Annotated in this window: 100 protein-coding genes (1 of these 100 running past the window's edge); 51 read left to right on the forward strand and 49 right to left on the reverse strand. The window is 59.9% G+C overall.

Going from position 1 to position 114,584, the window contains the following annotated elements:
• Positions 1–71 precede the first annotated feature (71 nt).
• The 13 genes from rfbC to ACQ4MY_RS20120 form a co-directional block, all read right to left on the reverse strand.
• Entirely contained in the window at positions 72–632 is a 561-nt protein-coding gene (gene rfbC, locus ACQ4MY_RS20060; protein WP_440096248.1) for a dTDP-4-dehydrorhamnose 3,5-epimerase, read from the reverse strand.
• A complete protein-coding gene (gene rfbG / locus ACQ4MY_RS20065) occupies positions 629–1,711 on the reverse strand; it encodes a CDP-glucose 4,6-dehydratase (protein ID WP_008077083.1) in 1,083 nt (360 codons plus the stop codon). Before rfbG ends, rfbC begins: the two co-directional genes overlap by 4 nt.
• Positions 1,693–2,466: a glucose-1-phosphate cytidylyltransferase gene (gene rfbF, locus ACQ4MY_RS20070; protein ID WP_008077084.1), complete on the reverse strand. Its 774-nt coding sequence runs from the start codon at positions 2,464–2,466 to the stop codon at positions 1,693–1,695. The genes rfbG and rfbF overlap by 19 nt, the downstream gene beginning before the upstream one ends.
• A 302-nt stretch (positions 2,467–2,768) precedes the next feature.
• Positions 2,769–5,201 (reverse strand): calcium-binding protein, encoded by a 2,433-nt coding sequence (locus tag ACQ4MY_RS20075; RefSeq protein WP_440096249.1) that lies wholly within the window; start codon positions 5,199–5,201, stop codon positions 2,769–2,771.
• Between the two features lie 175 nt (positions 5,202–5,376).
• Positions 5,377–8,949: a glycosyltransferase gene (locus ACQ4MY_RS20080; protein WP_440096251.1), complete on the reverse strand. Its 3,573-nt coding sequence runs from the start codon at positions 8,947–8,949 to the stop codon at positions 5,377–5,379.
• A gap of 95 nt (positions 8,950–9,044) precedes the next feature.
• Positions 9,045–10,610 carry a flagellar hook-associated protein 3 gene (locus ACQ4MY_RS20085; RefSeq protein ID WP_440096252.1) on the reverse strand — a complete coding sequence of 522 codons (1,566 nt, stop codon included), beginning with the start codon at positions 10,608–10,610 and terminating at the stop codon, positions 9,045–9,047.
• Positions 10,611–10,623: 13 nt separating this feature from the next.
• Positions 10,624–12,684 carry a flagellar hook-associated protein FlgK gene (flgK, locus tag ACQ4MY_RS20090; RefSeq protein WP_440096253.1) on the reverse strand — a complete coding sequence of 687 codons (2,061 nt, stop codon included), beginning with the start codon at positions 12,682–12,684 and terminating at the stop codon, positions 10,624–10,626.
• Between the two features lie 22 nt (positions 12,685–12,706).
• Positions 12,707–14,002: a flagellar assembly peptidoglycan hydrolase FlgJ gene (gene flgJ, locus ACQ4MY_RS20095; RefSeq protein ID WP_440096254.1), complete on the reverse strand. Its 1,296-nt coding sequence runs from the start codon at positions 14,000–14,002 to the stop codon at positions 12,707–12,709.
• A gap of 11 nt (positions 14,003–14,013) precedes the next feature.
• Positions 14,014–15,102 carry a flagellar basal body P-ring protein FlgI gene (locus ACQ4MY_RS20100; protein ID WP_081500479.1) on the reverse strand — a complete coding sequence of 363 codons (1,089 nt, stop codon included), beginning with the start codon at positions 15,100–15,102 and terminating at the stop codon, positions 14,014–14,016.
• A 27-nt stretch (positions 15,103–15,129) separates the two neighbouring features.
• Entirely contained in the window at positions 15,130–15,825 is a 696-nt protein-coding gene (gene flgH / locus ACQ4MY_RS20105) for a flagellar basal body L-ring protein FlgH (RefSeq protein ID WP_158830659.1), read from the reverse strand.
• Positions 15,826–15,877: 52 nt separating this feature from the next.
• Positions 15,878–16,663, reverse strand: coding sequence for a flagellar basal-body rod protein FlgG (flgG, locus tag ACQ4MY_RS20110; protein ID WP_008085973.1), 786 nt, complete (start codon positions 16,661–16,663; stop codon positions 15,878–15,880).
• 45 nt (positions 16,664–16,708) lie between these two features.
• Positions 16,709–17,449 (reverse strand): flagellar basal body rod protein FlgF, encoded by a 741-nt coding sequence (locus ACQ4MY_RS20115; protein WP_008085975.1) that lies wholly within the window; start codon positions 17,447–17,449, stop codon positions 16,709–16,711.
• A 361-nt stretch (positions 17,450–17,810) separates the two neighbouring features.
• Entirely contained in the window at positions 17,811–19,373 is a 1,563-nt protein-coding gene (locus ACQ4MY_RS20120; RefSeq protein WP_008085977.1) for a sigma-54-dependent phenylalanine hydroxylase transcriptional regulator PhhR, read from the reverse strand.
• Between the two features lie 373 nt (positions 19,374–19,746).
• On the opposite strand from ACQ4MY_RS20120, the gene phhA reads away from it, so the two are divergent.
• The 6 genes from phhA to ACQ4MY_RS20150 all read left to right on the forward strand — a co-directional run bounded on the left by phhA (position 19,747) and on the right by ACQ4MY_RS20150 (position 24,107).
• Positions 19,747–20,538 (forward strand): phenylalanine 4-monooxygenase, encoded by a 792-nt coding sequence (phhA, locus tag ACQ4MY_RS20125; protein ID WP_440096255.1) that lies wholly within the window; start codon positions 19,747–19,749, stop codon positions 20,536–20,538.
• Between the two features lie 69 nt (positions 20,539–20,607).
• Entirely contained in the window at positions 20,608–20,964 is a 357-nt protein-coding gene (locus ACQ4MY_RS20130; protein ID WP_016771115.1) for a 4a-hydroxytetrahydrobiopterin dehydratase, read from the forward strand.
• Positions 20,964–22,157: an amino acid aminotransferase gene (locus ACQ4MY_RS20135; RefSeq protein ID WP_440096256.1), complete on the forward strand. Its 1,194-nt coding sequence runs from the start codon at positions 20,964–20,966 to the stop codon at positions 22,155–22,157. Before ACQ4MY_RS20130 ends, ACQ4MY_RS20135 begins: the two co-directional genes overlap by 1 nt.
• 261 nt (positions 22,158–22,418) lie before the next feature.
• Positions 22,419–22,550, forward strand: a complete 132-nt coding sequence (locus ACQ4MY_RS20140) for a hypothetical protein (RefSeq protein WP_008088845.1) — start codon at positions 22,419–22,421, stop codon at positions 22,548–22,550.
• A gap of 35 nt (positions 22,551–22,585) precedes the next feature.
• A complete protein-coding gene (locus ACQ4MY_RS20145) occupies positions 22,586–22,804 on the forward strand; it encodes a hypothetical protein (protein WP_008088843.1) in 219 nt (72 codons plus the stop codon).
• 115 nt (positions 22,805–22,919) lie between these two features.
• Positions 22,920–24,107: an MFS transporter gene (locus ACQ4MY_RS20150; RefSeq protein ID WP_440096385.1), complete on the forward strand. Its 1,188-nt coding sequence runs from the start codon at positions 22,920–22,922 to the stop codon at positions 24,105–24,107.
• Here the strand turns inward: ACQ4MY_RS20150 and arfB are convergent.
• Positions 24,104–24,517: an alternative ribosome rescue aminoacyl-tRNA hydrolase ArfB gene (gene arfB, locus ACQ4MY_RS20155; protein ID WP_007920134.1), complete on the reverse strand. Its 414-nt coding sequence runs from the start codon at positions 24,515–24,517 to the stop codon at positions 24,104–24,106. The genes ACQ4MY_RS20150 and arfB overlap by 4 nt on opposite strands.
• A 190-nt stretch (positions 24,518–24,707) precedes the next feature.
• Complete coding sequence (locus ACQ4MY_RS20160; RefSeq protein ID WP_008088839.1) at positions 24,708–26,120, reverse strand: amino acid permease; 1,413 nt, start codon at positions 26,118–26,120, stop codon at positions 24,708–24,710.
• Between the two features lie 893 nt (positions 26,121–27,013).
• On the opposite strand from ACQ4MY_RS20160, the gene ACQ4MY_RS20165 reads away from it, so the two are divergent.
• Positions 27,014–27,151, forward strand: a complete 138-nt coding sequence (locus ACQ4MY_RS20165; RefSeq protein ID WP_003222780.1) for a hypothetical protein — start codon at positions 27,014–27,016, stop codon at positions 27,149–27,151.
• A gap of 72 nt (positions 27,152–27,223) precedes the next feature.
• On the forward strand, positions 27,224–28,189 hold the full coding sequence (locus tag ACQ4MY_RS20170) for a hypothetical protein (protein ID WP_008088831.1): 966 nt from the start codon (positions 27,224–27,226) through the stop codon (positions 28,187–28,189).
• A 232-nt stretch (positions 28,190–28,421) separates the two neighbouring features.
• Here ACQ4MY_RS20170 and rluB read toward each other — a convergent pair whose 3' ends face one another.
• The 6 genes from rluB to ACQ4MY_RS20200 all read right to left on the reverse strand — a co-directional run bounded on the left by rluB (position 28,422) and on the right by ACQ4MY_RS20200 (position 33,407).
• Positions 28,422–29,645 (reverse strand): 23S rRNA pseudouridine(2605) synthase RluB, encoded by a 1,224-nt coding sequence (gene rluB / locus ACQ4MY_RS20175; protein ID WP_008088830.1) that lies wholly within the window; start codon positions 29,643–29,645, stop codon positions 28,422–28,424.
• Positions 29,646–29,799: 154 nt separating this feature from the next.
• Complete coding sequence (locus ACQ4MY_RS20180; protein ID WP_440096257.1) at positions 29,800–29,991, reverse strand: DUF1289 domain-containing protein; 192 nt, start codon at positions 29,989–29,991, stop codon at positions 29,800–29,802.
• A gap of 104 nt (positions 29,992–30,095) precedes the next feature.
• Positions 30,096–31,067: an SMC-Scp complex subunit ScpB gene (gene scpB, locus ACQ4MY_RS20185; RefSeq protein WP_440096258.1), complete on the reverse strand. Its 972-nt coding sequence runs from the start codon at positions 31,065–31,067 to the stop codon at positions 30,096–30,098.
• Positions 31,068–31,078: 11 nt separating this feature from the next.
• Complete coding sequence (locus tag ACQ4MY_RS20190; protein WP_171057271.1) at positions 31,079–31,777, reverse strand: segregation and condensation protein A; 699 nt, start codon at positions 31,775–31,777, stop codon at positions 31,079–31,081.
• A 123-nt stretch (positions 31,778–31,900) separates the two neighbouring features.
• On the reverse strand, positions 31,901–32,530 hold the full coding sequence (locus tag ACQ4MY_RS20195) for an L-threonylcarbamoyladenylate synthase (RefSeq protein ID WP_038363745.1): 630 nt from the start codon (positions 32,528–32,530) through the stop codon (positions 31,901–31,903).
• A gap of 13 nt (positions 32,531–32,543) precedes the next feature.
• Complete coding sequence (locus tag ACQ4MY_RS20200; protein WP_008088825.1) at positions 32,544–33,407, reverse strand: PHP domain-containing protein; 864 nt, start codon at positions 33,405–33,407, stop codon at positions 32,544–32,546.
• A gap of 87 nt (positions 33,408–33,494) precedes the next feature.
• Here ACQ4MY_RS20200 and ACQ4MY_RS20205 point away from each other — a divergent pair, with 87 nt between their 5' ends.
• The 6 genes from ACQ4MY_RS20205 to ACQ4MY_RS20230 all read left to right on the forward strand — a co-directional run bounded on the left by ACQ4MY_RS20205 (position 33,495) and on the right by ACQ4MY_RS20230 (position 38,130).
• Positions 33,495–34,094 (forward strand): septation protein A, encoded by a 600-nt coding sequence (locus ACQ4MY_RS20205; protein WP_158830667.1) that lies wholly within the window; start codon positions 33,495–33,497, stop codon positions 34,092–34,094.
• Between the two features lies 1 nt (position 34,095).
• Positions 34,096–34,395: a YciI family protein gene (locus tag ACQ4MY_RS20210; protein ID WP_007919677.1), complete on the forward strand. Its 300-nt coding sequence runs from the start codon at positions 34,096–34,098 to the stop codon at positions 34,393–34,395.
• A gap of 397 nt (positions 34,396–34,792) precedes the next feature.
• Positions 34,793–35,203 carry a translation initiation factor 2 gene (locus tag ACQ4MY_RS20215; RefSeq protein ID WP_440096386.1) on the forward strand — a complete coding sequence of 137 codons (411 nt, stop codon included), beginning with the start codon at positions 34,793–34,795 and terminating at the stop codon, positions 35,201–35,203.
• 7 nt (positions 35,204–35,210) lie between these two features.
• The gene (locus ACQ4MY_RS20220) at positions 35,211–35,888 is read left to right on the forward strand and encodes a response regulator transcription factor (protein WP_008088822.1); all 678 of its coding nucleotides are present in this window, start codon (positions 35,211–35,213) and stop codon (positions 35,886–35,888) included.
• Between the two features lie 255 nt (positions 35,889–36,143).
• Positions 36,144–36,593, forward strand: coding sequence for a Spy/CpxP family protein refolding chaperone (locus ACQ4MY_RS20225; protein ID WP_123452623.1), 450 nt, complete (start codon positions 36,144–36,146; stop codon positions 36,591–36,593).
• 196 nt (positions 36,594–36,789) lie between these two features.
• On the forward strand, positions 36,790–38,130 hold the full coding sequence (locus tag ACQ4MY_RS20230; RefSeq protein ID WP_440096260.1) for a sensor histidine kinase: 1,341 nt from the start codon (positions 36,790–36,792) through the stop codon (positions 38,128–38,130).
• Positions 38,131–38,225: 95 nt separating this feature from the next.
• On the opposite strand, the gene ACQ4MY_RS20235 is transcribed toward ACQ4MY_RS20230, so the two are convergent.
• The gene (locus tag ACQ4MY_RS20235) at positions 38,226–38,792 is read right to left on the reverse strand and encodes a nitroreductase family protein (protein ID WP_440096261.1); all 567 of its coding nucleotides are present in this window, start codon (positions 38,790–38,792) and stop codon (positions 38,226–38,228) included.
• 121 nt (positions 38,793–38,913) lie between these two features.
• On the opposite strand from ACQ4MY_RS20235, the gene ACQ4MY_RS20240 reads away from it, so the two are divergent.
• Complete coding sequence (locus tag ACQ4MY_RS20240) at positions 38,914–40,368, forward strand: TrkH family potassium uptake protein (RefSeq protein WP_008087314.1); 1,455 nt, start codon at positions 38,914–38,916, stop codon at positions 40,366–40,368.
• On the opposite strand, the gene ACQ4MY_RS20245 is transcribed toward ACQ4MY_RS20240, so the two are convergent.
• A complete protein-coding gene (locus tag ACQ4MY_RS20245; RefSeq protein WP_440096262.1) occupies positions 40,325–41,386 on the reverse strand; it encodes an AraC family transcriptional regulator in 1,062 nt (353 codons plus the stop codon). The genes ACQ4MY_RS20240 and ACQ4MY_RS20245 overlap by 44 nt on opposite strands.
• A 164-nt stretch (positions 41,387–41,550) precedes the next feature.
• On the opposite strand from ACQ4MY_RS20245, the gene ACQ4MY_RS20250 reads away from it, so the two are divergent.
• Together ACQ4MY_RS20250 and ACQ4MY_RS20255 are read left to right on the forward strand one after the other, a co-directional pair.
• Positions 41,551–41,862, forward strand: coding sequence for a DUF962 domain-containing protein (locus ACQ4MY_RS20250; RefSeq protein WP_008087319.1), 312 nt, complete (start codon positions 41,551–41,553; stop codon positions 41,860–41,862).
• 24 nt (positions 41,863–41,886) lie between these two features.
• Positions 41,887–42,477, forward strand: coding sequence for an HD domain-containing protein (locus ACQ4MY_RS20255; protein WP_440096263.1), 591 nt, complete (start codon positions 41,887–41,889; stop codon positions 42,475–42,477).
• A 115-nt stretch (positions 42,478–42,592) separates the two neighbouring features.
• Here the strand turns inward: ACQ4MY_RS20255 and ACQ4MY_RS20260 are convergent, their stop codons facing one another.
• Positions 42,593–43,408 (reverse strand): UDP-2,3-diacylglucosamine diphosphatase, encoded by an 816-nt coding sequence (locus tag ACQ4MY_RS20260; protein ID WP_008087323.1) that lies wholly within the window; start codon positions 43,406–43,408, stop codon positions 42,593–42,595.
• Positions 43,409–43,541: 133 nt separating this feature from the next.
• On the opposite strand from ACQ4MY_RS20260, the gene ACQ4MY_RS20265 reads away from it, so the two are divergent.
• Positions 43,542–44,306 (forward strand): AraC family transcriptional regulator, encoded by a 765-nt coding sequence (locus ACQ4MY_RS20265; RefSeq protein ID WP_440096265.1) that lies wholly within the window; start codon positions 43,542–43,544, stop codon positions 44,304–44,306.
• A gap of 255 nt (positions 44,307–44,561) precedes the next feature.
• A complete protein-coding gene (locus tag ACQ4MY_RS20270; protein ID WP_440096266.1) occupies positions 44,562–45,455 on the forward strand; it encodes a DMT family transporter in 894 nt (297 codons plus the stop codon).
• On the opposite strand, the gene ACQ4MY_RS20275 is transcribed toward ACQ4MY_RS20270, so the two are convergent.
• Complete coding sequence (locus tag ACQ4MY_RS20275; RefSeq protein ID WP_016771139.1) at positions 45,449–45,736, reverse strand: SelT/SelW/SelH family protein; 288 nt, start codon at positions 45,734–45,736, stop codon at positions 45,449–45,451. The two genes, ACQ4MY_RS20270 and ACQ4MY_RS20275, sit on opposite strands and share 7 nt — an antisense overlap.
• 71 nt (positions 45,737–45,807) lie before the next feature.
• On the opposite strand from ACQ4MY_RS20275, the gene ACQ4MY_RS20280 reads away from it, so the two are divergent.
• A complete protein-coding gene (locus tag ACQ4MY_RS20280; protein ID WP_008087386.1) occupies positions 45,808–47,997 on the forward strand; it encodes a patatin-like phospholipase family protein in 2,190 nt (729 codons plus the stop codon).
• 120 nt (positions 47,998–48,117) lie between these two features.
• Here the strand turns inward: ACQ4MY_RS20280 and ACQ4MY_RS20285 are convergent, their stop codons facing one another.
• The 3 genes from ACQ4MY_RS20285 to recQ all read right to left on the reverse strand — a co-directional run bounded on the left by ACQ4MY_RS20285 (position 48,118) and on the right by recQ (position 52,733).
• Positions 48,118–49,908 (reverse strand): FimV/HubP family polar landmark protein, encoded by a 1,791-nt coding sequence (locus ACQ4MY_RS20285; RefSeq protein WP_440096267.1) that lies wholly within the window; start codon positions 49,906–49,908, stop codon positions 48,118–48,120.
• Positions 49,909–50,035: 127 nt separating this feature from the next.
• A complete protein-coding gene (locus ACQ4MY_RS20290) occupies positions 50,036–50,470 on the reverse strand; it encodes a MarR family transcriptional regulator (RefSeq protein ID WP_007962151.1) in 435 nt (144 codons plus the stop codon).
• A 133-nt stretch (positions 50,471–50,603) separates the two neighbouring features.
• A complete protein-coding gene (gene recQ / locus ACQ4MY_RS20295; protein ID WP_129390739.1) occupies positions 50,604–52,733 on the reverse strand; it encodes a DNA helicase RecQ in 2,130 nt (709 codons plus the stop codon).
• A gap of 390 nt (positions 52,734–53,123) precedes the next feature.
• On the opposite strand from recQ, the gene ACQ4MY_RS20300 reads away from it, so the two are divergent.
• From ACQ4MY_RS20300 to ACQ4MY_RS20310, 3 genes are all read left to right on the forward strand, one after another.
• On the forward strand, positions 53,124–53,711 hold the full coding sequence (locus tag ACQ4MY_RS20300; RefSeq protein ID WP_008083862.1) for a UPF0149 family protein: 588 nt from the start codon (positions 53,124–53,126) through the stop codon (positions 53,709–53,711).
• A gap of 10 nt (positions 53,712–53,721) precedes the next feature.
• On the forward strand, positions 53,722–54,117 hold the full coding sequence (locus ACQ4MY_RS20305; RefSeq protein ID WP_085666732.1) for a YbaN family protein: 396 nt from the start codon (positions 53,722–53,724) through the stop codon (positions 54,115–54,117).
• A 368-nt stretch (positions 54,118–54,485) separates the two neighbouring features.
• Positions 54,486–54,845 (forward strand): DUF6124 family protein, encoded by a 360-nt coding sequence (locus ACQ4MY_RS20310; protein WP_440096269.1) that lies wholly within the window; start codon positions 54,486–54,488, stop codon positions 54,843–54,845.
• A 191-nt stretch (positions 54,846–55,036) separates the two neighbouring features.
• Here ACQ4MY_RS20310 and ACQ4MY_RS20315 read toward each other — a convergent pair whose 3' ends face one another.
• Positions 55,037–62,926: a retention module-containing protein gene (locus ACQ4MY_RS20315; RefSeq protein WP_440096270.1), complete on the reverse strand. Its 7,890-nt coding sequence runs from the start codon at positions 62,924–62,926 to the stop codon at positions 55,037–55,039.
• Positions 62,927–63,459: 533 nt separating this feature from the next.
• Between ACQ4MY_RS20315 and ACQ4MY_RS20320 the strand changes: the two genes are divergently transcribed.
• The 3 genes from ACQ4MY_RS20320 to ACQ4MY_RS20330 all read left to right on the forward strand — a co-directional run bounded on the left by ACQ4MY_RS20320 (position 63,460) and on the right by ACQ4MY_RS20330 (position 68,965).
• Positions 63,460–64,818: a TolC family outer membrane protein gene (locus ACQ4MY_RS20320; RefSeq protein WP_008086253.1), complete on the forward strand. Its 1,359-nt coding sequence runs from the start codon at positions 63,460–63,462 to the stop codon at positions 64,816–64,818.
• Between the two features lie 173 nt (positions 64,819–64,991).
• Entirely contained in the window at positions 64,992–67,151 is a 2,160-nt protein-coding gene (locus ACQ4MY_RS20325; protein WP_440096271.1) for a type I secretion system permease/ATPase, read from the forward strand.
• Positions 67,152–67,603: 452 nt separating this feature from the next.
• Complete coding sequence (locus ACQ4MY_RS20330) at positions 67,604–68,965, forward strand: HlyD family type I secretion periplasmic adaptor subunit (RefSeq protein WP_440096272.1); 1,362 nt, start codon at positions 67,604–67,606, stop codon at positions 68,963–68,965.
• 144 nt (positions 68,966–69,109) lie between these two features.
• Here the strand turns inward: ACQ4MY_RS20330 and ACQ4MY_RS20335 are convergent, their stop codons facing one another.
• Positions 69,110–69,706 (reverse strand): tRNA-uridine aminocarboxypropyltransferase, encoded by a 597-nt coding sequence (locus ACQ4MY_RS20335; protein ID WP_440096273.1) that lies wholly within the window; start codon positions 69,704–69,706, stop codon positions 69,110–69,112.
• An 18-nt stretch (positions 69,707–69,724) separates the two neighbouring features.
• Positions 69,725–70,618, reverse strand: a complete 894-nt coding sequence (locus tag ACQ4MY_RS20340) for a LysR family transcriptional regulator (protein WP_007956593.1) — start codon at positions 70,616–70,618, stop codon at positions 69,725–69,727.
• Between the two features lie 293 nt (positions 70,619–70,911).
• Here ACQ4MY_RS20340 and speB point away from each other — a divergent pair, with 293 nt between their 5' ends.
• The 6 genes from speB (at position 70,912) to ACQ4MY_RS20370 (ending at position 76,491) form a co-directional block, all read left to right on the forward strand.
• On the forward strand, positions 70,912–71,862 hold the full coding sequence (gene speB, locus ACQ4MY_RS20345; RefSeq protein ID WP_008086245.1) for an agmatinase: 951 nt from the start codon (positions 70,912–70,914) through the stop codon (positions 71,860–71,862).
• 10 nt (positions 71,863–71,872) lie between these two features.
• Positions 71,873–72,295, forward strand: coding sequence for a YybH family protein (locus ACQ4MY_RS20350; protein ID WP_440096274.1), 423 nt, complete (start codon positions 71,873–71,875; stop codon positions 72,293–72,295).
• Between the two features lie 56 nt (positions 72,296–72,351).
• Complete coding sequence (locus ACQ4MY_RS20355) at positions 72,352–73,854, forward strand: purine-cytosine permease family protein (RefSeq protein WP_440096275.1); 1,503 nt, start codon at positions 72,352–72,354, stop codon at positions 73,852–73,854.
• Positions 73,855–74,007: 153 nt separating this feature from the next.
• Positions 74,008–75,387, forward strand: coding sequence for a sodium:solute symporter (locus ACQ4MY_RS20360; protein WP_008086238.1), 1,380 nt, complete (start codon positions 74,008–74,010; stop codon positions 75,385–75,387).
• 86 nt (positions 75,388–75,473) lie between these two features.
• Positions 75,474–76,199, forward strand: coding sequence for an MBL fold metallo-hydrolase (locus ACQ4MY_RS20365; protein WP_440096276.1), 726 nt, complete (start codon positions 75,474–75,476; stop codon positions 76,197–76,199).
• Between the two features lie 43 nt (positions 76,200–76,242).
• Complete coding sequence (locus tag ACQ4MY_RS20370; protein WP_008086233.1) at positions 76,243–76,491, forward strand: hypothetical protein; 249 nt, start codon at positions 76,243–76,245, stop codon at positions 76,489–76,491.
• A gap of 89 nt (positions 76,492–76,580) precedes the next feature.
• Here the strand turns inward: ACQ4MY_RS20370 and ACQ4MY_RS20375 are convergent, their stop codons facing one another.
• Positions 76,581–76,709: a PA1414 family protein gene (locus ACQ4MY_RS20375; RefSeq protein ID WP_003184145.1), complete on the reverse strand. Its 129-nt coding sequence runs from the start codon at positions 76,707–76,709 to the stop codon at positions 76,581–76,583.
• A 142-nt stretch (positions 76,710–76,851) separates the two neighbouring features.
• On the reverse strand, positions 76,852–77,745 hold the full coding sequence (gene ptrR / locus ACQ4MY_RS20380; RefSeq protein WP_008086231.1) for a putrescine utilization regulator PtrR: 894 nt from the start codon (positions 77,743–77,745) through the stop codon (positions 76,852–76,854).
• A 104-nt stretch (positions 77,746–77,849) separates the two neighbouring features.
• Here ptrR and ACQ4MY_RS20385 point away from each other — a divergent pair, with 104 nt between their 5' ends.
• Entirely contained in the window at positions 77,850–79,031 is a 1,182-nt protein-coding gene (locus ACQ4MY_RS20385; protein ID WP_440096277.1) for an MFS transporter, read from the forward strand.
• Here ACQ4MY_RS20385 and ACQ4MY_RS20390 read toward each other — a convergent pair.
• The 3 genes from ACQ4MY_RS20390 to ACQ4MY_RS20400 all read right to left on the reverse strand — a co-directional run bounded on the left by ACQ4MY_RS20390 (position 78,976) and on the right by ACQ4MY_RS20400 (position 81,529).
• A complete protein-coding gene (locus ACQ4MY_RS20390; RefSeq protein WP_440096387.1) occupies positions 78,976–79,863 on the reverse strand; it encodes a DMT family transporter in 888 nt (295 codons plus the stop codon). The genes ACQ4MY_RS20385 and ACQ4MY_RS20390 overlap by 56 nt on opposite strands.
• 312 nt (positions 79,864–80,175) lie before the next feature.
• A complete protein-coding gene (locus ACQ4MY_RS20395; RefSeq protein WP_158836270.1) occupies positions 80,176–80,577 on the reverse strand; it encodes a DUF2177 family protein in 402 nt (133 codons plus the stop codon).
• A 115-nt stretch (positions 80,578–80,692) separates the two neighbouring features.
• Positions 80,693–81,529 (reverse strand): CvfB family protein, encoded by an 837-nt coding sequence (locus tag ACQ4MY_RS20400; protein ID WP_008086223.1) that lies wholly within the window; start codon positions 81,527–81,529, stop codon positions 80,693–80,695.
• Positions 81,530–81,870: 341 nt separating this feature from the next.
• On the opposite strand from ACQ4MY_RS20400, the gene ACQ4MY_RS20405 reads away from it, so the two are divergent.
• The 3 genes from ACQ4MY_RS20405 to ACQ4MY_RS20415 all read left to right on the forward strand — a co-directional run bounded on the left by ACQ4MY_RS20405 (position 81,871) and on the right by ACQ4MY_RS20415 (position 83,940).
• Entirely contained in the window at positions 81,871–82,059 is a 189-nt protein-coding gene (locus tag ACQ4MY_RS20405) for a hypothetical protein (protein WP_016985943.1), read from the forward strand.
• Positions 82,060–82,276: 217 nt separating this feature from the next.
• A complete protein-coding gene (locus ACQ4MY_RS20410; protein ID WP_008086221.1) occupies positions 82,277–82,993 on the forward strand; it encodes a TorF family putative porin in 717 nt (238 codons plus the stop codon).
• 77 nt (positions 82,994–83,070) lie between these two features.
• On the forward strand, positions 83,071–83,940 hold the full coding sequence (locus ACQ4MY_RS20415; RefSeq protein WP_008086219.1) for a DUF6279 family lipoprotein: 870 nt from the start codon (positions 83,071–83,073) through the stop codon (positions 83,938–83,940).
• Positions 83,941–84,068: 128 nt separating this feature from the next.
• Here the strand turns inward: ACQ4MY_RS20415 and ACQ4MY_RS20420 are convergent, their stop codons facing one another.
• Positions 84,069–84,461, reverse strand: a complete 393-nt coding sequence (locus ACQ4MY_RS20420; RefSeq protein WP_008086217.1) for a hypothetical protein — start codon at positions 84,459–84,461, stop codon at positions 84,069–84,071.
• A 175-nt stretch (positions 84,462–84,636) separates the two neighbouring features.
• Here ACQ4MY_RS20420 and ACQ4MY_RS20425 point away from each other — a divergent pair, with 175 nt between their 5' ends.
• The 4 genes from ACQ4MY_RS20425 to ACQ4MY_RS20440 all read left to right on the forward strand — a co-directional run bounded on the left by ACQ4MY_RS20425 (position 84,637) and on the right by ACQ4MY_RS20440 (position 87,165).
• On the forward strand, positions 84,637–85,371 hold the full coding sequence (locus ACQ4MY_RS20425; RefSeq protein ID WP_440096278.1) for a DUF899 domain-containing protein: 735 nt from the start codon (positions 84,637–84,639) through the stop codon (positions 85,369–85,371).
• 74 nt (positions 85,372–85,445) lie between these two features.
• Positions 85,446–85,721: a hypothetical protein gene (locus ACQ4MY_RS20430; protein WP_008088865.1), complete on the forward strand. Its 276-nt coding sequence runs from the start codon at positions 85,446–85,448 to the stop codon at positions 85,719–85,721.
• A 247-nt stretch (positions 85,722–85,968) separates the two neighbouring features.
• Complete coding sequence (locus tag ACQ4MY_RS20435; protein WP_008088867.1) at positions 85,969–86,553, forward strand: papain-like cysteine protease family protein; 585 nt, start codon at positions 85,969–85,971, stop codon at positions 86,551–86,553.
• Positions 86,554–86,565: 12 nt separating this feature from the next.
• Positions 86,566–87,165, forward strand: coding sequence for a hypothetical protein (locus tag ACQ4MY_RS20440; protein WP_440096279.1), 600 nt, complete (start codon positions 86,566–86,568; stop codon positions 87,163–87,165).
• Between the two features lie 54 nt (positions 87,166–87,219).
• Here ACQ4MY_RS20440 and ACQ4MY_RS20445 read toward each other — a convergent pair whose 3' ends face one another.
• On the reverse strand, positions 87,220–88,560 hold the full coding sequence (locus ACQ4MY_RS20445) for a DEAD/DEAH box helicase (protein WP_158829240.1): 1,341 nt from the start codon (positions 88,558–88,560) through the stop codon (positions 87,220–87,222).
• A gap of 191 nt (positions 88,561–88,751) precedes the next feature.
• Here ACQ4MY_RS20445 and ACQ4MY_RS20450 point away from each other — a divergent pair, with 191 nt between their 5' ends.
• Positions 88,752–90,050 carry a mechanosensitive ion channel family protein gene (locus ACQ4MY_RS20450; RefSeq protein WP_008088873.1) on the forward strand — a complete coding sequence of 433 codons (1,299 nt, stop codon included), beginning with the start codon at positions 88,752–88,754 and terminating at the stop codon, positions 90,048–90,050.
• A gap of 89 nt (positions 90,051–90,139) precedes the next feature.
• Here the strand turns inward: ACQ4MY_RS20450 and ACQ4MY_RS20455 are convergent, their stop codons facing one another.
• From ACQ4MY_RS20455 to ACQ4MY_RS20465, 3 genes are all read right to left on the reverse strand, one after another.
• Entirely contained in the window at positions 90,140–90,997 is an 858-nt protein-coding gene (locus ACQ4MY_RS20455; RefSeq protein WP_008088874.1) for a carboxylate/amino acid/amine transporter, read from the reverse strand.
• 321 nt (positions 90,998–91,318) lie between these two features.
• Positions 91,319–91,918, reverse strand: a complete 600-nt coding sequence (locus ACQ4MY_RS20460) for an FMN-dependent NADH-azoreductase (RefSeq protein WP_064388351.1) — start codon at positions 91,916–91,918, stop codon at positions 91,319–91,321.
• A gap of 228 nt (positions 91,919–92,146) precedes the next feature.
• A complete protein-coding gene (locus ACQ4MY_RS20465) occupies positions 92,147–92,461 on the reverse strand; it encodes a 3-phosphoglycerate kinase (protein WP_440096280.1) in 315 nt (104 codons plus the stop codon).
• A 49-nt stretch (positions 92,462–92,510) separates the two neighbouring features.
• Here ACQ4MY_RS20465 and ACQ4MY_RS20470 point away from each other — a divergent pair, with 49 nt between their 5' ends.
• The 5 genes from ACQ4MY_RS20470 to aqpZ all read left to right on the forward strand — a co-directional run bounded on the left by ACQ4MY_RS20470 (position 92,511) and on the right by aqpZ (position 97,664).
• Positions 92,511–93,434 (forward strand): LysR family transcriptional regulator, encoded by a 924-nt coding sequence (locus ACQ4MY_RS20470; RefSeq protein WP_008086429.1) that lies wholly within the window; start codon positions 92,511–92,513, stop codon positions 93,432–93,434.
• 14 nt (positions 93,435–93,448) lie between these two features.
• Positions 93,449–94,252: an alpha/beta fold hydrolase gene (locus ACQ4MY_RS20475; protein ID WP_440096281.1), complete on the forward strand. Its 804-nt coding sequence runs from the start codon at positions 93,449–93,451 to the stop codon at positions 94,250–94,252.
• 3 nt (positions 94,253–94,255) lie between these two features.
• Positions 94,256–94,819, forward strand: a complete 564-nt coding sequence (locus tag ACQ4MY_RS20480) for a peptidylprolyl isomerase A (RefSeq protein WP_008086426.1) — start codon at positions 94,256–94,258, stop codon at positions 94,817–94,819.
• An 88-nt stretch (positions 94,820–94,907) separates the two neighbouring features.
• Positions 94,908–96,740, forward strand: a complete 1,833-nt coding sequence (locus tag ACQ4MY_RS20485) for an ABC transporter ATP-binding protein (RefSeq protein WP_440096282.1) — start codon at positions 94,908–94,910, stop codon at positions 96,738–96,740.
• A 228-nt stretch (positions 96,741–96,968) separates the two neighbouring features.
• The gene (gene aqpZ, locus ACQ4MY_RS20490; protein ID WP_440096283.1) at positions 96,969–97,664 is read left to right on the forward strand and encodes an aquaporin Z; all 696 of its coding nucleotides are present in this window, start codon (positions 96,969–96,971) and stop codon (positions 97,662–97,664) included.
• Positions 97,665–97,772: 108 nt separating this feature from the next.
• Here aqpZ and ACQ4MY_RS20495 read toward each other — a convergent pair whose 3' ends face one another.
• Positions 97,773–98,897, reverse strand: a complete 1,125-nt coding sequence (locus tag ACQ4MY_RS20495) for a GNAT family N-acetyltransferase (RefSeq protein WP_440096284.1) — start codon at positions 98,895–98,897, stop codon at positions 97,773–97,775.
• A 283-nt stretch (positions 98,898–99,180) separates the two neighbouring features.
• Between ACQ4MY_RS20495 and ACQ4MY_RS20500 the strand changes: the two genes are divergently transcribed.
• Positions 99,181–100,503 (forward strand): putative porin, encoded by a 1,323-nt coding sequence (locus tag ACQ4MY_RS20500; RefSeq protein WP_008086417.1) that lies wholly within the window; start codon positions 99,181–99,183, stop codon positions 100,501–100,503.
• A gap of 150 nt (positions 100,504–100,653) precedes the next feature.
• On the opposite strand, the gene ACQ4MY_RS20505 is transcribed toward ACQ4MY_RS20500, so the two are convergent.
• The 5 genes from ACQ4MY_RS20505 to aceK form a co-directional block, all read right to left on the reverse strand.
• A complete protein-coding gene (locus tag ACQ4MY_RS20505; RefSeq protein ID WP_440096285.1) occupies positions 100,654–100,887 on the reverse strand; it encodes an anti-sigma factor family protein in 234 nt (77 codons plus the stop codon).
• Positions 100,881–101,495: an RNA polymerase sigma factor gene (locus ACQ4MY_RS20510; RefSeq protein ID WP_008086874.1), complete on the reverse strand. Its 615-nt coding sequence runs from the start codon at positions 101,493–101,495 to the stop codon at positions 100,881–100,883. The genes ACQ4MY_RS20505 and ACQ4MY_RS20510 overlap by 7 nt, the downstream gene beginning before the upstream one ends.
• A 119-nt stretch (positions 101,496–101,614) precedes the next feature.
• Entirely contained in the window at positions 101,615–102,736 is a 1,122-nt protein-coding gene (locus ACQ4MY_RS20515) for a beta-ketoacyl-ACP synthase III (protein WP_158835475.1), read from the reverse strand.
• A 389-nt stretch (positions 102,737–103,125) separates the two neighbouring features.
• Positions 103,126–107,037 carry an ATP-dependent RNA helicase HrpA gene (gene hrpA / locus ACQ4MY_RS20520; RefSeq protein WP_440096286.1) on the reverse strand — a complete coding sequence of 1,304 codons (3,912 nt, stop codon included), beginning with the start codon at positions 107,035–107,037 and terminating at the stop codon, positions 103,126–103,128.
• 232 nt (positions 107,038–107,269) lie between these two features.
• Positions 107,270–108,991: a bifunctional isocitrate dehydrogenase kinase/phosphatase gene (aceK, locus tag ACQ4MY_RS20525; RefSeq protein ID WP_440096287.1), complete on the reverse strand. Its 1,722-nt coding sequence runs from the start codon at positions 108,989–108,991 to the stop codon at positions 107,270–107,272.
• Between the two features lie 442 nt (positions 108,992–109,433).
• Here aceK and ACQ4MY_RS20530 point away from each other — a divergent pair, with 442 nt between their 5' ends.
• Together ACQ4MY_RS20530 and ACQ4MY_RS20535 are read left to right on the forward strand one after the other, a co-directional pair.
• The gene (locus ACQ4MY_RS20530; RefSeq protein ID WP_008086869.1) at positions 109,434–111,059 is read left to right on the forward strand and encodes a methyl-accepting chemotaxis protein; all 1,626 of its coding nucleotides are present in this window, start codon (positions 109,434–109,436) and stop codon (positions 111,057–111,059) included.
• An 84-nt stretch (positions 111,060–111,143) separates the two neighbouring features.
• On the forward strand, positions 111,144–112,052 hold the full coding sequence (locus tag ACQ4MY_RS20535; protein ID WP_440096288.1) for a DMT family transporter: 909 nt from the start codon (positions 111,144–111,146) through the stop codon (positions 112,050–112,052).
• An 89-nt stretch (positions 112,053–112,141) separates the two neighbouring features.
• On the opposite strand, the gene ACQ4MY_RS20540 is transcribed toward ACQ4MY_RS20535, so the two are convergent.
• Complete coding sequence (locus ACQ4MY_RS20540) at positions 112,142–113,005, reverse strand: DMT family transporter (protein WP_440096289.1); 864 nt, start codon at positions 113,003–113,005, stop codon at positions 112,142–112,144.
• 494 nt (positions 113,006–113,499) lie between these two features.
• Here ACQ4MY_RS20540 and ACQ4MY_RS20545 point away from each other — a divergent pair, with 494 nt between their 5' ends.
• Together ACQ4MY_RS20545 and ACQ4MY_RS20550 are read left to right on the forward strand one after the other, a co-directional pair.
• A complete protein-coding gene (locus tag ACQ4MY_RS20545) occupies positions 113,500–114,000 on the forward strand; it encodes a hypothetical protein (protein WP_440096290.1) in 501 nt (166 codons plus the stop codon).
• Positions 113,997–114,200, forward strand: coding sequence for a hypothetical protein (locus ACQ4MY_RS20550; RefSeq protein WP_238552730.1), 204 nt, complete (start codon positions 113,997–113,999; stop codon positions 114,198–114,200). The genes ACQ4MY_RS20545 and ACQ4MY_RS20550 overlap by 4 nt, the downstream gene beginning before the upstream one ends.
• An 80-nt stretch (positions 114,201–114,280) precedes the next feature.
• On the opposite strand, the gene ACQ4MY_RS20555 is transcribed toward ACQ4MY_RS20550, so the two are convergent.
• On the reverse strand, positions 114,281–114,584 hold the end of the coding sequence (locus tag ACQ4MY_RS20555) for a TerD family protein (RefSeq protein WP_440096292.1). It continues 929 nt past the right edge of the window; only the last 304 of its 1,233 coding nucleotides appear in the window; its start codon lies off the right edge, out of view; it ends in the stop codon at positions 114,281–114,283.

Consider the following 114,584-nt stretch of genomic DNA (forward strand, 5'->3'; position numbering starts at 1 on the left):
CAACGCGCTGACCAGGTGCCGGCCGACAAAACCGGTGGCGCCGGTCACCAGCACACTCATTGGTGGATTTGTCACAACGCCACTCCCGCAAAGTCCTTGTCGAGCAATGGATGACTCGAATCCTTCAGTGACAAGTTTTTGACAGGTAACGGCCACGGGATCGACAACGTCGGGTCGTTGACCGACAGGCCGGCCTCGTGATCCGGCGCGTAGTCGGCGTCCGTCAGGTACAGCACCTCGGAATCGTCGGTCAACGACTGGAAGCCGTGGGCGAACCCCGCCGGAATCAACAGGCTGCGCCCGTCGTCAGCCCGCAACTCTTCGGCGTGCCATTGCAAATAGGTGGGCGACTGCGGCCGCAGATCGACGACAACATCCCATACCGCACCGCGTACACAGGTGATCAGCTTGGATTCCGCATACCCGGCTTTCTGATAATGCAGCCCGCGCACACTGCCTTTTTCGACCGTACGCGAGTGATTGATCTGGCGGATAGCAAACGGGTGGCCCTGGGCGGTCAAGCGCGTCTGGCAGAACAGTCGGGCAAAGCGCCCGCGATCATCGCAAAAGACCTTTTGCTCAATCAGGTACAAGCCTTCCAGTTCGGTGGCCTGCAGTGTGAAATCGGTCATGAGCGCTCCTGGTACAGATGCAATTGCTTCAAGGTGACGCCGCGCATGTCATCGCCGTTCTGCCACGCCAGGTGCCAGTCGAGGGTCTGGGTCAGACAGTCCTGCAATGACCAGCGCGGCTGCCAACCCAGCAGCTGACGCGCGCGACTGCTGTCCAGGCGCAGCAGACCGGCCTCGTGCAATTCACTCGGTTCGATGCGCAGGCCGCGCGCTTGCGGCCAGCGGCTGGCAAGTAATTCAACCACCTCACCGACGCTGCACATGTCCGCCTCGCCCGGGCCGAAGTTCCACGCACCGGCGTACTCCGGACCTTGCTCGTAAAGCCCGGCGGCCAACTGCAGATAACCCGCCAACGGCTCCAGGGCGTGCTGCCAGGGGCGCACTGCTTGCGGATAACGCAGGGTCACCGGTTCATCGGCCGACCAGGCCTTGAGCACATCCGGAATCAAGCGCTCGGGGGCAAAATCACCTCCGCCCAGGACGTTGCCCGCACGCGCGGTGGCCAGCGCCAGACCGTGTTCGGCGTACTTTTCGATCGGGAAAAACGAGGCGCCATACGACTGGGCCAACAGCTCGCAGCACGCCTTGCTGCTGCTGTATGGATCGTGGCCGCCGAGGGCTTCGTCTTCGCGATACGGCCACAGCCATTCCCGATTGGCGTAGACCTTGTCGGTGGTTACCAGCACGCAGGCACGCACGCAACCGACCTGACGAATCGCTTCAAGCAGATTGAGCGTGCCCATGACGTTGCTGGAGTAGGTGCCCAGCGGATCGCGATAACCCTCACGCACCAGCGGTTGTGCCGCCAGGTGCAAAACGATTTCCGGTTCGGTGTCGGCAATGATTTCCAGCAAGGCGCCGAGATCACGCAGATCGCCGCGCTGATCGTTGATGCCTTCATGGACCCGGGCCAGTTCGAACAGGCTCGGCTCGGTCGACGGATCGAGGGCGAAACCGGTGACGTCGGCCCCCAGGCTTTGCAGCCAGAGCGTCAGCCAACTGCCTTTGAAGCCAGTGTGGCCCGTCACCAGTACACGTTTGCCCTGCCAGAATTGCGGGCTTAGTCCCATTGCTTCCATGGGGCCTCCCCGCTCTGCCACAGTGCTTCGAGATGGTTCTTGTCGCGCAAGGTGTCCATCGGCTGCCAGAAGCCCGAATGCTCATACGCGCGCAGTTGCTCAAGCTCGGCCAACTGCATCAACGGTTCGGCTTCCCAGCTGGTCGAATCACCCGCAATGTAGGGCAGAACCTGCGGCGACAGAACGAAGAAACCACCATTGATCCAGCCACCGTCGCCACGGGGTTTTTCAGTGAACCCCATGACCTGATCACCGGTACGTTGCAGGGCGCCATAGCGTCCTGGTGGCTGAACAGCCGTCACCGTGGCCATTTTTCCATGAGCTTCGTGAAATTTGAGCAGTGCACCGATATCGACATCCGAGACGCCATCACCGTAGGTAAAACAAAAGGCTTTTTCGTCTTTCAGGTACGGCGCCGTGCGCAATAGACGGCCACCTGTCATGGTTTCCTCACCGGTGTCGACCAGCGTGACGCTCCACGGCTCGCTGTAGTTCTGGTGCACGTCCATGCGGTTTTCGCGCATGTTGAAGGTGACGTCGGAGGTGTGCAGGAAGTAGTTGGCGAAGAAGTCCTTGATCGCATAGCCCTTGTAGCCAAGGCAGATCACGAAGTCGTGGATTCCATGGGCGGAATACTGCTTCATGATGTGCCAGAGAATTGGCTTGCCGCCGATCTCGATCATCGGTTTGGGCTTGAGGTGCGACTCTTCACTGATGCGCGTGCCGAGGCCACCCGCCAAAATAACTGCCTTCATCGTCTCCCCTCTTGTTCTTCACCGGGCTGCGCGCAGCTTTCTTGAGCTTCGCGGGCCTGCTGGCTAAACCTTTTGCCGATTCGGGCACCGCTGGAATGGCCGCGAGCGCTCGTTTTATGGCGATTTGAGGAGGACTTGCAGGAAACGCGCCAGCTGCGCAGGCTCTACGTCGGTGGCGTGCCCGGGCATAAAAAAGGGACGAATCCGACAGTGGATTCGTCCCTTGATCAATGCAGCGTTCACATTATCGAATTGAAGCTATCCAGCCGATCAGCCGATCAGCCGATCAGCCGATCAGCCGATCAGCCGAACATGGCAAACGCATCGCCGGTGGCTGGCAAGTCGTAGACCTGCCCGTCAGCCGTCTGAATGTGTTCGATGGTGTTGCCATTCGCGTACCAGTTCTGCAGCTTGACGCCACTGACAGGGATGCCGGTATTGCCATCATTGGCACTGTGCAAATAAGCGTCATCGCCGATCCGGCTGACACTCAACTGGCTGGCATTGGCGATCGCGTTGAGGATGAGGGTATCGTTCAGGCTATTTCCGCTGTCCTGGATAGTCACCAACCCTGTCGTGTTCACCACGTAAGTGTCGTCATCTTGCCCGCCATCGGCGAAACCACCGGAAGCGTTTTGCCCCGGCAGGTTGAGCACCAGTCGATCCTGGTTGTCGCCACCAAACAATTGGTAGGCATTACCGCTGCCCGTCAGCACGTCGCGGCCGACACCGCCATCAGCCATGCCGTTGACCACGCTGATGCTGTCGTCGCCAGCCTCACCGAACGCCTGGGTACCGAGGTCGTTTTCCGCGCTCTGGATCACATCGTCGCCGGCGCCACCGTAAAGCATGTCCGCCTGCGCGTCGTCGGCCACGCCTGCAAGGCTGATCGGGCCGATATTGGAGACCAGACCGCCATAGAGATGATCGGCACCCTCGCCACCATAAATCAGGTCGCTGCCGCGCCCGCCCTCCAGGTAGTTGCCCGCATCGTTGCCGGTCAGGACATCATTGAAATGACTGCCCATCACCCATTCAATGCTGGTCAGTTGATCATCCTGTGCATCTTCGCCCTGGTTGATACCGGTTTGCAGGTTGACGGTTACCGCTTCGGCACTGGTGATATACCAGGCGCTGTCCAGCCCTTCCCCACCGTCGATCAAGTCACTGCCGCCGCCGCCCATGAATATGTCATCGGCGCTGGAACCGATGAAGCTGTCACGTTGATCGCTGCCCTCAAACAATTCGATGCTGGTGAAATGCGCAGCAGAGTAGCCATCACGATCAGGTGGCGCATCGGCACGCAAATCAATCGTCACGCCCATCATCGAATACTTGAAGCTGACCAGATCACGGCCTTCGGCGCCGTCGAACGTCGGCCATGGCGCCTGTGTCGCGTAGAAGACATCGTCAAACTGACTGCCGCGAAAGTTTTCGACATCCAGGTAGGCATCACCCTGGGCAATCCCCGTACCGTGACCTCCCCAAGTCAGATCAATAGCCACCGCCTGGTCACTGTCGCCATAGCTGACGGTATCGACCCCCTCGCCACCATTGAATGCGTCACCTCCCGCGCCGCCAAAGAACAGGTCATTGCCGCTGCCGCCGATCATCACGTTGTTTTCGGCGTTACCGTAACCGGTAAAGTCGGCTGTACCGGTGTACGTCAGGTTTTCGATAAACGGATCAAGGGTCATCGTTGTCAGGCTGGTGAACAGCGAATCGGTACCGCCGTCCTGCGCCTCGACAAGGGTCACACCGGCAACCCCGACGGTGTAGACATCATCGCCCATTCCGCCGTCGAAAATGACCCCGGCCGTGTTGCTGGTGAAATGATCCGCCGAATAGCTACCGACGATTTTTTCCACATTCAGCAGTACATCATCCTCGGCATTGCCACCCACACCGGGCAGGAAAATTCCGTCGCGGTATTCGACATTTACACCCTCTGCGGAACTCGAATAATCGACGATGTCGTAGCCTTCGGCGCCGTCAAACACGGTGGGCGTATCACCTGAAATAAACACATCGTCAAAGTCCGAACCACGAAACCCTTCGATGTCGGTGTAACGGTCAGACGTTGCAATGCCCGACACCCCGCCACCCAGTGACAGGTTCAAAATGATGCCTTCATCACTGTCGGCGTAGCTGACCATATCAAAGCCTGCGCCACCGAAGAACTCATCGGCACCCGCACCACCGTGCAACACATCATTGCCGGCGCCGCCGATGATCACGTTGTCGGATTCATTGCCGTAGGCAGTGAAATCACCCGAGCCGGTAAACACCAGTTTTTCAACGTATGCGTCAAGCTTGATCGTATTGAGGGAGGTCTGCATCTCATCGTAGCCACCACCCTCAACCTCAATGACGGTCACCCCTTCACTGCCGATGATGTACAGGTCATCGTCCAGATAGCCATCAAAGGTAATACCCGCAGAGTTGCCGACGAACGTGTCACGCCCATAGGTGCCAACGACCTTTTCGATGTTGACCAGCGTGTCGCCATCAGCATCACCACCGCTCACAGCCAACACGCCGTTGTTGAACTCGACGTGCACAGACTCTACGCCATCACCGTAGTAATACACGGTGTCGAACCCCTCTCCTCCATCGAGCAGATCCGCGCCCTTGCTGCCAATCAGAAAATCATCCGACTCCATCCCATAGAGTTGATCATCTTCAGTGGTACCCAGAAGAGAATCCGTTTCACTCGTTCCATTGATCACAGCCATGTGTGTCTTCCCTGCGTTGTGGTTGAAACCTGTCCCTGATGCGATCCCTCACGCATTCGAATGGACGAACATCTGTCATCTATCGACCGAAAATATCGAAGGCTGAGGTACAGGCAAAAAAAAACGCAGACAACCGTGAAGTTGCCTGCGTTTTTTCGTAACCACCGACCTCGGATCAGTCCGGCAGCCAGCCCCACAGCCAGTGATTGAGGTTGTCACCGCGCAACATGAAATCGCGGTGCACCGCCTCTTTCAGTTCATCACCCATGCGGTAACTGGCGTCCGGGTCGGCCAGGTGCATGCGGATCGCCTGCAACCACTCGGCCGTGCTGTTGCTGTAGACCTTGGTACACGGCAAATGGCCGCGATAGGCCTCGGTGTCGGTGCAGATCACCGGGTAGCCGCAGGCTCCGTATTCGAGCAGGCGCAGGTTGCTTTTGCAGTCGTTGAAGATGTGGAACTCCAACGGCGCCAGGGCCAGATCGAGATTCAGGCTCGCCAGTTTGAACGGGTAGCTTTGCAGGCCGATGGTCGAGTGGAATTCATGCACATAGGGGCGCAATCCCTCCGGGCACATACCGAAGAACACCCACTCGACTTCATTGGCAAGCTCGCGCACGACGTCGGCAATGATTTCCAGATCGCCGGTATGACTGGTGCCACCGCCCCAGCCGACGCGGGGTTTTTTCGAGGTGCGACGCTGACTGGTCAAGGTCGCCCACGGATCAGGCGGGAGCATATTCGGCACGATGCGAATCTCGCTGTGCATGCTCGACAACGCATCGGCCAGTGGCTGTGTGGTGACAACCACGCGATCGCAGAGGCCGATGCCCTCGCGCAACATCTGTTCGGTATTGACCGGTTTATTACGCGCGTGGGTGTTCTTTTTCGGCGCGCTGACGATGTAGTCGTCGAGTTCGAAAATACGTAATGCGCCGGAGTATTTCTTCATGCGCAGAATGTCCCCGGCAGCGCCCTCGCTGTAGCGGCCCTGGAGGATGATGGTGTCCGGTGAAAGGCGTTCGATCTCGACGGTCGAGGGTGACTCGTATGCCACCCGGGCAATCACTCGGCCGGCAGCTTCAAGTTCACTCAAAGGGGCCGTGACCCGATAAAAACCCACGGCCGAACTGTTCACGGGCAACCCGAGCACCAGCGGCAAATCACGGCTGCAGAACGGATTCCAGTTATCGCGCAACGACGGCTCCAGGCTGAAGCTCGACACCCCCAGGCTCAACGCCGGACTGTAGGCCGGGTCCTTGGCGATCTTCGGCAGCCAGCGACGATAGAAGGTTTCCTGCTCCTGCTCGCGCAGCGCCGCCGTGGCCGCCCCCGCTGCAGGTGTTGCGTGCGGCGCGAGGACCACGCTGGCGTAAGGCGTCCAGACCAGCAGATAGCCCGCCTGACCGGCACGCAGACACAGGTCGACATCGCTCAGGCCGAGGCTGAAAGTCTGCTCGTCAAACTGCTGCAACTCTTCGAAGACTTGCTTGCGCAGCATCAGGCAGTGACTGCTGAGCGCGCTCCAGTTCTGCGTGACATGCAGACGTTGCATGTAGCCGCGCGAAGCTGCGTCCTCGCCATAAAAAGGCGAGCCCACCGGCCCCGCCAACCCGAGAATCATCCCCGCGCTGACAATTGAACCGTCGGGCCCGAGAATCCTCGCGCCGACGGCGGCAACTTCCGGACGTCGCGCATGGTTGAGCAACTCGTCGAGCCAGTCGCCTTCGCAAATCACACTGTGTGCGCTGAGCAACAACAAGTATTCACCCGAGGCTTGCTCGGCGGCGAAATTACGGATGGCCGCGTCGTTCGCATCGCCGGCATAACGCACCACCCGCAACATCGCTGCCCCCAGCTGAGCCATGGCATCAAGCCATTCGCCCATGGCTGTGTCGCCGGCACCGGTGTCAACGATCAGGATCTCGTAATGGCCGTAGGCGGTACGCTCGATCACGCTTTCGACGCAACGCTGCAAGGCGAACAACGCATCGCCCGCCTGCACGATGATCGAGACTTTAGGCTGCCCTTCGAGAAAATAATCGACGCGATTGATCAACGGCAAGGCGTCGTGGCGGATGGCATGCGCCACGCCGATACGGTCGAGATGCGCGGAAACCATCGCCGCGTTGCGCTCTATCACCGCAGGCAACGACAGCCAGTCGGCGTACGTCAGGCTCGACTCCAGTTGAATCTCGGCAATGTGCTCGATCGCTTGGGGCCCGGCGGCTTCCACCAGGCGCCAGAGCAGATCGTGCGGCGCCAACTCACCTTGCACCGGGTCAAAACCGCCGTGCTCGATAAAGCCCTGGCACGCGAACGCGAGCGTGCGCCCGACATACGGATAGGCACGCATGAGATCGAGATTGAAGTCGGGCTTGAACACCGGATCAATCGACTCACCGCCGATCAATGCGCCTTCATCGCTGTAGGCGCACTGCATGTGTTGCGAGGCGCTGATGCGCTCGGCCAGAATCAGCAGGGAAGATTCGCTGAGCCGATCGCCCGCATGCAGCAGATAAAACCAGTCGGCACCTTCCAGTTGCGGCACCACGGCATTCAGCTGGCGCGCCCAATCCTGCTGGAACGGTAACTGGACAACCCGCTCACGGGCCGGGCACATCGCATCGGACAAGAGCAACACCGCTTGCGCAGAATAGAGCTGGGCGTCGAGGCTCGCCAGGGTGACCTCAAGCGCCCCGGCATCGGCACCGCTGTCGATGATGATCGGCACGATTTTCGCGCGTGAGGCCCAGCGGTCGATGCGTTGCGGCAGGAGCTTCTGCTCAATGTCGGAAAAGCGTCGGATCGCCAGCCACTCGCGATAGAAATCCGCGTAGCTCTCACTGCTACCGCCGACGCGGCCGTTCACCACAGTGTTGCGATTACCCAGAATGCGCGCCACGCACAGTTCTTCCCAGGCATGCAGCGGGCCGTTGATTTTGCTCAGTTCGATGTAACGCACCCAGCCCGACGCAGGCGCCGCCTCACCCGTGCGGGCGGCCAGCATTTGCGTCAGCCACGTCCACTCGACGGTTGCAGCGCGAAGCATTTCGGGGGTCTTACTGAAGCGCTCGGGGTACAGCCGCTCGGTGCTCAACACCGTACTCAAGGCCGCCATGTTGCCGCGACGCAGCAGGCACACGAACAAGGCGAAATCGAGCATCGCGACAAACCCGGCACCTTCTTGAATCAGCGACGGCAACAGCTCCAGCACATCGGCGCGACGCATGAGTGTCGAGCTGAAATTACCGATGAAATTCTTCGGTGTGCTGGCAAAAATCGCCAGCATGTCTTCACCTTTCAGTACGGCGTCCTGGGGCGAAAAACGGCAGTTGTCGACCCGTGGCGGCAGGATGAAATTGCCCGCATCACTGAACATACGCAATGCGCACACCAGGTTGACGTCAGCGTGCTCCACCAGCACCTGGGCCTGCAGCGCAATGCTCGGGGCGAACAGCCGATCGTCATCGCACAACACTTTGACGAACTCGCCCTGCGCCTCTTCGATGCAACGCAAGACATTCTTCTGCAAGCCCAGACGCTGCGGATTACGCAGGTAACGGACCGGGCACGCCGGCTCGACAAACGATTCGACGATGTCGCGAATACGCTCATCCGCAGAGTCATCGCAGACAACAATTTCAAGATGTTCGTAAGTCTGCGCGAGGGCGCTCATCAACGCCTGTTCAAAGAAGCGCGGATTGCAAGCGGGGATGACGATGCTGACGAGGGGGTGTTGATTCACGGCGGGTAACTCTCGAGCGGCGGGTCCCTGCCCTGTTCAGGCAGAGACCCCGTAACCGCTTAGGAAAAGACGGTTGGCAACTCGACAGGCACGACTCAGATCTTGTTGAACAAGCCCAGTTGCGCAATCTTGCTGAAGGCCAGTTGCGAAGCTTGCAGCATGGTCTGTTGCAGGGTCAGGCGAGTCATCACTTCGGCCGGATCCGAGTCACGGATCGACGATTGCGTTTGCGCGTTGGCCAGCACCAGCGACTGGTTGGTATCGCTCTGGGTGACCAGCGAGGCGCCGCGACCACCGACCGAGCTGATCGCGCTGGACAATTGATCGGTGCCGCTGGCCAGGTTGGCCTGACCGGAAGCCAGACCTGCCTGCAATTTCTGCGTGGCGATCGGATCACCATTGGTTGGCGTGTTCAGCACGCTTTTCAACTGGCTCACGGTGTCCAGAATGTTCTGGGTTTCGTGGGTGTTGACGGCCACGCTGAATTGGTCGTCTGCCGCCGGGGTGCCCGTCAGATTGAAGCTCACGCCCGATGCGGTAGCAACACCTGCAACCACGGTACCGCTGGATACTGGCTTGCTGTCGGCCGTCAATGGCGCGGCATACAGATCAAACGCGGTGGCGCTGGTGAATTTCATCACCGCCGAACCGGTCGGGAAACTGGCGTGATACGCCGCCGGGTCACTGATGCTGCTGCCAGTCACCTGAGCCGAAGACGGGTTGCCCGGGCTGCGGGTAGCGGTGAAGCTGTCCGGCTTGGCTGCCAACGTGAACGTGTGGCCCGGCAACACTGTGCCAGGCACGTCACCCGCCTGCAGATTGATGTTCAGGTTCAGATCGACGCCGCGGAAGCTGACGGTCTGACCGGCCTTGTTGGTCGGATCAAACGTACCACCCTGGCTGGCTTCGGCGGTCACATCGTTACCCGCCGAGTCGGTGATCTTCAACTGCGTACCGCTGACGAACGACACGTTGTACGGCTCGCCGCTGCGGAACTTGCTGTTATACGTCACGCTCGAGGACACCTGGCCATTGGACAGGGTCACGCGACCATCATCGACGGCCGGCGCAGTCATGGACACCTGGCTGCGGCTAGTGTTGACGGCTTGCTGGAACGCTTCCCAACCGGTGACGTTGGTGGCCATTTTCATGGTGTCGCCAATCGCCAGATCGAGGGTCACCTGGTCGCCGTTGTAGCTGTAGGTGCCGTCGTCGTTGCGGGAGAACGGAACGGTGTCGCCCTTGGAACCGGCGAAAATGTACTTGCCGTTTTCATCTTTGCTGTTCATCAGGCTGAGCAGTTGCTCTTCGATCTGCCCCAGCTCCGAAGCAGTCGCCTGACGGTCGGCGTCGGTGTAACCGGCGTTACCGGCACCGACAGCCAATTCACGGGCGCGCTGCAGGACGTTGGTGATGCTGGTCATGACCGATTCGGCTGTACCCAGAGTGCCCTTGATGGTGGTGGCATTGGTTTCGTACTGATCCAGCATCGAAGCCTGTTGACCCAATTGCAGCAGACGCGAGGCACCCACCGGATCATCTGCCGCCGTGTTGACGCGCACGAGGCTGCTTGCCTCTTCGCTGCTCTTGACCACGTTGGCAAAGTTTTTCTGATAGTTGGCTGCCGAGGACTCGTAAAACTGGCCGGTAGAAATGCGCATGGTTTACGACTCCTTAAAGACTGTTGATCAGTGTGCTGAAGATTTCCTGCGCAGCCTTGATGATCTGCGAGGACGCGGTGTAGTACTGCTGAAACTTGACCAGGTTGCCGGTTTCTTCGTCGAGGTCGACGCCGGACAGCGAATCGCGAGCGCCTTTGGCGTTGGCGAGGATCGCTTCAGTGGCGGCGCTGTCGAGTTTGCCCTGGGCGGCCTTGGCGCCCACGCCTTCGACCAGCTTGCCGTAGGCGTCGGTCAGGGAAATACCTTTGCTGGCCGAACCGGTGTCGACGGTTTGCTTGGTCTGCAAATCAGCCAGTGCGGTGCCGTTGCGGTTGTCCAGCGTGCCGGGCTGGCTGAGCGACACGTTGATCGCCGAACCCGAGCTTGGAGAGCCGGCAATGGTCATGTCGAAGCTGACGGAGTACTGAGTCGCAGGCGCTGGCGGAATCGCCGCACCGGTCGAGTCCTTGAGCGGAATGCTCAGGCTCAAGGTATTGCTTTGTCCTGGCTTGATGGTGCCGCTGCTGAGCACGCCACCCTTGGCATCCAGCAACTGATAACCCTGGCTGGTGCCATCGGCCGACGGATCACCAAACACCACTTTGACCGGCGTCGAATACTTCATGCCGTTCTGCATCGCGGTGGTGGTCGTCGCATCGTAGATGTCGAACTGGGTCGTCAGGGTCGGTTGACCGCTGGCCGGAATCGACAGCGTGCCGCTACCGCCCGGAGCAATGGCGGCGCCCAACGGAGCGGCGATGGCCAGACGTTTGGAGTCGGTCATCTCGGTCTTGATGTTGGTGGCGGCATTGCGGGTCGGGGTGATCTTGAACGTGTCGCCCGCCGCTGCCGTGCCGCCGGTGAGTTTCAACGAGAAGCCGTCGATGACCGGTGGTGGGTTGGTGGTGGTGCTGAACGCGCCCATCGCGGTGCCTTCCGGCAGACGCTGCACGGTGTAGTCCGTGGCGCTGGTGAAAGTCACTTTGTAATCGTTGATGGTCAACTTGCCGGTGTCTTCGATGCTGACATCGAATTTGCCTGAACCGACGCTGTTGCCAATCGTGGCGGTGCTGCGCGAAGACATGTTGGCAGCGGTGTTGATGCTGTTGAACAGGTTGCCGCCGAAGTCACCGTTCTTGTCGATGCCTTGCGCCTGAATCGTGTTCATCTGATCGGCAACGACCAGCGCGACGCGACCCAGTTCGTTCATTGCCGGGTCGAGCACGGTGCTGCGATAACGCAGCAGGCCGCCAATCTCGCCACCGGTGATGCCCGAGGTGATGTCGATGGTGCTGGAGCCGTTATTGAGCTGCAGGGCCATGCGCGATGGATCGGTTTTGCTTGGCGTGACTTCCAGCTTGCTGACCGTGCTGCCCATCACCAGCGGCTGACCGTTACCCAGGTAGATGTCCATGTTGCCGTCACGTTCGACGACCTGTGCGCCGGTGAAGGTCGACAGCTGACGAATCGTCTCGTTACGCGCATCGAGCAGCTCGTTGGGCTGCCCGCCGGCGTTGGAGATTTCGGAAATCTTCTGGTTCAGTTGGCCGATGGTCGCAGCGAGCTTGTTGACCTGGTCGGCCATGCTCGACAGGTTGCCGTTGATGTCCTGGTTCTGCGCATTCAACTGGCTGGACACCGAGTTGAAACGCGCGCTCAAGGCCTGCGCATCGCTGAGCAGCAGTTGGCGCGAAGCATCATCACCCGGCTTGGCGTTGACGTTCTGCACCGAGGCGAAGAACTTGGTCAGCGCGCCATTGAGGCCGGTGCCGCTGTCGGACAACAACTTGTCCAGTGGGGTGGCTTGCCCCAGATACGCCGCTGCATCGCTGTTGAGCGAGGTGGTGGTCTGCAACTGGGCGTCGATGTAGCTGTTGTACACCCGGCGCACGTCGGCCAGGGTGGTACCGGTGCCGATCCAGAGGTTGCCGTTCTGAATCGAGCTTTTTGAATTCTGCACGGTTTGCTGGCGCGAGTAGCCGGCCGTATCGACGTTGGCAATGTTGTTGCCGGTCACCATCAACGAAGATTGGCTAGCGGATAAACCCGACATCCCGATGTTGAGCAAACTCATGGTTCAAACCTTACTTTATGTTTTATAGAGGCGTTGTCGTAACGCCCGCCGCAGCGTAGTTCTGAGTTACGTTCATCTGCTTGGCAATCTGCGAAATCTTTGTCGCGTAGTTCGGGTCGGTGGCGTAACCGGCCTTTTGCAACTCACGTACAAACTGTTCTGGGTTATCGGCCGACTTCAGCACTTCTTGATAGCGATTATTGCTCTGCAGCAAAGTCACCAGATCGTGGAAGCTGTCCTTGTACGAGGCGTAGGAACGGAACTCGGCCGTCTCCTTGACCATCGCACCGTTGCGGAACTCGCTGGTGATCGCACGGGCCGAATCGCCCTTCCAGTTGCTGCTCGCCTTGATGCCGAACAGGTTGTGGCTGCTGCTGCCATCCTGTGCGCGCATGACCGATTTGCCCCAGCCGGTTTCCAGTGCGGCTTGCGCCACCAGATAACGCGGATCGACGCCGATGCGGTCGGCAGCTTCCTTGGCCATCGGCAGCATGGTGTTGACGAATTCGTCGGCGGAACTGAAGGCTTTCTTCGCCGGTGCCAACGGAATCTGCGCCATGGCGCGACCGTAAACCTGCATCTGGCCGCCGGAGGCTTTTTCGTTTTCCGCACGGGCCAGCCAGTCGCCGTTGTACAACGCGCCGGAGCCGGTCGTCGCCGCCGCCGTCGTTGCGCGTTGCGGCAATTGCGTCGTGGCATTGGTCGTGGCCGACGGCACCAGGCCGGCGAGCAAACGGTCGGCCAGTTTCGGCGGCAAGGCCAGACGGCGCTGGTTGATCATTTCCATGTCATTGCGATGCGCCAACTGCGTGTTCGGTGCATTCACCGAGCGCGACGCCCACAACGGACGCTCACCATTGAGGCGCGACAACGGCCCATTGGTGGCGACGGTGCCGGCAGCAATCGGCGTTGCCACGGCAGCGGCCTTGGCCAGGGCGGCTTCCTGCTTGGCGGCGGACGCGGCAGCCGCCTCGCCCGGCGCCAGCGGTTTGTTCTTCGACATCTGGCGCATCAGCACGTCGGCCAGGCCAATACCACCGCCCTCACGGGACAGCGACACCGCCAATTGCTGGTCGTACATTTCCTGATACTGCTTGGCTGCCGGCGTGTTCAGCGGGTTGTCCTGGCCCAGTGCCTCAGTGGCCGAACGCATCGACTTGAGCATTTCGCCGAGGAACAGCGATTCGAATTCCTGCGCCACCTTGCGCATGTTCGCATCGCTGTCCTTGTCGCCGACCTTGAGCTGGTTCAGACGATTGAGGTCAGAGTAAGACCCCGAATCGCTGCTACTGACCAGACCGCTTTTGCGCATATCCATAAAGGTCGGCCTCAGATCACGATCAGGTCGGCTTGCAACGCGCCGGCCTGCTTCAATGCTTCAAGGATCGCCATCAAGTCACCCGGCGCCGCGCCGACCTGGTTCACCGCACGCACGATCTCGTCGAGGGTGGTGCCCGGGCCGAATTTGAACATCGGTTTGGCTTCCTGCTCGGCGTTGACCCGCGAGCGTGGCACGACAGCGGTCTGGCCGTTGGACAGCGGACCTGGCTGGCTGACAATCGGGTCTTCGGTGATGGTCACGGTCAGGCTGCCGTGGGTCACGGCGGCTGGCGAGACTTTCACGTTCTGGCCAATGACGATGGTGCCGGTGCGCGAGTTGATGATGACTTTCGCCACAGCCTGGCCCGGATCGACTTCGAGGTTTTCCAGGATCGACAGATAATCGACGCGCTGGCTCGGATCGAGCGGTGCCGTCACACGTACCGAGCCGCCGTCGATGGCTTGGGCCACGCCAGGGCCGAGCATGTCGTTGATCTTGTCGACGATGCGCTTGGCAGTGGTGAAGTCGGAACGGTTGAGGTTCAGCGTCAGGCTGTTGCCCTGATTGAAACCACTCGGTACCGAACGCTCCACCGAAGCACCGCCGGGGATGCGACCGGCCGACGGAACGTTGACGGTGATCTTCGAACCGTCACGGCCTTCAGCATCAAAACCGCCGACCACCAGGTTGCCCTGAGCGACCGCATAGACGTTGCCATCGATACCCTTGAGCGGGGTCAGCAACAGGGTGCCGCCACGCAGGCTCTTGGAGTTACCGATCGAGGACACGGTGATGTCGACCTGCTGACCCGGTTTGGCGAACGCCGGCAAGTCGGCACTGATCGACACCGCCGCGACGTTTTTCAGCTGCACGTTGCCCGATCCCGGCGGTACCTTGATACCGAACTGCGAGAGCATGTTGTTGAAGGTCTGCAGGGTGAACGGGGTTTGCGTCGTCTGGTCGCCGGTGCCGTTAAGCCCGACCACCAGGCCGTAACCGATCAACTGGTTGGAGCGCACGCCGGAAATGCTGGCGATATCTTTCAGCCGCTCGGCGTGGGCACCAAAGGCTGCGGACATCAAGGTCGCAGCCAGCATCAGGTGTTTGAAATTCAACGTAGCCACCTAGAAAGGGAACAGCGGGCTGAGGAAGAAACGGTCGAACCAGCCTGGCTGACTCGTATCGGCAAACGCGCCGGTACCCGAGTAGGTGATGCGAGCATCGGCGACCCGGGTCGACGACACCGTGTTGTCCGTGGCGATGTCATCGGCGCGCACCAGGCCGGCAATGCGGACCAATTCGTCACCCGTGTTCAGCGTCAGCCACTTCTCGCCGCGCACGGCGATGATGCCGTTGGGCAGCACGTCGGCGACGGTCACAGTGATCGAACCGGTCAGGCTGTTGCTCTGCCCGGACTTGGCATCACCCTTGGTCGAGCGGTCGGCACTGTAGCCAGCGTTCAGACTCAGGTCGTTGCCGCCAATCGGGTTGTTGGTGGTCAGGCTGGAACCGAACAACGAGGTCAGGCCGATCTTGTTGTCACTGTTCTTGTCCATCTGCGAGTTGGCGTTCTTGCTCGCCTGCGTGCGCTCGTTCAGGGTGATGGTGATGATGTCACCGACCCGGAACGCCTTGCGGTCGCTGTACAGGTTCTGCTCGAAGCCGGCCTGATAGATCGAGCCGTTATTGGCGGCCGCCGGCAACGGCGTGCGCGGCAACACCGGAGCGTAGTAAGGGTCATTGGGCTTGGGCGTCGGAGCGACGCAGCCCGCGAGCGAGACGACCCCACTCAATGCCAGAACAGATACGAAGCGATTCATGACCCTACCTCACGGTGTTGCAGGCGACCTCATGGCCGCCTCATAGACTTGATTACAGATTCTGCGTTACGAACGAGAGCATCTGGTCGGCGGTGGAGATCACCTTGGAGTTCATCTCGTAGGCGCGCTGAGTGGTGATCATGTTGACCATCTCTTCAACGGTGCTGACGTTGGACGTTTCCAGGGTGTTCTGCAGCGTGGTACCGAAACCGTTCAGGCCTGGCGTACCGACTTGCGGTGCGCCGGAAGCGGCGGTTTCCAGGAACAGGTTGTTGCCCACGGCTTGCAGGCCGGCCGGGTTGATGAAGTCGGCAGTTTGCAGGTTGCCGATCACTTGCGAAGCCGGGTTGCCGGCAACGGTGATCGACACGGTGCCGTCACGACCGACGGTGAAGGTCTGGGCGTTGTTTGGGATGACAATCGCTGGCTCCAGAGCAAAGCCGCTGGCGTTCACCACCTGACCGTTGGAGTCGAGGTGGAAGGTACCGTCACGGGTGTAGGACGTGGTGCCGTCCGGCTGCAGGATCTGGAAGAAACCGCGACCGTCTACCGCCAGGTCGAGCGGCTGCTCGGTGGTTTGCAGGCTGCCGGCAGTGAAGTTTTTCTGCGTGCCGACGATGCGCACACCGGTACCCACTTGCAGACCCGACGGCAGTTCGCTGTCCTGAGTCGACTGGGCGCCTGGCTGACGCTTGATCTGATACAGCAGGTCCTGGAACTCGGCGCGGTCACGTTTGAAACCCGTGGTCGAGACGTTGGCCAGGTTGTTGGAAATAGTAGTCAGGTTGGTGTCCTGGGCGGACAGACCTGTTTTGGCAACCCATAGAGCCGGAAGCATTCGATTCTCCTCGTGCGCCTGTTTTACGGCGCGACGTTCTGATAATTAGCTGATCTGCAAGACCCGAGCCATGGCCTGGTCGTCGTCTTTGGCGGTGTTCATCATCTTGACGTGCAACTCGAACTGCTTGGCCAGCGCCAGCACCGAGGTCATCTCTTCGACGGCATTGACGTTGCTCGACTCAAGGAAACCCGAGACCAGTTTGACGTTGGCATCGGCCGGCGCCGGTTGGCCGTCCTTGGTATAAATCGAGCCGTCGAGGCCTTTGTTCATGTTCTTGATGTCGGGGTTGACCAGCTTGATGCGGTCGACTTCCGCCATGACGCGCGGGCCTTCACCCATTGCACGAATGCTGATGGTGCCGTCTTCGCCGACTTCGACTTGCTGCTCCGGCGGCACGGCGATCGGACCGCCGTTGCCCATGACCGGCATGCCGTTGCCGGCGCGCAGTACGCCAAGGGCGTCGATGTTGAGGCTGCCGGTGCGCACGTAGCTTTCGCCACCGTTAGGGTTCTGCACGGCGATAAAACCGTTGCCGGTCACGGCGACGTCGAGGTCCCGACCGGTCTGCACCAGCGAGCCCGGCGTGAAGTCGGTGGCCGGCCGTTCGCTCATGGCAAACGCACGCGCCGGAAAGACGTCACCAAACACCGGCATCGAACGCGCCTGCTCCAGATCGCGCTGAAAACCGTTGGTGGAGATGTTCGCCAGGTTGTTGGCATGCGCCTTTTGCGCCAGTGCGTTCTGGCTGGCGCCGGTCATTGCCACATAAAGGTACTTGTCCACACTCTTTCCTCTGCATGCCGGACGTTTGCCGCCCACCGCTGTACTGCTGAGCCATAAGCAATTTGCAGACCAACTTTTTTCTGGCGGCGCGAGGCCCGGTAAACAAAGGACTTGGGGGATGATGGGGGGAAATTTGAAATGTATCGAAGTCGAAAAACCGGCGGTGTTATGCCGCTTGGCGGCAATACCGATCTCGGGCTGGATGAATAACCCTGTGGCGAGGGGATTTATCCCCGATGGGTGGCGAAGCCGCCCCGCTTTTCCTTCAGGACGACCTCATTTGCAGGTTTTGCGACTGCTGCGCAGCCGATCGGGGATAAATCCCCTCGCCACAAAAGTTCTTCTCACCACTGTGTTGCTTTTAGCTTTCGGGGTCTTTGCCGACTTCGTATTCACGCAGTTTGTTGGCAATGGTGGTGTGCGAAACCCCCAGTCGTTTGCCCAACTGCCGGCTGCTCGGATGCTCGGAATACAAACGCTCCAGCACCGCTTTCTCGAAGCGCCCGACAATCTCGTCGAGCCCGCCCTCCAGCGAAAAATCGCCAAGCGGCTGACGCACGCCGTAATCCGGCAAGCGAATATGCTCGGCTTTCACCGTGCCGCCATCGCACAACGAAACCGCCTGGAACAGCACGTTCTCCAATTGCCGCACGTTGCCCGGCCAATGGTAATGACTGAGCCGATCCATCGCCGCCGGCGCCAGTTTGGGCAGTGAACAGCCGATCTGCCGACTGGCCTGATCGAGGAAGTGCTCGACCAGCGGCGTCAAGCCGTCGAGGCATTCGCGCAGTGGCGGAATGTGCAGCGAGAGCACGTTCAAACGGTGATACAAATCCTGGCGAAACTCGCCGCGCGCGCACAATTCCGATAAGTCGACCTGCGTCGCGCAGATCACCCGCACATCCAGATAAACCTCTTCATCGCTGCCGACACGACGGAAGCAGCCGTCTTGCAGAAAGCGCAGCAACTTCACCTGCAAGCGCGGGCTCATTTCGCCAACGCCGTCAAGAAACAGTGTGCCGCCCGCCGTCAGTTCCAGCAGGCCGAGCTTGCCTTCGGCGCGAGCGCCTTCGAACGCGCCAGGGCCGTAGCCGAACAACTCGGTTTCGGCCATCGATTCCGGCAGGCCAGCGCAGTTGAGTGCCATCAACGGCGATTGCCCGCGCGGGCTGGCGAGGTGACAGGCGCGCGCCAGCAATTCCTTGCCGGTGCCGGTTTCCCCTTCAATTAATAGAGGCGCATCCAGCGGTGCCATGCGCCGGGCTTCACGCACCACCGCCGCCATGACTTTCGAACTCTGGAAGATGCTGTCGAAACCACGCAGCTCTTGTTTACGCACGTTGTAGATACGCTCGCCCACACGATCCGCGCGATGCAATGTCAGCACCGCACCGGCCATGGCTTCGCTGTCGTCATGCTCTGACTGCAGCGGCGCGATGTCGGCGAGAAAGATGTCGCCCTTGACCTTGACGCGCATGCCGTTGATCCGCGATTTGTTGGCGCGCACCAGTTCCGGCAAATCGAAATCCTCGGCGTACCGCGACAACGGAATGCCCGGCACCTCATCGACCCGCACGCCGAGCAATTGTGCCGCCGCGCGGTTGGCCGCGACGATCGAACCGCCCATGTCGATCGACAATACCGGAAACTCCAGCGCGCCGAGCAAGGCGTTCAGTTCCATGTGCCGACGCTCGCTGGGCATCAGCCCTACCCGCTTGACGCCGAACACCCCGGCAATCGCCTCGAACTTCGGCCGCAGCGCCTGGAATTGAATGTTGATCAGGTTCGGGCAATGCAGGTAGATCGCGTTGCCGTGCTCACCACCGACCTCGCCGCGCGCGACGTTGATCCCGTAGGCCACCAGCAGGTTAAGAATGTCGCGCAGGATGCCGATGCGGTTCTGGCAGTGGACTTTGATACGCATATAAATCGCCCGAATAAACGATGAGGAACCTGTAGGCCTTCGCCTGCTCGCGATGGCTTTGGGTCAGTTGATATTGATGCTGACTGATACACCGCTATCGCGAGCAGGCGAAGGCCTACAGGGGACCGCGCCAGACTTTTCTGTGGTGGCACGCAGATAGTTGTCAAGATTATGTGACAGCCATCAGGCTTTTCAAACCTGAAAATCACCGAAAATGCGCGACGGCGGTCAAACCGTAACGATAACTTTACGAATTAAAGAGAAATTTCCTACGCGCAGGCCATTCAACCTGCTGCACATCAACCCGCTCTCAGGTAATTCTGAGTCCATCGCTGGACATAACAAGAACGAATTCCCCTAGCAGGAGAGCAGTATGAAGCAGACGCAATACGTGGCCCGCGAGCCCGATGCGCAAGGTTTTATCGACTACCCCGCCGAAGAACACGCGGTGTGGAACACGCTGATCACTCGCCAGTTGAAAGTGATCGAAGGGCGTGCCTGCCAGGAGTATCTGGACGGTATCGAAAAACTCGGTCTGCCCCACGACCGCATTCCGCAACTCGGCGAGATCAACAAGGTGCTCGGCGAGACCACCGGTTGGCAGGTCGCGCGGGTTCCGGCGCTGATTCCCTTCCAGTTTTTTTTTGAATTGCTCGCCAGCAAGCAGTTTCCCGTCGCGACTTTTATCCGTACCCGCGAAGAACTGGACTACCTGCAAGAGCCGGACATTTTCCACGAGATTTTTGGCCACTGCCCGCTGCTGACCAACCCGTGGTTCGCCGAATTCACCCACACCTACGGCAAACTCGGCCTGCAAGCGACCAAGGAAGAACGCGTGTACCTGGCGCGTCTGTACTGGATGACCATCGAGTTCGGCTTGGTCGACACCCCGCAGGGCAAACGCATCTACGGCGGCGGCATTCTGTCTTCGCCCAAAGAAACCGTTTATTCGCTGTCGGACGAGCCTGAGCATCAAGTCTTCGATCCACTCGAAGCAATGCGCACGCCATACCGCATCGACATCCTGCAACCGCTGTACTTCGTCCTGCCGAACCTCAAGCGCCTGTTCGACGTGGCCCATGAAGACATCATGGCCATGGTCAAACAAGGCATGCAGCTGGGCCTGCATGCGCCGAAATTTCCGCCAAAGCCGAAAGCGGCCTGAGCAGAACCCGCTCGCGACTTGCGTGCAAAGATAGTAATTTCCAACAAGAATCGAATTCAGGAACCGACCATGTCCACATTGAACCAAGCCCACTGCGAAGCCTGCCGCGCCGATGCGCCACAAGTCAGCGACGAAGAACTGCCGATCCTGATCAAGCAGATCCCTGACTGGAACATCGAAGTTCGCGACGGCATCATGCAGCTGGAGAAAGTTTTCCTGTTCAAGAACTTCAAGCACGCGCTGGCCTTCACCAACGCCGTCGGTGAAATCTCCGAGGCCGAAGGTCACCACCCGGGTCTGCTGACCGAGTGGGGCAAAGTCACTGTGACCTGGTGGAGCCACTCGATCAAAGGCCTGCACCGCAACGACTTCATCATGGCCGCGCGCACTGACGAAGTGGCCAAGACTGCAGAAGGACGCAAGTAATGCACTTCGACGCCATCGGCCGGGTACCCGGCGACCCGATCCTCGGCTTGATGGAGGCGTATGCGCAGGACTCCAACCCGCGCAAATTCGACCTGGGCGTTGGCGTCTACAAGGATGCCCAGGGCCTGACGCCGATCCCTGAAGCGGTGAAAATCGCCGAAGCGCGACTGGTCGAAAGCCAGGACACCAAGACCTACATTGGCGGCCACGGCAACCCGCTGTTCGGCAAAGTCATCAACGAGTTGGTGCTTGGCGCCGATTCGAAGCTGATCGCCGAACAACGCGCCGGCGCCACTCAGACGCCGGGCGGCACCGGTGCCCTGCGTCTGGCGGCGGACTTCATCGCCCAATGCCTGCCAGGCAAAGGCGTGTGGTTGAGCAACCCGACCTGGCCGATTCACGAAACCATTTTCGCCGCGGCCGGGGTCAAGGTCAGTCACTACCCGTATGTGGGCAGCGACAACCGCCTCGACGTCGAAGCCATGCTCGCCGTGCTCAATGAAGTGCCGAAAGGTGATGTGGTGCTGCTGCACGCGTGCTGCCACAACCCGACCGGTTTCGACTTGAACCACGACGACTGGCAGCGCGTGCTTGATGTGGTGCGCAGCCGCAATCTGCTGCCGCTGATCGACTTTGCCTACCAGGGTTTTGGCGACGGTCTGGAGCAGGATGCATGGTCGACACGGTTGTTCGCCGCTGAACTGCCGGAGTTGCTGATCACCAGTTCCTGCTCAAAAAACTTCGGCCTGTATCGTGATCGCACGGGTGCGCTGATTGTCTGCGCGAAAACCGCCGACAAGCTCATCGACATCCGCAGCCAACTGGCCAACATCGCCCGCAACTTGTGGTCGACACCGCCGGATCACGGTGCTGCGGTGGTCGCGACGATCCTCGCCGATCCAGAGCTGAAAGCGCGCTGGGCCGATGAAGTGGAAGCCATGCGTTTGCGCATTGCGCAACTGCGCAGCGGTCTGGTTGAAGCGCTGGAGCCTCACGGTCTGCGCGAGCGCTTTGCGCACATTGGCGTGCAGCGCGGCATGTTCTCTTACACCGGCCTGTCGCCGGAGCAAGTGCAACAACTGCGTGAGCATCACAGTGTGTACATGGTCAGCTCAGGCCGGGCGAACGTCGCCGGCATCGACGCCACGCGCCTCGCGCTGCTGGCCGAAGCAATCGCCAACGTCAGCAAATAACACCGCAATCCCCCTGTAGGAGCTGCCGAAGGCTGCGATCTTTTGATCTTGATTTTAAAAACACAGATCAAAAGATCGCAGCCTGCGGCAGCTCCTACATTTGTTTTGTGGTGACCTTTGGTTTTGCGCGCCCCTGCGGCCATCTGTCGCATTATTTTCAATTAAAAGTCTGATTGTCATTTTTCCTGCTGTATCCTGCGCAGGCTTTGTAAAAGCGCGGATCTACCAGATCTATCAACAGACTTAGCGAGGAGCGCAACCATGCACGAGATTCCTAATCTCCCCTTCCCAAGCCTGCACGTACCTGAGCAGACGACCACGCAACAAGCCGGCGCCCAACAGCCCGAGCCGAAAGAAGCCGTTGAGAGCCGTCCGGCCGACAACGAAGAGTAAGACCCCGTCGTACAGACCGTGTGGAAAGCGCTAACATGCGCTTTCCACACTGCCTGAACCCCGAGCCCGCCATGACCGACGAATTCTCTGAAAGCCAAGCTGCCGTACTGATCGGCGCCACCGAGAAGATGATCGAGATCTGGAACCGCCTCTCCCCGGAAAAACGCGCCGCCCTGCTCGCCCGTTTCGGCAGCGAAGAAAACGCCCTGGCCGCCCTGGTCACCACGCAACTGGTTGCCCCGGACAAATCCTGAAGCCGCCACCCGGCAAATAGTTTTACTTTTCCCGCCCCAGACGCGTCCGCGCCGGTATCATAAGCAGCCTATCTAATCTGCCGCCCCCCGTGGATCGTTACCCATGTCGTCCTCTATGTCCGAACCCCAGCGTCCCCTGGCGGTCACGCTGCAAGTCGTTTCCATCGTCCTCTTCACCTTCATCGGTTACCTGAACATCGGCATTCCGCTGGCGGTGTTGCCGGGTTACGTGCACAGCGACCTCGGTTTCGGTGCGGTGATCGCCGGCCTGGTGATCAGCGTGCAATACCTCGCCACCCTGCTCAGCCGCCCGTATGCCGGCAAGATCATCGACAACAAGGGCAGCAAACGTGCGGTGATGATTGGTTTGGCCGGATGCGGCTTGAGCGGGGTGTTCATGCTGATCTCGGCGTGGACACCGAACATGCCGATGCTCAGCCTGATCAGTTTATTGATCGGTCGACTGGTGCTGGGCAGCGCCGAAAGTCTGGTCGGTTCCGGTTCAATTGGTTGGGGCATCGGCCGGGTTGGCGCAGCGAACACCGCCAAGGTGATTTCCTGGAACGGTATCGCCAGTTACGGCGCCCTCGCGATCGGTGCACCGTTCGGTGTCTGGCTGGTCGACAAACTGGGGTTGTGGAGCATGGGCGTCAGCATCATCTTGCTGGCGATCATTGGTTTGCTGCTGGCGTGGCCGAAAACCGCCGCACCGATTGTCGTCGGTGAACGCCTGCCCTTCATGCATGTGCTCGGTAAAGTATTTCCCCACGGCTGCGGTCTGGCGCTGGGCTCGATCGGTTTCGGCACCATCGCTACCTTCATCACCCTGTATTACGCCACCCAGCATTGGGACAACGCCGTGCTGTGCCTGAGCCTGTTCGGCGCCAGCTTCATCGGTGCGCGCCTGCTGTTCGGCAACTTGATCAACCGCCTCGGCGGCTTCCGCGTGGCGATTGCCTGTCTGTCCGTGGAAACGCTGGGCTTGCTGCTGCTGTGGCTGGCCCCGGATGCGCACTGGGCATTGGCCGGTGCAGCGTTGAGCGGTTTCGGTTTCTCGCTGGTGTTCCCGGCGCTGGGCGTAGAAGCGGTGAATCTGGTGCCTGCGTCCAGCCGTGGCGCAGCGGTCGGCGCCTATTCGCTGTTCATCGATTTGTCGCTGGGGATCACCGGGCCATTGGCCGGCGCGATTGCGGCAGGATTCGGCTTTGCCTCGATCTTCCTCTTCGCCGCCCTCGCCTCGCTAAGCGGATTGGCCCTGAGCGTCTATCTGTACAAGCACACCGCCAAGTATCGCGAAGACTAGAAATCCACCTTGCCGCGCCCGGCCTTGATGCTGCCGCGCTTGGTTTTCGATTCGAGCCGACGCTTCTTTGAACCAAGGGTCGGCTTGGTCGGGCGGCGTTTCTTTTCGACTTTGGTGGCACTGAGAATCAACTCGACCAGACGCTCCAACGCATCGGCGCGATTGGCTTCCTGCGTGCGGTATTGCTGGGCCTTGATGATCAACACGCCATCGCTGGTGATGCGACTGTCGCGCAACGCCAGCAAGCGCTCCTTGTAAAACTCGGGCAACGACGAGGCCGGAATATCGAAGCGCAGATGCATGGCGCTGGAGACCTTGTTGACGTTCTGTCCGCCGGCGCCTTGCGCGCGGATGGCGGTCAATTCGATCTCGGCATCCGGCAGATGCACGTTGTTGGAAATCACCAGCATGGAAAAGCGTCCGTATTCAGAGCGCACAGGATACGCCATGAACCCTGTAGGAGCTGCCGCAGGCTGCGATCTTTTGATCTTTTAACAAGCAAGATCAAAAGATCGCAGCCTGCGGCAGCTCCTACAGGGCGAATGTGCAGAAATGACAAACCCGGCACTTTGGCCGGGTTTGTCGTTTCTGCGCGCGCGGTTACTTGGCGGTCGCAGGCAACGCAGTTTGCGCACTGCGCTTGTTCTTGATCACGTAGCAAACCCACATGAACACGACCCACACCGGAATCGCGTACACCGAGATCTGAATCCCCGGGATCAGCAGCATCACGCCAAGGATGAACACCACGAACGCCAGGCAGACATAGTTGCCGTACGGGTACCACAGCGCCTTGAACAGCGGCGTCTGCTTCGTCTTGTTCATGTGCTGACGGAACTTGAAGTGCGAGAAGCTGATCATCGCCCAGTTGATCACCAGCGTCGCAACCACCAGCGACATCAGCAGTTCCAGCGCGCTGTGCGGGATCAGGTAGTTGAGCAACACGGCAATCACGGTCACCGCTGCCGAGGCCAGAATCGAACGCACCGGCACACCACGCTTGTCGATCTTCGCCAGGCCTTTCGGCGCATCGCCCTGCTCGGCCATGCCCAGCAGCATACGGCTGTTGCAGTAGGTGCCGCTGTTGTACACCGACAATGCCGCAGTCAGTACCACGAAGTTGAGGATGTGTGCGGCGGTGCTGCTGCCGAGCATCGAGAACACTTGCACGAACGGGCTGCCGCTGTACGAATCGCCGGACGCGTTGAGGGTTTCCAGCAGGCTGTCCCACGGGGTCAGCGACAGCAGGATGACCAGCGCGCCGATGTAGAAAATCAGGATGCGGTAGATGACCTGATTGATCGCTTTCGGGATCACGGTTTTCGGCTTGTCGGCTTCCGCTGCGGTGAAACCGAGCATTTCCAGACCGCCGAAGGAGAACATGATGATCGCCATGGCCATCACCAGACCGCTGACGCCGTTGGGGAAGAACCCGCCGTGCGACCACAGGTTGGTTACCGATGCTTGCGGGCCGCCGTTGCCGCTGACCAGCAGGTAGCTACCGAGCGCAATCATGCCGACGATTGCCACGACCTTGATGATCGCGAACCAGAATTCGGCCTCACCGAAGACTTTGACGTTGGCCAGGTTGATCGCGTTGATCAGTACGAAGAAGGCTGCTGCAGACGCCCAGGTCGGGATGTCCGGCGCCCAGTAGTGAATGTACTTGCCGACCGCCGTCAGCTCCGACATACCCACCAGAATGTACAGAATCCAGCAGTTCCAGCCCGAGAGGAAACCGGCAAAGCCGCCCCAGTACTTGTGCGCGAAATGACTGAAGGAACCGGCCACCGGCTCTTCAACAATCATCTCGCCCAACTGGCGCATGATCATGAAGGCGATGAAGCCGCAGATGGCGTAGCCGAGGATCATCGACGGGCCGGCGGATTTCAGTACCCCGGCCGAGCCGAGGAACAATCCGGTACCGATCGCGCCACCGAGGGCGATCAGTTGAATGTGGCGATTTTTCAGGCCGCGTTTCAGCTCGCCTGATTGCGAGGGTTGTCCACTCATGAAAAAGGTCTCACGCAAGGTTTGATGATGTTCAGTAGACGTTGCTGCAAGGTTGCGATTTCAAGCAGCCCCGATCAAACCCCAGCGCAGGCACCAGGAGTTCAGCTTATTTACAACGGTCATGCGTCACCTGTTTGTTTTTATCTGTGACGAAATCGAACCCGACACGCTTGTGGCGCGGCGGAGTGAACAAGGCGGATGGCCTTGAGGTTGCGCGATTACGCAGAGGGTCACAGTTAAAACGCGGCGCATTGTACACCGCTAACCCCCTGCTGCCAGACCCCGCTGGATCAGCGTGGCGGTTGCCGGGATTGCGTGTGTCCGCCTCGGGAGGCCCGAGCGGCTGCAAAAAATGAGTCAGGCCTTTGCGGGCCATCGACGAGGACGAGGAAAAAACCGTCCCACGGAGAGAAGTGGAGATCAGTCACGGCGTTCATTGCGCCTCCTTCTTGTTATGCACCTGCACGGCAGGCATGGGGCGCATCTCACCCTGCAAACGTCGCTGAAACAAGCGCGCCAGAGCCGCGCACGGTGGCCGAACGGCGGGCTTGCGGCAGCTTTTCCTTACAGCGCCGGATCAAGGATGGTTCCACTGGGGTTTAGCGCACTTTCCGTAAATATTTCTTTACGATGCGTAACGCAATATTGCCAATTCAGAAATATCTGTAGGACGTCTGCAAATTGACGGTGGCTGTCGTGCGCATCCAAAGGCTCGGATAGTTTTCTGTTTTTAAATGAGAAAACCACCCCAGAAAAACGGAATAAAAAGTCTATTTAAAAATTAAATAAATAATTTTTTGCATAACAAAAAACCCTCAACTAGGTTCTTCACGTCTCGCCGGACAACTGACCGGCCAGTCACAACCGTGAAAAAACCATCTGGGAGATCGACCATGCAAGCACTGGAAAAAGACTTGGATACCGAACTGCAACTGGACGAATGGTTTGAAGCACCGACCCACGAAGCCGCCGTGGAAATGATGCAAGCCGACGCGGTGGTTCCGTTCGGCACGGCGATGTGGCCTCTGTAAGACATCCCCGGGCAGGCACGATCCGGCCGGTCGTGCCTGCCGCTTTTCTTCTCGGTCAGTCAGGGAGGACTCATGGATAAGCCCCGCGCGATCTCGCATTTCCTTTACTACCTCGAACATCACCCAGCCCTCGCCGGCCTCGATTCGGCGCGGGTTTTGCTCGGCCACACGGAGGATTACCAGGCACTGACCGGCGCCATCGCCGAACAGGCCGGTGATCATCCACGCTTCCAGTTCAGCGCTCGACGCCTGGATCTGGAAAGCACCGCAGCGCTGACTTCGGCGATTACCGACAGCGATCTGTACATTTTCTTCTACGACTCTTCCACCCTGCCCCATCCACGCCCTGACGGCCCGGAGTTTGTCCGTGCACTGCAAAGCGTGATGGCGGAAAACTGGAAGAAGTCGCTGCTGTTCAAGGATTACGGTGATTATTTCTACGACACCTTCAGTGTCACGCCGCAGCGGATTGCCGGATTGAACAGCCATTTGATCCAGCGTATGTCCCACGCGACCACGCTGAGTTTCAAGGACGACGAAGGCTCATGGTTTGAAACGCCGCTGAGCAGCATCAAGAAATGGACCGACATCAACGGCGTCGGCAACTTCGACCTGGCGCCCGGCGAAATCGCCACGCACAGTGAAGCGATCAATGGCCATGTGAAGTTCAAAGGTACGTTTCTCAGCACCATTCCGTTTGCGCGCAAATACGGCGTGCTGGAATCACCGCTGGAGTTGTGGATCGAGAACTCGACCATCAGCCGTATCGCCACGGATGTGCCGGGGCTGGAGCATGATTTCAACAAGTACCTGGACGCCAATCCGTCGAACCGGCGCATCGAGGAATTGGGGATCGGCACCAATGAAGGCGTGAAGGATTTGTATGCACGCAATGCCGGGTTTGAGGAGCGACATTGTGGGTTGCATCTGGGATTGGGCGGCGGGGCCAAGGGCAGTCATCACCTGGACCTGATCTTCTCGGGCGGTGTTTTGGCGCTGGATGACAAACCTGTGTTTGATGGCCGCTTTGTCTTTTAAGGCTGGAATTGACGGGACTGCTTCCGGCCTCATCGCGGGCAAGCCCGCTCCCACAGGTTTCATGGGTATACACAAACTCTGTGAACGACAGAAAACCCTGTGGGAGCGGGCTTGCCCGCGATGGGCCCGGCCCAGCCACCACAACACTTTCGTCAGACAAAAAAAAACGCCAACCCTGAGGTTGGCGTTTTTGCTTGAGCTTGAAGCTTGCCGCTAGAAGCTCACAACTGCCTTATTCCGGCTTCTTGCGACCAAACCCCGGACGCTGACCCGAACCTGCCGGAGCACCACGACGCTTGCCCGACGGCTTGTCGCCGTCAACCAGCTTGATGCCCGGACGCTTCGGCGCAGGCTTGGCCGGACGCTTGTTGGTAGTGTCTGCTGGACGATCCGCCACTGGCGTACCGCGACCGGCAGGAGCGCCACGCTCGCCACGTTCAGTGCGACCGTTTGCCGGACGCGGGGCGCGCTCGCCGTCACGGGCGGCAACTGGCTTGCGACCTGGACGCTCGCCTTCGATCTGCGGCTCGCGGCTTGGGCGTGGGCCGGTCGGCGCGCCAGCGGCTGGACGCAGCGTGCGTACGCGCTCGGTCTTGCCCATCGGACGCGACGATTTGCGCTGCATACGCTCAAGCTTGTCTTTGCTCTTGGCGTTCAGTTGCGGCATCGCCACCGGCGTCAGGCCGACTTCAGCACTGAGGATGTCGACTTCGTACTGGCTCATTTCGCGCCAGCGGCCCATCGGCAGGTCCGAGTTGAGGAACACCGGACCGAAACGCACGCGCTTCAGACGGCTGACCACTAGACCCTGCGATTCCCACAGGCGACGAACCTCACGGTTACGGCCTTCCATCACCACGCAGTGGTACCAGTGGTTGAAGCCTTCACCACCCGGAGCCTGCTTGATGTCGGTGAACTTGGCCGGGCCGTCTTCCAGCACCACGCCAGCTTTCAGACGTTCGATCATTTCGTCATCGACTTCACCGCGTACACGCACCGCGTATTCACGGTCCATCTCGTAGGACGGGTGCATCAGGCGGTTGGCCAGTTCACCGTCGGTGGTGAACATCAGCAAACCGGTGGTGTTGATGTCGAGACGACCGATGTTGATCCAGCGGCCTTCTTTCGGACGCGGCAGCTTGTCGAACACGGTCGGACGGCCTTCCGGATCGTCACGGGTGCAGATCTCGCCATCGGGTTTGTTGTACATGATCACGCGGCGAACCGATTCGGCCGCTTCTTCGCGCTTGATCACCTTGCCATCAATGGTGATGGCGTCGTGCAGATCGACACGCAGACCGAGGGTGGCGTCTTTGCCATTGACCTTGATCCGGCCCTGGCTGATCCAGGATTCCACGTCACGGCGCGAGCCGACGCCGATACGGGCGAGGACTTTCTGCAGCTTTTCGCCTGCTGGGCCGATTTCCTGGTCGTCTTTCTGATTAATGTCACTCATCTGGGCACCTCCCGGTGTGGTCTGTTCAGGCGCTCTGAATTGGGCGCCTGAAGCATTGAAATCTGGGTTCTCGGCCGAAGGGATCGGCGAAGGGTCGCAAATCATACGCGGATGTGCGCCATCGCGCATCAGAGACTAGCTGATCAATGGACAGTTATTTCTTTTTCCGCCGGCCGGCGTTACCGAGTTTGATCAGGCGCAACGCGGCTTCGGCGAGCACCGTGCGCTTGTCGTCCTTGTCGAGTTTCTTCCAGGCTTTGATTTCGCGTTTGCTGCGGCCACAGCCGAGGCAGATGTCGTCGGTGAATTTGCAGAGGCTGATGCAGGGGGCTTTTGCTGAACTCATTTGGGTACCTTTGGGAGATCAAAAGATCGCAGCCTTCGGCAGCTCCTACATTGGAATGCGGCCCCTGTAGGAGCTGCCGAAGGCTGCGATCTTTTCGGCGCCCCTCAGTCTTCAAACTCGCGGCGTTCGGCTTCGATGGCTTCGGCCAATGCTCGGGCTTCGGCTTCTTCTTCGCTCAGCTCGGGTTCGGGCGCGGGTTGTTCGAGGGCGGCGACGGCGGCCAACAGCTTTTCGCGGGCTTCGGCGACGCCAAGAATGTCCTCTTCCGGTTCGGCTTCTCGCTCGGTTTCAAGTTCAACTTCAATGACGGGCTCAGCGACCTCGACTTCAGGCTCGGACGTCGGCGCCTCACCATCCGCCGCATCCCGCAGCAAATCGTCGAAGTCGGTCTTGATGCCCTCCTCCATGCTGTCCAGCTCCAGCAGCAAGGTGTGGAAACTGGTTTCTTCCTTCTCTTCCTCCGGCTCGGCGCTGGCGTCGGCTAGTTCTTGCAGACTCTGCGGCACCGGCGCGTCGTCGAAATCGAGCACCGGATCGGTTTCCATTTCGCGCAGTTCGGCGAGTGGCGGCAGGTCTTCGAGGTTCTTCAGGTTGAAGTGATCGAGAAACATCTTGGTGGTGGCAAACATCGCCGGTTTACCCGGCACGTCGCGGTAGCCGACGACACGAATCCACTCACGCTCCAGCAAGGTTTTGACGATGTTGCTGTTCACCGCCACACCGCGCACGTCTTCGATCTCGCCACGGGTGATCGGCTGGCGATAGGCGATCAGCGCGATGGTTTCCAGCAAGGCTCGGGAATAACGCTGCGGGCGCTCTTCCCAGAGGCGGCCAACCCACGGCGAAAACTTCTCGCGGATCTGCAAGCGATAACCGGACGAGACTTCCTTGAGCTCGAACGCACGGCCCTCGCAGGACTTGCCGAGCAGGGTCAGGGCTTTCTTGAAGACTGCCGGCTCGGGCCGTTCGCCTTCTTCGAACAGTTCAAAAAGACGCTCAAGGGATTGCGGCTTTCCCGAGGCCAACAGAAAGGCTTCAAGCAGGGGCGCCAGCTCGCGGGGTTCAGTCAGGTTCATGTTTCGACTCGTTATTCGGCTCGGGCTCGCACGTGGATCGCGGCGAACGGCTCATTCTGCACCAGCTCGACCAAGGATTCCTTGACCAGTTCAAGGATCGCCATAAAGGTCACCACCACACCCAGTCGCCCTTCTTCGGCGGTGAACAGCTCGACAAACGGCACAAAACCGCCGCCCTTGAGCCGTTCCAGCACATCGCTCATGCGCTCACGGGTGGACAGTGCCTCGCGGCTGACCTGGTGGCTTTCAAACATGTCGCCACGGCGCAGCACTTCGGCCATGCACATCAAAATCTCTTCCAGCGCCACGTCCGGCAGCAGCTTGCGCGCCCGGGCTTCCGGGGCGTCGAGCTTGGGCACGACCACATCGCGGCCGACACGGCTGAGGTTGTCGATACCTTCAGCGGCAGCTTTGAAGCGCTCGTATTCCTGCAAGCGGCGGATCAGTTCGGCGCGCGGGTCGTCTTCTTCGTCTTCGACCGTTTCAGCACGCGGCAGGAGCATGCGCGACTTGATCTCGGCGAGCATCGCGGCCATCACCAGATACTCGGCGGCGAGTTCCAGGCGCACCGACTGCATCAACTCGACGTAGCCCATGTACTGACGGGTGATTTCCGCCACCGGGATGTCGAGTATGTTGATGTTCTGTTTGCGGATCAGGTACAGCAACAGGTCGAGCGGGCCTTCAAAGGCTTCGAGGAAGACTTCCAGGGCATCCGGCGGGATGTAAAGGTCCAGCGGCATTTCCATGACCGCCTGGCCATAGACCATGGCAAACGGCAGTTCTTGCTGGGCATCGGCCTGGGGATCGACAACGGTTTCCACTGCGGACATTCAGGCCTCGACCATGAACGGCGTCGGATCGCCGCAACCGACGCGGACCACTTCCGGGTCGTCGCCGGTCAGGTCGATCACGGTGGAGGCTTTGATGCCGCCAAAACCGCCGTCAACGATCAAGTCCACCTGGTGTTCGAGCAATTGGCGCATTTCGTAAGGATCGCTGAGCGGATCTTCATCGCCGGGCATGATCAGGGTCACGCTCATCAGCGGCTCGCCGAGTTCGGCCAGCAGCGCCAGCGCGATCGGATGGCTGGGCACGCGCAGGCCGATGGTGCGCTTCTTTGGATGCAGCAGCAGGCGCGGCACTTCGCGGGTGGCGTTGAGAATAAAAGTGTAAGGCCCCGGCAGGTGCGCCTTGAGAATGCGGAAGGTGCCGGTGTCGATCTTGGCGTAGTTGCCCAGTTGCGACAGGTCGCTGCAGATCAGCGCGAAGTTGTGCTTTTCATCGAGCTGGCGCAGGCGTCGCACGCGTTCGATGGCGGTCTTGTCGCCGATCTGGCAGCCGATGGCGTAGGAAGAGTCCGTGGGATAAACCACCACTCCGCCCTTGCGGATGATCTCGACCGCCTGTTTTATCAGGCGCGCTTGTGGGTTTTCCGGATGGATCTGGAAAAATTGACTCACATTCTCTACCTGTTCAGACGGCGGCAATATCTGTGTCATGTTTGAACCGACACCACAGGGGTGGAAGGTCCTCGGGAACCGGCCGGTACTGGCCGATCTCGGACCAGCCGCCAGGGCCATGGAAGTCACTGCCGGCACTGACCAGCAGACCGAACTCACGGGCAAGGATTGCCAGGCTGCCCACCTGTTCCGCAGGCTGGTGGCCATTGACCACCTCGATTGCATGCCCGCCTGCTTGAATATAGTCGGCAATCAGCTTTCGGCGCTTGCTGCGGGTGAAATCGTAGTGCCACGGATGCGCCAGGCTGACCCAGGCATTGGCGGCGCGCAGCGTGCCCACGGTGTCTTCCAGCGTCGGCCAGTGCAGCTTGACGTCGCCCAGCTTGCCGGCGCCGAGCCATTTGCGGAATGCCTCGGCGCGATCCTTGACGAAACCTTCGCGGACCATCCAGTCGGCGAAATGCGGACGGGCCGGGGCGTTGCCGCTGTCGCCCAGCTCCTGCTGGATTTTCCGCGCGCCGTCGAGGGCCCCGGGCATGCCCTTGAGGGCGAGCTTGCGGCTTATTTCTTCCGACCGCAGCCAGCGGCCATCGTGCAATTTGGCGATGGCCTCGACCAACGGCGCGGCGTTGACGTCGAATCCGTAGCCCAACACGTGGATGGTCGCGCCGCCCCAGGTGCAGGACAATTCGACGCCGTTGACCAGTTGCATGCCCAACTCATTGGCAGCCACACGCGCTTCGGCGAGGCCTTCGAGGGTGTCGTGGTCGGTCAACGACAGGACTCGCACGCCGTTTTCGAACGCACGCGCAACCAGAACCGCAGGCGCCAGGGCGCCATCGGAGGCCGTGCTATGGCAGTGCAAATCAACATTCACGGGGAGTTGTAACCTCAAATCAGCTGGCGCTATCGCGCGCCCATATGTTTGTTATTATGCCGCCACATCCAGCTTCTGGCTCTCACTGTGAAACAATTCATCGATTTCATCCCGCTTCTGCTGTTCTTCATCGTTTACAAACTTGATCCACGGGTCGTCGACATCGCTGGCCATGAAGTCACTGTAGGCGGTATTTACAGCGCCACCGCGATGTTGATCATCAGCTCCCTGGTAGTGTACGGCGCGCTTTTCATCAAACAGCGCAAGCTGGAAAAGAGCCAATGGCTGACCCTGATCGCCTGTCTGGTGTTTGGCAGCCTGACGCTGACCTTCCACAGCGAGACCTTCCTGAAATGGAAAGCGCCGGTGGTCAACTGGCTGTTCGCCCTCGCGTTCATCGGCAGCCACTTCATCGGTGACCGCCTGCTGATCAAACGCATCATGGGCCACGCGCTGACCCTGCCGGATCCGGTCTGGACCCGCCTGAACATCGCCTGGATCGTTTTCTTCCTGTTCTGCGGCGCGGCGAACCTGTTCGTCGCCTTCACCTTCCAAAGCTACTGGGTGGACTTCAAGGTGTTCGGCAGCCTGGGCATGACCGTATTGTTCCTGGTCGCACAGGGCATTTACCTGTCGCGCCACCTGCACGATGCCGATACCACAACAACACCAAAAACCGAGGACTGACATGCTCTACGCAATCATTGCCACCGACGTCGCCAACTCACTGGAAGCACGCCTGGCCGCGCGCCCTGCGCATCTGGAACGCCTGCAAGCGCTCAAGGGCGAAGGCCGCATCGTATTGGCCGGCCCGCACCCGGCCGTCGACAGCAATGACCCGGGAGCAGCGGGTTTTACCGGCAGCCTGATCGTCGCCGAGTTCGATTCCCTGAGCGCTGCTCAAGCGTGGGCTGATGCTGATCCGTACATCGCCGCTGGCGTGTATGCCAATGTCGTCGTCAAACCATTCAAACAAGTCCTGCCTTAAGGCTGAAGACAGGGCCTTACAGGGTTACTGTGACAAAGGGGATTCCTGTGGTGAGGGGATTTCTGTGGCGAGGGGATTTATCCCCGTTGGGTGGCGAAGCCGCCCCAATGCCATCCAATGCGGTGTGCCTGACACACCGCATGCTCCCATTTCAGGACTGCTACGCAGTCCAACGGGGATAAATCCCCTCGCCACAAATAGTCATCTGGCTCAAATACTCATCTGTCCAAAAATACCCACCTGCCACAAAACCCTCATCTGCCACAAAAATCCCATCAGCCACCAACATCACCTCCCGCGCACTGAACCTTCTCGCCTCTCACCCATCTCAATCGCTCATTATTCTCGTTTGCCTGCCGACAACCTGCCCAATATCCATTTGGAAGCAGGTGTCGCGATGCGCAAGGGTCCGTTGTGTCTGATGTTGGTGACGTTGTCGATCATGGCGCCCGCCCATGGTGAGGAAACCACCGAAGGCGGCAGCTCCACGCCATTGTCGTTAAGCGCCGGCAGCCAGATCACCGAGCTGCAACAGCGCCTCAAAGCGAGCGAGCAGCAGCGGGAAGAGTTGAATAAACAACTGCAAAGTGCCGACACTGCACGCGAAAGCGCTCAGCTCGCCCGACTGCGCCAAGAGAACCAGCGCCTCAAGCTGCAACTCAAGGAAGCCCAGGCCAGCCCGCTGCCGCGCTTGCTGACCGATCAGCAGCAGTGGTTCGTCACGGGAGCCGGAGTAGCGCTATTGGCGCTGCTCTGCGGTATCTTTGCCAGTGGAGCAAGCCGAAAACGTCGGCAATGGCTAAATTGAGTGAGTCATGAGCGAGCTGTTATTGATTGATGATGACCAGGAGTTGTGTGAACTCCTGAGTAGCTGGTTGAGCCAGGAAGGCTTCCAGGTGCGCGCCTGCCACGACGGCCAGAGCGCCCGCAAGGCGTTGGCCGAAACCGCCCCGGCGGCGGTAGTGCTGGACGTCATGCTGCCCGACGGCAGCGGTCTGGAGTTGCTCAAGCAATTGCGCAGCGACCATGCCGACCTGCCGGTGCTGATGCTCTCGGCCCGTGGCGAGCCGCTGGACCGTATCCTCGGCCTGGAGCTCGGCGCCGATGATTATCTGGCCAAACCGTGCGACCCGCGCGAGCTGACCGCTCGCCTGCGCGCCGTGTTGCGCCGCAGTCACCCGGCCGCCGTGTCGACGCAGCTGGAACTGGGCGACCTGAGCTTCAGCCCGGTGCGCGGCGTGGTCAGCATCGACGAGAAAGAACTGACCCTCACCGTGTCCGAAAGCCGCCTGCTCGAAGCGCTGCTCAAACAGCCGGGTGAGCCGCTGGACAAGCAGGAACTGGCGCAGCTCGCCCTCGGCCGCAAGCTGACCCTGTATGACCGCAGCCTCGACATGCACGTCAGCAACCTGCGCAAAAAGATCGGCCCGCACCCGGATGGCCGCCCACGCATCGTCGCCCTGCGCAGCCGCGGTTACTACTACAGCCTCTGAACCGCACACATCCCCCGGCCAACGATAACCGACGCCTCCCCCTGTAGGAGCTGCCGAAGGCTGCGATCTTTTGATCTTGTTTTTAAAAGACAGATCAAAAGATCGCAGCGTGCCGCAGCTCCTACAGGGATATGTGTAAGGTTGATGACGAAACGTCTTTACCCAAGCTTTACGCAGTGCTGACCGCCGCTGACCTTGATCTCCGTAATCTGAACTCATCCGGAACGTACCGGGAACGAGACAAGGAGATACACCATGCGCAAGACTCTTATCGCTCTGATGTTCGCTGCCGCTCTGCCAACCGTCGCCATGGCCATGCCGCAAGATGGCGGCCCGATGGGTGGCCCGCTCGACGGCCCACGCCACGGCGGTCAGATGCACGGCATGCACGGCAAAGGCCCGTACAGCCAACTCGACCTGTCCCGCGAACAACGCGAGCAGATCCGCAAGATCATGGGCGAGCAGATGCACGAGCGTAAGCAAGTGGTCGACAAGTACCTGGAAAAACTCTCGCCGGCTGACCAGAAAGCCATGAAAGACGAGATGGCAGCCAACCACAAGAAAGCCGAGACCGATGTGCGTGCGGTGCTGAAACCGGATCAACAGAAAAAATTCGACGAGATCCAGAAGAAACAGGCCGAACGCCGCGCTGAATGGGCCGAGTTCAAGGCGTGGAAAGCGCAACAGCCGCAAAAAGCGCAATAATGTTCTGACCATGGCCCGACGGCTAACCCCGTCGGGCCTGTTTGCACTTGCCCCTGTAGGAGCTGCGGCACGCTGCGATCTTTTGACTGTGGGACGCAGAGCGTCCCCGGCTGCATTTCCACGCAGAGCGTGGGAACGATCAGATCGCAGCGTGCCGCAGCTCCTACAGAGGTTTATGTTTGATTGAGGATTTTCTGTGCGTTCATTGTTCTGGCGTATTCTCGCGAGCTTCTGGCTGGCCATCGCTCTGGTGGCCGGGTTGTCGATTCTGCTCGGGCACATGCTCAATCAGGACGCGTGGATCCTCAGTCGCCATCCGGGCCTCAACAGCCTCGCCGGCGAATGGACGCAGTCATACGAAGCCCAAGGCGAGGAAGCCGCGCAGGACATCCTCGAACAACGCAAACGCCAATATCACATCGACGTCCAGGTGCTCAACGAATCCGGCGATCCGGTGGTGCGCGGCACCTTCCCGCGCCGCGCCGCCGCCTTCGAAGCGCGGCAGAACAACGATGACCGCCGCCTGCCATGGCGGCGCCTGACTGACGAATTCACCAGTGAAAAAACCGGTGACACCTACCTGTTCATCTACCGCATCCCGCACCCGGAACTCGACGCCTGGCACCGCGAAAGCCTGCTCTGGCCATTGAGTGCGTTGGGCATCGCGCTGGTGGTGCTGACCCTGTTCAGTTTGCTGGTGACCTTCTCCATCACCCGCCCGCTCAGCCGTCTGCGCGGTGCTGTACATGATCTGGGGCAGACCACCTATCAGCAGAACAGCCTGGCGAAACTGGCCAACCGCCGTGATGAATTCGGCGTACTCGCCACCGACTTCAACCGCATGGGTGCGCGACTGCAAAGCCTGATCGGCAGTCAACGCCAGTTGCTGCGCGACGTTTCTCATGAACTGCGTTCACCGTTGGCGCGGCTGCGCATTGCCTTGGCGCTGGCCGAACGAGCCAACCCTGAAGAACGCGAAAAGCTCTGGCCGCGCCTGACCCGCGAGTGCGATCGGCTGGAAGCGTTGATCAGTGAGATTCTGGTACTGGCACGGGTCGATGCCGACAACGCCAGTGCGGAAGACGTGGATCTGAATGCACTGCTCGGCACTTTGCAGAAGGACGCGAAACTCGGTTCGCCTGAGCAGACGGTACGTCTGGACGTGGAACCGCATCTGCAACTCAAAGGTTGGCCAACGATGATTGAGCGGGCCGTCGATAATCTTCTGCGCAATGCCCAGCGTTTCAATCCGGAAGGTCAGGCGATTGAAATGCAAGCGTCACGTCAGGGCGAGAAAATTATTGTGAGCGTGCGCGACCATGGGCCGGGCGTGCAGGCCGAACATTTGAGTCAGTTGGGTGAGCCGTTCTATCGGGCGCCGGGGCAGACGGCGGCGGGACATGGCTTGGGCCTGGCGATTGCCCGGCGAGCGGCGGAACGGCATGGCGGGAGTTTGACGTTGGCCAATCATCCGCAGGGCGGGTTTATTGCCAGCCTGGAATTGCCGTTGGTGCCGGGCGCGGTGGTTCAGCCGTAGATTTTCGGTGATGCAAAAAGATCGCAGCCTGCGGCAGCTCCTACAGGAACACGCATTCCAATGTAGGAGCTGCCGCAGGCTGCGATCTTTTGACTCTAAGCTTTACCCGGCCAGGCGCTGACGAACTCAGCCAGGTCAACCTTCTCCGCCACACGCGGTTCTTTCTGCGGCGTGCCGAGGTACAAGAACGCGATCACTTCTTCACCCTCAGCCAAACCCAAGCCCTGCGCCACGTGCCGGGAATACGCCAAATCCCCGGTACGCCACACCGCACCAATCCCCTGCGCATACGCTGCCAGCAAAATCCCGTGGGCCGCACACCCCGCCGCGAGCAACTGCTCAGCTTTCGGGTATTTGACGTGATCCTGCAACCTGGCGATCACCACGACCACCAGCGGCGCCCGTAGCGGGCCATTGCGGGCCTTGTCGATCATCGCTTCGGTGACTTCGCCTGCCTGCTGCTGCGCAGCTTCAGCCAGCAACTCGCCCATCTGCTCGCGCGCAGCACCTTCGACGGTCAAGAAGCGATACGGCTGCAAATGCCCGTGATCCGGCGCACGCAAGGCTGCGGCAAACAAGACTTCACGCTGTTCGGCAGTGGGGGCCGGTTCGACCAGTCGTGGAACGGAAACACGGTTGAGCAACGCGTCGAGAGCCTGCATCGGCCACCTCCTGAAAAATATGTGCGGCTATTCTAGCTTTATCTGCCAACAGGATGCCGGTTTACATGCCCTGCCCCGCAGGTAGAATGGCGCCCTTCCCACCACAGCCCGAGCGGACTTCATGGCGTTGCCGACCTTACGGATCATTGGTTTCATCATCGGCATCTTCCTGATCACGCTGGCTGTCGCCATGGTCGTGCCCATGGCCACCCTGGTGATCTTTGATCGCACCAGCGATCTGCCGTCGTTCCTCTGGGCGAGCATGATCACCTTCGTCGCCGGCCTCGCGCTGGTGATCCCCGGCCGCCCCGAACACATTCACTTGCGCCCGCGTGACATGTATTTGCTGACCGTCAGCAGTTGGCTGGTGGTGTGTATTTTCGCCGCGCTGCCGTTTCTGCTGACCCAGCACATCAGCTACACCGACTCGTTTTTCGAGAGCATGTCCGGGATCACCGCCACCGGTTCGACCGTGCTCAATCATCTCGATGACATGTCCCCCGGCATTCTGATGTGGCGCTCATTGCTGCACTGGATCGGCGGCATCGGCTTTATCGGTATGGCGGTGGCGATCCTGCCGCTGTTGCGCATCGGTGGCATGCGCCTGTTCCAGACCGAATCATCCGACCGTTCGGAAAAGGTCATGCCGCGCTCGCACATGGTGGCGCGCCTGATCGTGGCGGCGTACGTCGGCATCACCATTGTCGGCAGCCTCGCATTCTGGTGGGCCGGGATGAGCCCGTTCGATGCGATCAACCACGCGATGTCGGCGATTTCCACCGGCGGTTTCTCGACCTCCGACCAGTCGCTGGCCAAGTGGACGCAACCGGCGGTGCACTGGGTGGCGGTGGTAATCATGATTCTCGGCAGTCTGCCGTTCACCCTGTACGTGGCGACCATGCGCGGCAACCGCAAGGCGCTGATCCGCGATCAGCAGGTGCAGGGTCTGCTCGGCATGTTGCTGGTGACCTGGCTGGTGCTTGGCACCTGGTATTGGTGGACGACCAACCTGCATTGGCTGGACGCATTGCGCCACGTGGCGCTGAACGTGACCTCGGTAGTGACCACCACTGGTTTCGCCCTCGGCGACTACAGCCTGTGGGGCAACTTCTCGTTGATGTTGTTCTTCTATCTGGGCTTCGTCGGCGGCTGTTCCGGCTCGACCGCTGGCGGGATCAAGATTTTCCGTTTCCAGGTCGCCTACATCCTGCTCAAGGCCAACCTTAATCAGCTGATTCACCCGCGCGCGGTGATCAAGCAGAAGTACAACGGTCATCGCCTCGACGAAGAGATCGTGCGTTCGATTCTGACTTTTTCGTTTTTCTTCGCCATCACTATCTGCGTGATCGCCCTGCTGCTGTCGCTGCTTGGCGTCGACTGGATGACCGCGCTGACCGGCGCTGCCAGCACCGTGTCCGGCGTTGGCCCGGGCCTGGGCGAAACCATTGGCCCGGCGGGCAACTTCGCCACCCTGCCGGATGCGGCGAAGTGGATTCTGTCGTTCGGCATGCTGCTCGGCCGACTCGAGATCATTACGGTGTTTGTGCTGTGTATTCCGGCCTTTTGGCGTCACTGACCGTACCTGGCGCCTGCAGCAGCCGCGCCCGGTAATCGCCGGGCGTGGTGTCGAACCAGCGGCGGAAGGCGCGGAAGAAATTGCTCGGGTCGGCGAAGCCCAACAGATAAGCGATTTCCAGCAAGGTCATGCTCGGTTGCGCCAGATATTGCTCGGCCAGTTCACGACGGGTGTCATCGAGCAGTTGCTGAAAACTCGTGCCCTCCTCCTGCAAGCGCCGCTGCAACGTGCGCTGAGATAAATGCAGGGTCTGCGCGACGGTATCGCGCTTCGGCTCGCCTTGCGGCAGCATACGGCACAGCACCTGCCGCGCCTTGTGCGTGACCCGACTCTCGGAAAACCGCGCCAGATATTCCCCGGCAAAACGATCGTGCAGCAGCGCCATCGCCTCGTTGGCGGTGGGCAGCGGCGCTTCCATGTCGGCGCGTTCGAAGATCAGCGCATCGTATGGCGCGTTGAACACCAACGGCGCATGGAAGGCTTGTTTATACGGTTCGAGATCGGCGGGTTGGGCGCCCTGCACCAGCACCTTGACCGGGTGCAGCGTACGCCCGCTCAACCAGCCGCACAGGCCCAGGGCACAGGCCAGCGAGGCTTCGGCGCTTTGCCGGGTCGGCGGCAGATGATCGCCGTGCACCGTCAGAATCAGCGCGTAGCCTTCCTCCAGCAGACGAAAACTCAAGTCGGCGCTTTCAGCGATGATCCGCTGATAGCGCACCAGCCGTTGAAAGCCTTCGGCGAGGGTATTGCTCGACATCAGCGCGTAACCGGCGACATGAAACGAGGCCGGTCGCACCACTTTGCCCATGTTCAGGCCGATCGCCGGATTACCCGACAGCTCGACTGCCCGTTGCCAGAGCCGGGTCATTGAGTCTTGCGGGAAGCGCGCATCCGGATCATCCAGAGCCGTGTAATCGAGCCCCAGTTGCTTGAACAGAACCCGGCAGTCCAGGCCGTCCATCTCCAATGCTTTGACAATCCCCATCGCCCAGCTTGCAGAAGTCGTTCGTTCGCTCATGGCGTTTTTCTTTTACATGAGGGGCCGCATGCTACGGCCTGATTTGCGAAGGATACTAAAGTGGCGCCGATTGTCACTGGCCCACGCCAATGATCACTCTAGACTCAAATAAGCTACCCGCAGAACAACTCGTCGCCAGAACAATAACCACAGAGACCGCGGTCGTGGAAAATATCAAGCAATTCAACAGCTTCGCCGAGTTCTATCCGTATTACCTCAGTGAGCACAGCAACAGCACCTGCCGGCGCCTGCATTTCATCGGCACCACGCTGGTTATTTTCATTCTTGCGATGACCATCGCCAAGGGCGCCTGGCTGCTGTTATTGGCCTTACCGCTGGCCGGTTACAGCTTCGCCTGGATCGGGCACTTCTTCTTTGAAAAGAACCGCCCGGCGACGTTTCAGCATCCGCTGTACAGCCTGCTTGGCGACTTCGTCATGTACCGCGACATGATTCTGGGTCGCGTGGCGTTCTGAACAATAAGAACCAGAGGTTTGCCGATGAATGCCAATGCCCGTTTCACCCATATGAAGGACGGAACACAGGAAGACTGGGCGATCATCGCCGCCGACTTCAGCGCTTACGCCAAACAATTGCCGTCGCGGATCCTCACCCACCTGAAATTGCTCGAAGGTGATTTCGGCGGGTTCCCGGTGGATCGCCTGACCCACTCGCTGCAAACCGCGACCCGCGCCTTCCGTGATGGTCGCGATGAGGAATATGTGGTTTGCGCGTTGCTGCATGACATTGGCGACACTCTGGGTTCTTACAACCATCCAGACATTGCGGCGGCGATTCTCAAGCCGTTCGTCAGTGCCGAGAATCTGTGGATGGTCGAGAAGCATGGGGTGTTTCAGGGTTACTACTTCTTTCATCACTTGGGCATGGATCGGCATTTGCGCGAGCAGTTCGCCGGGCATCCGCAGTATCAGGCGACGGCCGAGTTTTGCGCCAAGTACGATGCGGCGGCGTTTGATCCTGACTATGACACGCTGCCGTTGAGCTTTTTCGAGCCGATGATGGAGCGGTTGTTTGCACAGCCGAAGAACTCGATTTACAAGGCCGCGATGGAAGAACACAGCACGGTTTGATGTTGTTTGTTCTGGCCTCATCGCTGGCAAGCCAGCTCCCACAGGATTCTGTGGCGCTCATAAAACATGTGGGAGCTGGCTTGCCAGCGATGAGGCCCTCTAAAAAACCCGAGAATCAGGCAAGTTCGGCGACTTTGGCGGCCTTCAGCTCCGCCTCTCGCGCCTGTGCATCCGCCAGCCGATACAACTCGATCGTGCCATCCCAATGCTCGATCAGCGCCGTGCACGATTCCACCCAATCGCCGCAGTTGAGGTAATCCACCTCGCCGACCTTACGGATCTCGGCATGGTGAATGTGCCCGCAGACCACCCCGTGCAACTCGCGCTTCACGCACTCATGGGCGATGGCTTCTTCAAAGTCGCTGATGAAACTCACCGCCGTCTTCACCTTGTGCTTGAGGTACGCCGACAGCGACCAGTAACCGTAGCCATAACGCGCACGCCAATGGTTGAGCCAGCGATTGAGCGTCAGGGTCACTTCGTAGGCCGAGTCGCCGAGGAAGGCCAGCCAGCGGTGATATCGGGTGATCACATCAAACTGATCGCCGTGAATCACCAACAGATGGCGCCCGTCCGCGGTGACGTGCACCGCCTCGTCGACCAACTGGATATTGCCCAGAATCAGCTTCGAATAACGGCGCAAAAACTCATCGTGATTACCGGTGACGTAGATCACTTCGGTGCCGCGCTTGCTCATGGTCAGCAATCGACGAATCACATTGGTGTGCGCCTGCGGCCAGTACATGCCACCGCGCAGTTTCCAGCCGTCGATGATGTCGCCGACCAGATAGATCTTGTCGGCGTGATAGCCCTTGAGGAACGTCGACAAGTGTTCGGCCTGGCAATCGCGCGTGCCCAGGTGCACGTCGGAGATCCACAGGGTTCGCACCCGTTGTTTGCGACTGGGTCTGGCGAGCTCGGCGCTGGTCATGGGCAACCCTCTGCGATGTTTTCGCCACTGTGCGCGCGCCCTGTTAATCGACCATGACAAGCGCGCGTCAGTCGTGTGACAACGCACCCGATGCGGGTCGGTGTAGACTGCAGGCCTGCCCGGAGACTTGTTCATGCGCCCGATTCTCACCCTGCGTCAGTACACCCACGATCTGATCGTGCACAGCCACGAACACCCCCAACTGGTGTTCGGGCTGTCCGGCGCGCTGGACTTCGAAGTCGAGGGTTGTGGCAGCCAGGTACGTCAGCAGAGTTTTGTGGTGATCCCTTCGGGTGCGCATCACGCTTGCGGCAGCCCCGATGGCAGCCGCTGTCTGGTGATGGATATTCCTGACGGGCAATGGCTGGCCGACTCGCTGGGCGATCATGCCGACGCCAGCCGCCGCTTGCTTGATCAGCCCGCGCGCCTGTCGCTGGATTCCGGGCAGAGTCAGTTGGTCAGTTGGCTGGCGAACAGCCCGGTCAGCGATCCGTTGATCGCGCAGCAAGGTTCAGTGTTGCTCCTGGCCAGCCTCAATCAGGCGCGGCCGGCCGAGTTGGCGGCCCGACGCCTGCCCTATGCGGCGCTGGATGCGCACATCGAGCAAAACGCCGCATATCCGCTGCAGGTTGCCGATCTGGCGCGGGTTGCCGGGCTCTCAAGCGCGCGCCTGCATGCACGCTTCATGGCCGAGTGCGGGCAGACGCCGATGGATTACATCCGCAGTCGGCGCTTGCATCTGGCCGTGCAAATGCTCCGCGACACGCTGTTGCCGATGGGCGAAATTGCCAGTCGCGTCGGTTACAGCTCACAGAGTGCTTTCTCGGCCGCCGTCCTGCGCGAGTTCGGCGCATCACCCGGCCAGCTTCGGCGCGATTCCCGCGACAAAAGACGATAGTCCGCCGACAGACTTACTGACCTCTACACGCTTAAATGTAGGAGCTGCCGCAGGCTGCGATCTTTTGATGTTGATCGTTCCCACGCTCCGCGTGGGAATGCAGCCGTGACGCTCCGCGTCACTGGACGCAGAGCGTCCCTAGCGGCGTTACCACGCAGAGCGTGGGAACGATCAAGCAAGATCAAAAGATCGCAGCCTTCGGCAGCTCCTACAGTGAGATTTGTCAATGATTGTGTTTGCGATAGAAGGATTGCAATGACTCCGCGTACCGCCCTCGGCGCTCTGCACATTGGTGCTTTGATGTTTGGCCTGACCGGTGTGTTCGGCAAACTCGCTGTCGCCTCCCCCGCCGTAATCGTCTTCGGGCGCGCCGCTTTCGCCGTGCTCGCCCTGGCGTTTTTCGCCCGTTTTGCCAGCCAACAGGGCTGGCAAAAACTTCAGGCCGTGGACTGGCGTCGATTGGCCCTCAGCGGCGTGTTGCTGGCCGGGCACTGGGTGAGCTTCTTCATTTCGGTGAAGATCGCCGGCGTCGCCATCGCCACCTTGGGTTTTGCCAGCTTCCCGGCATTCACGGTGATTCTCGAAGGGCTGATCTTCCGCGAACGCATCCGTGCCAATGAAATTCTGCTGGTGGTGCTGGTCAGCATCGGCCTGATTCTGGTGACCCCGGCGTTCGATCTGGGCAGCGGCGCCACCGTCGGTTTGCTTTGGTCGGTGTTGTCCGGCCTGCTGTTCTCGCTGCTGTCGCTGACCAACCGCGCCAGCTCCGGACGCATCCCGGCGGTGCAGGCGGCGCTGTGTCAAAACGTGGTGGTGGCCCTGTGTCTGCTGCCGGTCGCGGCGCCGCAACTGAGCGAAGTGCGCGCGCTGGACTGGTTGTGGATCGCCCTGCTCGGCGTGTTCTGCACCGGCGTCGCCCACAGCCTGTTCGTCGCCAGCCTGGCGGTGATCAAGGCGCGCACGGCGGCGGTAGTGTTCGCGATGGAGCCGGTCTACGGCATCACCGTCGCCTGGCTGCTGTTCAATGAAAACCCGACGCCGAAGATGTTGATCGGCGGCGCGTTGATCATTGTCGCCATCGTCGTGTCGGCGCGGATGTCAGGCAATGCCGACAAGAAAACCGTCGCCGCCGAGGCCGCGTCTCACTGAGTACGGTCGTTGTGGCCGAGGTCGCGATCTGGATCGATCTGATCGCGAACTCGCTGTTTCAGCACCTTGGCCTCAGGGAAACCGCCATCGGCCTTGCGCTCCCAAATCTGCACGCCTGCGCAGGTGATGTGAAAGACCCCGCCGGTGCCTGGCACCAAAGAGACTTTGCCGAGATCATCGGCAAACGTGCTGAGCAGTTCCTGCGCCAGCCACGCGGCGCGCAGCAACCACTGGCATTGGGTGCAATAGGTGATGACAACTTCGGCTTTAGCAACGGTCATGTTCGCTACAACTCATGAGACAGAGGGCGCCGCTATAATAGCCGGCTTTATCGCTTGCCCCGAGACTCACAATGCGCCGTCTGCTGTTCTGCCTGCTGCTTGGTTTCCTTCCACTCCTGGTTCACGCCAGTGACGCGCCACGGCCGAAAGTCGGTCTGGTGCTGTCCGGCGGCGCGGCGCGCGGGCTGGCGCATATCGGCGTGCTTAAAGCACTGGAAGAACAAGGCATCAAGATCGATGCGATCGCCGGCACCAGCATGGGCGCGGTGGTCGGCGGCCTGTATGCCTCGGGCTACAAGATTGATGAGCTGGAAAAACTCGCGCTGAACATCGACTGGCAAGCCGCGCTGTCCGATGCCCCGCCGCGCGAAGACGTGCCGTTTCGGCGCAAGCAGGATGACCGCGACTTTCTGGTGAAACAGAAACTCAGCTTCCGTGACGACGGCAGCCTTGGCCTGCCGCTGGGGGTGATTCAGGGCCAGAACCTTGCGCTGCTGCTGGAAAGCCTGCTGGCGCACACCAGTGACACCCGCGATTTCGACAAACTGCCAATCCCGTTCCGCGCCGTCGCCACCGACATTTCCAATGGCGAAAAAGTGGTGTTCCGCAAAGGTCACTTGCCTCAGGTGATCCGCGCGAGCATGTCGATCCCGGCCGTGTTTGCCCCGGTTGAACTCGACGGCCGCCTGCTGGTGGACGGTGGCATGACCGACAACATCCCTCTCGATGTGGCACGGCAAATGGGCGTCGACGTGGCCATCGTCGTCGATATCGGCACACCGCTGCGCAACCGCAAGCAGTTGACCACCGTGGTCGACGTGTTGAACCAGTCGATTACCCTGATGACTCGCAGCAACTCGGAAGAACAACTGGCGGCGCTGAAATCGTCTGATGTGCTGATCCAGCCGCCGCTGGCGGCATTCGATGCCACCGATTTCGGCAAGGCTCAGGAAATGATCGACGCCGGCTACCGCGCCACCCGAGTTCTCGATGCGCGCCTCGCCGTGCTCAAACCCAAAGAAGCCCAAGACGCAGAGCTCAACGCCGCCCGTTCGCCGGGCCAACGGACGCCGATCATCACCGCGATCCGCGTCGAGAACGACTCGAAAGTCGACGACGATGTGATCCGCTACTACATCCGTCAGCACATCGGCGAGCCCCTCGACCTGGGTCGACTGCACTCGGACATGGGCACCTTGTATGGCCTCGACTACTTCGAGCAGGTGCAATACCGCGTAGTGCACAAAGGCCAGGAACACACGCTGGTGATCAGCGCCCGTGGCAAGCGCAGCGGCACCGATTACTTGCGCGTCGGCCTCAACCTGTCAGACGACATGCGTGGCGACAGCGCCTTCAACCTCGGCGCCAGTTATCGCATCAACGGCATCAACCGCCTCGGTGCGGAATGGTTGACCCGGGCGCAGATCGGCGACAAACAGGAGCTGTACACCGAGTTCTATCAGCCGCTGGACGTCGGCTCGCGCTACTTCGTCGCACCGTATGCCTCGTTCGAGGCGCAGAACGTCGACTCGGTGCTCGATAACGACCCAATCGCGCAGTATCGCGTAGAGCGTTATGGCTTCGGTCTGAACCTCGGTCGGCAGATCGGCAACAACGGCGAAGTGCGCTTCGGGGTGGGTGAGGCCTGGGGCAAGGCGGATGTGCGCATTGGCGATCAGGATCTGCCGAGCGAGAGTTTCAATGAGGGTTTCTACAGCTTGAAGTACTCGTACGACTCGCTGGACAACGTCTACTTCCCCCACGAGGGCAAGGACGTCAGCCTGACCTTCATGCAGTTCGAGCCCGGCCTGGGCTCGGACACACGCTATCGTCAATGGGAGTTCAAACTCGACAAAGCCATGAGTCACGGGCCGGATACGTTGATCCTGGGTGGCCGCTACGGCCGTACGCTGGACGATGCCAATGTGGTGACGTCGAGTTTTCTGCTCGGCGGTGCGCGGCAGTTGTCCGGGTTCCGCGAGGATGCGGTGTCCGGGCAGAACGTCAGCCTGATGCGCGCGGTGTACTACCGCCGGCTGACGCCGCGTTCGTACCTGCCGCTGGACTTCCCGCTGTACGCCGGCGCTTCGCTGGAACGGGGTCGGGCGTGGAACAACGACAATGAGTTCGACAGTGGCTACATCAATGCGGCAAGCGTGTTCATCGGCTTCGATACGCCACTGGGGCCGCTGAATTTCAGTTACGGACTGAATGATGCGAACGAGCAGGCGGTGTACCTCAACCTCGGCCAGACCTTCTGATCGCGTCGCCTGAAAATCCGCTATCGCGAGCAGGCTCACTCCTACAGGGGAGCGCATTCCAATGTAGGAGTGAGCCTGCTCGCGATGACCATATCCGCTAGCCCATAGAACTATCAGGCCTTAGCGAATCCCCGCCAGCAGCGTTCGCGCCGTCTGCTTGAGTGGCTCGTCGCCGTCCTTGAGCAGTTCGTTCAACAGCGAAATCGCGCTGTCGATGTCACCGTCATCAATGCAATTCTGTGCCTCTTCCAGCTTTCCGGAGTGGGCGGCTTGCGGCGAATCAGGCTTCTGCAAATCCAGCGGTTCGAGTACCAGTGATGGCTGTGAATCACCGAACTCGTTGAGGAATTCATCATCCAGCGCCTGTACATCCGGCTCGGGGATCCACTCCAGCTCCGCTTCTTCACTGGCCTCGGGTTCTGGCAATTCGAAATCCTGCGGCAGAATCTGCAGATTCGAGCCAAAAGCAGACTCATCGGCAGCCGGCTGACTCGGTGTTGATCGGCTGTCGTCCAGATCCCAGCTGGAATCCATCGACAGCTCGCCCAGATTCAATTCGAAATCGTCCTCGGGCGCTGCCGGCTCGGGGGCGGGAGCGGCTTTGACGATGGGCGCGACACTGGCGACCACTGGCGCAGCGGCCGCCAACGGCGCAACACTCAGCAACTTCGGATGACGGTCACGAATGGTCTGCAATTGCTGCTCATCGACACCCAACTGACGTAAGTGATGTTCCTGTTGTTCGTACGCCGCGCTATCACCCTGACGCCCGAGGACTTCAAGCAACTGCACGCCAAGGTCGAGACGCTCCGGCTCCTTGTGCAAAGCGTCGCGCAGTAGCCCGACGGCCTCCCCCAGTCGTCCATACGCCAGATAAATCCCTACCGCTTCCAGCACATCGCCCGCCGCCGGCTCTTCGCGATGCTCCTCTGCGGCGTGCGCCGTCACGGCATGGCTGGTGTCAGCGTCAACCTTCTCGGGTTGATTATCGGGAGGCAGAAACGGCAGTGGCATTTCACCCGGTGTTGCCTGACGACGCCGGCGCAGGAACCATCCGCCCATCAGCACGCCCAGCAACAGCAACAATCCGCCCAGCAGCCAGCCGTTCGGCGCATCGTCAGCGGACTCAACCGGTACAGTGACCGGTGCCGGGGCTGGCGGGGCTGGCGCTGCCGGCGGCGCCTTCTGCAGCTCGACCAGTTGAGTTTGCAGTTCACCCATGTGCTTTTTGCCATCGGCGATCAGCGACTGCTGTTCCTGCAATTTTGCGTTCAACTCTTCGATGGTTTTCTGCAATTGCTGGTTGTGCAAGACACTGGCCGCCAATTGCTCACTGAGAGCAGGATCGGCGGCTGCCGTCGGCGGTGGTGGCGCCGGTGTGGCTTCGCGCTTGCCCTGCGCAGCCTGAGGCGGCGCGGTAGCGGGTTCTACAGTAGGGAAACCGGAAGATTGTGGTCGTGGGTCCGGCTCGTCGGTGGCCGGCACGATACCCGGCGAACCCGGCGGGTCGATCAACACGGTGTACTCGCGCAGCAAGCGGCCGTTGGGCTGACTGAGCTGTACGAGGAAATTCAGAAAGGGTTCATTGACCGGTTTGCTGGAGGTCACGCGGATCATCTGGCGATTGCCATGCAGGATCGGCACGAACTTCAGGTCGTTGAGGAAGAACACCCGTTCGACCCCAGCCTGGCCGAACTCATCGGCCGTGGCCAGGCTCACCGAAAGATCATTTTGCGTCAGCGCGCCGACATCGACCAATGCGATGTCGGCCTTGAGCGGCTGATTGAGGGCTGAGTGAACAGTAATGTCACCCAGCCCCAGTGCCATCGACGCGGTCGAAAAGCTGAATATGCCAGCGACCAGCAGCCCTTTGGCGCCACCGCGCAGTACCACCTGCCAACTTGCGAGCATGAGCATCCCTTAAATAAGCAAAACCGACTTCTATGCGTTCGCACATCCGGTACGAACACGATATTGCCCAGTAGTTCTTATAGTCGGCTCAGCGCGATCTCTCAAAAAAACGGCACAGGCTTGTGCCTCAAGATTTTTCCAGGTTGGCCAGGATGTGCCCGTGCACACGCATGCACACCTTCAAATCCGCCTCGTCGACGCCCTCGAACAATTCGTGGCGCAATTGCGTGGCGATGGTTTCGATTTGTTCGATCAGCGGCAAGGCCGGGGCGCAAAGGACGATTTTTTTCGCCCGGCGGTCTTCCATTACGGACTGGCGTTGCACCAGGCCCTGGCTTTCCAGGCTGTCGAGCAAACGTGCGAGGGTCGGGCCTTCGACGCCGACGCTTTGCGCCAGCTCACGCTGGGTCGGTGCGTCTTCGAAACGTGCCAGATGCAGCAGCACCAGCCAGCGCGCCTGAGACAGGCCGAGGCCGGCGAGCCGGCGGTCCAGTTCGGCGCGCCAGCCACGGGACATCTGGGCCAGTTGCATGCCAAAGCGGTGTTGATCGGTTAACGGCATAAAACACTCACGGTTAGACTGAAAAATAAAGAATTTCTAATTATTAGCCAGCTAAGCATGAGCTGCAGTTATAGGCAAGAGTCGCCCTGTACTGAATCGTTACAACTGTACAGGGCTTGGCGCAAACGCCACCTCACATTTCGAATTCCGATTGCAGCGCAGCCCGCACGCAATACAGCACGCCTTCCGGCACACGACCGGCGAACAGCTCGGCGATTTCGGCGACCGACGGCAACTCGCCTTCGCCATCGAGGAACGCGTCCTGCACTTCGCCCATCAGCTCTTCAGGCAAGTCCAGCGCCTGTTCCAGTGACAACTGTTGCTTGCCAATCGCCTCGGCGAGCATCGTGTAGACGTTCTTTTCCGAGCACTGCAACTGACCGGCGATCTGTAACGGCGTCATGCCGGCACGGGCCAGAGTGATCAGCTCGTGGCGCACATCGGCGACCGCTTTCGGCGCCTCGACTGCGCCGCCAAGCACTTCGAGGAAGGCCTCGCCGTAGCGCTCCAGCTTGCGTGCACCGACGCCGCTGACCGTGGCCATTTCCGCCAGCGAGGTCGGCTGGCTGCGGAGCATTTCCAGCAGCGTCGAGTCGGGGAAGATGACGTACGGCGGCACACCGTGTTCTTCGGCGAGTTTGCGCCGCAGCGCACGCAACGCTTCCCACTGTTCGCGCTCTTCGCCGCGCACCAGTTGGCTGGCGGGGCTCTTGCTGTTGCTCTTGGCGGCGACCTGCGGCTTGAGATCGCGGCGCAGCTCCAGGCTCACTTCGCCCTTGAGCAACGGCCGGCAACTGTCGTTCAGGCGCAGACCGCCGTAGCCCTCGTGATCGACATCGGCCAGCCCGCGCGCCACCAACTGGCGGAACAACGAGCGCCATTCGCTCTCGCTCAACGCCTTGCCGACGCCCCACACCGACAGGTGCTGATGGCCGAAACTGCGGATTTTTTCGTTGTCCTTGCCCAGCAGCACGTCGACCAGATGGCCGACGCCATAGCGCTGGCCGGTACGGAAAATCGCCGACAACGCCTGACGTGCAGGCTCGGTGGCGTCCCAGGTCTGCACGCCATCGACGCAGTTGTCGCAATGGCCGCATGGCTCGGGCATGTCTTCGTCGAAGTACGCCAGCAGGGTCTGGCGACGGCAGCGAGTCTCTTCGCAGAGCGAGAGCATGGCGTCGAGCTTGTGCTGCTCCAGACGCTTGTGCCGTTCGTCGCCTTCGGAGTTTTGCAGCATCTGCTTGAGCATCACCACGTCTTGCAGACCGTAGGCCATCCACGCATCCGCGGGCAGACCGTCACGGCCGCCGCGACCGGTTTCCTGGTAATACGCTTCCAGGGATTTCGGCAGATCGAGGTGCGCGACAAAGCGTACGTTGGGCTTGTCGATGCCCATGCCGAACGCCACGGTGGCAACCATGATCAGGCCTTCCTCATTGAGGAAGCGCTTTTGGTTGAAGGCGCGCAGATCGTTCGGCAGACCGGCATGATACGGCAGCGCCGGGAAGCCCTGCTCGCTCAAAAACGTTGCGACTTCTTCGACTTTCTTGCGCGACAGGCAATAAACGATGCCCGCGTCGCTGCGCCGCTCGGCGAGGAACGCCAGCAACTGCTTGCGCGGCTGTTCCTTGGGCACGATGCGATAAAAAATATTCGGGCGGTCGAAGCTCGACAGGAAGCGCTCGGCGTTCTGCAGATGCAGGCGCGTGACGATTTCTTCGCGGGTACGCTTGTCGGCGGTGGCGGTCAGGGCGATACGCGGCACGTCCGGGAACAGCTCGGCCAACTGACCCAGTTGCAGGTACTCCGGACGGAAGTCGTGGCCCCACTGCGATACGCAGTGCGCTTCGTCGATGGCGAACAACGCGATGTTCAAGCCTTGCAGGAACGACAGCATGCGCGGTTGAACCAGGCGCTCGGGCGCCAGATACAACATCTTCACTTCGCCGCGTTTGATCCGCGTGGCGAGGTCGCGCTGCTGCTCGGCACTCAATGTCGAATTGAGCGCAGCGGCGGCCACACCCAGCTCTTCGAGGGTGGCGACCTGGTCGTCCATCAACGCGATCAGCGGCGACACCACCACCGCCAGGCCTTCGCGCAGCAGCGCCGGCACCTGGAAGCACAGCGACTTGCCGCCACCGGTAGGCATCAGCACCAGCGCATCACCGCCACTGGCCACGCGCTCAATGATTGCACCCTGACGGCCACGGAAACTGTCGTAGCCGAAGATGTCCTTGAGGACGCGTTGAGCCTGTTCGAGCATAAAAACTCCAAAAATCACAAAAACATCCCTGCAAGGCTGGTTCATGACGGCCAAGGCTGCACCGCAGAATCGTAAGAACGCATTGCATGACGGCCGCAATGCGGGCAGGGAGCGCAAAACGCGGCAGTATACCCGAGCCCTCCCCTGCACAGGGCGCCGCTTATACCTTCGAATCCAGTCACGCCCGGTAGGAGCTGCCGCAGACTGCGATCTTCTGATCTGGATCTTGATGCTGATCTTTAAAAAAATAAAATCAAAAGATCGCAGCCTTCGGCAGCTCCTACAGGGGATATGCAGGGCGCAGCCGGGCAAATCTGCCGTGCGGCTGGCTTGAGAGCGCAAGAAGGCCTAGAATTCCCGCATTGTTTATTCCCCCAAGGTAGCCCCGTAATGTCCTTCGCTGAGCAACTGACCCGCCTGCAAGTTTTCCTCGATGCCGACGAGCTGCATGACGAGGCGCTGGATTACGTGGCCGCGCACGGTTACCTGACCGCGCTGTCGATCTGTGCCGAAGACGTACCGGAGCGTGAGTGGATCGACGCCCTGTTCGCCGAAGAGCCGCATTACGCCGATGACGCCCAGCGCGCAGAAATCGAAGCCACGCTGATCGGCCTCAAGGCGCACATCGCCCGTCAACTGGCCTCCGATGAAGAGTTCGAGCTGCCATGCGATCTGGATCTGGGTGAAGAGCCGGATGATTCCGAACTGCGCGGCTGGTGCATCGGTTTCATGGAAGGCGTGTTCCTGCGCGAAGAAGCCTGGTTCGAAACCGCTGAAGATGAAGTCAGCGAAATGCTCCTGCCGATCATGGTCGGTTCGGGCCTGTTCGACGAACAGCCAGAGTTCGAAGACATCGCCAAGGACGCCAACCTGATGGACGACATGATCGTGCAGATCCCGGAAGCCCTGACCGCCCTGTACCTGCTGTGCCAGGCGCCCGACGAAAAACCGGCGATCCTCAAGCCACGTCACCACTAAGGTCCGGCCTATGGACAATCCCATAGGCAACCGCTCCCTGATGTTGCGCTACATTCTGCTGGCCATCGGCTGGCTCAGCGTGGCATTGGGGGTGATCGGCATCTTCCTGCCCGTCCTGCCCACCACCCCTTTCCTCCTGCTCGCAGCGGCCTGCTTCGCGCGCAGCTCCCCGCGTTTTTATCAATGGCTGGTCGAGCATCCAAGGCTCGGGCCATGGATTCGTGACTACCTCGATGGCAACGGCATTCCGCTCAAGGGCAAGGTCTATGCGATCGGGCTGATGTGGGCGAGCATTCTGTTCTCGTGCTATCTGGTGCCACTGCCGTGGGCGCGGGGATTTATGTTGACGAGTGCGGTGTTGGTGACGGTTTATATTTTGCGGCAGAAGACTCTGCGCAAATCCTGAGCCTCTTTGCCTTTAAACAACATTGTTTAAAAGACACCTTCAGACACGCCTTCCAGGCTACAAATTCTTGCGCCTTTGCCTACAGCTACGCCAGAATCCGCCGGCTTGTGCGCCTTGGGGTCGGGTTCTATTGTGGTGCGGTCGCTGAAGAGTCAGCGATCGGGTTTAGCGACCCAAATCTGTAATAGGTGCATCAGCGCTCCATGCTTTGTGGCAGATTCAATGTCTGCAACTTCGCTATGGTGGCTGTATGCGGGAGACCCTCGGGTCTGCCGGGTGCCTATAACCGGTTCGCTAACCTGCGTACAGCCGCCACCTTCCTGTTTAGCGACAGTTCTGGGCGGCTCCACTCTTATAGGAGCTTCACCATGATCAAACCAACACCCAACCCGCCCGAAACCGATCTCGCCTCACCCTACGAATCCCTCGATTCAAAAAAGCTCAACGACGCCGCCGAGCGCGCCCTCGACCACTATCTCTGCCCACCCGGCTCAACCCCACCGCCGCGAAAAACCCGCCGGATGTACGCCGTGACCGCAGACTTCAAAAACGAAGAACTGCTGGCCGATGCCATCGAAACACTCGCCTCAGCCAGAACCATCGCTCATGACTTCGCCCACCTCATACCCGCGTCGCAGCGCAGGACGCTGTTGGGGATTGCGCAACTGATCATGCTCGGGGAGCTGGCGGTGAATCGGGTGATGGATAATCTGGAGTTGCCGCAGTAGCGACACGCGATGATCGTTCCCACGCTCCTGCGTGGGAATGCCTCAACGGACGCTCCGCGTTCGGCTTTGGAAGGGACGCGGAGCGTCCCGGGCTGCATTCCCACGCAGAGCGTGGGAACGATCACGTGAGGCAGAAGAAACCCGCCGTCCCGGTTGTACGTGACGGCGGGTTTTTTCGTTTCAGACGGCGCTTACACCGTATCCACCTTCAACGAATGATCGTTCAACATCCCGCTGATGATCGTCGCGGTGTCGTGCCCGCCAGCAATCACCCCGCCCGCTCCCGGCGTTACGCCGTAGTGGCTGGCGAGGTTGACGCCGGCCAGGTCGATGGTCTGGTTCGGCGTGGCGCCGGCCATGGCGCTGACGTCGATGCTGGTGAGGACCGAGGCGCCGGTGCCGGTGACGGTGAAGTGCAGGTAGTCATCCAGTGAGGCGGTGGTGCCGTTTTCGCCTTGCAGCAGTTGCGACAGATCGAGCTTGTCGGTGCCGGGGGTGAAGTCGGTGATCAAGTCATGGCCACTGTTGCCCTTGAGCCACTGGAAGGTGTCAGCGCCAGGCCCACCGGTCATGGTGTTGTTGCCCATGCCGCCGATCAACAGATCGTCACCGCCGCCACCGTTGAGGATGTCGTTGCCCAGCCCGCCGTTGATCACGTTGTTATTGTTGTCGCCGGTCAGGGTGTCGTTGAAGTTCGAGCCGACGAGGTTTTCGATGCCGGTCAGGGTATCCGTGCCAGCGCCAAGGGTGTTTTGCGCACCGAGCAGGCCGAGGTTTACCGTCACACCGGCGGTGGCGTGGGCGTAGCTGGCCGTGTCGATACCGCTGCCGCCGTCGAGCAGGTCATTGCCCGGGCCGCTGTAGAGCAAGTCATTGCCGGCACCGCCGTGCAGCTCGTTGTTGCCTGAGCCTGCGGTCAACACATCATTGCCGTCGCCAGCGTTGAGGATGTTGTCGCCGGTGCCGGCCACCAACACATCGTCACCTGAAGTGCCAGTAAGGGTGTGCCCGTCCTGATAGCTGATGCTGACGTTGGCCGTGTCGCTGCCGCCATGGTTGTCGTTGGCGGTGTAGCTGCCATGGAAGTCCGGGGTGATGTCGTGCGCCCCGGCGTAGTTGAGGGTCATGGTCAGCTGATAGTTTTCCGCCGCGTTGGGGTTACCGCCGCCGCTGGGATTGGCGATGTTGGTGATGTGGATCTGATAGACGCCATCGGCCGATGCGGTCAGGGTTTGCCCGTCCGCGAGGGCGATGTAGGCGCCGCCGTTGATCGAGTACTCCATGGTGACGTGACCGGCCGCCAGGTTGTGGTCAAGGTTGAGAGTTTCGCCCTGGCGCAGGTTCACGGTGATGCGGTCTTCATCGTTGGCGTTGCTGTTGGTCACAGCGCCGAGGTAACCGCTGACCACCAGTACGGCGGTCATCGTCGCGGCGTTGGCACTGAACGAGTTGCGCACGTTGGCGAGGTTCTGGTTGGCGGCGGTATTGACGTTAGTGCCGGTGAAGTTGATCGCGCCAGTGCCGGTGAAGTCCGCCGCTTTCGAGATCCAGCCAGTGTTGAAACTGGTCGGAGTGGCATTGAGCGTGTCGCCATTGGGATCGGTGTCGTTGGCCAGCAGCAGCTCGCCCGGCACGACGATGTTGCCCGACAGCACGTTGGTGATGACGTGGTCGTCTGCCGCCAACGGAGGCGCGTTGGGGATCACTTTTACGGTCAACGTCGAGCTGGCAAGGTCACCGTCGTTGTCGCTGACGGTGAAACCGATGTTCTCGGTGATCACCACGGCGGTGGTTTTCTGCGAGGTGTAGGTGTACTCGCCGCTGTCGAGATTGATCAGCAGTGTGCCGCCATTGTTGGTGGCGATGCTCAGCGTGTTGTTCACGGTGTTGAACGTACCGTGATTGGTACTACCGCTCGGCGTCAGCGAGCCTTGGCCGCCGAGGGCTTTTGGATCGTAGGTGTAGGTGGTGCCGTCGATCACGATGGATTTGATGAAGCCGCCGTCGGCGCCGAACGTACCGCCCTCGCCCAGCAACGAACCGGTGACCGGTGCGCCGACCACAGTTCCGGATAGCACTGAGTTGAGCTGGTTGAGGTCGGTGACCACCACCGCGTTGGTGTTGGTGTGGCTGATGCCGTCATAGGCCAGCGGGTCGAGGTTGGCGTTGCTGACGCCGCTGCCGAGGCCGATCGCGTAGTTCTTGATGTTGTTGGCATCGAGGAAGTTTTTCAGCGCGGCTTCGTCAGCGGCATTGATGTCGCCCTCGTTGGGTTTGCCGTCGGAGAAGAAATAACCGACGTTCTGCGCCCCAGTGAGTTTGCCCGAGGTGTTGAACGCGGTTTGCATCACCGCCACGGCGGCGTCGTAGTTGGTGCCGCCGCCCGCCGTCAAACCGGCGAGAATCGTCTTCGCTGTCGCCACATCGACCCACACCGTGGTTCGGTCAGTGGCGTTGCTGCTGAAGGTGACCAGTTGCACTTTCACATCGCCGAGGTCGTCGTACTTGTCGAGCAAGGCGCTGATCGCCTGCTTGGCCAGCGCCAGCCGCGACAGGCCCGGCACGCCGGAGGCGTCGGCCATACTGCCGGAGATGTCGAGGACGATGAGCAGGTTGGAATCGATCTCCACCGCTGCCACTGAACGGTCCGAAGCCACGGCTTTCGGCACGTCGTCAACGATGTTGACCACGAGGGTGCTGGTGGTGCTGTTGCCCAGTGCATCGGTGGCTTTGTAGGTAAAGCTTTCGCTCAGGGTGTTCGCCCCGTCGTTGGCGTTCGGCGTGGTTTTCGGCGCCGAGGTCAGCGTGTAGGTGTAGGTGCCGTCGGCGTTGAGCTGGATCTGCCCATAGGTGCCGGTGGCGCTGCCGACCAGGGTGTAGGTGATCGCGCCACTGCCGCCGGTGACCGCGCCAACCAGTGTGCCCGTTGCGGTTTCGCCAGTGTTGGTCGGGTCGCTGCCGGTGACCGTACCGGGCGCCAGATCGGCGCCATCCTTGGTCTGGTCGAGGGCTTTTTCATACACCGTCACGTCCTGATCGACCGAGGCCACCAGTTTGCTGTCGGCGACGTTGATGGTGATGGTCGTGGTGCTTTCATCGCCGTCACTGTCGCGGATGGTGTAGGTGAACGTATCGGTGGCGCCCGGAGGGCTCACCGAGTTCGGGTTGCTGTGGTAGACAGCGTTGCCCAAGGCGTCGAGGGTCAGGTAGCCGAAGTTACCGTTGATGTTGCTGTCGAGGCCGCCCACCGCAGAAGTTCCGGTGTTGCTGCCGGCGCGCACGCCGACCACCGTGGCCGCGCCATCGGCACCGCTGACGTCGTTGCCGAGCACGCTGATGTTGACCGTTCCGCCCTCTGCCACCGAACCGGTGTCGGGTTTGGCGGTTGGCAGGTCATCGATGATGTTGACGTTGATCTGACCCGTGGCGGTGCTGCCATCGGTGTCGGTCGCCACCACGTTGAAGTTCTCGGTGAGGCTGTTGGCGCCGTTGCCGTTCGGGTGCGTTTCGTTATCGACCAAGGTGTAGCTGTAACTGACCACGCCGGTCGTCGCGTTGTAACCGGTGATGGTGAACGTGCTGCCCAAGGGCGAAACGATCGACTGCGGGAAGCCTGCCGCCACACCGCCGGTCACCACGGCGATACCGCCGACGGTGAGGGTTTGCAGGCCATCCAGCGCGGTCACGGTGAACGTGCCGCTCTGGGTCAGCGCCGGCGTGTCGGGGCTGGTGCCGTCGCTGAGATTTTTCTCGTAGACGGTGAGTTCGCCACCGTTGACGTCGAGGCCGTTGAGCACCACCGGATCGTCATTGTTGTGGATGTTCAGCACCAGGTTGGCGGTGCTGGTGTCGCCATCGGCATCGGTCAGGGTGTAGGTAAACGTCTCGGTGCCGTTACCGCCGCCGTGCAGATTTTTGAAATCGGCATCGTTAGGGTTCAGCGTGTAGGTGTAAGTCCCGTTGGCGTTGAGCACCAGCGTGCCGTAGGTTCCGGTGAACGTACCGGCGGTGATCGGCCCGGCATTCGGCCCGGTCGCCACCACATCCGCGCCTTGCACGTCGTTGGTCAGCACGTTGCCGGTCAGGGTCAACTGGGTTTCCGACGCGCTGGTGGCGTTGCTGTCGTTCACGGCTTTAGGCACGTCATCGACGATGCTGACGACGATGGTGCTGGTGACAATGTTGCCCAGCGAATCGGTGGCTTGATAAGTGAAGGTTTCAGTCAGGGTGTTGGCACCGTCGTCGGCATGCGGCGTGGTGCTCGCTGGCGACGTCAGGGTGTAGGTGTAAGTGCCGTTGGGGTTGAGGACGATCTGCCCGTAATTGCCGGTGGCACTGCCGACCAGCGCATAGCTGATCGCGCCGACCGCACCGGTGACCGAACCGACCAGCGTGCCGGACGCGGTTTCGCCGGTGCTGGTCGGGTCGCTGCCGATGACCGTACCCGGCGCCAGGTCGGCGCCATCCTTGGTCAGGTCGAGGGCTTTTTCGTAAACGGTGACGTCGGTGTCGCTGGTCGCACATAGTTTGCTGTTGGAGACGTCGATGGTGATGGTGGTGGTGCTTTCGTCGCCATCGGAATCGCGCACGGTGTAGGTGAACACATCCACTGCGCCCGGGCCACTCACGGTATTCGGATTGCTGTGGTAGACGGCGTTGCCGTTGGCGTCGAGCGTCAGGTAACCGTAAGTGCCGTTGATGTTGCTGTTGAGGCCGCCAATGGCCGAGGTCGAAGTGTCGGAGCCGGCACGCACGCCAACCACTGCACCGGTGACGGCCGGGCCATCCGCGCCGCCAATGTCGTTGTCCAGCACGTTGCCGCTGACGGTGCCGCCCTCCGCCACCGACGCCGCATCAGGGTGTGCGCTCGGCAAGTCATCGACGATGTTGACGTTGATCTGGCCGCTGGCGGTGCTGCCATCGGTATCGGTGGCGACCACGTTAAAATTCTCGGTGATGCTGTTGGCGCCGTTACCGTTCGGATGGGTTTCGTTATCGACCAGGGTATAGCTGTAACTGACCACACCGGTAATGGGGTTGTAGCCGGTGATGGTCAACGTGCTGCCGAGCGGCGTGGTGATCGATTGCGGAAAGCCTGCGGCCACACCACCGGTGACCACGTTAATGCCACCCACGGTCAGGGTTTGCAAGCCATCGAGCGCCGTGACGGTGAACGTGCCGCTCTGGGTCAGCGCCGGGGTGTCAGGGCTGGTGCCGTCGGTGAGGTTTTTCTCATAGACGGTCAGTTCGCCGCCATTGACGTCGAGGCCGTTGATGATCACCGGATCGTCATTGTTGTGGATCTGCAGAACCAGGTTGGCGGTGCTGGTATCGCCGTCGGAATCGGTAATCGTGTAGGCGAAGGTTTCCGTGCCGTTGCCACCACCGTGCAGGTTTTTGAAATCGGCGTCATTGGTATTCAACGTGTAGGTGTAGGTGCCGTTGGCGTTGAGCACCAAGGTGCCGTAGGTCCCGGTGAATGTGCCGGCCGTCACTGGGCCGCTGGCTACACGGTCGGCGCCTTGCACGTCATTGGTCAGCACGTTGCCGGTCAGGGTCAGTTGAGTTTCCGAAGCGGTGGTTGTGTTGCTGTCATCGACGGCTTTGGGCAGGTCATCGACGATGTTCACATCGAGGGTGGCGTTGGCGGTAGTGCCGTTGTCATCGACAACCGTGACGGCGAATTGCTCAGGCAGGTTGTTCGCGCCATTGGCGGTCGGGTGTGCTTCGTTATCGACCAGGGTGTAGCTGTAGCTGACCACACCGGTTGTAGCGTTGAAACCGGTGATCGTCAGTGTGCTGCCCAGCGGTGTGGTGATCGATTGCGGAAAGCCTGCGGCCACACCGTTGGTGACCACGGCAATGCCACCGACGGTCAGCGTGGTGACACCGTCCAGTGCAGTGATGGTGAACGTGCCGCTTTGAGTCAGCGCGGTGGAATCTGGTGCGCTGCCGTCGCTGAGGTTTTTCTCATAGACGGTCAGTTCGCCGCCATTGACGTCGAGGCCGTTGATGATAACCGGATCGTCATTGTTGTGGATCTGCAGGACCAGGTTGGCGGTGCTGGTATCGCCGTCCGAATCGGTGATGGTGTAGGCGAAGGTTTCCGTGCCGTTGCCGCCGCCGTGCAGGTTTTTGAAATCTGCGTCATTGGTATTTAGCGTGTAGGTGTAGGTGCCATTGGCGTTGAGCACCAAGGTGCCGTAGGTCCCGGTGAATGTGCCAGCCGTCACGGGACCTGTCGGTACGCGATCCGCGCCTTGCACGTCATTGGTCAGCACGTTGCCGGTCAGGGTCAGTTGAGTTTCCGAAGCGGTGGTTGTGTTGCTGTCATCGACGGCTTTGGGCAGGTCATCGACGATGTTCACATCGAGGGTGGCGTTGGCAGTGGTGCCGTTGTCATCGACCACGGTGACGGCGAATTGCTCAGGCAGGTTGTTCGCGCCATTGGCGGTCGGGTGTGCTTCGTTATCGACCAGGGTGTAGCTGTAGCTGACCACACCGGTTGTAGCGTTGAAACCGGTGATCGTCAGTGTGCTGCCCAGCGGTGTGGTGACCGATTGCGGAAAGCCTGCGGCCACACCGTTGGTGACCACGGCAATGCCACCGACGGTCAGCGTGGTGACGCCGTCCAGTGCAGTGATGGTGAAGGTGCCGCTTTGGGTCAATGCGGTGGAGTCCGGCGCACTGCCGTCACTGAGGTTTTTTTCGTAGACGGTCAGCTCGCCGCCTTCAACGTTCAAGCCGTTGATGATCACCGGGTCGTCGTTGTTGTGAATCTGCAAAACCAGGTTAGCCGTGCTTTTGTCGCCGTCGGCATCGGTGAGGGTGTAGGTGAAGGTCTCGGTGCCGTTACCGCCGCCGTGCAGGTTCTTGAAGTCGGCGTCATTGGTATTCAGCGTGTAGGTGTACGTGCCGTTGGCGTTGAGCACGAGGGTGCCGTATGTGCCAGTAAAGGTGCCCGGCGTGATCGGCCCGGCATTGGGGCCGGTGGGCACGCGGTCGGCGCCTTGCACGTCGTTGGTCAGGACGTTGCCGGTCAGTGTCAGTAATGTTTCGGAAGCCGTGCCATTGTTGTCGTCGATCGCCCGAGGCACGTCGTCAGTGATGTTGACGTCAAGCGTGCCGGTGGCCGTGTCGCCATTGTTGTCGCCGGCAATCACGGTGAATTGTTCGCTGAGGTTATTGGCGCCATCGCCGGCGGCGTGGGTTTCGTTGCCGTTGAGGGTGTAGCTGTAGCTGACCGCGCCAGTCGCCGGGTTGTAGCCGGTAATGGTCAGGGTGTTGCCCAGTTGCGTGGTGATCGATTGCGGGAAACCGATCGGCACACCCGCGACGATGACGTTGATGCCGCCGATGCTCAGACTGCTCAAGCCATCCGGAGCCGAGACCGTAAAACTGCCGCTCTGCGTCAGTGCAAACGGGTTGGCCGCCGAACCGTCAGGCAGGTTGGCCTCATTGAGGTTCAACTCGCCGCCCGGCACGGCAAGGCCGTCGATGATCACCGGATTGTTGACCACCAGCGGCGGTGGCGGAGTAACCGGCGTGACAGTGTCATCGCCGTTGTCCACCACGGCGTCAAACCGATAGTCAGGAAACTCAGGAATACCGCCGAACCCGGCAGTGGGGAACCCGATGATCGGGTCGACCCGGCCGCCGACTTCTGTCAGCAGAACAAAACTGTGGCCGCCGCCCAGCTCACCCGGCGCGCCGCCCGGTGCATTGGGACCGGCAGCAGTCGCTTCAGCGGTTTTGGTGGGGTCGTCACCGGCAGCGATGGCTTTCTGGATTTGCTCGACATCGGTCAGTTGCGCTTCGCTCGGGGTCTGAGCCTCTGGCGCGTTCACATGTGCGGCCTGATCAGCGAGCAATTGCCCGGTCATGGTCAGGCTGCTGTCGCGACCGAGAGTGAGTTCCTGGCCGTTTTGCAGATGGACGGCGACGGCGCCTTCGGCCCCGGTGATCAGTTGATCGCCGGCATACAGGCGATCCCCTTCAACCAGTGCGCGTTTGCTGCCGTCGGCGGCCTGGGCGAATACCTGACCAATGACTTTAGTGACTGTACCGATGAGCGTTGCCATGTGAATTCCTCCGCTGCTGACCACCGTCAGCACTGGTTCGCGAAGCAGCCCATGGCTCAATCGGGTTGCCGGGGGCGACGCTCGCACCCTCGACAGTTCGTTTCGCGGGGGTCATTTGAAGAGAAATCCAAGCGCTATCAAGCACTTGCACCGCCCGTTTCAAACAGCCCGCCCACTAACGCTACGTAACGGCGGTGAATCACCCGAGTGACAAAAATCTGTCGCTCATCAGCCGCTACGCGTCCCTCCCCTTCAGCAGTACTTCGCCGTATGTCGCAAAGTGAGTGGAACTTTCCTCAAGCCTTTTTGAGCTCCCTAAAGCGCATAAAACAAAGGCTTTCGTGCTGAACAATGTGCCGGATTTTACAAAGCGCATAAGTTTTTTTCGGCATAAGCCTTATGAAAAATTTTTCTTAGCTACGCTCTAGGATGTTCTTAGCTCTGTTGTTACAAGAGTGAAACGCTTAGACCTAAAAATATCGTCAAATATTTGGCGACAGTAACACACCATCAGGACTCAGGGAGATGCACCCATGCGCGTTCTAACCCCCCTCTGCAGCGCGGTTTTGCTGGCCATGGCTTGCACTTCTCAAGCCCAGGCGATGAACCTCACCGAGGCGATCCAAAGCACCATCGCCACCCACCCGGAACTGGCCTCGCGCGTGGACGCCCGCCTGTCGGCAGATGAACAAATCAAAGTCGCCAAGGGCGGCTTCTATCCGTCCGTCGATTTGAACGCCGCGTACGGTCGCGGCTACAGCGACAACACCAACACCCGCGCCTTCGGCAATCACGACACGCGAATTCTCAATTACACCCAGTCCGAGCTGCGCCTGCGGCAGATGCTGTTCGACGGTTTCAACACCGCCAATGAGGTCGAGCGCACCAAAGGCGTGTCGAACTCACGCGCGTACTACGCGCAAGGCACTGCCCAGGATCTGGCCCTGCGCACCATCGAGGTCTACCTCGAAGTGCTCAAACGTCGCGAACTGGTGACCCTGGCCCGCAACAACCTGCAGGCGCACTTGCGCGTCAACGACCAGATCGGCCTGCGCACCGAGCGAGGTGTTGGCAGCACCGCCGACTCCGATCAATCGGTCGCCCGTAAAGCGCTGGCGCAGAACAACCTCGACACCGCCGAAGTCGACCTGTCTGACGCCGAAGCCAACTTCTACAGCGTGGTCGGACGCATGCCCGACGAGCTGGAAACGCCAGCCTCGACCCGCGGCGAACTGCCGACCGAATTGCGTGAAGCGCAACAGAGCATGGTCGACAACAACCCGTACCTGAAGTCCGCCCAGGCTGACGTGCAATCGGCGGAGAGCCAGTACGAAGTCGCCAAATCACCGTTCTACCCGCGCTTCGATGCCGAAGCAGCGGTCGGTGCGAACAATAACGTGCAAGGCGATGAAGGCCACGACAACGAATGGCGCGTGGGTGTGGTGATGAACTACAACCTGTTCCGGGGCGGCAGCGACAAGGCGCGCCTGGCCTCCGATGCGCACCAGATCAATCAGGCGATGGACATCCGCAACAACGCCCTGCGTCAGCTCAACGAGAACATTCGTCTGGCCTGGAACGCCATGGTCAACGCGAAGAAACAGACCCCGACCGCCCGCGAATACGCCGAAACCACCAAGCGTGTACGCGCCGCCTATCAGGATCAGTTCGGCCTTGGCCAACGCACCCTGCTCGACTTGCTCGACAGTGAAAACGAGCTCTACAACGCCAACCGTCGCTACACCGAAATCCGCTACACCGAGGAATATTCGATGTACCGCGTGCTGGCGAACATGGGCCAGTTGCTGAGCAAACAACGGGTGGTACTGCCGGCCGATGCGATCGCGTCCAGCGAAGTCAAAAACGAAGCCCGCCTGCCCGAACTGAAATAACCAACTCCCTGTAGGAGCTGCCGCAGGCTGCGATCTTTTGACGTTTTTGTTTACGATCAAGATCAAAAGATCGCAGCCTGCGGCAGCTCCTACACGTGATTGGGGTGATAGACGATCAAGCGTTCCGTTCAGTTTTGTGTAGCCAGTGCCACCGTTTCACGGGAGCGATCAATATGACCAGCATGGAACCCGGCCACACCGGGATCGATCCGCGGCTGAGCTTCGATGATCCGTTACTCGACGGTCTGTTGATCCTCTGCAAACTGCATGGCGCGACGGTCAGCCGCGCCAGCCTGAGTGCCGGGCTACCGCTGAACAAACAACGCCTGAGCCTGGACCTGCTGCCGCGCGCCGCGGCACGGGCCGGGTTGCAGGCGCGCATTCTGCGCCGTGATCTGAAAGACATCTCGCCGCTCAACCTGCCGATCCTGTTGTTGCTCAACGACGGCCGCACCGCTGTGTTGCGGCGTTTCGGCGACGACGGCAAAGCGCTGATCCTGCCCAGCGAAGCCGATGGCGGCGAGCAATGGGTCAGCCGTGAAGAACTCACTGAACACTACAGCGGCCAGGCCTTGTTCGCCCGCCCGCGCCACGAACTCGAAGACCTCCGTTCACCGCTGGTGCCGCGTGTGCATGCGTGGTTTCGCGACACATTGAAGCTGTCGAAATGGCTCTACAGCGACGCGATCCTCGCCAGTTTCCTGATCAACCTGCTAGGGCTGATGGTGCCGCTGTTCGTCATGCAGACATACGACCGCGTGGTGCCGAACCAGGCGACGTCGACCCTGTGGGTGCTGTCGATCGGGCTGCTGATCGGCACCGGTTTCGAACTGGTGCTGCGGGTGGTGCGCGCGCACTTGCTCGACACCGCCGGCAAGAAAACCGATGTGATCCTTTCCGCGACGCTGTTCGAGCGCATCACCGGCATGTCGATGAAGGCGCGGCCGGCGACCATCGGCGGTTTCGCCCAGAGCATTCATGACTTCCAGGGACTGCGCGAATTTCTCACCGCCGTCACCTTGACCAGCCTGATCGACCTGCCCTTCGTGGTGTTGATGCTGGTGGTGATCGGATTGCTTGGAGGCTGGCTGGTGGTGATTCCGCTGCTGGCGTTTCCGATCACCATCATCTTCGCCCTGGTGATCCAGGTGCGCCTGCGCGACACCGTGCAGAAAAGCCTGAGCCTCGGTGCCGAACGTCAGGCCGTGTTGATCGAAACCCTCGGTGGCCTGGAAACCCTCAAGGCCTGCAGCGCCGAAAGCGAGCGCCAGCACAAATGGGAAAGCACCCACGGCGCCCTCACCCGCCTCGACAGCCATGCGCGTAACTTGTCGGCGCTGGCCACCAACGGCACGTTGTTCATTCAGCAATTCTCGGGGATGGCGACGATTGTTGCCGGGGTCTACAGCATCATCGCCGGTAACCTCAGCGTCGGTGCGCTGGTCGCCAGTTACATGCTCGGCAGCCGCGTGCTCGCGCCGCTGGGGCAGATCGCCGGGCTGATCACCCGTTATCAGCAAGCACAACTGACCATGAAAAGCACCGACGCGCTGATGTCGTTGCCGCAGGAGCGCGACGGCAAACAGCGGCCGCTGGAACGCACGCAACTGCAAGGCGCGCTGGACGTCAGTGGCGTGACGTTTCATTACAACGGGCAGAATGCGCCGGCGCTGAGCAATGTCAGTTTCAGCCTGAAACCCGGTGAACGGGTCGGCATCATTGGTCGCAGCGGTTCGGGCAAAAGTACCCTGGCGCGGCTGGTGATGGGCTTCTATGAACCGGAAGAAGGCCAGTTGCTGCTCGACGGCCTCGACCTGCGCCAACTGGACGTCGCCGACCTGCGCCAGCAGATCGGTTACGTCGCCCATGACCTGCCGCTGCTGGCCGGCAGCCTGCGTGACAACCTCACCCTCGGCGCGCGGTATATCAGCGATTCACGGATGCTTGAAGTGGCTGAGCTGACCGGCGTCACCGAGCTTGCCCGCCAGCATCCACAAGGCTTCGACCGGCCGGTTGGCGAACGCGGGCAATTGCTCTCCGGCGGCCAGCGTCAGGCGGTGTTGCTCGCACGATCCTTGTTGCTCGATCCGCCGATCATGCTGCTCGACGAACCCACCAGCGCCATGGACAACAGCAGCGAAGACCAACTGCGGCAGAAGCTGCACGAATGGGTCCAGGGCAAAACCCTGCTGCTGGTCACGCACCGCACCTCGATGCTCAGCCTGGTGGATCGTTTGCTGGTGCTGGACAACGGCAGGGTCGTCGCCGACGGCCCGAAAGAAGCGGTCATTGATGCATTGCGCAAGGGCCGCGTCGGCTCGGCGGCGGTGTAGATGCTGACCCACAATTATGGCTTTCACAAAAAAGTGCCCTGCACAAAAACCTGTGCCTACACAAAACCTATGGTTTGCACAAAACCTGTGCCTTACACAAAACCTGTGGTTTGCACAAAACCTGTGGTTTGCACAAAACCTGTGGCGAGGGGATTTATCCCCGATTGGGTGCGCAGCGCCCATGAGTTTTTTGGGGCTGCTGCGCCACCCATCGGGGATAAATCCCCTCACCACAGGAAAGCTTTTTGGCCTCAGGAATTTTCTGTGGTCACCAGGGAAGTTCTCTGAACACAGGAACGCTTTTTGGCCACAGGAATTTTCTGTGGTCAGCAGAGAAGTTCTCTGAATACCGGAAGCTCTCTGGGCACAGGGAGGTTTGTGGCCAAGGGGAAGTTCTCTGGCCACTGATGGGTCATCCAGTTTGATGTTTCTTAACTGAGGGGTATCGCCCCATGTCGGCATCTTCAGATAGCAAATCACGCGGCTACTTCGACAGTTTCGGCAAAAGTGCCGAAGCCGAGTTCATGCCGGAAACCGCCGGCGCCTCGTTGCAGGACTCGCCGCGCTGGTCGCGGATCACCGTGTGGCTGGCGGCAGGGTTGCTGATCAGCGCGCTGGTCTGGGCCAAGTTCGCCGTGCTCGAAGAAGTGACCATGGGCGAAGGCAAGGCGATTCCGTCGAGCAAGATTCAGGTGATCCAGAACCTTGAGGGCGGCATCGTCACCGAAATTTTCGTGCGCGAAGGTCAGATGGTGAACAAGGGCGACACGCTGCTGCGCCTGGATGACACGCGCTTTCGCTCGAACAAGGGCGAAAGCGAAGCCGATCGTTATGCGTTGACGGCACAGGTCGAACGGCTGTCAGCGGAGGCCGAGGGTCGGCCATTCAAACTCTCCAATGAAGTGATCGCCAAGGCGCCGCAAGTCGCCGAAGACGAGCGCTCGCTGTACGAACAACGCCAGCGCCGCTTGGCCAGCGAGCAACGCACCCTCAGCGAACAACTGCGGCAGAAGACCCAGGAACTCGCGGAGTTTCGCTCCAAGCAAGGTCAGTTCAGCTCCAGCCTGGCGTTGCTGCAGCAGGAAATGAACATGTCCGAACCGCTGGTAAAAACCGGTGCAGTGTCACCGGTTGAAATCCTCCGGCTCAAGCGCAGTGCGGTAGAAATCCGAGGCTCATTGAACGCGACAACGCTGGCGATTCCCCGCGCCGAATCGGCGATTGCCGAGATCCGTAGCAAGATCGACGAGTCGGAGCAAACCTTCCGCTCGGAAGCGGCGAAAGAACTGAATGAGAAACGCACCGACCTGTCAAAAATCACCGCCACCAGCATCGCCATTGACGACCGCGTCACCCGCACTACCGTGACCTCACCGGTGCATGGGGTGATCAAGCAATTGAAGGTCAACACTATCGGCGGCGTGGTCCAGCCGGGCAGTGACATGGTCGAAATCGTACCGCTGGAAGACAACTTGCTGATCGAGGCCAAGGTGCGCCCGCAGGATGTCGCGTTCCTGCATCCGGGGCAGAAAGCCATGGTCAAGTTCAGTGCTTATGACTACACGATTTACGGCGGGCTGAGCGCCAAACTTGAGTTGATCGGGGCTGACACAATCACTGATGACAAGGGCAACAGTTTTTACCTGATTCAGGTGCGCACCGATAAAAACCATTTGGGCGGGGATGTAAAACCGTTGCTGATCATCCCGGGGATGGTGGCAACGGTGGACATTATTACCGGCGAGAAGAGCGTGCTGGACTACCTGCTCAAACCGGTGCTGAAAGCGCGGACCGAGGCGATGCGCGAACGCTAGAGATATCCGGATTTTGTGGTGAATTGACTGGCGTCATCGCTGGCAAGCCAGCTCCCACAGTGTCCGTGTCGGCCACAAAACCTATGAACACCTCAGAACCTGTGGGAGCTGGCTTGCCAGCGATGACGCCAGCAATAACAGCGACTATTTTTCAGCATGATTACGCTGGAAGGTCTCCTCCCCCATCGCCGCAATCTGCCCCTCGATCAACGCCTCGAACGGCTTGAGCAACGGCTCGAATGACCTCGGCGCTTCCAGCGTCTGCAACGCCTGCACAATCGCTTCAATCGTCGACAACGCCCCCGGCCCCGGTGCCTTGCGCAGGCGATAGCGCGACACGCCGCCCTCGGCCAGCGTCACCCGTGGCAACGCCGCCAGCAGCGGATTGAGGTGCAGCATCTTGCGCGCCTTGCGCCAGGTGCCGTCCGGGACTACCAGCAACAGCGGCTCATCAGATTCGCCATAAGCCTGCATCGGCTGCGCATCCTCCGCCGGAAATAACAGCCGCGCCCGATATCCCGGTTGATTCAGCAACGCCGGCAAATCCTCGAACACCTCGCCAACGACCAGCTCGGCATTGCTCAACCCCAACGCCGCCAGCCGCGCGGTATTCAACGCATGATTGACCTCGCTCGGATGCTGCAACAGCAACACCCGCGTGCGGCTGTCGAGGCTCGGGATCAGCGGACACAGACAATGGGTTTGTGGGCGCAGGCAGCGCGGGCATTGAGGTCTGGACATACTTCTTGTTCCTACAAGCTAAGCCTGATTGAGCTGGGCTTTGAGCAAATCGCGGAAGGTCTGGATCAGCGGCTCACGGCTGCGGCCCCGGCGCATGATCATCGAGAACGGAGCCTGATAACCAAAGGTCGCCGGCAGCAAAACCCGCAAATCACCCTTGTCGGCCCAGGCCTGAGCATAGTGCTCCGGCAAGTAACCGATGTAGGCGCCGGACAGCACCAGAATCAGCTGCGCTTCCATACTTTCCACGGTCGCGGCGCTGTGTTTGAAACCGTGCCGGGCCAGTTCCGCCTGGCTCCAGTAACCACGTCCGACCATGCGTTGCTGGGTGATGACTTGCTCGGGGATGCGCCGCTCGTTGAATAACGGATGGCGGCTGCTGCAATACAACCAATGTTGTTCGCGGTACAGCGGCATGTAGACCAGGCCGCTCATGCGCGTGGAGAACGCACCGATGGCCAGGTCGAGGCGGTTGTCCTGCACGCCCAATTGCAGTTCATACGGGCTCATCACCGACAAATGCAAATGCACCGCCGGGTGTTCCTGGCTGTAGGCGCCAATGGCTTCGGCGAAGGGCAAGGCCTTGTCGCTGACCGTGGAGTCGATCACGCCGAGGTTGAGCGTGCCGCGCAATTCGCCCTTGAGCGCAGCGGCGTATTGCTCGAAACCTTCGAGTTCGGCGAGCAGGCGCAAGGTTTCCTGATGGAACAGTTCGCCCTTGCTGGTCAGGCTGAACCCGCCGCGCCCGCGATGGCACAGCACCAGACCGAGCGCGGCTTCGAGCTGGCTCATGTAGGTGCTGATCGCCGAGGTCGACAGGTTGAGTTCCTGCTGCGCGTTGGCGAAACCCTGATGACGCACGACGCTGACGAAGATGCGCAAAAGTTTCAGGTCGGGTAAAGCGTTGGCCATGTCTACTCCAAGGATCGTTCCCACGCTCTGCGTGGGAATGCAGCCCGTGACGCTCTGCGTCACCTGCGAGTACGGCTGGACGCGGAGCGTCCGTAGATGCATTCCCACGCGGAGCATGGGAACGAGCAGGTGTGGAAGTCTGGCATTAGTTTAGAAAAATCTGAACTAAGTTTTTGCCCGTAGCGATTCTTTCGCCGCACTACATTTCGCATCATCGGCCCCACAGCGGCGCCCGGACCCTTTGCTGAACGGCGCGCCGATATAAATAAAACAAAGACGATGAGGCCTTACCCGTGGACAAGATTCTTCACCAACCACTGGGCGGCAACGAAATGCCGCGCTTCGGCGGCATCGCCACCATGCTCCGACTCCCCCATGTACCGACCGCTGCCGGCCTGGACGCTGCCTTTGTTGGCGTGCCACTGGACATCGGTACTTCGCTGCGCCCCGGCACCCGCTTCGGGCCACGCGATATCCGCACCGAATCGGTGATGATCCGCCCTTACAACATGGCCACCGGCGCTGCGCCGTTCGATTCGCTGGCCGTGGCCGACATCGGTGACGTGGCGATCAACACCTTCAACCTGCTCGACGCCGTGCGCATCATCGAAGAAGCCTACGACAACATCCTCGAGCACAACGTGATCCCGATGACTTTGGGTGGCGACCACACCATCACCTTGCCGATCCTGCGTGCGATTCATAAAAAGCACGGCAAGGTCGGCCTGGTGCACATCGATGCCCACGCGGACGTCAACGATCACATGTTCGGCGAGAAAATCGCCCACGGCACCACCTTCCGTCGCGCCGTCGAAGAAGGTCTGCTCGATTGCGACCGTGTCGTGCAGATCGGTCTGCGCGCCCAGGGTTACACCGCTGACGACTTCAACTGGAGCCGCGATCAGGGCTTCCGCGTCGTACAAGCGGAAGAGTGCTGGCACAAGTCGCTGGCACCGCTGATGGCCGAAGTGCGCGAGAAAGTCGGCGGCGGTCCGGTGTATCTGAGCTTCGACATCGACGGCATCGACCCGGCCTGGGCACCGGGCACCGGCACCCCGGAAATCGGTGGTCTGACGACCATTCAGGCAATTGAAATCGTCCGTGGCTGCCAAGGCCTCGACCTGATCGGTTGCGATCTGGTAGAAGTCTCGCCCGCTTATGACACCACCGGCAACACCTCGCTGCTGGCCGCCAACCTGCTGTACGAAATGCTCTGCGTACTGCCTGGCGTGGTCCATCGCTGAGGGTCGGGTCATGAACGAACGTGATCAGGTTTTGCAAGCGGCCGCCGAGCTGGTGGCCGCCTTCGCCCGTAACGATCGCGAAGCTTACTTCGGCGCCTTCAGCGCCGATGCAAGTTTCGTCTTCTACACCCTCGAACAGCCGCTGCTGTCGCGCGATGCCTATCAGGCCTTGTGGGACAGCTGGCGCGCCGAGGATGGCTTCGAGGTGCTTGCGTGCACCTCGAGCAACGCCTTCGTCAGCCTGCAAGGTGACGTGGCGATTTTCATCCATGACGTGGCCACCGAGCTGCGCATGCAAGGGGAGCAACACTTCAGCCAGGAGCGCGAGACGATTGTTTTCAAGAAACAAACGTCGAGCCTAGAACAACAAGGCCTTTGGCTGGCCTGTCACGAACATTTGTCCGCAATGCCGGAAGGGCTGCCATCCCCTTAGCCAAACAGGTGACGCCTCACGCACGATGAGGCGCGCCTTTATGATCGGAGCAGATCATGAATAACAACAACAACGACCAAAGCCTTACGCAGATTGAAACCCACGGGGTCGAACAAATCCCGGACCACGAACGCAGCGCAGGCCCGACGGACTTGTTCCGGATGATCTTCGGTGGTTCGAATACCTTTGCCACCGCCGTGCTCGGCAGTTTCCCGGTGCTGTTCGGTCTGTCGTTTCAGGCCGGCGTCTGGGCGATTGTGCTGGGCGTGCTGCTCGGCTCGCTGATCCTCGCACCGATGGGCCTGTTCGGCCCGCTCAACGGCACTAACAACGCCGTGTCGTCCGGTGCGCATTTCGGCGTGCACGGTCGCATCGTCGGTTCGTTCCTGTCGCTGTTGACCGCTATCGCGTTTTTCTCGCTCTCGGTGTGGAGTTCGGGGGATGCGCTGATCGGTGGTGCGAAACGCCTGATCGGCCTGCCGGAAACCGACCTGACTTTGGGCCTGGCCTACGGTCTGTTCGCGATTCTGGTGCTGACCGTGTGCATCTACGGCTTCCGCTTTTTGCTGTGGGTGAACAAGATCGCGGTGTGGAGCGCCAGCCTGTTATTCCTGCTGGGCATTTTCGCCTTCGCCGGTCCTTTCGACGCGCATTACGCCGGCACCGTCAGCCTCGGTCAGCCGGGCTTCTGGGCCGCGTTCATCGGCGCTGCACTGGTGGCCATGAGCAACCCGATTTCCTTCGGTGCGTTCCTCGGTGACTGGTCGCGCTACATCCCCCGTGACACCTCCAAGCAACGCATCATGGCGGCGGTGGTGCTGTCGCAGATCGCCACGTTCATCCCGTTCCTGTTCGGCCTGACCACCGCGACCATCGTCGCGATCAAGGCGCCGGACTACATCGCGGCGAACAACTATGTAGGTGGTTTGCTCGCGGTGTCGCCGAGCTGGTTCTTCCTGCCGGTGTGCCTGATTGCGGTGATCGGCGGCATGTCCACCGGCACCACCTCGCTGTATGGCACCGGGCTGGACATGTCCAGCGTGTTCCCGCGTGTTCTCTCGCGAGTGAAAGCGACGCTGCTGATCGGCGTGCTGTCGATCGCCTTCATCTTCATCGGGCGCTTTGCGGCGAACCTGGTGCAGAGCGTGTCGACTTTCGCCGTGCTGATCATCACCTGCACCACGCCATGGATGGTGATCATGATCATCGGCCTGTTGGTACGTCGCGGTTTCTACTGCCCGGATGACCTGCAAGTGTTCACGCGCGGCGAACAGGGCGGACGCTACTGGTTCAACCACGGCTGGAACTGGCGCGGTCTGGGCGCATGGATCCCGAGCGCGGCGGTCGGCCTGTGCTTCGTCAACCTGCCGGGGCAATTCGTTGGCCCGCTGGGTGAAATGGCCGGCGGCATCGACATCAGCTTGCCGGTGACCCTCGGCCTGGCCTCGGTGGTGTACCTGACGCTGCTGAGCCTGTTCCCGGAACCGCGCGAGGTGTTCGGCCCGAAGGATGAGCGCAGCCAAGTCATAGAAAAACCTGAACTGCGCCAAGCCGCCTGATTTACGCATGAACCGTAGGAGCAAGGCTTGCCCGCGAAGAACGATAACGCGGTCAGCCTGCTTGACCCTGGCGCGCCCATCGCGGGCAAGCCTTGCTCCTACAGGAAATGATTTTGGCCTCAACATAAAAAAGACAATCGGAGACACGCCATCATGGCTTTGGATTTATTCGTCGTCCTCATCTACGCCGCCGGCATGCTCTTGCTCGGCTACTTCGGCATGCGCAAAGCCAAGACCAACGAGGACTTTCTCGTCGCCGGGCGTAACCTCGGCCCAAGCCTGTACATGGGCACCATGGCCGCGACCGTACTCGGTGGTGCGTCGACCGTCGGCACCGTGCGCCTGGGCTACGTGCACGGCATTTCCGGTTTCTGGCTGTGCGCGGCACTCGGTTGCGGCATCGTCGCGCTGAACCTGTTCCTCGCCAAACCGCTGCTGAAACTGAAGATCTACACCGTCACCCAGGTCCTCGAAAAACGCTACAACCCGATGGCCCGCTCGGCGAGCGCGGCAATCATGCTGGCCTACGCACTGATGATCGGCGTGACCTCGATCCTGGCGATCGGCACCGTCCTGCAAGTGTTGTTTGACCTGCCATTCTGGGTTTCGGTACTCGTCGGTGGTGGCGTCGTGGTGATCTACTCGGCGATCGGCGGCATGTGGTCGCTGACCCTCACCGACATCGTCCAGTTCATCATCAAGACCGTTGGCCTGATGTTCATCCTGTTGCCGATCTGCCTGTACCGCGTTGGCGGTTGGGACGAGCTGGTGCTGAAACTGCCGGCCACTGCCTTCAGCTTCACCACCATCGGCTGGGACACGATCATCACCTACTTCATGATCTACTTCTTCGGCATCCTGATCGGTCAGGACATCTGGCAACGGGTGTTCACCGTCAAGACCGCGAAAGTCGCGCAATACGCCGGCAGCATCGCGGGCATCTACTGCATCGTCTACGGCCTCGCCTGCGCGCTGATCGGCATGGCCGCTCACGTGCTGATCCCGGATCTGGACAACGTCAACAACGCCTTCGCCGCCATCGTCAAACTGTCGCTGCCGGACGGCATCCGGGGTCTGGTGATCGCTGCGGCACTCGCTGCGATGATGTCCACCGCCAGCGCCGGCCTGCTCGCCGCTGCCACCACCATCACCGAAGACCTGCTGCCGAAACTGCGCGGCGGCAAACAGTCGAGCCTGGCGATCAACCGCCTGTTCACCCTGCTGACCGGTATGCTCGTGCTGGGCATCGCGTTGGTAGTGAACGATGTCATCAGCGCGCTGACCCTCGCCTATAACCTGTTGGTGGGCGGCATGCTGATCCCGCTGATCGGTGCGATCTTCTGGAAACGCGCGACCACCGCCGGCGCCATCGCCAGCATGGGTCTGGGTTTTGCCACCGCGCTGCTGTTCATGTTCAAGGACGGTCTGGACGCGAACACGCCGATCTACTACAGCCTGGCTGTGGGTCTGATCAGTTTCGTGGTGGTCAGCCTGGTCTCCCCTCGCCCGGCAACCGTGGCGAGCGCGATCTAAGCTTTGATGTAACGACTTGATGCTTTCTTCGACGGGTGTGGCGTCGGTTGCCACACCCGTTTTTTTACGTCTGGAGAAAATGATTTATGAAGATCGTTTCGCGCGATCAGTGGTTTGAAGTGCAGCACTTGAGCGATGGCATTCGGCTGATCCATGAGCCGTATATTCGGCCGTTCTATCGCTGCAACCTGTGGCATGTGCAGGGCCGCGACAAAGACCTGTTGCTCGATAGCGGCTCAGGGCTGGTCAGCCTGCGCGAGCAGTTGCCGTGGATTACCGAGCGGCCACTGGTGGCGGTGGCCAGTCATTGCCATTTCGACCATATCGCCGGGCATCATGAATTTGCTGAACGGCTGGTGCATCGCGCCGAAGCCGACATCCTCGCCGCGCCGGATGGCGAGAATGATCTGAGCCGAGCCTTTGTCGGCGACGACATGTTCGAAGCGCACCCAGATTGCCCGTTGTGTTACGCCGAATACCGGGTCAAAGCCGCGCCGGCCACCGGGTTTGTCGAGGACGGCGATGTGCTCGATCTGGGCAATCGCACGCTGCAGGTGCTGCACACACCGGGGCATTCGCCGGGCGGGATCAGCTTGTATGAGGCCGCGACTGAAACGCTGTTCAGTGGCGACATCATTTACGACGGGCCGCTGATCGAAGACGCCTACCATTCCAATCTGCAGGATTACGCCGCCAGTCTGCGACGTTTGCAGGCGTTGCCGATCCGCACCGTGCATGGCGGGCATTTCGGCAGTTTTGCCGGGGAGCGTTTGCGTTCGATGATTGACGAATGGTTGCGCGGGCACGCGTGAGGCCTGCTTCACTCAAGCAGAATAACTATCAGAAAGATCTGCCATGAGAAGAGCTGCCGTGCGTGCCGCCGTGCACCGGTTTATTCGGCGTCTGCTGGAAAACCGCGAATTCAATGACCACACCAGCCTGGTGCAATTGGGCCTGGAGAAAGCCGACATTGAGGATTTGATCTTTCATCTGGAAGATGAATTCGGACTGACGGCGTTCACCGCAGAAGAAGACCGCATGCTCAAGACCGCGAAGACCGCGAATGACTTGAGCCGGTTTTTGCTTGAGATTGGCCGGCACTGAAAGCAAAAGATCGCAGCCTTCGGCAGCTCCTACATTGATCCGTGTAGGAGCTGCCGAAGGCTGCGATCTTTTGATCTTTTATTAATGCACTACCGCCGACGAGGCTGGCGCCGACGCTGTTCGTCGTCCGTGCGGATCGGTACAGGTTGCAGAGGCGGTTCGATCAAGCCGAGGGCAACACCCAAGTCGTGTAGCCAGTTCTGAATTTTCTCTTTCATCGTCATGCCCCCTTCAGGGTGGTGCTGAGCGGCCGGAATTCTGAGGCCGCTTCGCACTGATAATAGTCCGAAGTCCTACGCAATGCTCGGCCAAATCCGCAATGATCTGTTACTGAATTGAACAGAATTCGCCGACATTGGTTCAGGCGGTTTCGCGGGTGTCGATCTGAGCCGCAGGATAGACCGCCTGCTGCACTTCCACCCAGGCGTTCAAGTTGGCCCCGACCATGCCTTTACGCCACATGAGCCACGTTGTCGCACCCACGAATGGCTCGGCCAGCGGATGCACCGCAACACTGTCACGGCCCGGCAGACTGGCGAGCATCGATTCCGACATCAGCGCCACGCCACTGCCGGCAATCACGCAGGCGAGCATGCCCTGATACGACTCGATTTCCATGGCCCGGCCCATCGCCGCGTGGTCGTGCGCAAACCACGCCTCCAGGCGCATGCGGTAGGAGCAGCCGCGGCGAAAGGTGAACACCGAACGCCCTTCGACATCGCGGGCGCTGCGAACCGGCGGATGGTCAATTTCCGTGATCAGCACCAGCCGTTCCTCGCACAACGGCACCCCATCGAGGCCGGCCAACTCCAGCGGACCATCAACCAGTGCGGCATCAAGACGCCCGGTCAACAGACCTTCGAGCAACTCGCCACTGGGCGCCGACTGCACCTGCAGATTCACTGCCGGATAAGCCTTGTGATAGCGCGCCAACAACGCCGGCAGATGAATCGCCGCCGTGCTGTACATGGTGCCGAGAACAAAATCCCCCGCCGGCTGCCCGCCCATCACTGCCGCACTGGCCTGGTCACGCAGGGCAAACAACTTGCCGGTGTAGTCCAGCAGAACCTTGCCCGCAGGCGACAGTTGCAAGCGCTGACGCTCACGAACGAACAGCTCGACGCCGAGTTGCTCTTCCAGCTGTTTGAGCCGCGTCGACAGATTCGACGGCACTCGGTGCAGGCGTTCGGCGGCGCGGGTGATCGAGCCTTCCTCGGCCACCGCCTGAAAAATCCGCAGTTGGCTGAATTCCACAAGCTTTCTCCATAACAGAACAAGTTACTCACTATTATTCAATTTTAAAGAAAGTCAATCAGTCCTAGCCTGACGGTCATTGCAGCCCTTACGGAATTCGGACCATGTCCCCCCTTATTCGCTTATCCGCCTGCTTCGTGGCCTTGATGATGGCCATGGGCATCGGGCGTTTCGCCCTCACTCCGCAAATGCCCCACCTGCTCAGCGAAGGTCAGTTTGACCTGACCGCCGCCGGTCTGATTGCGGCGGCCAACTATCTCGGTTACCTGCTCGGTGCGGTCGATGCAATGTTTGCCCATCGCCCGCAGCAGGTGCAGCGCCGCCTGCACGGCGGCCTGTGGTTGTGTGTGTTGCTGACGCTCGCATCGTTCTGGGCTGACGGCTTCTGGTCGCACCTGGTGCTGCGTTTTGGCACCGGGGTGGCGAGTGCATGGGTGCTGGTGATGATCACCTCGTTGAGTCAGCCGCTGGCGGCGGCCGCGGGTCGTCCGCGTTTGGGCGCGCTGGTTTTTGCCGGGCCGGGTTTGGGGATTTTTCTGACGGGGATATTGGCGTTGGTCTCACATCTGCTGCATCAGACGTCGGCAACGCTTTGGCTGATTTACGCCGCGGCGGCGCTGGTGATGATGCTTGGGGTTTGGCGCTTTTTGCCGCAACCTGCCGCCGCTGCGTCGATAGCCCCGGCTCAGGTCAATGCGTCGAATCGCGGTATCGGTCGTCTGGCTGTGATCTATGCGCTGTACGGCGTGGGCTACATCATCCCGGCGACGTTTCTGTCGCAGATGGCCAACGCGCAGTTTCACGGGCAGTGGCAGGCCGATCTGTTCTGGCCGTGCTTTGGTTTGGGGGCTGCGATCGGTGTGGTGCTGGTGAGCTTGCGTCGGCATGATCCCCAGACCACACGGCACTGGCTGGCGGCGACACTGTGGCTGCAAGCGGCCGGGGTGTTTGCCTGCCTGCTGAGCAGCGGATTCGGCCTGGCGCTGGGTGTGATCCTGTGTGGCACGCCGTTCCTCGCGTGCATGCAACTGGTGATGCAACGCTCGCGGGAACTGGCGCCGCATGCCACTCAACGCAATGCCGGCCTGCTCACCGCGTGCTTCGCCGTTGGCCAGCTCAGCGGCCCTTTATTGGCAGCACTGAGCAATCATTACAGCGCCAGCCTGCACCCGGCGCTGGTGATTGCCGGCAGCGGTTTGCTGATTGCCGGCGGGTTGGCCCTGCAATCGGTTAGCGCTGGCCGAGCGCTTTGCGCAAACGTCGACGCACCCACTGCTCGGCGCTGACAAAGGTGATGCCGAGCAACACCAGCACGGCGCCGATGACAAAGTTCAGGCTCAGTTGTTCGCCTAGCAGCAAGACGCCGAAGGTTACGCCAAACAGCGGCGTCATGAACGAGAACACCGCCAGATTGGCCGCCAGATAACGACGCAGCAACCAGAACCAGACCAGGTAACTGAAGAACGACACGACCAATCCCTGGAACAGCACGCTGGCCACCGCCACGGTGGTCAGGCTGACGTGGGTGATCTGACCGCTGAACAGCGCGATCAACAGCAGGCCGAGGAAGCCGACGATCAACTGATAAAACAGGGTCAACGTTACCGGCGCTTCCGACAATCGCGAAGCGCGCACCACTACCGTGGTCGCGCCCCAGCAGGCACCCGCCAACACACCAAAGGCATCGCCCAGAAGCATGCGCCGGTCGAGGTTGTCCCACGACACGCCGCCAGCGAAAGCAATCGCGATGCCGATAAATGCGAGCAGAATCCCCAACCATTGCAACGGTCGCAAGCGCTCGCTGGCCAACAGGAAATGCACGCCCAGCGCGGTGAAAATCGGCGCGGTGTAGAGGAACACCGACATGTGCGCGGCGGTGGTCAGTTGCAGGCCTTCAGCAATGAAGAAGAACTCCAGGCCGAACAACGCACCGGCCAGCAGACCGCCACGCCAGGTAACGCCGACCTGATCCCAGCCGCCCTTCCAGCAGATCAGCAACCCCACCAGCAACGCAGAGATTCCCGAGCGCGCCGCCGCTTGCATCACCGGTGCTATGTCCGGCGCGGCCCACTTGATCATCACCTGCTGCACGCCCCAGATCAGGCACAGGCCGATCATCACTTGCAGGGCAAAACGGTCGGCATTACGCCGCTCGACAATCACCGTAACACCTCGAACACACACAACATGGCAGGCCATCCAATGGTCAAAAAACAGTGCCGGGGATTATCAATCAGTCAGACGGAAAAAGGCGTCTGGAAAAGACATTTAGTTCGTCAGTGGCGTCAGCGCTGAATGGCTGTCGGCTGCGCCGCCATTCGCTGGCAAGCCAGCTCCCACAGTGAACGGGTTGCTCACTGAATGTTTGTTCAACACCAAACCCTGTGGGAGCTGGCTTGCCAGCGATGGCGTCAGTTCAATCAACCCTGCTCATGGATCTGAATGCAGTCGTTTAGCCAACAAAAACCCGACGGTACAAGCCACAGCAGTGGCAAACGTCCCCCACGCCCAATCCATCAACGACACCTGCACCGACCACCCGCGCAGCGTCGCCCAATTGGTCAGGTCATACGTGCCATACGCCACCAGCCCCAACAAGGCGCCCATCTTCGCCGCCCGCTGCCAGCTCACTGCCGGCAACACCACAAACACCAGACAACCAAAAACATACAGGCAATAAAAAACCGCTGCCGGAACCAGCAGCGGTTTTTCGAGCATCAGCGAACCGAGCAGTTCGCGATAGGTCGGCGCCATCAACAGCCCGAGCCAGATGCCATCCAGCAGCAGAAACGTCACCAGCGTGGCAACGTAAGCCATCAGCGTTCTTTTCATCACACCGCCCTCAATGTAGGAGCTGCCGAAGGCTGCGATCTTTTGACTTTGTTTTTAAAAGACAAGATCAAAAGATCGCAGCCTTCGGCAGCTCCTACATGGGGCCAGCGGTGGCTCAGGTTAGTTCAATGCGATCGGCATGGATGACGATCTTGCCTTCTTTGTACAGTGAGCCGATGGCCTTCTTGAAGTTGCCTTTGCTGACGCCGAACAGGCTGCTGATCAAGGCCGGATCGCTCTTGTCGCTGACCGGCAGCGTGCCGCTGTTGTCGCGCAACTTGGCGAGGATCTTCGAGTTCAGGCTGCTGGCCGCTTCCTGGCCAACCGGTTGCAGGCTCAGGGCAATCTTGCCGTCGGCACGCACTTCCTTGATGTAGCCCTTCTCGCTCATGCCGGCGCGCATGAACTTGAAGATTTCGTTCTTGTGGATCAAACCCCAGTGCTTGTTGTTGATGATCGCCTTGAAGCCCATGTCGGTAGCTTCGGCAACCAGCAAATCAACTTCCTGGCCTTGGCTGTAGTTGGCCGGGGTCTTGTCGAGGTAGCGATCCAGACGCGCCGTGGCGGTGATGCGGCGGGTGTGTTTGTCGAGGTAGACGTGCACCACGCAGTATTCACCGGCGGTCATCTGCCGTTTCTCTTCGGAATACGGCAACAACAGATCTTTCGGCAGGCCCCAATCGAGGAACACGCCGATGCTGTTGACTTCAACAACTTTCAGGCTGGCGAATTCGCCGACCTGAACTTTTGGTTTTTCCGTGGTAGCGAGAAGTTTGTCTTCGCTGTCCAGATATACAAATACGTTGAGCCAGTCTTCATCTTCGCTGGGAATATCTTTAGGGATATAACGGTTGGGCAAAAGAATTTCGCCGTCGGCACCGCCGTCCAGATATAAACCGAAGTTAGTGTGTTTAACCACTTGCAAACTGTTGTAACGCCCGACTAAAGCCATTTCCAGAACCCTCATTGCGTGGGCGGCATTCTACCCGTTTTTGCCGTGAACGTTGGCCGGCAGATCCTTGGATGACGGAAAATCCCGCGCAATGCTCTGATTTGCCGTGGTCGCGCCTGCTCGGGGCGCCGCTCGTCAGTCCGGAGCAGCACCTCGCGGCAAATCGCCACAGTGCATTTTCTATTAAATGTTCTTATTTAAAACAGCAGGTTAGACCGATATTTCGAAGATTGAATCGAGAGTAATGCAGCGCGCAGGTTGGTTATTCCGGGGGATATTTACCAAGCAATTGTCAAGTTATTCCTGTACGATGCCTGGCCGAGTTACTTTTCTACAGGTTAATGGCCGCCATGCGTGTAAAAGCATCCACCAGCAAAGCAAAGCCAGCTCCAGCCGTTGAAACCAGCGAATCGATCAACGATCAGATCGCAGCGTTCCTCAAGTCCGGCGGCGAGATCCAGCAAATTGCCAAAGGCGTCAGTGGCCAGACGTTCGGCCCGTCCAAGCAGATCAGCCTGGGCAAAAAGTAATACCCGGTTTTACACCCGTCCAGAGGCGCTTTGAGCTTCGAAGCGTCTGGACTGGCACCGCGCAACACCCCCTCCGTTTTAAACCAACCCAATAGCAAAATTGCAGAAATCGACGAACGGCCATCAATGCCGAGCATTCGCCGGTATCCTTGCACGCGTCTAGATCAAGCGTTTCAGCAGGCCATATGCCCTGCGCTCGCTGTTCATGGAGTGACGCATGCGCAAAACATCCTGTTTATTGCTTGTGAGCCTGCTGGCTGGCACGAGCGCGCACGCCCAGGTTTTCCAGCGTGAACTCGGCGACTTCGACCTCAAGCTCGGCACTACACCCACGCGGAGCATGGCCCAGGGCCTGGTCAAACCTTCGGCAGCCGGTTCATTTCATGGCGGTCTCGATCTGAGCCACGACAGCGGCCTCTACGTCGGCCAGTACGCACCGAGCATGGGCATCACGCCGGGCAAGAATCTGGAAATCGACTCCTACGTCGGCTTCAAGCAGCCTTTTGATCAGACTCTCGGCTATGAAGTCGGGATGATCCACTACAGCTATCCCAGCGTGGAAACCCTCGACAGCCAAGAGCTGTTCGGCGGTCTGACCCTTCTCGGCAGCCGTTTCGGCGTGGCCCTGAGCAACGACCCGGATAAACAGAACAACACCCTGTTTGCCGACCTTGGCGGCAATCAGCCGTTCGGCATCGGTGTCAGCATGAAATACACCACTCACCAATTGAACACACCAGTGGCCGTGGACGGTGGGTACGTCAGCAGTTTCACTGATTGGTCGGTGAAACTGTCCCGGCCGTTCATGGGTGTCGACCTCGACCTGATCTACAGCAATTCCAGCCTCAGCGGCAGCGATTGCTCGGCCTATTCCGGGCACAACAGCCAGTGCGACGGCCTCGTCACCCTCAAGGCCGAACGCGCGTTCTATTGATTGGCTGAACTGCCGCGCGCATCCTGCATCACATAAGAATCAGACTTTCGAAGCCAGGCCATCGCAAGGATTCGCCCATGTCTCGCTGGTTCAAGCACATCGCCGCATTGTTGATCTTCACCCTCGCCCTCGGCGCCTGCAGTCGCGTCGGCCTGGCCTATCGCAACCTCGACGTGATCATTCCGTGGACGCTCAGCGACTATCTGGACATGAACGGCGAGCAAAAGGACTGGTTTAACGAGCGACTCAAAGAGCACCTGAACTGGCATTGCACCACGCAACTGCCAGGTTATCTGGACTGGCTGGATCGTTTACAGAGCATGGTCGAGAGCAACCAGATCACCGACGCCGCGTTGCAGGCGCGCACTGCCGAAGCCAAGCAGGCGATTGCCGAAACGGCGAAGGCAATCACGCCTTCGGCCATCGAGTTGTTGCAAGGCCTGGACGATAAACAAGTGGCCGAGATGAATGACGCGTTTGCCAAGGACCTGCGCAAGCGTCAGCAGGAATACCTCAAACCGCCGCTTGATCAACAGATTGCCGAGCGTGGCGCACGCATGGTCAAACGCCTGAACGACTGGCTGGGGCCGTTGAGCGCTACGCAGGAACAGCGAGTAATGGCGTGGTCGACCGCACTGGGCGATCAATACACCCAATGGATCGCCAACCGGGCCCATTGGCAGAAGCAGTTCAGTGCAGCCGTCGCACAGCGTAAAAGCCCCGAATTCCCACAGAGAATCGAGACGCTGCTGGTCAATCGCGAGAGTTTATGGACAGCGGATTACCGCAAGGCCTTCGCCGATACCGAGGCGCAGGGACGCTCGCTGGCGGTTGACCTGATGGCTGAAAGCACGCCGCAACAGCGGCAGCGGTTGTTGAAGAAGATTGAGGGGGTGCGCAAAGATTTCAACGACCTCAAGTGCCTGAAGGCCGCGCAAAAAAACTGAACATACCGAAATCCAATGTAGGAGTGAGCCTGCTCGCGATAACGGACTTCCAGTGACATCAATGTTGACTGGAAGACCGCTATCGCGAGCAGGCTCACTCCTACAGGGTACAGGGGATCTGCGTGAACTCAGGCGATCTGGGCTTTTGAAGCCACTTCATCAAACGTCGCCTCGGCCAGCGGATCCTCCTGCTCATCCAGCACTTGGCGCGGGTGGTCATTACCGGGGATGCTGCTGTCGATCAGGCTCAGCAGGCTGGAACCGCGTGGGGTCAGCACAAAATTGTTTCCCGTGCTGCCCTCTTCATCCGGGCGCGGTGCGATATAGCCGCGCAGGAGCAACAACCTTTCATAGTCGCAAGCCAGTGTTTTCAGGTGATCAAGGTTCTCGATCGGCTCGCCGGCGCTGGCTTTCTCCGCCGCATAGTCTTCGGCATAAGCCCGTGGGGCAAAGCTGTGGCCCGCACTGTTCTGCACTTCGTGCAGCAAACGTTCAATCAAATCCCAGTTATAAGTCGTCATCCTGATACAACCTCCGGTGCGCGTGATTAATGGCGCGTTCATAGGTTGTGACCGGAGTAGCTCGCAGCCGTTCAGCCGCATGTTCTACGGCGACCGACCGGCGGTCTGTCGATTTCACGCCGGGTTAAACGACTAGTCTGAAACAGACGGTTTCAACCCCGCAGGAGAAATCATCATGAACGTTGAGAATCATCCAGTGGTGTCGCGCGAAGAATGGCTCGCCGCCCGCAAACAACATCTCGCCGACGAAAAAGCCTTCACCCAACAACGCGACCGCCTCAGCGCCCAACGTCGTGCCTTGCCCTGGGTGAAGGTCGACAAGGACTACCACTTTCAAGGCCCGAGCGGCGAACTGAAACTGGCCGACCTGTTTGGCCAACACAGCCAGTTGATCGTTTACCACTTCATGTTCGCCAAGGATTGGGAGGAAGGCTGCCAGGGCTGCTCCTTCCTCAGCGATCACATCGACGGCGCCAACCAGCATCTGGCCCATCACGACATTGCGGTGGTGGCTGTTTCTCACGCGCCATTCAATGAGTTTCAGGACTTCAAACGGCGGATGGGCTGGAAGTTTGACTGGGTGTCGTCAGAGGGCTGCGACTTCAACTATGACTTCGGCGTGTGCGCCCGTGCTGAAGATGTCGCCGCTGGAAAGGCTACGTACAACTACGAAAAGACTGACAGCGCCGAGGAGGAAATGCCGGGGCTGAGCGTGTTTTATCGCGACTCAAAGGGCGACATCTTCCACACCTATTCAACTTACGCACGTGGCCTGGACATGTTGGTCGGCGCCTACAACTACCTCGACCTGACGCCCAAGGGCCGCAATGAGGACGAGATCATGGAGTGGGTGCGGCATCATGATCGTTATGAAGGCGATTCCAGGTCGAGTTGCTGTCACTCCGAGTGATGAGCAATGAACTTTTCGCCCTCTCATGGCCTCAACCGGTTAACCCGCCTTAACCGGAACTGAGGCCTGCCCCGATGAAAACCCTGATCAAGCTCACCCTCGCCGCCACCCTCGCCTGCGCCCTGCCCGTCTGGGCCTGTACGCCGGAAGAGGCCACCGCCAAACGTGAACAACTGGCCAAGGAAGTTGCCAAGCTCACCGAACAGAATCCGGCCAAGGCCAAAGAGATCAACGCCGAGTTGCAGAAGATGGATCTGGGCACGGCCAGCAAGGATTTGCCGGACAAGTGCCAGCTGATTGATCAGCGATTGAAAGAGTTGGGTACCGCCGAAAAGAAAGCCGACAGCTAAAAGAAAAAGATCGCAGCCTGCGGCAGCTCCTACACCAAACCCTGTAGGAGCTGCCGCAGGCTGCGATCTTTTGCCTTTATAAATGCACAAATGCATTTATTTATTTGCACAAACGCATATCCGCATCTACGGTTACATCGAGCAAAGAGATCGGCAACCGCCATCGGAGATGGCAACCCTGAAGCGCCGATCGCTCGGCAACACCCTTACAAGCGGGACGCTTGTTTTCATTCATGGAGGATTGAAAATGTTAACCACTGAAGCAAGACCCTTTACCAGTGAATCACTGCCAAGGTGCCTCATCGGCCATCTGCTCGACCCACAACTGGTCGAAGTCGAAGCGGCCGAACATGCCAGCGCGCTTGCCGCTGGCAGCCTGAACTTCAACATGCAGCAACAAACCCAGACCAACTGGTGCTGGGCTGCCGTGTCCGCCTCGGTTGGCAACTACTACGGCACCGGCAACTGGACGCAGTGCGGTGTCGCCAGCACTCAGCTCGATCGCAATTGCTGCAATCAGCCGGGGCCGTGCAATGTTTACGGCTATCTGGATTCGGCGCTGCAAACCACCCGCAGCTACAACGGCATGAATCAGGGCTCGTTGCAGATGTCGGCGATCCAGAACCAGATCAGCATGGGCCGCCCGGTCGGCCTGCGTTGCGCTTGGTACGGCGGCGGTGCGCACTTCCTGACGATCTACGGCACCAACGGCGATTACGTGCTGGTCGCGGACTCGATCTATGGTTATTCGACCCGTGCGCTGAATGCCTTTCCCCGTGCCTACAACGGTGGCGGCAACTGGACTCACACTTACTTCACGGTCAAAAACTAGGAGGGCGACATCATGCAACTGACTTATCCAAAGGCGCCTTCCAACGGCGTACAGACTTTGCGCCCGGCGCTGCAAGCCGCACTGCAAACCCACGGTTTTGGCGCCAACCGCCAGTTCGCCAACGCTGCACCTGCGAAAATCAGCCTCAGTGAAGCCTATCGTGGCTACTCGCTCAGCCTGGATGACCTGAGCAACGGCAAAGGCCTGAAAGACGCGCGGATCGGCGATTGGCATTACCTGGTGTTTGCCGATGGCGTGACGATTGCCGATGCGCAACTGGCCGAGGTTCGCGGCCACGTCGAGTTCGCCTCGCTCAACCACGGCAGCCATGCCGCTGCCACCGTCAGTGCGCTGAAACTGGCGGAGCAGGCGCCGCAGTTGCAGGGTAAAAGCGTCGAACTGCGTGTGCTGTTTGTCTCGGCACTGCACGTTGTGGCGATCTGGCTGCACTCCGCTGGCGAAGATGTGCTGATCCCGATCGAGCCGACCCCGAAGGAACTGGCGAGCCCCCGGTTGTACGCTGAAGCGGCATTACTGGTGCAGTTGAAGCCGGCAGCCGAGCAAGCCAAGCGGCGCTTCGACGCCGACACCAGTGGCCAACTCGGCAACTGATGGACGAAAAAAAACCCGGACACTGTCCGGGTTTTTTTGTGCGCCTGAAACGACTTATTCAGCCGCTGGCTCTGCCGGCTTGCGGCGCTTGAGCGGCGCCATGCCGTCGCTGCTGACCAACGAGTCCGGCTTAGGACGGTTGACGCTCTTGCGCTTGGTCGGCGTCTTGGCGGCAGTTTTCTTCTTGTCGCCCTTGGCGTCAGTCTTTTTCTTCTTCACGCCAACGGCTTTGCCCGAGGCCTTGACCTTCTTCGGACCGCCATAGACGCCTTTGACTTCCTTGATGGTGCGACGCTCGAAGCTCTGCTTGAGGTAGCGCTCGATGCTCGACATCAGGTTCCAGTCGCCGTGGCAGATCAGCGAGATCGCCAGGCCGTCGTTCCCGGCGCGGCCAGTACGACCGATGCGGTGCACGTACTCGTCGCCGCTGCGTGGCATGTCGAAGTTGATCACCATGTCCAGACCATCAACGTCCAGACCACGGGCTGCAACGTCGGTCGCCACGAGGATCTTCACGCCGCCCTGCTTCAGACGATCGATCGCCAGTTTGCGATCCTTCTGGTCTTTCTCGCCGTGCAGTACGAACGCTTTGTATTCCTGAGCCACCAGACGACCATAGATACGGTCGGCCATGGCGCGGGTGTTGGTGAAGATGATCGCCTTCTGGTAGGTCTCGTTGGCCAGCAGCCAGTTCACGATCTGCTCTTTGTGCTGATTGTGGTCGGCGGTGATGATTTGCTGACGGGTGGTCGAGTTCAACTGACTGACCGCGTTGAGCTGCAAGTGCTCAGGGTTGTTCAGCACCTTGGCGATCATCTCGCGCAGGCCGGAACCACCGGTGGTGGCCGAGAACAGCATGGTCTGCTGACGGTTCGGGCATTCGTCGACCAGACGCTGAACGTCTTCGGAGAAGCCCATGTCGAGCATGCGGTCGGCTTCGTCGAGCACCAGCACTTCGACTTCTTTCAGGTCGAGGTTGCCGGCGTTGAGTTGCTCGATCATCCGGCCCGGGGTGCCGATGAGAATGTCCGGCACCTTGCGCAGCATGGCGGCCTGGACCTTGAAGTCTTCACCGCCGGTGATCAGGCCGGATTTGATGAAAGTGAACTGCGAAAAGCGTTCAACTTCCTTCAGCGTCTGCTGGGCCAGCTCGCGGGTCGGCAGCAGGATCAGCGTCTTGATGCTGACACGAACCTTGGCCGGGCCGATCAGGCGATTGAGGATCGGCAGAACGAAAGCGGCGGTTTTGCCGCTACCGGTTTGCGCAGTCACCCGCAAATCACGCCCTTGGAGCGCCAGCGGAATGGCCGCGGCTTGCACAGGCGTTGGCTCGACAAATTTCAGCTCGGCCACAGCTTTAAGCAGGCGTTCGTGCAGGGCGAATTGGGAAAACACGGGTGCTACCTCGAAGATATGCAAAAAAACAGCTGCATAGGTTACCGGTTTCGAGCGCTCAGGCCGAGTTTCTTTGTGCAAACGGCAGCAATCAGTGCTTTTTTTGTTGCTCGATTTGTCTCCAACGGTAATACGCGACGTCTTAAATGCTCTAATCGCCCATCGCGTCTTACAGAAGAATCGTTGCTCATATGGATTTCAAACAGCTCTGGCTCAACGCCCAGGACCTCTGGGGCACTCTCGAACAGCATCCGCTCTTGCAGGCCGGCCTCGCCCTGACGGTGTTGCTGGTGGTCGCGCTGGTACTCGGACGAGTGGCTCGTTATCTGATCCTGCACGCCAGCCGCATGCTCGGGCGCCAACCGGCGCTGCACTGGATCAATGACTTTCGCCACAACAAGGTGTTTCAGCGCCTGGCGCAGATGACGCCATCGCTGGTGATTCAGTTCGGCCTGCACCTGGTGCCGGAACTGAGCAAGACCGCCATGACCTTTCTCGGCAATGTGGCGCTGTCGTTCACCATTCTGTTCCTGTTGCTGGCGGTGAGCGCCCTGCTCAATGCCCTGCTGGACATCTACGCCCGTACCGAACACGCCCGCACACGCTCGATCAAAGGCTATGTGCAACTGGCGAAAATGGTCTTGTACGTATTTGGCGCGATCATCATCGTTGCCACATTGATCGACCGCTCGCCGTTGTTGCTGCTGTCCGGTCTCGGTGCCATGTCGGCGGTGATTCTGTTGGTCTACAAGGACACGCTGCTGTCGTTCGTTGCCAGCGTGCAATTGACCAGCAACGACATGCTACGGGTCGGCGACTGGATCGAAATGCCGCAAGTCGGCGCCGATGGCGATGTGGTCGACATCACCCTGCACACGGTCAAGGTGCAGAATTTCGACAAGACCATCGTTTCGATCCCGACCTGGCGCTTGATGTCCGAATCGTTCAAGAACTGGCGCGGCATGCAGCAATCCGGTGGGCGGCGGATCAAACGCAGCCTGTTCATCGACGCCAGCGGCGTACGTTTCATCCGCGATGACGAAGAAGAGAAGCTCTCCCAGGTGCATCTGCTGACCGACTACATGAGCCGCAAGAAAGCCGAGCTCAAGGCGTGGAACGAGGCACAGGGCAACGTCGCGGCGATGTCGGCCAACCGCCGGCGCATGACCAACATCGGCACCTTCCGCGCGTATGCATTGGCGTATCTGAAGAGTCATCCGGAGATTCAGCCGAACATGACCTGCATGGTCCGCCAGATGCAAACCACGGCGCAGGGCATTCCGCTGGAGATCTATTGCTTCACCCGCACCACGGTGTGGGCCGATTACGAGCGGATTCAGGGGGATATTTTTGATTATCTGCTGGCGGTGCTGCCGGAGTTTGGCTTGAGCCTGTATCAGCAGCCGAGTGGCGGGGATTTGCGTTCGGGGCTGCTGCCGGCGGTGCTCGGCGCGGCTAGCATCCCCGAGCCGCAAAAACACCTGATGTAACCCCATCCCCATGTAGGAGCTGCCGCAGGCTGCGATCCTTTGATCTTTAAAATCAAAAGATCGCAGCCTGCGGCAGCTCCTACATTCAGTTATGCGGTGCGGCGGATGCCCAGTCGGCTGATCCACACGGCGGCGAGGATGACGCTGCCGCCAAGGAACAACCGCCCCAGTTCCTCATGCTGATTCCAGATCAGCAAGTTCAGCAGCAAGCCCACCGGCACATGCAGGTTGTTCATCACCGCCAGCGTGCCGCCGTTGACCATGCACGCCCCCTTGTTCCACCAGTACATGCCCAACGCGGTCGAAACCAGGCCGAGAAACAGCAAAACGCCCCATTGCAACGGCGCTTCAGGGAGGAAGTTGGCTTTGCCGAACATCAGAAATGCCGGCAGTACCACCGCCAGCGCGCCGAGGTAGAAGAAGCCGAAACGCCGGTAATGCGGCAGATCGCTCGGGTGTTTCGCCACCAGATGCTTGTACATCACTTGGCCTGCGGCGTAGGTGAAGTTGGCCAGTTGCAGCAGCAGGAAGCCCATGAAGAAGTCCGGGTTGATGCTGTCAAAGCGAATCACCGCCGCCCCGCCCACTGCGACCAGCGCGGCGATCAGCGCCCACGGGTTGAAACGGCGGTTCAGTGCATCTTCGATCAACGTCACGTGCAACGGTGTGAGGATGGTGAACAGCAACACCTCCGGCACCGTCAGCACACGGAAGCTCAGGTACAGACAGACGTAGGTCACGCCGAACTGCAAGGCGCCAATCATCAGCATGCCGCGCATGAACGACGGTTCGACCGAGCGCCAGCGGGTCAGCGGGATGAACACCAGCCCGGCCAGCACCACGCGCACCAGCACGGCAAAGTAACTGTCGACATGACCAGCGAGGTATTCGCCGATCAGACTGAAGGAAAACGCCTGGATCAGCGTGACAAAAAGTAGATAGCCCATGCTCGCCCCTAATTCGAATGGCGGCGACGATAGCGGTTTTCGATTGTGCAACCAACACAAATCCCCGTGTAGGAGCTGCCGCAGGCTGCGATCTTTTGATGTTGATTTAAAAAAAACAAGATCAAAAGATCGCAGCCTGCGGCAGCTCCTACAGGGGATCGGTGAGTTACGGGCAAAAAAAAGCCCGATCTCGCTAATGCGTTCAATCGGGCTACAGCACTCAGGAGCAACAAGTGCAAAGCGAGGTTCGATGCGCGTAGAGCCTTGAAGGGGTTGCGCCAGGTCACTTAAACAATCGGCGATTATCTGGCGATTAACATATCAAGCGACCTGGGACAGCTTGGCGTTGGCCTGATTGAGGCCCTTCTCCTGGAAGTCGCCACCGAGGTTCATGCCTTCGGCGTGAATGAACGTCACGTCGTTGATGCCGATGAAGCCCATGACCTGACGCAGGTACGGTTCTTGATGATCGGCTGGGCCGCCGGCGTAGATGCCGCCGCGAGCCGTCAGTACGTAGGCACGTTTGCCGCTGAGCAGGCCTTGCGGGCCGGTTTCGGTGTACTTGAAGGTCACGCCGGCACGCAGCACGTGGTCGAGCCAGGCCTTGAGGGTGCTCGGGATGGCGAAGTTGTACATCGGCGCGGCCATCACCAGTACGTCGGCGGCGAGCAGTTCATCAGTCAGTGCGTTGGAGCGGTCCAGCGACGCTTGTTCGCTGTCGTTGCGCTGTTCGGCAGGCTTCATCCAGCCGCCCAGCAGGTTGCTGTCCAGGTGTGGTACAGGATTCACGGCGAGGTCACGCACGGTGATCTGATCGGCCGGGTGCGCCGCTTTCCACTGACTGATGAAGGTCTGGGTCAGTTGACGGGATACCGAGTCTTGCTGGCGAGCACTGCTTTCAATGATCAGAACGCGGGACATGGTGTGTAGCCTCCATCCGAGAATGTTGTAAGTCGATGGAGTGAAGGTTAAACAGAGTTGAATCGATGAAAAAGCGCAAATAATTGCTGCAAAGCATCGAATAATTCGTTTAGATGCCGAACCATGCTCTTGTAGGAGTGAGCCTGCTCGCGATAGCGGTGTATCAGTCGCATAGATTTATCTGACACACCGCTATCGCGAGCAGGCTCACTCCTACAGGGACCGGTGTTATTTCGGGGTGCAGGTCAGTTTGATGCGCAGCTTGATGATCTCGCGGGTGAACTTGGCCGTGGCGTTTTTGTGTTTTCCGGCGGCCACTTCGATGTTGCGGGTGCGCGGCGCCTCGGGACCATTGCTGAAAACGGCCTTGCACACTGCATCGACATCACCGTAGTTGGCCACCCGGATGGAGCCGATGTCGTTATCCGTGTCGAAGGTTTCGTAGTCGATCTTCATGCCGTTGAGATCCTTCTCGACATCGATCGGATACGCAAAAGCAGTCAACGGCAGCAGCGCCAGCACCACACAACAGAATTTTTTCATTCGGCAGTCTCCATGAGGGACGGCCAGCTTAGGACAAGAGGAGCTATTGATGAAAGCGCCCCGCGTGACCCTGGATCAATGGCGAACGTTGCAGGCAGTGGTCGACCATGGTGGGTTTGCCCAGGCCGCCGAGGCCCTGCACCGTTCGCAATCGTCGGTGAGCTACACCGTCGCGCGCATGCAGGACCAGCTCGGCGTGCCGCTGTTGCGCATCGACGGGCGTAAAGCCGTGCTCACTGAAGCCGGCGGTGTGCTGCTGCGCCGCTCGCGGCAATTGGTGAAACAGGCCAGTCAGTTGGAGGACCTTGCTCATCACATGGAGCAAGGCTGGGAAGCTGAAGTGCGGCTGGTGGTCGATGCCGCCTACCCGAGCGCGCGGATCGTTCGCGCGTTGACCGCGTTCATGCCGCAGAGTCGTGGTTGCCGGGTTCGCTTGCGTGAAGAAGTATTGTCCGGCGTCGAGGAAGTATTGCTCGAAGGCGTCGCCGATCTGGCCATCACCGGCCTGAGCATTCCCGGCCACCTCGGCGCGGAATTGAGCGACGTCGAGTTCATTGCCGTCGCCCACCCTGATCACCCGCTGCATCGGCTCAATCGCGAACTGAGCTTTCAGGATCTGGAAACCCAGATGCAAGTGGTCATCCGCGACTCCGGCCGCCAGCAACCCCGGGATGTCGGCTGGCTCGGCGCCGAACAGCGCTGGACGGTCGGCAGCCTCGCCACTGCCGCAACCTTTGTCAGCAGCGGTCTGGGTTTTGCCTGGTTGCCCCGGCACATGATCGAGCGGGAATTGAAAGATGGCTCGCTCAAGCTGCTACCGTTGGACAGGGGCGGCACTCGCAACTCCAGCTTCTACCTGTATTCGAACAAGGACAAACCCTTGGGCCCGGCCACGCAAATCCTCATCGAACTGCTGCGCACCTTCGATACGTTACCTCTGGATGCGCCGTACGCCGCCCCCGAACAAGCCTGACACGGAGTTCACCGATGGCCTATTTCGAGCACGAAGGTTGCAACCTGCACTACGAGGAATACGGCCACGGCACGCCGTTGCTGCTGGTTCACGGGCTCGGTTCGAGCACGCTGGACTGGGAACTGCAGATCCCGGCACTGGCCGCGCATTACCGGGTGATCGTCCCGGATGTACGTGGCCACGGGCGCTCGGACAAACCCCGTGAGCGCTACAGCATCGCCGGCTTCAGCGCCGATCTGCTCGCGCTCATCGAGCATCTGAGCCTTGGCCCGGTGCATTACGCCGGGCTGTCGATGGGCGGCATGATCGGCTTTCAGTTCGGCGTCGATCATCCGCAAATGCTCAAGAGCCTGACCATCGTCAACAGCGCGCCGGAAGTCAAATTGCGCAGCCGCGACGATTACTGGCAGTGGTTCAAGCGCTGGAGCCTGATGCGCGTGCTCAGTCTCGCCACGATCGGCAAGGCCCTTGGCGGCAAACTTTTCCCCAAACCCGAGCAGGCTGATTTGCGGCAGAAGATGTCCGAGCGCTGGGCAAAAAACGACAAACGTGCTTATCTCGCCAGCTTTGATGCGATTGTGGGCTGGGGCGTTCAGGAACGACTTTCCCGAGTGACCTGTCCAACCCTCATCGTCAGCGCCGACCGTGACTACACACCCGTCGCGCTGAAAGAAACCTATGTAAAACTGCTGCCCGATGCGCGGCTGGTAGTGATCGCCGATTCGCGCCACGCCACCCCGCTCGATCAACCCGAACGCTTCAATCAAACGCTGCTGGCGTTTCTCGCCACAGCCGACCTTCAATCTCAGGATCACTGACCCATGCTGAAAAAACTCGCCCTCGCCGCTGGTACCGTGCTGTTTGCCGCCAACCTGATGGCCGCGACTCCCGCCAAAGCGCCGCACGTGCTGCTCGACACCACCAACGGCCAGATTGAAATCGAACTGGATCCGGTCAAGGCGCCGATCAGTACCAAAAACTTTCTCGATTACGTCAACAGCGGCTTCTACACCAATACCATTTTCCACCGCGTGATCCCGGGCTTCATGGCTCAGGGCGGCGGTTTCACCCCGCAGATGCAACAGAAAGACACCAAGGCGCCGATCAAGAACGAAGCCAGCAACGGCCTGCACAACGTTCGCGGCACCTTGTCGATGGCACGCACCTCCAACCCTGACTCGGCCACCAGCCAGTTCTTCATCAACGTGAAGGACAACGACTTCCTCGACCCGGGCCGTGACGCCGGTTACGCGGTGTTCGCCAAAGTGGTCAAGGGCATGGACGTGGTCGACATCATCGTCAACTCGCCAACCACCACCAAAAGCGGCATGCAAAACGTGCCTTCCGACCCTGTGATCATCAAGTCGGCCAAAGTCATCGACTAAGCTGTACAGGGCGAATCGAGCGGCGTGAATTCAACCTCACGCCGCTCACACCGATAAAAGGAGAGCCCGGATTCCGGGCGGTTATCTGATGCTCTATCGCCGTTTTGAACAACTGATCGACATATTCCGTGACGCCCCGACGGCGTCACCTCCCGATCGTGTCTGGCCCTTCTACACCTATTACCTCAAACAAGTCTGGCCGAGCTTTGCCGCCCTGCTCGTCGTCGGCCTGTTCGCCGCGCTGATCGAAGTGGCGCTGTTCAGTTACCTGAGCCGCATCATCGACCTGGCCCAGGGCACGCCCAACCCGAATTTTTTCCACGACCACGCCTTCGAACTGACGTGGATGGTGGTGGTGGCGCTGGTGCTGCGGCCGATTTTCTTCGGCTTGCACGACCTGCTGGTGCATCAGACGCTGAGCCCCGGCATGACCAGCATGATCCGCTGGCAGAACCACCGCTACGTGCTCAAACAGAGCCTGAATTTCTTCCAGAACGACTTCGCCGGGCGCATCGCCCAGCGCATCATGCAGACCGGCAACTCGCTGCGTGACTCGGCGGTGCAAGCAGTGGATGCGCTGTGGCACGTAGTGATCTACGCGATCAGCGCGCTGGTGCTGTTCGCCGAGGCGGACTGGCGTTTGATGATCCCGCTGCTGACGTGGATCGTCGCCTATATCGGCGCGCTCTACTACTTTGTGCCACGGGTCAAACAACGCTCGGTGGAAGCCTCCGACGCGCGCTCGAAACTGATGGGGCGCATCGTCGACGGCTACACCAACATCGCCACGCTGAAGCTGTTCGCCCACACCAATTTCGAACAGCACTACGCCAAGGAAGCCATCGAAGAGCAGACCGTCAAAGCGCAAATGGCCGGCCGTGTGGTCACCAGCATGGACGTCGCGATCACCACCATGAACGGCCTGCTGATCGTCGGCACCACCGCGTTGGCCCTGTGGTTGTGGACACAGTCGCTGATCACTGTCGGGGCGATTGCTCTGGCGACCGGCCTGGTGATTCGCATCGTCAACATGTCCGGCTGGATCATGTGGGTGGTCACTGGCATCTTCGAAAACATCGGCATGGTGCAGGACGGTTTGCAGACCATTTCGCAACCGGTCAGCGTCACCGATAAGGATCATGCCAAACCGCTGGAAGTGGCCCGTGGCGAAGTGCGTTTCGAGCACGTGGATTTTCACTACGGCAAGAAGCGCGGGATCATCGGCGACCTGAACCTGAACATCAAAGCGGGGGAAAAAATCGGTTTGATCGGGCCGTCCGGCGCCGGCAAATCGACCTTGGTCAACCTGCTGCTGCGTCTGTATGACGTCGAGGGCGGGCGCATTCTGATCGACGGGCAGAACATCGCCGACGTCGGCCAGGAAAGCCTGCGCGCACGCATCGGCATGATCACTCAGGACACCTCGCTGCTGCACCGTTCGATCCGCGATAACTTGCTGTACGGCAAACCTGATGCGACCGACGCCGAACTCTGGGACGCAGTGCACAAGGCCCGCGCTGACGAGTTCATTCCGCTGCTATCGGACGCCGAGGGCCGCACCGGTTTTGACGCTCACGTCGGTGAGCGCGGGGTGAAGTTGTCCGGTGGCCAGCGGCAGCGTATCGCCATCGCTCGGGTGCTGCTCAAGGATGCGCCGATCCTGATCATGGACGAAGCGACCTCGGCGCTGGATTCGGAAGTCGAAGCGGCGATTCAGGAAAGCCTGGAAACGCTGATGCAGGGCAAAACGGTGATCGCGATTGCGCACCGACTCTCGACCATCGCGCGCATGGATCGGTTGGTGGTGCTGGAAAACGGCAAGATCGCCGAGAGCGGCACTCACGCCGAGCTGCTCGCCCATCGCGGGCTGTATGCGCGACTGTGGGCGCATCAGACCGGCGGGTTCGTCGGGATCGATTGATCCCAAACCATAAGATCAAAAGATCGCAGCCTGCGGCAGCTCCTACATTGGAATGCGTTCCTCTGTAGGAGCTGCCGCAGGCTGCGATCTTTGCTTTTTGTCGCCGCTGGAAATCCGTTAAAACCCTGCTGTACTCAGCCAAGGTTCCGGAATGGGAGCCTGTCGTAAGTCTGCAAGGACGCACAACTCGATGCAGTCTCGATAGCAAAGCTATCAAGGACTCTTCTCATGTCTCTGTTCAAACGTTCAGTTACTGAGTTGCTGGGTACGTTCTGGTTGGTGTTGGGTGGTTGTGGCAGTGCGGTAATCGCCGCGTCTTCGCCACTGGGAATCGGGGTGCTGGGGGTGGCCCTGGCGTTTGGTCTGACGGTGTTGACCATGGCGTTCGCCATCGGCCACATCAGCGGCTGTCATCTCAATCCGGCCGTGTCGGTCGGTCTGTTTGTCGGCGGTCGGTTCCCGGCCAAGGAGTTGCCGGCCTACATCATCGCGCAAGTGCTCGGCGCGATCCTCGCGGCAGCGCTGATCGCGTACATCGCCAGCGGCAAGGAAGGTTTTGACATTGCTGCCGGCCTGGCGTCCAACGGTTACGGCGAGCACTCCCCCGGCAAGTATTCGATGGCGGCGGGGTTTGTCACTGAGCTGGTGATGACCGCAATGTTTGTGATCATCATCCTCGGCGCAACTGACAGACGCGCTCCGCCGGGGCTGGCGCCGATCGCTATCGGCCTGGGCCTGACCCTGATCCACCTGATCTCCATCCCCGTCACCAACACTTCGGTCAACCCGGCACGCAGCACCGGGCCAGCACTGATCGTCGGTGGCTGGGCGCTGGCGCAGTTGTGGATGTTCTGGGTCGCCCCGCTGATTGGCGCGGTGCTGGGTGGCGGCCTCTACCGCTGGCTGGGCAAAGAACAAACCTGAGCCCAACAAATTCCCACGTAGGAGCTGCCGAAGGCTGCGATCTTTTGATCTTGCCTTTTAAAAACCAGGATCAAAAGATCGCAGCCTTCGGCAGCTCCTACATGGGATTCAGGTTTGGCGGTAGGGCAAGGCGGATTTTGCTTCTTCGGCGTAGGCGAGAACGCCGGCGCGCTCTTGCTGGAGGAAGTCTTTGACTGCGGCTTTCAAGCCCGGATGGCGCAGGTAGTGCCACGAATGGGTGATCACCGGCTCAAAACCGCGAATCAGTTTGTGTTCACCCTGAGCGCCCGCATCGAATCGCTGATAACCCTGGGCAATCGCATACTCCATGCCCTGATAAAAACACGTCTCGAAATGCAGCCGGTCAAACTCGGCCAGGCATCCCCAATATCGCCCGTAGAAACTGTCGCCGCCGACCAGGCTGAACGCCATTGCCACTGGCCGTGAACCCTGTTTGGCCAGCACCACGCGAATCGCTTCGGGCATGCGCTCGGCCAACAAACTGAAGAATTCCCGCGTCAGGTACGGCGTTTGTCGGCGCACCGCGTAAGTGTTGGCGTAACAGGCATAGACGAAATCCCACTGCGCCTCGTCCAGCTCTCGCCCCTCCAGCCACTCGAACTCGAAGCCCTGACCCGCCACTTGCTCTCGTTCCTTGCGCATCTGCTTGCGCTTGCGCGAGCTGAGCCCGTCGAGAAAATCCTGGAAGTCGCGGTAACCACGATTCTGCCAGTGGTACTGACAACCGATGCGCTGCAGCCAGCCCGGTTGCTCGGCCATCGCCGCATCGGTGAACGGGTCGGTGAAGTTGATGTGCGCGCCGGAAAGCCCTTCGATTTCCAGATAGCCCGGAAGGCTTTTCAGCAGCTCGAAACCGTCTTCGACATTGGCTGCCAACAAACGCGGGCCGCTGACCGGACTGAACGGCACAGCGGTCAACAATTTGGGGTAGTAATCGATGCCGGCACGGGCGCAGGCGTCGGCCCAGCCGTGATCGAACACGTACTCGCCATAGGAATGCCATTTGCGATAGCTGGGCAGTGCGGCAATCAGTCGTTCGCCCTCGATGTGCAGCAAATGCTCCGGTTGCCACCCGGTGTGCGGGCCAACGCTGCCACTGTCTTCCAGCGCGCTGAGGAAGGCATGGCGCAGAAACGGCTGATTGTCCGGTACCAGTGCGTCCCATGTCGTCGGGGCGATTTCTGACAGGTTTTGCAGGCATTGCAACGGCATCGAGGAGCTCTCCACAACAGGACTTCAGCGCCCGGCGAGTATCGCTGATTGTGCGGCATTGCACACCCGCATTCGGCCGACAGCGCTCTAGATCAATAGTTCACGGCCGCTGCACATCGTCATCAAGCTGCCATCACTGTGCCACTGCGCTGTCATAAACCATCGCGATACTGGCGCCTGTTTTTAGAGCGCCGGGTTCTACCCGGACACTGTTTTCCGACGCTAAAACCGTCGGTTGTGCCCAGGATGGTTCAGCCATCCCCTCTCATCTTCGGAGATTGCTATGCGTCTTGCTTCCACGAAAACTGCGGCGGCCCTGTGCGGTGGCCTGTTACTGGCCATGAGCGTTCCGGCCAGTGCTGCAGTCGACGCCAAACTGCTCGACATGCTCAAGGCTAACGGTTCGATTTCCCAGGCGCAGTACGTTGAACTGCAAACTGAACTGGCCAAGGATCAGAAGGCTCAGCAAATCGCGCAACAGGCGCAGCAAGAGACCAACGAACAAGTTGCAGCGGTCGCGAAGAAAAGCAACGAACAAAGTGCCTTCGACCAGAAACTGGCCTGGGCCGCGAAGACCCAGTTCAAGGGTGACGTGCGTATCCGTCAGGAAACCATCAAGATCGACGGCGAACCGAACAACGGCGGCCGCGACAAGGATCGTCAGCGCATCCGTGCCCGTCTCGGCGCCTACACCGAGATCAACCCGCAAGTCGACACCGGCATCCGTATCGCCACCGGCGGCGGCGACGACGCCCGTTCGACCAACCAGGATCAGGACAACTACTTCGACAAGAAGCAGATCTGGCTCGACCTGGGCTACATCGACTACCACCCGGATCAGATCAAGAACCTGCACATTATCGGCGGCAAGATGCTGCAACCGTGGGTCAGCATGGGCGACGTCATCTGGGACAGCGACATCAACCCGGAAGGTCTGGCTGTCACCTACAAATATCCACTGGGCAGCAGCGCCGAACTGTTCGGTAGCCTGGGCAACTACAACCTCAAAGACAACGTCGACGGCGATGGCGTGCAATTCCGTCACGACCTGCGCCTGACTGCCGGCCAGTTAGGTAGCCGCTTCAATATCACTGACAATCTGAAAATGACCCTGGGCGGCAGCGTCTACGCCTACCAGAACGACGAAGACAGCCGCTGCACCGGGACTTCCACACCGTGCGCCCTGGCCGTCAACGGCAACTCGGCCAACAACGAATTCCGTCTGTATGAAGGCTTCAGCCAGCTCGACATCGGCGGCCTGCCAATGCCACTGTCGTTCTACGGTCAGTACGTAAAGAACAACGATGCGGTGACCGATCAGGACACGGCATGGTTGCTCGGTGCCAAGTCGAAAGTGTTCGGTCTGAACCTCGATTACAACTATCGTGACGTGCAGCGCAACGCCGTGGTCGGTGCCTTCACCGACTCTGACTTTGCCAACGGCACCACCGGTTCCCGTGGTCACAAGTTCAAGGTCGGTTACGACATCGACAAGAACTTTGCCATCGGCGCCACGTACTTCCTGACCAAGGCCGACTTCGCCAGCCGTACCCAGCGTGATGCTGACGCCAACACCCTGCAGCTGGACGCGGAAGCCAAGTTCTAACCGCGTCAATTTAGCCCGGTGCGGGCAGGACGATCCCCATCATCCGTTCGTTTCACCCGCACCGTGCTATTCCCCTGTAGGAGCTGCCGAAGGCTGCGATCTTTTGATCTTTAAAAACAAGGATCAAAAGATCGCAGCCTTCGGCAGCTCCTACAGGTCTTTGCGGCGTTGCTCGGCGAGGCGTTCGGCCAAGGCATCCACGCCTTCTTCAGGTTCCTCAGGCAGCGCTTTCAGCGTGGCTTGCACCAATTTCATCTGGCGAATGAATCGCCGGCAATTGGGGCAGAACATCAAGTGATGACGCACCATCAATTTTTCCCGAAAGCTCAATTGCCCATCGAGATAATCGCTGGAGCGCGCCACTTGTTCCTTACAGGTCAGCATTCCCCGGTCTCCTCAAAATGCTCCACGGTCGCGAAGACTTTCAGCCGCGCACGATGCAGCAGCACACGGACATTGGAGAGCGAGATCTCCAGAAGATTACAGATCTCCTCCAACTCCAGCCCCTGGCGTTCACGCAACAGCAAAACGCTGCTTTGCAGTTCCGACAGGCTCAACAGCGTGTGTTCCAGACAGTCGCGCAACTCGCTCTCGGTCAGCAGCGCTTCCGGTGTGTCCTGGTGCCAGGCGAACGGGGCGATCAGCCAGTGGCCGTCGCCGGAAGAAAAGCGCTCGTCGTCGATGGTGCCATGGGGCGAAGGCAGGTCATCCATCAACACTTCGCGGCGATTTTGTTTGTAACGGCTTTTGGCTGAGTTGGCCGTGATGGTCAACAGCCAGGTCTTGAGACTGGAACGCCCTTCGAAACTGGCGATGTGTCGCACAACCGACAGCCAGGCGTCCTGCACCACTTCTTCGACATGACGCTGGCCAACAATCGCATAGGCCACGGCGCGCATGGCGCTCTGGTAAGTGCTGACCAACTCCTTGAAAGCTTTTTGCTCGCCGGCCAACAGGCGTTCGAGCAGTTGAGTGTCGTCCATTGCGGCCATTGGCGTCTCTTTGCAAAGCGTTAAAAACAAAAGATCGCAGCCTTCGGCAGCGCCTACAAGAACGGATTTCATACCATCCGTGTAGGCGCTGCCGCAGGCTGCGATCTTTTAAAACGCAATCAGCGCTTACGCAGAATCACGCTGCCGATCGAATAACCGGCACCGAACGAGCTCAGCACAGCCAGCGAACCGGCGGCCAGATCGTCCTGATACTTGTGGAACGCAATCACCGAACCGGCGGAGCTGGTGTTGGCGTAGGTGTCGAGAATCACCGGAGCTTCTTCTTCGGTGGCTTCGCGACCGAGCAGTTTGCGCACGATCAAGTGGTTCATGCTCAAGTTGGCCTGGTGCAGCCAGAAGCGTTTCACATCGCCAACGTTGAGCTGGTTCTCTTGCAGATGCTCACCGATCAGCTCGGCGACCATCGGGCAGACATCCTTGAACACCTTGCGGCCTTCCTGCACGAACAGCTTGTCGCGGGCACCGACGCCCTCTTCCGCAGCACGGTTGAGGAAACCGAAGTTGTTGCGGATATTGTTGGAGAATTTGGTCAGCAGTTTGGTGCTGACCACGTCGAACTGGTGCTTGGACGTCGCTGTTTCAGCGCGCTCGATGATCACCGCAGTCGCGGCGTCGCCGAAGATGAAGTGGCTGTCGCGGTCACGGAAATTCAGGTGACCGGTGCAGACTTCCGGGTTGACCATCAGGATCGCCCGGGCCTGGCCCAGTTGCACGCTGTTGGCGGCGGCTTGAATGCCGAAGGTCGCCGAGGAGCAGGCGACGTTCATGTCAAAACCGAAACCCTGGATGCCCAGGGCTTCCTGAACTTCGATGGCGATGGCCGGATAGGCGCGTTGCAGGTTGGAGCAGGCAACGATCACGCCGTCGATGTCAGCGGCGGTTTTGCCGGCGCGTTGCAGGGCCTGTTCGGCAGCGCCGATGGCCATCTGGCAAAGCACCGACCATTCGTCGTTGGAACGCTCCGGCAGGCGCGGGGCCATGCGTTGCGGGTCGAGGATGCCGTCCTTGTCCATGACAAAGCGGCTCTTGATGCCCGAGGCTTTTTCGATGAAGGCGGCGCTGGATTCGGTCAGGGCTTGGACTTCGCCGCTGGCAATGGCCTGGGCGTTGTCGGCGTTGAACTGCGCGACGTAGGTATTGAAAGACTGCACCAGCTCTTCGTTGGAGATGCTGTTGGCCGGGGTGTATAGGCCGGTGCCGCTGATGACGACGTTATGCATGGTCGTTTCTCTAATCTGTTCAGGCAGAAAGTGCTGGAACCGTCGTACCAACACACAAAGGGTCTATTCCCAACCGGGGGACACAAACCTGGCATCGCTTTATTCCGCTGCGCGACATCGCCGAAGGCTCTGGGTCGCGAAACCGGCGTTTATGGTCGCGAAGTTTGCCATAAACGCAGGCTTTTGGCGCCTTTCTCAAGCACAACCGCCATTCACTGCAAGGGCGCACTTTTGTGGCGAGGGGATTTATCCCCGTTGGGTGGCGAAGCCGCCCCAAAACCTGACACCTCGGTTCATTAGTCATACCGAGAGTGTTGGTTTTGCGACTGCTGCGCAGCCGAGCGGGGATAAATCCCCTCGCCACAGGGGATCGGGGGGATTACGCCAGATCAGGGTTCTACCTGGCTCCACTGTTTGCTCAGGCGTTTGTCGGAGATCGGCACCTTGGTGCCCAACTGCTGGGCGAACAGCGACACCCGGTATTCCTCCAGCCACCAGCGATACAGCTCAAGCTGCGGATCGCGCTTGCCTTCCTGCGCGTGTTTGGCCGCGCGGGCCTGGTATTGCGCCCAGAGGCCGGCGAGTTCGCCGCTCCAGACGCGATCCTTCTGCACCTGCGCGCCAAGCTTCTCGAAACGCTGCTCGACCGCTTTCAGGTAACGCGGCAGCTCTTTAAGCCACTGCATCGGCGTTTCGCGGACAAACCCCGGATACACCAGATGGCTGATCTGCTGCTTGATGTCGTTCAGCGCCACCGCCTGCGCCAGATCAATCTTGCCCTTGAAGCGCTTTTGCAGAGCGTGCCAGACCTTGAGGATCTCCAGCGTCAAGCGCGCCACGCGTTCGGCGTGCTCAGTCCAGCCACCGCGTTTGCGTTCCGCCAACGCCGCCAGACCGGCGCCATCACGCGGCAACGGGTCTTCACCTTCAAGAATGCAGCTGTCGAGGCTGGCCAGCAAAATGTCTTCGATCAGCGCATCGACTCGGCCCAGTTCACGATAGAGCAGGCCCAGTTCAGTCTGCCCCGGCAATTTGCCGCGCAGGAACTTGGCCGGCTCGGCCAGTTGCTGCATCAACAAACGCTGCAACGCGCGACGATGCTGGAATTCGGCCTCGGCCGGCGTCGAGAAACGCCCTTCCTTGACCGTGCCGCCCTCTTCAACCAGCGCCGGATACACCGTCATCGACAGCCCGGCGATCTTCTGTTGAGTCTTTTCCGCCACCGGCGCGAAGACCTTGGCCTCGACCGGCTGCTGACTTTTCGCGGTTTGCGGCACCGCCAATGCGGCCTGACTGGCTTCGGCAAACCGCGCGGTCAGCTCGGCCAGATCACGTCCTTCACCGAGGAACTTGCCCTGGCCGTCGACGATTTCCAGGTTCATCCGCAGATGCCCTTCAACCCCTTGTTCAGCTTCCGCCCACGCTTCATCGCTGACCCGCGCGCCGGTCATGCGCAGCAGTTCACGGCCCAGTGCTTGCGGCAACGAACCTTCGGCAAAGGTCATCCGTTGCAACGCAGCCTTGATGAAGTCCGGCACCGGCACGAAGTTCTTGCGCAGCGCTTTCGGCAGGTTGCGCACGAGGGCGATGCACTTGGCCTCGATCAGCCCCGGCACCAGCCACTCCAGACGCTCCGGCGGCAGCATCGGCAGCAGCGGCGCCGGCACCCGCAAGGTCACGCCGTCGCGCGGGTGATTGGGCTCGAAGTGATAGGTCAGCGCCAGCTCCAGATCGCCGATGTGCAGCGTGTCCGGGTAGTGCAGCGCGGTGACTTCACTGGCCTCGCGGGCCAGCACGTCTTCCTCGCGCATGATCAACAACTGCGGATCTTTTTGACTGTTGATGCGATACCAGCTGTCGAACGTCGCGGTCTGATGGATCTCCGCCGGCAGCCGCGCGTCGTAGAACGCGTAAAGGGTTTCTTCGTCGGCGAGAATGTCACGGCGACGGGCCTTGGCTTCGAGTTCGTCGAGTTGTTCCAGCAGTTGTTTGTTGGCGCTTAGACACTTGGCTTTCGACTGAATCTCGCCGCGCACCAAACCTTCGCGGATAAACAGCTCACGCGAAACCACTGGATCGACCGGGCCGTAATGCACCGGGCGACGACCGACCACGATCAATCCAAACAGGGTGATCTGTTCAAACGCCACGACCTGGCCGCGCTTCTTCTCCCAGTGCGGTTCGAAGTGGTTTTTCTTGATCAAGTGCCCGGCCAGCGGCTCGATCCAGTCGGCGTCGATCTTGGCGACCATGCGCGCGTATAGCTTGGTGGTTTCCACCAGTTCGGCGGTCATCAGCCATTGCGGGCGCTTCTTGCCGATGCCCGACGAGGGGTGAATCCAGAAACGTCGCTGACGCGCGCCGAGGTAATCACCGTCCTCGGTTTTCTGGCCGATCTGGCTGAGCAGACCGACCAGCACCGCTTTGTGCAGTTTCGGGTAATCCGCCGGCTCTTTGTTCAGGCTGAGCTGCATGTCGCGGCAGATCAGGCTCAACTGGCGATGGGAATCGCGCCATTCGCGTAGACGCAGATAGTTGAGGAAATTCTTCCGGCACCAGTTGCGCAACGGGCTTGCTGTCAGCGCTTGGCGTTGTTCTTCAAAACCACGCCATAAATTCACCAATCCGGCGAAGTCCGAGTCAATGTCTTTCCATTGCGCGTGGGCCTGATCGGCCGCTTGTTGACGCTCCGGCGGCCGCTCGCGTGGGTCTTGAATCGACATCGCACTGGCGACGATCAGCACTTCCTGCAGGCTGCCGAGTTTCGCCGCTTCAAGCAGCATGCGCCCCATGCGCGGGTCGACCGGCAAACGCGCCAATTGGCGACCGAGCGGCGTCAGCTGGCTGTTGCGATCCACTGCCGAGAGTTCTTGCAGCAGATTGAACCCGTCGCTGATCGCTTTGCCGTCCGGCGGCTCGATGAACGGGAATGCGGTGATCTCGCCAAGCCGTAGATGGAGCATCTGCAAAATTACAGCGGCGAGGTTGGTGCGCAGAATCTCCGGATCGGTGAATTCCGGGCGACCGAGGAAATCTTCTTCGCTGTACAAACGAATGCAGATGCCCGGCTCGACCCGGCCGCAGCGACCTTTTCGCTGATTGGCGCTGGCCTGGGAAATCGCCTCGATCGGCAGGCGCTGCACCTTGGCGCGGTAGCTGTAACGGCTGATGCGCGCGGTGCCGCTGTCGATCACGTAACGGATGCCCGGCACGGTCAGCGACGTCTCGGCAACGTTGGTTGCCAGCACCACGCGACGGCCCGGGTGCGACTGGAAAATCCGCTGCTGCTCGGCCGGAGACAGGCGCGCGTACAGCGGCAGAATTTCAGTGTGTTTGAGTTGGGCTTTACGCAGCATGTCGGCAGCGTCACGAATCTCGCGCTCGCCCGGCAGGAACACCAGCACGTCACCCGGACTGCGGCGTTCGCTGCGCTCGTAAGCGGCGATTTCATCGAGGGTGGCGAGGATCGCCTGATCCACCGTCAGGTCATCCTCGACGCGGTTGCCCTCCTCGTCCTGCTCCAGCGTCAGTGGGCGATACCAGGTATCGACCGGGAAGGTACGGCCGGAGACTTCAACAATCGGCGCATCGTCGAAATGCTTGGAAAAACGCTCCAGATCGATGGTCGCCGAGGTGATGATGACTTTCAGATCCGGACGACGCGGCAGCAGGGTTTTCAGGTAACCAAGCAGGAAGTCGATGTTGAGGCTGCGTTCGTGGGCTTCGTCGACGATGATCGTGTCGTAGCGTTCGAGGTAGCGATCGTTCTGGGTTTCCGCGAGCAGGATGCCGTCGGTCATCAGCTTGATCAGGGTGTTGGCATCGCTCTGATCTTCAAAACGCACTTGATAGCCGACCAGCGACCCGAGCGGCGTGCCAAGTTCTTCGGCCACACGGCTGGCGACGCTGCGCGCAGCAATCCGGCGTGGCTGGGTATGGCCGATCAAGCCATGCTGGCCGCGCCCGATCTCCAGACAGATTTTCGGCAACTGGGTGGTTTTACCCGAACCGGTTTCGCCGGCGATGATCAGCACCTGGTGCTTTTCCAGCGCCTTTTTGATTTCGTCGCGCTTGGCGGCAATCGGCAAACTGTCGTCGTAACGAATCACCGGCAGGCTGGCCTTGCGCGCCAGCACCTGATCACAGGACGCCTGCATGCGCGTCACCCACTGGGCCAGTTTGGCCTCGTCAGGTTTCTTGCGCAGCTCAAGCAACTGCCGCCGCAGCCGGTGACGGTCGGCAAGCATGGCGTGGTCGAGGTTTTTCAGCAGTTTGTCGATGGAGGGCGATTCGTCGGTCATCGGGTAGGCAATTCGGTCGTCTATTTGTGCAGGGGGCCGATTGTCGCAGATTTGCGGCACCGAACACGACTGCGAGGTGCTCTTGTGGCGAGGGGATTTATCCCCGATCGGCTGCGCAGCAGTCGCCGACTGGATATCAACGTCGATCTGAAGCATCTGAGTTGAATGGTTTTGGGGGTGCTTCGCACCCCATCGGGGATAAATCCCCTCGCCACAATGTATTCAGGGGGAGTTATTCGTTATCGAGGCCTTTGCGGCGGTACGGGAAGACGTCGATGATTTTGCCGGCGCGAATCGCCTCCTGCAGGCTCTTCCAGTAATCGGCGTTATACAACTCGCCATGCAGTTGATCGAACAACTTGCGCTGCCCCGAATCAGCAAACAGGAACGGCGGAAATTCCTCGGGGAACACATCCAGTGGCCCGATCGAGTACCACGGTTCCGAGGCCATTTCGTCCTCCGGGGTGCGCGGCGCCGGGATGTGCCGGAAGTTGGCCTCGGTCAGAAAGCAGATCTCGTCATAGTCGTAAAACACCACGCGGCCGTGACGAGTAACGCCAAAGTTCTTCAGCAGCATGTCGCCGGGAAAAATGTTCGCCGCCGCCAGTTGCTTGATCGCCAGGCCGTAATCCTCCAGCGCCTCGCGCACTTGCGCGTCGTTGGCGTTTTCCAGATAGAGATTGAGCGGGGTCATTCGCCGCTCGGTCCAGCAGTGGCGGATCAGCACGGTTTCGCCTTCGACCGATACCGTCGATGGCGCGACTTCCAGCAATTCCTCAAGACACGCCGGATCGAACTTGCTCAGCGGAAAACGGAAATCGGCGAACTCTTGGGTATCGGCCATCCGCCCTACCCGGTCGACACTTTTCACCAGTCGGTACTTTTCGATCACCGTCGCGCGGTCGACGTTTTTCGACGGCGAGAACCGGTCCTTGATGATCTTGAACACGGTGTTGAAGCCCGGCAGGGTGAACACGCTCATGACCATGCCGCGCACGCCGGGGGCCATGATGAATTGATCGTCGGTGTTGGCCAGGTGATTGATCAGCGCACGATAGAATTCGGATTTGCCGTGCTTGTAGAAACCGATCGAGGTGTACAGCTCGGCGATGTGCTTGCCCGGCAGGATGCGCCGCAGGAAGCCGATGAACTCCGCCGGCACCGGCACATCGACCATGAAGTAAGAACGGGTGAACGAGAAGATGATCGACACGTCGGCTTCGTCAGTGATCAACGCATCGATCTGAATCCCGCGCCCTTCGCGGTGCAGCAGCGGAATCACCAGCGGCCACTGTTCGTCGCGGGTGTAGATGCGCCCGACCAGATACGCGCCCTTGTTGCGGTAGAGCACCGAGGAAAACAACTCGACGCTGAGCTCCGGGTCCTTGCACACCCAGTCCGGCAGGTTCTCGCGCAGTTGCGCTTCGAGACGCCGCAGGTCGCCGGGCAAATCAGCGTAATCCTCGCTGAAACGGTAGTCGGCAAAAATGCTCGCGAGCATCCCCGACAACTGGCCCTGCGGCTTGTACGTGCGGGTTTGCGCGGCGCGGGCACGGCGCAGGCTCGGGCGTGTGGTGTGAATGAACATGCAGCCGTCGCTGATCAGGTCATGGCTGAACAGGCCGCAGAAAATCGAGTTGTACCAGGTCTCGGACAGCTCATCGTCGAAACGCAGGTCGATGACGCTGATATAGGCGCTTTTCACCAGCGGCCAGCAGCTGACATTCATCAGCGTTTCATCGTCGAAATATTCGCGCAGACGGGCGATGGTTTCGCCGACTTTTTCTTCGTAAAGGTTGATCCGCGCCGCCGACGCGGTTTGGGTCTCCTGCCAGCGTGCCTGCTCGAAGCGCTCGCGGGCGCCATCCGTGATCCGCCGGAAATGCTCGCGGTAATCGTCAAAGCCATCGAGGATCATGCGGGCGATGTCGGTGGCTGGCCATTGCTGCGGCATAAAGGAGACCTCGGCGTGCGTTTGGAAATCTGTGCCTGAGCTTAGCCACGGATGCGGGCGCAGGTGAAGTGCAATTTCTGCCAAAAGCACGGCAAGTTCGTACCACGATCCTGTTGGAGCCAAGCTTGCTCGCGAAGGGGCCTTTGAATCCGACACAGTTTTTTGCAAAGTTTTTTTAATCGACCGTTCGGTCAAAAAATCACCTGTTCAGTCTCGCGGGTGCCTTTGCGCCAGCCCGCGAAATAACCGGCCTTGGCAGCCAATTGCCAGTGCACCTCTCTAGCCCGCGGTTTTCCCGCAACGGGGCGATGCTTCGTGACACCACCCGGATTGGTCTTACCAAAATAGTGGCACTTTGATATACATCCCGCCATTACCCCCCGCAAAACAAGATCCTCGCTGACGAGGACGACCTCTCCCTCAAAGATCAAGGAGCACAAAGATGTCTATCCGCAATCTGCGCATCGGTTTGCGCGCCAGCTTGAGTTTTGCCGTTTTGGCCGGTCTGCTGGTGGTGGTTGGCCTGTTCGGGCTTGCCCAGATGAAGACCCTGCGCGAGAGCGCAGCGGTGATCGAAGAATCATGGATGCCGAGCATCGAAAGCATTCATGACGCGGCGGCGAACATCGCCAGCATCCGTCTCGAATCGTTGCGCCTGACGGCCAATACCCAGGCAGCCAGTCGAGACAGAAGCAAAGGCATTCTCAAGGCGCAGCGTGAAGAACTGCTCAAACGCCTCAGCGACCACAAGGCCTTGATTGCCAGTGATGAAGAACAGGCAATGCTCGACAGCTTGAGTATCGCCGTCGGCAAATACCTGAGCATCCTCGATCAGATCGTCAGCCAGATCGACGCAGGCCAGAACGAACAGGCTTCCGCCCGTTTGAACAACGAATTGGCGCCGCAGGGCGCAGTGCTCGACAAGACGCTGGAGGCAATGATTACGCTCAATCAGCAAGGCGCCGATGCCGCGGCCGAAGCAGCCGCGGCGATGTATCAGCGGGCACTGTGGATTGTCGCGACGATCATCGTGGTCGCGTTGATCGCCACGCTGCTGCTGGCTTGGGCGCTGACTCGCAGCATCACTACGCCGATCAATCAGGCGCTGGAGGTGGCACGACGCATTGCCGCCGGCAACCTCAGTGGCGAGATTGCCAGCAGCGGTAAAGACGAGGCCGCGCAGTTGCTCGACGCCCTCGCCGAGATGCAGGGCAATCTGCGCTCGACTATTCGCGGTATCAGCGAATCGGCGCAGCAACTGGCTTCCGCAGCCGAGGAAATGAGTTCGGTGATGGAACAAAGCACCCGTGGCCTGCAGCAGCAGAACGATCAAATCGAACAAGCCGCCACCGCCGTGACCGAGATGAGTACGGCAGTGGATGAAGTCGCGGCCAACGCGGTGTCCAGCGCCGAGGCGTCCGAGGCGTCGAACGAGGACAGCAAGCACGGCCATGTGCAGGTCAGCGAAACCATCAGCTCGATTCAGGAACTGGTCAGCGCCGTGCTCGGCGCATCCGAGCAAGCTGAAGGCTTGGCCACACAGGCGCAGGACATCAGCAAAGTGCTGGAAGTGATTCGCGGGATTGCCGGGCAGACCAATCTGTTGGCGCTCAACGCCGCGATCGAAGCGGCGCGCGCCGGTGAGGCCGGGCGCGGTTTCGCGGTGGTCGCCGATGAGGTGCGCTCGCTGGCGCAACGCACACAGAACTCCACCGAAGAAATCGAGCTGATGATCAGCAGCATCCAGCAAGGCACCGGTGCCACTGTCGGGGCGCTGCAAAGCAGTGCCGAGCAGGCGGGGCAAACCTTGCGCCGCGCCAACAGTGCCGGGCAGGCCCTGGAGAAAATCACCGCATCGATTGCGCAGATCAATCAGCGCAACCTGGTGATCGCCAGCGCCGCCGAGCAGCAGGCACTGGTGGCCCGCGAGGTCGATGAAAATCTGGTGACCATCCGCGATCTGTCGACGCAAACCGCTGCCGGCGCCACGCAGACCTCTGCCGCCAGTCAGGAACTGTCGCGCCTGGCCGTTGACCTCAACGGGCTGGTCACGCGTTTTGTAATCTGAGCGAAAAGTTGCATGCCCGAATAGCGGTTGCCTTCATCAGGGCGCTCGGCAACACTCTCGTCCCGATTCTGGAAGGAGACCGCCGTGAGCCCTGTCGATATTTTCCGTATGTTGTCGCTGGCGGCCATCTGGGGCGCGAGTTTTCTGTTCATGCGCATTATTGCGCCGGTGATCGGCACGATCCCGACCGGATTCTTTCGCGTGTCGATTGCCGCCGTCGGCCTGCTGGTGATTCTCGGGCTGATGCGCATCAGTTGGGATTTCAAAGGCAAACTGAAAACCGTAATGCTGCTCGGCGTGATCAATTCGGGCATTCCGGCAACGCTGTACTCGGTGGCCGCGCAGGTGCTGCCGGCCGGCTATTCAGCGATTTTCAACGCCACCACGCCATTGATGGGCGTGCTGATTGGCGGGTTGTTCTTCAGTGAAAAACTCACCGCCGCGAAACTCGGCGGAGTGTTTCTCGGCCTGTTCGGTGTCGGTGTGCTGACGCGCGCCGGTCCCGTGGCATTCGACATGCAACTGCTGATGGGCGCCCTCGCCTGCCTGCTGGCGACCACCTGTTATGGCTTTGCCGGATTCCTCGCACGGCGCTGGCTGGATCAGGCCGGTGGATTGGACAGCCGTCTTTCCGCCTTGGGCAGCATGCTCGGGGCGACGCTGTTCCTGCTGCCGCTGTTTGCCTACAGCGTGGCCACTCAGCCGCCCGTCAGCTGGGGTGGCTGGAATGTCTGGCTGTCGTTGCTTGGCCTGGGTCTGGGGTGCACGGCGTTTGCCTACATCGTTTACTTCCGCCTGCTGAGTTCCATCGGCCCGGTGAAATCAATGACCGTGACCTTCATGATTCCGCCGTTCGGCGTGCTGTGGGGGGCGTTGTTGCTGGATGAGCCGCTGTCGATGGCGCACATCTACGGCGGGGTGTTGATTGCGATCGCGTTGTGGCTGGTGTTGAAGCCTGCGACGGTGAAACCGGTTGAAGTGAACGCCCGGTAGGAGCTGCCGCAGGCTGCGATCTGTTGATCTTGTGGTTAAAGACAACATCAAAAGATCGCAGCCTGCGGCAGCTCCTACAGGGGTTGGGGTTACTTGGGTTTACGGAATACGAATGCCAGACCGATGATGATCAGCAGCATCCCCAGCACACTCAGTGCTGCCAGACGATTGCCGAAAATCAGGTAATCCATCACCGCGGTCACCGCCGGGACCAGATAGAACAGGCTGGTGACGTTCACCAGATTGCCCCGCGCAATCAGGCGATAGAGCAGCAGTGTCGCCAGCACCGAGACCACCAGCCCCATCCACAACACCGGCACGATAAAACCGGTGCTCTGCTCGAAGTGGAACGGCTGGAACGGCACAAAAATCCCGCACAACAACAGCCCCGCCAGATATTGCACCGGCAACGTGCCGAGCGGATTGTCGGTGATGCGTTTCTGCATGATCGAACCGAGGGTCATGCTCGCCAGCGCCAGCAGTCCGAAGAGCATCCCCGTCCAGGACATCCCGGCCAGGCCGATGCCTTGGTAAACCACCATGATCAGCCCCGCCAGCCCCAGCGCCAGCCCGAACATCCGGCTCGCCGAGCGCTGCCGCTCCATCAACACAACGGTGAGAATCGGCTGCACGCCCATGATGGTTGCCATCACCCCCGGCGTAACCTTGGTGTTCAGCGCCAGCAAATAGAAAATCTGATAGGCCCCGAGCAACACCACGCCGGTGGCAATCGCATACAGCATCGGCCGGCCAGTCTTGGGCAACTTCAGCCTGAGTAACGGCGCCAGCAGCACCAGCCCGCACAGGGCGATCGCAAAGCGGATCAGCAGAAAGGCAAAGGGCGAAGCGTGAGCCAGGCCCCATTTGGAGAAGATCGCCCCGCTGCTCCACAGCAGAACGAACAGGCTCGTGGACGCCGCCGCGAGCGCGGTTTTTTTCGAAAGGACAAACATGAATACCACCTGTAGTCAGGCAAAAAGCCAACTCAGCCGAAGCTGAAGTTCAGTAGGTTTTTTCAGGCGGGCACAGGGGTCAGCAAAAAACGCCGATCAGCCCGAAACGCCAACACCCGGCGGTGATACGACTGCGCACACCGGCGTGCTACTGACAGGTGGGGGGTAATGACTGATCTGCTGTGGCTGCTGATTCCCGCACGGCACGACGCCAGCGTTGACCGCTGAATCGACTACCGCGTTGATGTGGGATGCAGGCATGGGTGCAGATCTTTTTTGAGGTTGAGGTCAGTGAACCGACTGGCTCACGAGGGCTGAATATAACCAGCCAGGGACACAGATTGCAATGACTTGGGCAAAGGGCCGGTAGCGACAGCTGGGTGGGAGGTGAATAGGCTGGGTTGCAAGGCGATGCCCGACTATGGGGGACAGGGAATGTACGAAATCACATGCCAAGGGAAAGAACTCAACTTCGATATCAGCTGTACAGATCAATGGCTAGAAAACAGGCAAGTAGCAGTATTGCTCTACTCCAGCATCAACTGGAACGAGAAAAACGTGCCGTCACCGATTTGTCGAAGGTACGCTTCGAACCCATCGACACTCTTGCAGTGAATGCCTCGTTACGCTGGGAGACACCGCATTTCTGTTGGCGTGAAGTCATGACATGGAAAGCTCGCGAGCCGCTGTCACTGGACTTTTCGATCTGGTTTGAAGATGAGTTGTGTGGGCTGTGTTTCGCAAATCCGAACAACAGTCGCAGGAGAATTCGAATCGTTCGTCTGGAGGGGCGTTCGGGAGAGGCTCACCCACTGAAAAACCGAATTGGAACGCTGGCACTGATCGTGATTGAACAGTACGCGCGGATCATCGGCAGTGAGGTAGTAGAGGTTCAGGAACCTTTGGTGGGTGCAATTTCCCATTATCAAGAACTTGGCTTCCGCTTTGATGCACAGGGATGCCTTGTCAAAAACGTAGGGAACCGCGTATCGTGAAAACTGCTCAATTAATGATCAGCACTGGTGAAAACGTGAACAAGCCGGTTAAAAAGTCATCCATCAGACCAGGCGGACCTTTAAGCGCCAAAAAAGATGCCGATGTCAGGCTGACTGCCAGTCAACAGCGACTACTGCAAATCCTTATAACGGGTACCGAAACCAAAGAGCCCAACGTACTCGCAGCAGGTCGTCTGTAAATACTCTGGTGATAAACCGCTCCACTGGAGCGGTTTATATGTGGCTACATTCAGTCTCAGCGACAAGTCATCCCTGGCACTCAGACGTAATGTTTACTACCGCTGTTCTCCGGCGGATAGCCTTTGAACACCTCAGGCCCGTCCATGGTCAGCACCAGCTTGTCGCCCTGGCGTGTGAGCCACGGGGTCGCTTCGCTGGTGCTCTCTGATGTGATGCCGGAGGGACTCAGTTCAATGTGATCAAGGTCGATCTCGATCAAACCGATCACGTAAGTGTAGACCGTGCTGCTGAATTCATCGTCCTGGAACTCGAAAGCGCACTCGACAACCTGATTGCCGTACTCCATGCGCATTTTCGGTTTCAGCGAAGCCACCGAAACGGCG

The sequence above is a fragment of the Pseudomonas sp. SM4 genome (assembly GCF_051913165.1).
Taxonomy (GTDB): domain Bacteria; phylum Pseudomonadota; class Gammaproteobacteria; order Pseudomonadales; family Pseudomonadaceae; genus Aquipseudomonas.

What these genes read in the sequence shown, in the direction of transcription:
- ACQ4MY_RS20320 (WP_008086253.1), top strand. Translation starts at nt 63,460, where the DNA reads ATGCGCGTTCTAACCCCCCTCTGCAGCGCGGTTTTGCTGGCCATGGCT.
- ACQ4MY_RS20505 (WP_440096285.1), bottom strand. Translation starts at nt 100,887, where the DNA reads ATGCTGACCTGTAAGGAACAAGTGGCGCGCTCCAGCGATTATCTCGAT.
- ACQ4MY_RS20460 (WP_064388351.1), bottom strand. Translation starts at nt 91,918, where the DNA reads ATGTCCCGCGTTCTGATCATTGAAAGCAGTGCTCGCCAGCAAGACTCG.
- scpB (WP_440096258.1), bottom strand. Translation starts at nt 31,067, where the DNA reads ATGAACCTGACTGAACCCCGCGAGCTGGCGCCCCTGCTTGAAGCCTTT.
- ACQ4MY_RS20390 (WP_440096387.1), bottom strand. Translation starts at nt 79,863, where the DNA reads ATGATCGGCCTGTGCCTGATCTGGGGCGTGCAGCAGGTGATGATCAAG.
- ACQ4MY_RS20300 (WP_008083862.1), top strand. Translation starts at nt 53,124, where the DNA reads ATGTCCTTCGCTGAGCAACTGACCCGCCTGCAAGTTTTCCTCGATGCC.
- flgK (WP_440096253.1), bottom strand. Translation starts at nt 12,684, where the DNA reads ATGAGTTTGCTCAACATCGGGATGTCGGGTTTATCCGCTAGCCAATCT.
- ACQ4MY_RS20260 (WP_008087323.1), bottom strand. Translation starts at nt 43,408, where the DNA reads ATGACCAGCGCCGAGCTCGCCAGACCCAGTCGCAAACAACGGGTGCGA.
- ACQ4MY_RS20160 (WP_008088839.1), bottom strand. Translation starts at nt 26,120, where the DNA reads ATGAGTGGACAACCCTCGCAATCAGGCGAGCTGAAACGCGGCCTGAAA.
- ACQ4MY_RS20405 (WP_016985943.1), top strand. Translation starts at nt 81,871, where the DNA reads ATGGCCGCCATGCGTGTAAAAGCATCCACCAGCAAAGCAAAGCCAGCT.
- ACQ4MY_RS20340 (WP_007956593.1), bottom strand. Translation starts at nt 70,618, where the DNA reads ATGGCCAACGCTTTACCCGACCTGAAACTTTTGCGCATCTTCGTCAGC.
- ACQ4MY_RS20485 (WP_440096282.1), top strand. Translation starts at nt 94,908, where the DNA reads ATGCTCTATCGCCGTTTTGAACAACTGATCGACATATTCCGTGACGCC.
- ACQ4MY_RS20150 (WP_440096385.1), top strand. Translation starts at nt 22,920, where the DNA reads ATGTCCGAACCCCAGCGTCCCCTGGCGGTCACGCTGCAAGTCGTTTCC.
- ACQ4MY_RS20085 (WP_440096252.1), bottom strand. Translation starts at nt 10,610, where the DNA reads ATGCGCATTTCTACCGGCCAGTTTTACGAGTCCTCGGCAGCCAACTAT.
- ACQ4MY_RS20275 (WP_016771139.1), bottom strand. Translation starts at nt 45,736, where the DNA reads ATGACCGTTGCTAAAGCCGAAGTTGTCATCACCTATTGCACCCAATGC.
- ACQ4MY_RS20515 (WP_158835475.1), bottom strand. Translation starts at nt 102,736, where the DNA reads ATGCATAACGTCGTCATCAGCGGCACCGGCCTATACACCCCGGCCAAC.
- ACQ4MY_RS20545 (WP_440096290.1), top strand. Translation starts at nt 113,500, where the DNA reads ATGGCTAGAAAACAGGCAAGTAGCAGTATTGCTCTACTCCAGCATCAA.
- ACQ4MY_RS20350 (WP_440096274.1), top strand. Translation starts at nt 71,873, where the DNA reads ATGAACGAACGTGATCAGGTTTTGCAAGCGGCCGCCGAGCTGGTGGCC.
- ACQ4MY_RS20290 (WP_007962151.1), bottom strand. Translation starts at nt 50,470, where the DNA reads ATGCCGTTAACCGATCAACACCGCTTTGGCATGCAACTGGCCCAGATG.
- ACQ4MY_RS20440 (WP_440096279.1), top strand. Translation starts at nt 86,566, where the DNA reads ATGCAACTGACTTATCCAAAGGCGCCTTCCAACGGCGTACAGACTTTG.
- ACQ4MY_RS20140 (WP_008088845.1), top strand. Translation starts at nt 22,419, where the DNA reads ATGCACGAGATTCCTAATCTCCCCTTCCCAAGCCTGCACGTACCTGAG.
- ACQ4MY_RS20370 (WP_008086233.1), top strand. Translation starts at nt 76,243, where the DNA reads ATGAGAAGAGCTGCCGTGCGTGCCGCCGTGCACCGGTTTATTCGGCGT.
- ACQ4MY_RS20225 (WP_123452623.1), top strand. Translation starts at nt 36,144, where the DNA reads ATGCGCAAGACTCTTATCGCTCTGATGTTCGCTGCCGCTCTGCCAACC.
- ACQ4MY_RS20500 (WP_008086417.1), top strand. Translation starts at nt 99,181, where the DNA reads ATGCGTCTTGCTTCCACGAAAACTGCGGCGGCCCTGTGCGGTGGCCTG.
- ACQ4MY_RS20325 (WP_440096271.1), top strand. Translation starts at nt 64,992, where the DNA reads ATGACCAGCATGGAACCCGGCCACACCGGGATCGATCCGCGGCTGAGC.
- ACQ4MY_RS20310 (WP_440096269.1), top strand. Translation starts at nt 54,486, where the DNA reads ATGATCAAACCAACACCCAACCCGCCCGAAACCGATCTCGCCTCACCC.
- ACQ4MY_RS20435 (WP_008088867.1), top strand. Translation starts at nt 85,969, where the DNA reads ATGTTAACCACTGAAGCAAGACCCTTTACCAGTGAATCACTGCCAAGG.
- ACQ4MY_RS20355 (WP_440096275.1), top strand. Translation starts at nt 72,352, where the DNA reads ATGAATAACAACAACAACGACCAAAGCCTTACGCAGATTGAAACCCAC.
- ACQ4MY_RS20470 (WP_008086429.1), top strand. Translation starts at nt 92,511, where the DNA reads ATGAAAGCGCCCCGCGTGACCCTGGATCAATGGCGAACGTTGCAGGCA.
- ACQ4MY_RS20375 (WP_003184145.1), bottom strand. Translation starts at nt 76,709, where the DNA reads ATGAAAGAGAAAATTCAGAACTGGCTACACGACTTGGGTGTTGCCCTC.
- ACQ4MY_RS20255 (WP_440096263.1), top strand. Translation starts at nt 41,887, where the DNA reads ATGAATGCCAATGCCCGTTTCACCCATATGAAGGACGGAACACAGGAA.
- ACQ4MY_RS20425 (WP_440096278.1), top strand. Translation starts at nt 84,637, where the DNA reads ATGAACGTTGAGAATCATCCAGTGGTGTCGCGCGAAGAATGGCTCGCC.
- ACQ4MY_RS20365 (WP_440096276.1), top strand. Translation starts at nt 75,474, where the DNA reads ATGAAGATCGTTTCGCGCGATCAGTGGTTTGAAGTGCAGCACTTGAGC.
- ACQ4MY_RS20215 (WP_440096386.1), top strand. Translation starts at nt 34,793, where the DNA reads ATGCGCAAGGGTCCGTTGTGTCTGATGTTGGTGACGTTGTCGATCATG.
- ACQ4MY_RS20305 (WP_085666732.1), top strand. Translation starts at nt 53,722, where the DNA reads ATGGACAATCCCATAGGCAACCGCTCCCTGATGTTGCGCTACATTCTG.
- ACQ4MY_RS20395 (WP_158836270.1), bottom strand. Translation starts at nt 80,577, where the DNA reads ATGAAAAGAACGCTGATGGCTTACGTTGCCACGCTGGTGACGTTTCTG.
- ACQ4MY_RS20400 (WP_008086223.1), bottom strand. Translation starts at nt 81,529, where the DNA reads ATGGCTTTAGTCGGGCGTTACAACAGTTTGCAAGTGGTTAAACACACT.
- ACQ4MY_RS20100 (WP_081500479.1), bottom strand. Translation starts at nt 15,102, where the DNA reads ATGCTGGCTGCGACCTTGATGTCCGCAGCCTTTGGTGCCCACGCCGAG.
- ACQ4MY_RS20270 (WP_440096266.1), top strand. Translation starts at nt 44,562, where the DNA reads ATGACTCCGCGTACCGCCCTCGGCGCTCTGCACATTGGTGCTTTGATG.
- ACQ4MY_RS20330 (WP_440096272.1), top strand. Translation starts at nt 67,604, where the DNA reads ATGTCGGCATCTTCAGATAGCAAATCACGCGGCTACTTCGACAGTTTC.
- ACQ4MY_RS20265 (WP_440096265.1), top strand. Translation starts at nt 43,542, where the DNA reads ATGCGCCCGATTCTCACCCTGCGTCAGTACACCCACGATCTGATCGTG.
- ACQ4MY_RS20455 (WP_008088874.1), bottom strand. Translation starts at nt 90,997, where the DNA reads ATGGGCTATCTACTTTTTGTCACGCTGATCCAGGCGTTTTCCTTCAGT.
- rfbC (WP_440096248.1), bottom strand. Translation starts at nt 632, where the DNA reads ATGACCGATTTCACACTGCAGGCCACCGAACTGGAAGGCTTGTACCTG.
- ACQ4MY_RS20235 (WP_440096261.1), bottom strand. Translation starts at nt 38,792, where the DNA reads ATGCAGGCTCTCGACGCGTTGCTCAACCGTGTTTCCGTTCCACGACTG.
- ACQ4MY_RS20145 (WP_008088843.1), top strand. Translation starts at nt 22,586, where the DNA reads ATGCGCTTTCCACACTGCCTGAACCCCGAGCCCGCCATGACCGACGAA.
- ACQ4MY_RS20280 (WP_008087386.1), top strand. Translation starts at nt 45,808, where the DNA reads ATGCGCCGTCTGCTGTTCTGCCTGCTGCTTGGTTTCCTTCCACTCCTG.
- ACQ4MY_RS20245 (WP_440096262.1), bottom strand. Translation starts at nt 41,386, where the DNA reads ATGAGCGAACGAACGACTTCTGCAAGCTGGGCGATGGGGATTGTCAAA.
- rfbF (WP_008077084.1), bottom strand. Translation starts at nt 2,466, where the DNA reads ATGAAGGCAGTTATTTTGGCGGGTGGCCTCGGCACGCGCATCAGTGAA.
- ACQ4MY_RS20130 (WP_016771115.1), top strand. Translation starts at nt 20,608, where the DNA reads ATGTCCACATTGAACCAAGCCCACTGCGAAGCCTGCCGCGCCGATGCG.
- ACQ4MY_RS20220 (WP_008088822.1), top strand. Translation starts at nt 35,211, where the DNA reads ATGAGCGAGCTGTTATTGATTGATGATGACCAGGAGTTGTGTGAACTC.
- ACQ4MY_RS20335 (WP_440096273.1), bottom strand. Translation starts at nt 69,706, where the DNA reads ATGTCCAGACCTCAATGCCCGCGCTGCCTGCGCCCACAAACCCATTGT.
- ACQ4MY_RS20540 (WP_440096289.1), bottom strand. Translation starts at nt 113,005, where the DNA reads ATGTTTGTCCTTTCGAAAAAAACCGCGCTCGCGGCGGCGTCCACGAGC.
- ACQ4MY_RS20075 (WP_440096249.1), bottom strand. Translation starts at nt 5,201, where the DNA reads ATGGCTGTGATCAATGGAACGAGTGAAACGGATTCTCTTCTGGGTACC.
- phhA (WP_440096255.1), top strand. Translation starts at nt 19,747, where the DNA reads ATGAAGCAGACGCAATACGTGGCCCGCGAGCCCGATGCGCAAGGTTTT.
- aqpZ (WP_440096283.1), top strand. Translation starts at nt 96,969, where the DNA reads ATGTCTCTGTTCAAACGTTCAGTTACTGAGTTGCTGGGTACGTTCTGG.
- ACQ4MY_RS20315 (WP_440096270.1), bottom strand. Translation starts at nt 62,926, where the DNA reads ATGGCAACGCTCATCGGTACAGTCACTAAAGTCATTGGTCAGGTATTC.
- rluB (WP_008088830.1), bottom strand. Translation starts at nt 29,645, where the DNA reads ATGAGTGACATTAATCAGAAAGACGACCAGGAAATCGGCCCAGCAGGC.
- ACQ4MY_RS20420 (WP_008086217.1), bottom strand. Translation starts at nt 84,461, where the DNA reads ATGACGACTTATAACTGGGATTTGATTGAACGTTTGCTGCACGAAGTG.
- ACQ4MY_RS20450 (WP_008088873.1), top strand. Translation starts at nt 88,752, where the DNA reads ATGGATTTCAAACAGCTCTGGCTCAACGCCCAGGACCTCTGGGGCACT.
- ACQ4MY_RS20285 (WP_440096267.1), bottom strand. Translation starts at nt 49,908, where the DNA reads ATGCTCGCAAGTTGGCAGGTGGTACTGCGCGGTGGCGCCAAAGGGCTG.
- hrpA (WP_440096286.1), bottom strand. Translation starts at nt 107,037, where the DNA reads ATGACCGACGAATCGCCCTCCATCGACAAACTGCTGAAAAACCTCGAC.
- ACQ4MY_RS20480 (WP_008086426.1), top strand. Translation starts at nt 94,256, where the DNA reads ATGCTGAAAAAACTCGCCCTCGCCGCTGGTACCGTGCTGTTTGCCGCC.
- ACQ4MY_RS20530 (WP_008086869.1), top strand. Translation starts at nt 109,434, where the DNA reads ATGTCTATCCGCAATCTGCGCATCGGTTTGCGCGCCAGCTTGAGTTTT.
- ACQ4MY_RS20240 (WP_008087314.1), top strand. Translation starts at nt 38,914, where the DNA reads ATGGCGTTGCCGACCTTACGGATCATTGGTTTCATCATCGGCATCTTC.
- ACQ4MY_RS20120 (WP_008085977.1), bottom strand. Translation starts at nt 19,373, where the DNA reads ATGCGTATCAAAGTCCACTGCCAGAACCGCATCGGCATCCTGCGCGAC.
- ACQ4MY_RS20360 (WP_008086238.1), top strand. Translation starts at nt 74,008, where the DNA reads ATGGCTTTGGATTTATTCGTCGTCCTCATCTACGCCGCCGGCATGCTC.
- flgJ (WP_440096254.1), bottom strand. Translation starts at nt 14,002, where the DNA reads ATGGATATGCGCAAAAGCGGTCTGGTCAGTAGCAGCGATTCGGGGTCT.
- ACQ4MY_RS20170 (WP_008088831.1), top strand. Translation starts at nt 27,224, where the DNA reads ATGGATAAGCCCCGCGCGATCTCGCATTTCCTTTACTACCTCGAACAT.
- ACQ4MY_RS20510 (WP_008086874.1), bottom strand. Translation starts at nt 101,495, where the DNA reads ATGGCCGCAATGGACGACACTCAACTGCTCGAACGCCTGTTGGCCGGC.
- ACQ4MY_RS20410 (WP_008086221.1), top strand. Translation starts at nt 82,277, where the DNA reads ATGCGCAAAACATCCTGTTTATTGCTTGTGAGCCTGCTGGCTGGCACG.
- flgH (WP_158830659.1), bottom strand. Translation starts at nt 15,825, where the DNA reads ATGAATCGCTTCGTATCTGTTCTGGCATTGAGTGGGGTCGTCTCGCTC.
- ACQ4MY_RS20415 (WP_008086219.1), top strand. Translation starts at nt 83,071, where the DNA reads ATGTCTCGCTGGTTCAAGCACATCGCCGCATTGTTGATCTTCACCCTC.
- ACQ4MY_RS20430 (WP_008088865.1), top strand. Translation starts at nt 85,446, where the DNA reads ATGAAAACCCTGATCAAGCTCACCCTCGCCGCCACCCTCGCCTGCGCC.
- rfbG (WP_008077083.1), bottom strand. Translation starts at nt 1,711, where the DNA reads ATGGAAGCAATGGGACTAAGCCCGCAATTCTGGCAGGGCAAACGTGTA.
- recQ (WP_129390739.1), bottom strand. Translation starts at nt 52,733, where the DNA reads ATGCTCGAACAGGCTCAACGCGTCCTCAAGGACATCTTCGGCTACGAC.
- ACQ4MY_RS20180 (WP_440096257.1), bottom strand. Translation starts at nt 29,991, where the DNA reads ATGAGTTCAGCAAAAGCCCCCTGCATCAGCCTCTGCAAATTCACCGAC.
- ACQ4MY_RS20165 (WP_003222780.1), top strand. Translation starts at nt 27,014, where the DNA reads ATGCAAGCACTGGAAAAAGACTTGGATACCGAACTGCAACTGGACGAA.
- ACQ4MY_RS20495 (WP_440096284.1), bottom strand. Translation starts at nt 98,897, where the DNA reads ATGCCGTTGCAATGCCTGCAAAACCTGTCAGAAATCGCCCCGACGACA.
- ACQ4MY_RS20135 (WP_440096256.1), top strand. Translation starts at nt 20,964, where the DNA reads ATGCACTTCGACGCCATCGGCCGGGTACCCGGCGACCCGATCCTCGGC.
- aceK (WP_440096287.1), bottom strand. Translation starts at nt 108,991, where the DNA reads ATGCCGCAGCAATGGCCAGCCACCGACATCGCCCGCATGATCCTCGAT.
- ACQ4MY_RS20385 (WP_440096277.1), top strand. Translation starts at nt 77,850, where the DNA reads ATGTCCCCCCTTATTCGCTTATCCGCCTGCTTCGTGGCCTTGATGATG.
- flgG (WP_008085973.1), bottom strand. Translation starts at nt 16,663, where the DNA reads ATGCTTCCGGCTCTATGGGTTGCCAAAACAGGTCTGTCCGCCCAGGAC.
- ACQ4MY_RS20210 (WP_007919677.1), top strand. Translation starts at nt 34,096, where the DNA reads ATGCTCTACGCAATCATTGCCACCGACGTCGCCAACTCACTGGAAGCA.
- ACQ4MY_RS20465 (WP_440096280.1), bottom strand. Translation starts at nt 92,461, where the DNA reads ATGAAAAAATTCTGTTGTGTGGTGCTGGCGCTGCTGCCGTTGACTGCT.
- ACQ4MY_RS20475 (WP_440096281.1), top strand. Translation starts at nt 93,449, where the DNA reads ATGGCCTATTTCGAGCACGAAGGTTGCAACCTGCACTACGAGGAATAC.
- arfB (WP_007920134.1), bottom strand. Translation starts at nt 24,517, where the DNA reads ATGCTGGTGATTTCCAACAACGTGCATCTGCCGGATGCCGAGATCGAA.